The 115,343-nt window shown below is 40.9% G+C and carries 116 protein-coding genes and 1 tRNA gene (2 of these 117 running past the window's edge); 53 read left to right on the forward strand and 64 right to left on the reverse strand.

The genetic code is table 11. The features are described 5' to 3' along the window. Window positions 1–739, reverse strand: the 5' portion of a protein-coding gene (bshC, locus tag ESV85_RS07965) for a bacillithiol biosynthesis cysteine-adding enzyme BshC (protein WP_146916399.1). The gene continues 827 nt to the left of window position 1, outside the view; only the first 739 of its 1,566 coding nucleotides appear in the window; its start codon is at window positions 737–739; the stop codon falls past the left edge of the window. Between the two features lie 293 nt (window positions 740–1,032). Here bshC and ESV85_RS07970 point away from each other — a divergent pair, with 293 nt between their 5' ends. From ESV85_RS07970 to ESV85_RS07990, 5 genes are all read left to right on the forward strand, one after another. Next, window positions 1,033–2,274: a M16 family metallopeptidase gene (locus tag ESV85_RS07970; RefSeq protein ID WP_146916657.1), complete on the forward strand. Its 1,242-nt coding sequence runs from the start codon at window positions 1,033–1,035 to the stop codon at window positions 2,272–2,274. Beyond that, the gene (gene ispF / locus ESV85_RS07975) at window positions 2,271–2,753 is read left to right on the forward strand and encodes a 2-C-methyl-D-erythritol 2,4-cyclodiphosphate synthase (protein ID WP_146916401.1); all 483 of its coding nucleotides are present in this window, start codon (window positions 2,271–2,273) and stop codon (window positions 2,751–2,753) included. The genes ESV85_RS07970 and ispF overlap by 4 nt, the downstream gene beginning before the upstream one ends. After that, complete coding sequence (gene mnmD / locus ESV85_RS07980; RefSeq protein ID WP_146916402.1) at window positions 2,750–3,433, forward strand: tRNA (5-methylaminomethyl-2-thiouridine)(34)-methyltransferase MnmD; 684 nt, start codon at window positions 2,750–2,752, stop codon at window positions 3,431–3,433. The genes ispF and mnmD overlap by 4 nt, the downstream gene beginning before the upstream one ends. 141 nt (window positions 3,434–3,574) lie before the next feature. After that, a complete protein-coding gene (locus tag ESV85_RS07985) occupies window positions 3,575–3,994 on the forward strand; it encodes a hypothetical protein (protein ID WP_146916404.1) in 420 nt (139 codons plus the stop codon). Then, window positions 3,991–4,464, forward strand: coding sequence for a Clp protease ClpB (locus ESV85_RS07990; protein ID WP_146916406.1), 474 nt, complete (start codon window positions 3,991–3,993; stop codon window positions 4,462–4,464). The genes ESV85_RS07985 and ESV85_RS07990 overlap by 4 nt, the downstream gene beginning before the upstream one ends. Here the strand turns inward: ESV85_RS07990 and ESV85_RS07995 are convergent. The 6 genes from ESV85_RS07995 to ESV85_RS08020 form a co-directional block, all read right to left on the reverse strand. Continuing rightward, window positions 4,461–4,958, reverse strand: coding sequence for a hypothetical protein (locus tag ESV85_RS07995; RefSeq protein ID WP_146916408.1), 498 nt, complete (start codon window positions 4,956–4,958; stop codon window positions 4,461–4,463). The genes ESV85_RS07990 and ESV85_RS07995 overlap by 4 nt on opposite strands. 103 nt (window positions 4,959–5,061) lie before the next feature. After that, a complete protein-coding gene (locus tag ESV85_RS08000) occupies window positions 5,062–5,721 on the reverse strand; it encodes a phosphatidylserine decarboxylase family protein (protein ID WP_146916410.1) in 660 nt (219 codons plus the stop codon). A gap of 72 nt (window positions 5,722–5,793) precedes the next feature. Beyond that, window positions 5,794–7,071, reverse strand: coding sequence for a Glu/Leu/Phe/Val family dehydrogenase (locus ESV85_RS08005; protein ID WP_146916411.1), 1,278 nt, complete (start codon window positions 7,069–7,071; stop codon window positions 5,794–5,796). A gap of 70 nt (window positions 7,072–7,141) precedes the next feature. Beyond that, a complete protein-coding gene (locus ESV85_RS08010) occupies window positions 7,142–7,981 on the reverse strand; it encodes a phosphatidate cytidylyltransferase (RefSeq protein WP_146916413.1) in 840 nt (279 codons plus the stop codon). Then, window positions 7,965–8,171: a putative signal transducing protein gene (locus ESV85_RS08015; RefSeq protein ID WP_146916415.1), complete on the reverse strand. Its 207-nt coding sequence runs from the start codon at window positions 8,169–8,171 to the stop codon at window positions 7,965–7,967. Before ESV85_RS08015 ends, ESV85_RS08010 begins: the two co-directional genes overlap by 17 nt. After that, window positions 8,146–9,096, reverse strand: a complete 951-nt coding sequence (locus tag ESV85_RS08020; RefSeq protein ID WP_146916417.1) for a CPBP family intramembrane glutamic endopeptidase — start codon at window positions 9,094–9,096, stop codon at window positions 8,146–8,148. Before ESV85_RS08020 ends, ESV85_RS08015 begins: the two co-directional genes overlap by 26 nt. Before the next feature lie 37 nt (window positions 9,097–9,133). On the opposite strand from ESV85_RS08020, the gene dusB reads away from it, so the two are divergent. Both dusB and ESV85_RS08030 read left to right on the forward strand, forming a co-directional pair. Beyond that, on the forward strand, window positions 9,134–10,123 hold the full coding sequence (dusB, locus tag ESV85_RS08025) for a tRNA dihydrouridine synthase DusB (RefSeq protein ID WP_146916418.1): 990 nt from the start codon (window positions 9,134–9,136) through the stop codon (window positions 10,121–10,123). A gap of 164 nt (window positions 10,124–10,287) precedes the next feature. Beyond that, window positions 10,288–11,199, forward strand: a complete 912-nt coding sequence (locus ESV85_RS08030; RefSeq protein ID WP_146916420.1) for a DMT family transporter — start codon at window positions 10,288–10,290, stop codon at window positions 11,197–11,199. On the opposite strand, the gene ESV85_RS08035 is transcribed toward ESV85_RS08030, so the two are convergent. From ESV85_RS08035 to ubiE, 8 genes are all read right to left on the reverse strand, one after another. Continuing rightward, complete coding sequence (locus ESV85_RS08035) at window positions 11,196–12,089, reverse strand: M23 family metallopeptidase (RefSeq protein ID WP_146916422.1); 894 nt, start codon at window positions 12,087–12,089, stop codon at window positions 11,196–11,198. The two genes, ESV85_RS08030 and ESV85_RS08035, sit on opposite strands and share 4 nt — an antisense overlap. A gap of 128 nt (window positions 12,090–12,217) precedes the next feature. Beyond that, window positions 12,218–13,294 carry a DUF3810 domain-containing protein gene (locus ESV85_RS08040; protein WP_146916424.1) on the reverse strand — a complete coding sequence of 359 codons (1,077 nt, stop codon included), beginning with the start codon at window positions 13,292–13,294 and terminating at the stop codon, window positions 12,218–12,220. A 10-nt stretch (window positions 13,295–13,304) separates the two neighbouring features. Then, complete coding sequence (locus tag ESV85_RS08045; protein ID WP_146916426.1) at window positions 13,305–13,886, reverse strand: NifU family protein; 582 nt, start codon at window positions 13,884–13,886, stop codon at window positions 13,305–13,307. Between the two features lie 124 nt (window positions 13,887–14,010). Further along, entirely contained in the window at window positions 14,011–14,745 is a 735-nt protein-coding gene (locus tag ESV85_RS08050) for a ThuA domain-containing protein (RefSeq protein ID WP_146916428.1), read from the reverse strand. A gap of 59 nt (window positions 14,746–14,804) precedes the next feature. Further along, the gene (locus ESV85_RS08055; protein WP_410488853.1) at window positions 14,805–15,551 is read right to left on the reverse strand and encodes a M15 family metallopeptidase; all 747 of its coding nucleotides are present in this window, start codon (window positions 15,549–15,551) and stop codon (window positions 14,805–14,807) included. Further along, entirely contained in the window at window positions 15,548–16,312 is a 765-nt protein-coding gene (locus tag ESV85_RS08060; protein WP_146916430.1) for an SDR family NAD(P)-dependent oxidoreductase, read from the reverse strand. The genes ESV85_RS08055 and ESV85_RS08060 overlap by 4 nt, the downstream gene beginning before the upstream one ends. Before the next feature lie 218 nt (window positions 16,313–16,530). Further along, a complete protein-coding gene (locus tag ESV85_RS08065; protein WP_146916431.1) occupies window positions 16,531–17,337 on the reverse strand; it encodes a porin family protein in 807 nt (268 codons plus the stop codon). Further along, complete coding sequence (gene ubiE, locus ESV85_RS08070) at window positions 17,286–18,008, reverse strand: bifunctional demethylmenaquinone methyltransferase/2-methoxy-6-polyprenyl-1,4-benzoquinol methylase UbiE (protein WP_146916433.1); 723 nt, start codon at window positions 18,006–18,008, stop codon at window positions 17,286–17,288. The genes ESV85_RS08065 and ubiE overlap by 52 nt, the downstream gene beginning before the upstream one ends. Before the next feature lie 124 nt (window positions 18,009–18,132). On the opposite strand from ubiE, the gene yihA reads away from it, so the two are divergent. The 5 genes from yihA (at window position 18,133) to ESV85_RS08095 (ending at window position 21,403) form a co-directional block, all read left to right on the forward strand. Beyond that, a complete protein-coding gene (gene yihA, locus ESV85_RS08075) occupies window positions 18,133–18,735 on the forward strand; it encodes a ribosome biogenesis GTP-binding protein YihA/YsxC (protein ID WP_146916435.1) in 603 nt (200 codons plus the stop codon). 49 nt (window positions 18,736–18,784) lie between these two features. Further along, window positions 18,785–19,273, forward strand: coding sequence for a DUF5606 domain-containing protein (locus ESV85_RS08080; protein WP_146916436.1), 489 nt, complete (start codon window positions 18,785–18,787; stop codon window positions 19,271–19,273). Between the two features lie 42 nt (window positions 19,274–19,315). Next, window positions 19,316–19,624, forward strand: a complete 309-nt coding sequence (locus ESV85_RS08085; RefSeq protein ID WP_146916440.1) for a hypothetical protein — start codon at window positions 19,316–19,318, stop codon at window positions 19,622–19,624. A gap of 78 nt (window positions 19,625–19,702) precedes the next feature. Continuing rightward, entirely contained in the window at window positions 19,703–20,179 is a 477-nt protein-coding gene (locus ESV85_RS08090) for a lipocalin family protein (protein WP_146916442.1), read from the forward strand. A 102-nt stretch (window positions 20,180–20,281) separates the two neighbouring features. After that, on the forward strand, window positions 20,282–21,403 hold the full coding sequence (locus ESV85_RS08095) for a sugar phosphate isomerase/epimerase family protein (RefSeq protein WP_146916444.1): 1,122 nt from the start codon (window positions 20,282–20,284) through the stop codon (window positions 21,401–21,403). Between the two features lie 208 nt (window positions 21,404–21,611). On the opposite strand, the gene rnhA is transcribed toward ESV85_RS08095, so the two are convergent. From rnhA to aroQ, 4 genes are all read right to left on the reverse strand, one after another. Next, window positions 21,612–22,064 (reverse strand): ribonuclease HI, encoded by a 453-nt coding sequence (gene rnhA / locus ESV85_RS08100; protein ID WP_146916446.1) that lies wholly within the window; start codon window positions 22,062–22,064, stop codon window positions 21,612–21,614. Window positions 22,065–22,102: 38 nt separating this feature from the next. Beyond that, complete coding sequence (locus ESV85_RS08105; protein ID WP_146916661.1) at window positions 22,103–22,693, reverse strand: MarC family protein; 591 nt, start codon at window positions 22,691–22,693, stop codon at window positions 22,103–22,105. A gap of 226 nt (window positions 22,694–22,919) precedes the next feature. Further along, on the reverse strand, window positions 22,920–23,975 hold the full coding sequence (locus ESV85_RS08110; RefSeq protein WP_146916448.1) for an aminotransferase class V-fold PLP-dependent enzyme: 1,056 nt from the start codon (window positions 23,973–23,975) through the stop codon (window positions 22,920–22,922). Between the two features lie 11 nt (window positions 23,976–23,986). Continuing rightward, on the reverse strand, window positions 23,987–24,400 hold the full coding sequence (aroQ, locus tag ESV85_RS08115) for a type II 3-dehydroquinate dehydratase (protein ID WP_146916450.1): 414 nt from the start codon (window positions 24,398–24,400) through the stop codon (window positions 23,987–23,989). A 98-nt stretch (window positions 24,401–24,498) separates the two neighbouring features. Between aroQ and ESV85_RS08120 the strand changes: the two genes are divergently transcribed. The 4 genes from ESV85_RS08120 to ESV85_RS08135 all read left to right on the forward strand — a co-directional run bounded on the left by ESV85_RS08120 (window position 24,499) and on the right by ESV85_RS08135 (window position 27,223). Next, a complete protein-coding gene (locus ESV85_RS08120; protein ID WP_146916452.1) occupies window positions 24,499–24,684 on the forward strand; it encodes a type II toxin-antitoxin system VapB family antitoxin in 186 nt (61 codons plus the stop codon). Between the two features lie 39 nt (window positions 24,685–24,723). Beyond that, entirely contained in the window at window positions 24,724–25,629 is a 906-nt protein-coding gene (gene xerD / locus ESV85_RS08125; protein ID WP_146916454.1) for a site-specific tyrosine recombinase XerD, read from the forward strand. A gap of 76 nt (window positions 25,630–25,705) precedes the next feature. Next, window positions 25,706–26,263 (forward strand): hypothetical protein, encoded by a 558-nt coding sequence (locus ESV85_RS08130; protein WP_146916456.1) that lies wholly within the window; start codon window positions 25,706–25,708, stop codon window positions 26,261–26,263. Between the two features lie 318 nt (window positions 26,264–26,581). Next, window positions 26,582–27,223, forward strand: a complete 642-nt coding sequence (locus tag ESV85_RS08135) for a hypothetical protein (protein WP_146916458.1) — start codon at window positions 26,582–26,584, stop codon at window positions 27,221–27,223. Between the two features lie 76 nt (window positions 27,224–27,299). Here the strand turns inward: ESV85_RS08135 and ESV85_RS08140 are convergent, their stop codons facing one another. Then, a complete protein-coding gene (locus ESV85_RS08140; protein WP_146916460.1) occupies window positions 27,300–28,121 on the reverse strand; it encodes a purine-nucleoside phosphorylase in 822 nt (273 codons plus the stop codon). 94 nt (window positions 28,122–28,215) lie between these two features. On the opposite strand from ESV85_RS08140, the gene ESV85_RS08145 reads away from it, so the two are divergent. After that, a complete protein-coding gene (locus ESV85_RS08145; protein ID WP_146916462.1) occupies window positions 28,216–28,740 on the forward strand; it encodes an NADPH-dependent FMN reductase in 525 nt (174 codons plus the stop codon). A 3-nt stretch (window positions 28,741–28,743) separates the two neighbouring features. Here ESV85_RS08145 and ftsZ read toward each other — a convergent pair whose 3' ends face one another. The 15 genes from ftsZ to ESV85_RS08220 form a co-directional block, all read right to left on the reverse strand. Next, window positions 28,744–30,414 (reverse strand): cell division protein FtsZ, encoded by a 1,671-nt coding sequence (gene ftsZ / locus ESV85_RS08150; protein ID WP_146916464.1) that lies wholly within the window; start codon window positions 30,412–30,414, stop codon window positions 28,744–28,746. A gap of 108 nt (window positions 30,415–30,522) precedes the next feature. Beyond that, window positions 30,523–31,833, reverse strand: a complete 1,311-nt coding sequence (gene ftsA, locus ESV85_RS08155) for a cell division protein FtsA (protein WP_146916465.1) — start codon at window positions 31,831–31,833, stop codon at window positions 30,523–30,525. A 10-nt stretch (window positions 31,834–31,843) separates the two neighbouring features. After that, window positions 31,844–32,602 (reverse strand): cell division protein FtsQ/DivIB, encoded by a 759-nt coding sequence (locus ESV85_RS08160; RefSeq protein ID WP_146916467.1) that lies wholly within the window; start codon window positions 32,600–32,602, stop codon window positions 31,844–31,846. After that, entirely contained in the window at window positions 32,599–34,011 is a 1,413-nt protein-coding gene (murC, locus tag ESV85_RS08165) for a UDP-N-acetylmuramate--L-alanine ligase (RefSeq protein WP_146916469.1), read from the reverse strand. The genes ESV85_RS08160 and murC overlap by 4 nt, the downstream gene beginning before the upstream one ends. Continuing rightward, complete coding sequence (gene murG, locus ESV85_RS08170; protein WP_146916471.1) at window positions 34,008–35,090, reverse strand: undecaprenyldiphospho-muramoylpentapeptide beta-N-acetylglucosaminyltransferase; 1,083 nt, start codon at window positions 35,088–35,090, stop codon at window positions 34,008–34,010. The genes murC and murG overlap by 4 nt, the downstream gene beginning before the upstream one ends. Before the next feature lie 29 nt (window positions 35,091–35,119). Continuing rightward, the gene (locus ESV85_RS08175; RefSeq protein ID WP_146916473.1) at window positions 35,120–36,286 is read right to left on the reverse strand and encodes an FtsW/RodA/SpoVE family cell cycle protein; all 1,167 of its coding nucleotides are present in this window, start codon (window positions 36,284–36,286) and stop codon (window positions 35,120–35,122) included. Next, window positions 36,283–37,635 carry a UDP-N-acetylmuramoyl-L-alanine--D-glutamate ligase gene (gene murD / locus ESV85_RS08180; protein WP_146916475.1) on the reverse strand — a complete coding sequence of 451 codons (1,353 nt, stop codon included), beginning with the start codon at window positions 37,633–37,635 and terminating at the stop codon, window positions 36,283–36,285. The genes ESV85_RS08175 and murD overlap by 4 nt, the downstream gene beginning before the upstream one ends. 5 nt (window positions 37,636–37,640) lie before the next feature. Next, the gene (gene mraY, locus ESV85_RS08185; protein ID WP_146916477.1) at window positions 37,641–38,852 is read right to left on the reverse strand and encodes a phospho-N-acetylmuramoyl-pentapeptide-transferase; all 1,212 of its coding nucleotides are present in this window, start codon (window positions 38,850–38,852) and stop codon (window positions 37,641–37,643) included. Window position 38,853: 1 nt separating this feature from the next. Then, the gene (locus ESV85_RS08190) at window positions 38,854–40,317 is read right to left on the reverse strand and encodes a UDP-N-acetylmuramoyl-L-alanyl-D-glutamate--2,6-diaminopimelate ligase (protein ID WP_146916478.1); all 1,464 of its coding nucleotides are present in this window, start codon (window positions 40,315–40,317) and stop codon (window positions 38,854–38,856) included. Further along, a complete protein-coding gene (locus ESV85_RS08195) occupies window positions 40,318–42,426 on the reverse strand; it encodes a penicillin-binding protein (RefSeq protein WP_146916480.1) in 2,109 nt (702 codons plus the stop codon). Further along, a complete protein-coding gene (locus tag ESV85_RS08200) occupies window positions 42,423–42,806 on the reverse strand; it encodes an FtsL-like putative cell division protein (RefSeq protein ID WP_146916482.1) in 384 nt (127 codons plus the stop codon). The genes ESV85_RS08195 and ESV85_RS08200 overlap by 4 nt, the downstream gene beginning before the upstream one ends. Continuing rightward, window positions 42,803–43,714, reverse strand: coding sequence for a 16S rRNA (cytosine(1402)-N(4))-methyltransferase RsmH (gene rsmH, locus ESV85_RS08205; RefSeq protein WP_146916484.1), 912 nt, complete (start codon window positions 43,712–43,714; stop codon window positions 42,803–42,805). The genes ESV85_RS08200 and rsmH overlap by 4 nt, the downstream gene beginning before the upstream one ends. Window positions 43,715–43,718: 4 nt before the next feature. Further along, window positions 43,719–44,153 (reverse strand): division/cell wall cluster transcriptional repressor MraZ, encoded by a 435-nt coding sequence (gene mraZ, locus ESV85_RS08210; protein ID WP_146916485.1) that lies wholly within the window; start codon window positions 44,151–44,153, stop codon window positions 43,719–43,721. Window positions 44,154–44,709: 556 nt separating this feature from the next. Continuing rightward, the gene (locus ESV85_RS08215; RefSeq protein WP_146916487.1) at window positions 44,710–46,719 is read right to left on the reverse strand and encodes a M56 family metallopeptidase; all 2,010 of its coding nucleotides are present in this window, start codon (window positions 46,717–46,719) and stop codon (window positions 44,710–44,712) included. Beyond that, entirely contained in the window at window positions 46,719–47,090 is a 372-nt protein-coding gene (locus tag ESV85_RS08220) for a BlaI/MecI/CopY family transcriptional regulator (protein ID WP_146916489.1), read from the reverse strand. The genes ESV85_RS08215 and ESV85_RS08220 overlap by 1 nt, the downstream gene beginning before the upstream one ends. A 352-nt stretch (window positions 47,091–47,442) precedes the next feature. On the opposite strand from ESV85_RS08220, the gene ESV85_RS08225 reads away from it, so the two are divergent. The 3 genes from ESV85_RS08225 to ESV85_RS08235 are packed head-to-tail and all read left to right on the forward strand — an operon-like array spanning window position 47,443 to window position 50,350. Next, complete coding sequence (locus tag ESV85_RS08225) at window positions 47,443–48,555, forward strand: alkene reductase (RefSeq protein WP_146916491.1); 1,113 nt, start codon at window positions 47,443–47,445, stop codon at window positions 48,553–48,555. A gap of 46 nt (window positions 48,556–48,601) precedes the next feature. Beyond that, window positions 48,602–49,366, forward strand: coding sequence for an NRDE family protein (locus ESV85_RS08230; protein ID WP_146916493.1), 765 nt, complete (start codon window positions 48,602–48,604; stop codon window positions 49,364–49,366). 6 nt (window positions 49,367–49,372) lie between these two features. Continuing rightward, on the forward strand, window positions 49,373–50,350 hold the full coding sequence (locus ESV85_RS08235) for a YpdA family putative bacillithiol disulfide reductase (protein ID WP_146916494.1): 978 nt from the start codon (window positions 49,373–49,375) through the stop codon (window positions 50,348–50,350). Between the two features lie 113 nt (window positions 50,351–50,463). Here the strand turns inward: ESV85_RS08235 and ESV85_RS08240 are convergent, their stop codons facing one another. The 4 genes from ESV85_RS08240 to ESV85_RS08255 all read right to left on the reverse strand — a co-directional run bounded on the left by ESV85_RS08240 (window position 50,464) and on the right by ESV85_RS08255 (window position 55,344). Beyond that, window positions 50,464–52,395 (reverse strand): OmpA family protein, encoded by a 1,932-nt coding sequence (locus ESV85_RS08240; protein WP_146916496.1) that lies wholly within the window; start codon window positions 52,393–52,395, stop codon window positions 50,464–50,466. A 40-nt stretch (window positions 52,396–52,435) separates the two neighbouring features. Continuing rightward, window positions 52,436–52,924, reverse strand: a complete 489-nt coding sequence (locus ESV85_RS08245) for a hypothetical protein (protein WP_146916498.1) — start codon at window positions 52,922–52,924, stop codon at window positions 52,436–52,438. Between the two features lie 80 nt (window positions 52,925–53,004). Then, complete coding sequence (locus ESV85_RS08250) at window positions 53,005–53,796, reverse strand: (Fe-S)-binding protein (RefSeq protein ID WP_146916500.1); 792 nt, start codon at window positions 53,794–53,796, stop codon at window positions 53,005–53,007. 210 nt (window positions 53,797–54,006) lie between these two features. Next, entirely contained in the window at window positions 54,007–55,344 is a 1,338-nt protein-coding gene (locus ESV85_RS08255; protein ID WP_146916502.1) for a 4Fe-4S dicluster domain-containing protein, read from the reverse strand. A 104-nt stretch (window positions 55,345–55,448) separates the two neighbouring features. Between ESV85_RS08255 and ESV85_RS08260 the strand changes: the two genes are divergently transcribed. The 6 genes from ESV85_RS08260 to ESV85_RS08285 all read left to right on the forward strand — a co-directional run bounded on the left by ESV85_RS08260 (window position 55,449) and on the right by ESV85_RS08285 (window position 59,185). Then, window positions 55,449–55,521: transfer RNA gene (locus ESV85_RS08260), tRNA-Phe, on the forward strand. Between the two features lie 416 nt (window positions 55,522–55,937). After that, the gene (locus ESV85_RS08265; protein WP_146916504.1) at window positions 55,938–56,429 is read left to right on the forward strand and encodes an RNA polymerase sigma factor; all 492 of its coding nucleotides are present in this window, start codon (window positions 55,938–55,940) and stop codon (window positions 56,427–56,429) included. Further along, a complete protein-coding gene (locus tag ESV85_RS08270) occupies window positions 56,426–56,854 on the forward strand; it encodes a hypothetical protein (protein ID WP_146916506.1) in 429 nt (142 codons plus the stop codon). Before ESV85_RS08265 ends, ESV85_RS08270 begins: the two co-directional genes overlap by 4 nt. A 3-nt stretch (window positions 56,855–56,857) precedes the next feature. Beyond that, on the forward strand, window positions 56,858–57,421 hold the full coding sequence (locus ESV85_RS08275; RefSeq protein ID WP_146916508.1) for a DUF4252 domain-containing protein: 564 nt from the start codon (window positions 56,858–56,860) through the stop codon (window positions 57,419–57,421). Window positions 57,422–57,548: 127 nt separating this feature from the next. Further along, complete coding sequence (locus tag ESV85_RS08280; RefSeq protein WP_146916510.1) at window positions 57,549–58,034, forward strand: DUF4252 domain-containing protein; 486 nt, start codon at window positions 57,549–57,551, stop codon at window positions 58,032–58,034. Between the two features lie 584 nt (window positions 58,035–58,618). Then, window positions 58,619–59,185 (forward strand): hypothetical protein, encoded by a 567-nt coding sequence (locus tag ESV85_RS08285; RefSeq protein ID WP_146916511.1) that lies wholly within the window; start codon window positions 58,619–58,621, stop codon window positions 59,183–59,185. Window positions 59,186–59,568: 383 nt separating this feature from the next. Here the strand turns inward: ESV85_RS08285 and ESV85_RS08290 are convergent, their stop codons facing one another. Continuing rightward, the gene (locus ESV85_RS08290) at window positions 59,569–61,302 is read right to left on the reverse strand and encodes a M14 family metallopeptidase (protein ID WP_146916513.1); all 1,734 of its coding nucleotides are present in this window, start codon (window positions 61,300–61,302) and stop codon (window positions 59,569–59,571) included. Window positions 61,303–61,314: 12 nt separating this feature from the next. Then, window positions 61,315–62,922, reverse strand: a complete 1,608-nt coding sequence (locus ESV85_RS08295; RefSeq protein ID WP_146916515.1) for a M14 family metallopeptidase — start codon at window positions 62,920–62,922, stop codon at window positions 61,315–61,317. Between the two features lie 257 nt (window positions 62,923–63,179). On the opposite strand from ESV85_RS08295, the gene ESV85_RS08300 reads away from it, so the two are divergent. The 3 genes from ESV85_RS08300 (at window position 63,180) to hemH (ending at window position 66,406) form a co-directional block, all read left to right on the forward strand. Further along, window positions 63,180–64,010: a universal stress protein gene (locus ESV85_RS08300; protein WP_146916517.1), complete on the forward strand. Its 831-nt coding sequence runs from the start codon at window positions 63,180–63,182 to the stop codon at window positions 64,008–64,010. Between the two features lie 6 nt (window positions 64,011–64,016). Beyond that, complete coding sequence (locus ESV85_RS08305) at window positions 64,017–65,252, forward strand: cation:proton antiporter (protein WP_146916519.1); 1,236 nt, start codon at window positions 64,017–64,019, stop codon at window positions 65,250–65,252. Window positions 65,253–65,353: 101 nt separating this feature from the next. Continuing rightward, on the forward strand, window positions 65,354–66,406 hold the full coding sequence (gene hemH, locus ESV85_RS08310; RefSeq protein ID WP_146916520.1) for a ferrochelatase: 1,053 nt from the start codon (window positions 65,354–65,356) through the stop codon (window positions 66,404–66,406). Between the two features lie 139 nt (window positions 66,407–66,545). Here the strand turns inward: hemH and ESV85_RS08315 are convergent, their stop codons facing one another. Continuing rightward, the gene (locus ESV85_RS08315) at window positions 66,546–66,938 is read right to left on the reverse strand and encodes a PIN domain nuclease (RefSeq protein WP_146916522.1); all 393 of its coding nucleotides are present in this window, start codon (window positions 66,936–66,938) and stop codon (window positions 66,546–66,548) included. Further along, on the reverse strand, window positions 66,935–67,129 hold the full coding sequence (locus tag ESV85_RS08320; RefSeq protein WP_146916524.1) for a type II toxin-antitoxin system VapB family antitoxin: 195 nt from the start codon (window positions 67,127–67,129) through the stop codon (window positions 66,935–66,937). The genes ESV85_RS08315 and ESV85_RS08320 overlap by 4 nt, the downstream gene beginning before the upstream one ends. Before the next feature lie 330 nt (window positions 67,130–67,459). Between ESV85_RS08320 and ESV85_RS08325 the strand changes: the two genes are divergently transcribed. Continuing rightward, complete coding sequence (locus ESV85_RS08325) at window positions 67,460–68,623, forward strand: AIR synthase related protein (protein WP_146916526.1); 1,164 nt, start codon at window positions 67,460–67,462, stop codon at window positions 68,621–68,623. 168 nt (window positions 68,624–68,791) lie between these two features. Then, window positions 68,792–70,141 carry a neutral/alkaline non-lysosomal ceramidase N-terminal domain-containing protein gene (locus ESV85_RS08330; protein WP_317130780.1) on the forward strand — a complete coding sequence of 450 codons (1,350 nt, stop codon included), beginning with the start codon at window positions 68,792–68,794 and terminating at the stop codon, window positions 70,139–70,141. Here the strand turns inward: ESV85_RS08330 and ESV85_RS08335 are convergent. Further along, window positions 70,130–70,735, reverse strand: a complete 606-nt coding sequence (locus ESV85_RS08335; protein ID WP_146916530.1) for a class I SAM-dependent methyltransferase — start codon at window positions 70,733–70,735, stop codon at window positions 70,130–70,132. The two genes, ESV85_RS08330 and ESV85_RS08335, sit on opposite strands and share 12 nt — an antisense overlap. Before the next feature lie 251 nt (window positions 70,736–70,986). On the opposite strand from ESV85_RS08335, the gene ESV85_RS08340 reads away from it, so the two are divergent. Next, window positions 70,987–72,345, forward strand: coding sequence for an acyl-CoA dehydrogenase family protein (locus tag ESV85_RS08340; RefSeq protein ID WP_146916532.1), 1,359 nt, complete (start codon window positions 70,987–70,989; stop codon window positions 72,343–72,345). On the opposite strand, the gene ESV85_RS08345 is transcribed toward ESV85_RS08340, so the two are convergent. After that, window positions 72,342–73,181: a hypothetical protein gene (locus tag ESV85_RS08345; protein WP_146916534.1), complete on the reverse strand. Its 840-nt coding sequence runs from the start codon at window positions 73,179–73,181 to the stop codon at window positions 72,342–72,344. The genes ESV85_RS08340 and ESV85_RS08345 overlap by 4 nt on opposite strands. 105 nt (window positions 73,182–73,286) lie before the next feature. On the opposite strand from ESV85_RS08345, the gene ESV85_RS08350 reads away from it, so the two are divergent. After that, on the forward strand, window positions 73,287–73,925 hold the full coding sequence (locus ESV85_RS08350) for a GDSL-type esterase/lipase family protein (protein ID WP_146916535.1): 639 nt from the start codon (window positions 73,287–73,289) through the stop codon (window positions 73,923–73,925). A gap of 88 nt (window positions 73,926–74,013) precedes the next feature. Here the strand turns inward: ESV85_RS08350 and ESV85_RS08355 are convergent, their stop codons facing one another. The 9 genes from ESV85_RS08355 to ESV85_RS08395 all read right to left on the reverse strand — a co-directional run bounded on the left by ESV85_RS08355 (window position 74,014) and on the right by ESV85_RS08395 (window position 81,483). Further along, window positions 74,014–75,576, reverse strand: coding sequence for a sulfatase family protein (locus ESV85_RS08355; RefSeq protein WP_146916537.1), 1,563 nt, complete (start codon window positions 75,574–75,576; stop codon window positions 74,014–74,016). Between the two features lie 225 nt (window positions 75,577–75,801). Beyond that, a complete protein-coding gene (gene atpG / locus ESV85_RS08360; RefSeq protein WP_146916539.1) occupies window positions 75,802–76,674 on the reverse strand; it encodes an ATP synthase F1 subunit gamma in 873 nt (290 codons plus the stop codon). A 64-nt stretch (window positions 76,675–76,738) separates the two neighbouring features. Beyond that, window positions 76,739–78,316: a F0F1 ATP synthase subunit alpha gene (gene atpA / locus ESV85_RS08365; protein WP_146916540.1), complete on the reverse strand. Its 1,578-nt coding sequence runs from the start codon at window positions 78,314–78,316 to the stop codon at window positions 76,739–76,741. 26 nt (window positions 78,317–78,342) lie between these two features. Further along, window positions 78,343–78,903 (reverse strand): ATP synthase F1 subunit delta, encoded by a 561-nt coding sequence (gene atpH, locus ESV85_RS08370; RefSeq protein ID WP_146916542.1) that lies wholly within the window; start codon window positions 78,901–78,903, stop codon window positions 78,343–78,345. Window positions 78,904–78,912: 9 nt separating this feature from the next. Then, window positions 78,913–79,407, reverse strand: a complete 495-nt coding sequence (locus tag ESV85_RS08375) for a F0F1 ATP synthase subunit B (protein WP_146916544.1) — start codon at window positions 79,405–79,407, stop codon at window positions 78,913–78,915. Between the two features lie 78 nt (window positions 79,408–79,485). Then, entirely contained in the window at window positions 79,486–79,743 is a 258-nt protein-coding gene (atpE, locus tag ESV85_RS08380) for an ATP synthase F0 subunit C (RefSeq protein WP_111318661.1), read from the reverse strand. Between the two features lie 37 nt (window positions 79,744–79,780). Then, a complete protein-coding gene (atpB, locus tag ESV85_RS08385; RefSeq protein WP_146916545.1) occupies window positions 79,781–80,806 on the reverse strand; it encodes a F0F1 ATP synthase subunit A in 1,026 nt (341 codons plus the stop codon). A 19-nt stretch (window positions 80,807–80,825) separates the two neighbouring features. Further along, window positions 80,826–81,209 (reverse strand): hypothetical protein, encoded by a 384-nt coding sequence (locus ESV85_RS08390; protein ID WP_146916547.1) that lies wholly within the window; start codon window positions 81,207–81,209, stop codon window positions 80,826–80,828. A gap of 43 nt (window positions 81,210–81,252) precedes the next feature. Then, window positions 81,253–81,483, reverse strand: coding sequence for an AtpZ/AtpI family protein (locus ESV85_RS08395; RefSeq protein ID WP_146916549.1), 231 nt, complete (start codon window positions 81,481–81,483; stop codon window positions 81,253–81,255). A gap of 144 nt (window positions 81,484–81,627) precedes the next feature. On the opposite strand from ESV85_RS08395, the gene ESV85_RS08400 reads away from it, so the two are divergent. The 3 genes from ESV85_RS08400 (at window position 81,628) to uvrC (ending at window position 88,433) form a co-directional block, all read left to right on the forward strand. Continuing rightward, window positions 81,628–84,255 carry a tetratricopeptide repeat protein gene (locus ESV85_RS08400; protein ID WP_146916551.1) on the forward strand — a complete coding sequence of 876 codons (2,628 nt, stop codon included), beginning with the start codon at window positions 81,628–81,630 and terminating at the stop codon, window positions 84,253–84,255. Between the two features lie 3 nt (window positions 84,256–84,258). After that, window positions 84,259–86,565, forward strand: coding sequence for a penicillin-binding protein 1A (locus ESV85_RS08405; RefSeq protein ID WP_146916553.1), 2,307 nt, complete (start codon window positions 84,259–84,261; stop codon window positions 86,563–86,565). 62 nt (window positions 86,566–86,627) lie between these two features. Further along, entirely contained in the window at window positions 86,628–88,433 is a 1,806-nt protein-coding gene (gene uvrC, locus ESV85_RS08410) for an excinuclease ABC subunit UvrC (protein ID WP_146916555.1), read from the forward strand. A gap of 16 nt (window positions 88,434–88,449) precedes the next feature. Here uvrC and gldN read toward each other — a convergent pair whose 3' ends face one another. The 8 genes from gldN to ESV85_RS08450 form a co-directional block, all read right to left on the reverse strand. Continuing rightward, entirely contained in the window at window positions 88,450–89,268 is an 819-nt protein-coding gene (gene gldN, locus ESV85_RS08415; RefSeq protein WP_191321973.1) for a gliding motility protein GldN, read from the reverse strand. A gap of 34 nt (window positions 89,269–89,302) precedes the next feature. Continuing rightward, window positions 89,303–90,916, reverse strand: a complete 1,614-nt coding sequence (gldM, locus tag ESV85_RS08420; protein ID WP_146916557.1) for a gliding motility protein GldM — start codon at window positions 90,914–90,916, stop codon at window positions 89,303–89,305. Between the two features lie 40 nt (window positions 90,917–90,956). Continuing rightward, window positions 90,957–91,757, reverse strand: a complete 801-nt coding sequence (gene gldL / locus ESV85_RS08425; protein ID WP_146916559.1) for a gliding motility protein GldL — start codon at window positions 91,755–91,757, stop codon at window positions 90,957–90,959. Between the two features lie 57 nt (window positions 91,758–91,814). After that, window positions 91,815–92,909, reverse strand: coding sequence for a gliding motility lipoprotein GldK (gldK, locus tag ESV85_RS08430; protein WP_146916561.1), 1,095 nt, complete (start codon window positions 92,907–92,909; stop codon window positions 91,815–91,817). Between the two features lie 171 nt (window positions 92,910–93,080). After that, the gene (locus ESV85_RS08435; protein WP_146916563.1) at window positions 93,081–94,070 is read right to left on the reverse strand and encodes a type IX secretion system membrane protein PorP/SprF; all 990 of its coding nucleotides are present in this window, start codon (window positions 94,068–94,070) and stop codon (window positions 93,081–93,083) included. 76 nt (window positions 94,071–94,146) lie between these two features. Then, window positions 94,147–94,920 (reverse strand): uroporphyrinogen-III synthase, encoded by a 774-nt coding sequence (locus ESV85_RS08440; RefSeq protein ID WP_146916565.1) that lies wholly within the window; start codon window positions 94,918–94,920, stop codon window positions 94,147–94,149. Window positions 94,921–94,951: 31 nt separating this feature from the next. Further along, window positions 94,952–96,073 (reverse strand): DUF4271 domain-containing protein, encoded by a 1,122-nt coding sequence (locus tag ESV85_RS08445; protein WP_146916567.1) that lies wholly within the window; start codon window positions 96,071–96,073, stop codon window positions 94,952–94,954. Window positions 96,074–96,075: 2 nt separating this feature from the next. Next, window positions 96,076–97,764: a BamA/TamA family outer membrane protein gene (locus ESV85_RS08450; protein WP_146916569.1), complete on the reverse strand. Its 1,689-nt coding sequence runs from the start codon at window positions 97,762–97,764 to the stop codon at window positions 96,076–96,078. A 60-nt stretch (window positions 97,765–97,824) separates the two neighbouring features. Here ESV85_RS08450 and hemW point away from each other — a divergent pair, with 60 nt between their 5' ends. The 7 genes from hemW (at window position 97,825) to ESV85_RS08485 (ending at window position 105,726) form a co-directional block, all read left to right on the forward strand. Continuing rightward, complete coding sequence (gene hemW / locus ESV85_RS08455; protein WP_146916571.1) at window positions 97,825–98,946, forward strand: radical SAM family heme chaperone HemW; 1,122 nt, start codon at window positions 97,825–97,827, stop codon at window positions 98,944–98,946. Between the two features lie 14 nt (window positions 98,947–98,960). Then, window positions 98,961–99,272 (forward strand): DUF721 domain-containing protein, encoded by a 312-nt coding sequence (locus ESV85_RS08460; protein WP_146916572.1) that lies wholly within the window; start codon window positions 98,961–98,963, stop codon window positions 99,270–99,272. Between the two features lie 121 nt (window positions 99,273–99,393). After that, window positions 99,394–101,454 carry a GAF domain-containing SpoIIE family protein phosphatase gene (locus ESV85_RS08465; protein WP_146916574.1) on the forward strand — a complete coding sequence of 687 codons (2,061 nt, stop codon included), beginning with the start codon at window positions 99,394–99,396 and terminating at the stop codon, window positions 101,452–101,454. A gap of 16 nt (window positions 101,455–101,470) precedes the next feature. After that, entirely contained in the window at window positions 101,471–101,803 is a 333-nt protein-coding gene (locus tag ESV85_RS08470; protein ID WP_146916576.1) for an STAS domain-containing protein, read from the forward strand. 1 nt (window position 101,804) lies between these two features. Continuing rightward, on the forward strand, window positions 101,805–102,218 hold the full coding sequence (locus tag ESV85_RS08475) for an ATP-binding protein (protein ID WP_146916578.1): 414 nt from the start codon (window positions 101,805–101,807) through the stop codon (window positions 102,216–102,218). 87 nt (window positions 102,219–102,305) lie between these two features. Then, window positions 102,306–104,306: a peptidylprolyl isomerase gene (locus ESV85_RS08480; protein WP_146916580.1), complete on the forward strand. Its 2,001-nt coding sequence runs from the start codon at window positions 102,306–102,308 to the stop codon at window positions 104,304–104,306. A 52-nt stretch (window positions 104,307–104,358) separates the two neighbouring features. After that, window positions 104,359–105,726, forward strand: a complete 1,368-nt coding sequence (locus ESV85_RS08485) for a peptidylprolyl isomerase (RefSeq protein WP_146916582.1) — start codon at window positions 104,359–104,361, stop codon at window positions 105,724–105,726. A 63-nt stretch (window positions 105,727–105,789) separates the two neighbouring features. Here the strand turns inward: ESV85_RS08485 and ESV85_RS08490 are convergent, their stop codons facing one another. Beyond that, window positions 105,790–106,107 carry a hypothetical protein gene (locus tag ESV85_RS08490; protein ID WP_146916584.1) on the reverse strand — a complete coding sequence of 106 codons (318 nt, stop codon included), beginning with the start codon at window positions 106,105–106,107 and terminating at the stop codon, window positions 105,790–105,792. A 91-nt stretch (window positions 106,108–106,198) separates the two neighbouring features. After that, window positions 106,199–107,989 (reverse strand): ABC transporter ATP-binding protein, encoded by a 1,791-nt coding sequence (locus ESV85_RS08495; protein WP_146916586.1) that lies wholly within the window; start codon window positions 107,987–107,989, stop codon window positions 106,199–106,201. Between the two features lie 145 nt (window positions 107,990–108,134). Between ESV85_RS08495 and ESV85_RS08500 the strand changes: the two genes are divergently transcribed. The 10 genes from ESV85_RS08500 to ESV85_RS08545 form a co-directional block, all read left to right on the forward strand. Next, window positions 108,135–109,235, forward strand: coding sequence for a Glu/Leu/Phe/Val dehydrogenase dimerization domain-containing protein (locus ESV85_RS08500; protein ID WP_146916588.1), 1,101 nt, complete (start codon window positions 108,135–108,137; stop codon window positions 109,233–109,235). A gap of 116 nt (window positions 109,236–109,351) precedes the next feature. After that, a complete protein-coding gene (gene nusB / locus ESV85_RS08505; protein WP_146916589.1) occupies window positions 109,352–110,536 on the forward strand; it encodes a transcription antitermination factor NusB in 1,185 nt (394 codons plus the stop codon). 7 nt (window positions 110,537–110,543) lie between these two features. Continuing rightward, window positions 110,544–110,846, forward strand: a complete 303-nt coding sequence (locus ESV85_RS08510) for a YtxH domain-containing protein (protein ID WP_146916591.1) — start codon at window positions 110,544–110,546, stop codon at window positions 110,844–110,846. Window positions 110,847–110,851: 5 nt separating this feature from the next. Further along, window positions 110,852–111,394, forward strand: a complete 543-nt coding sequence (locus ESV85_RS08515; protein ID WP_146916593.1) for a DUF1573 domain-containing protein — start codon at window positions 110,852–110,854, stop codon at window positions 111,392–111,394. Between the two features lie 2 nt (window positions 111,395–111,396). Then, complete coding sequence (yajC, locus tag ESV85_RS08520) at window positions 111,397–111,714, forward strand: preprotein translocase subunit YajC (protein WP_092894860.1); 318 nt, start codon at window positions 111,397–111,399, stop codon at window positions 111,712–111,714. Window positions 111,715–111,722: 8 nt separating this feature from the next. Further along, window positions 111,723–112,685 (forward strand): YbbR-like domain-containing protein, encoded by a 963-nt coding sequence (locus ESV85_RS08525; RefSeq protein WP_146916595.1) that lies wholly within the window; start codon window positions 111,723–111,725, stop codon window positions 112,683–112,685. Next, window positions 112,678–113,283 carry a dephospho-CoA kinase gene (gene coaE / locus ESV85_RS08530; protein WP_146916596.1) on the forward strand — a complete coding sequence of 202 codons (606 nt, stop codon included), beginning with the start codon at window positions 112,678–112,680 and terminating at the stop codon, window positions 113,281–113,283. Before ESV85_RS08525 ends, coaE begins: the two co-directional genes overlap by 8 nt. A 73-nt stretch (window positions 113,284–113,356) precedes the next feature. Then, window positions 113,357–114,238, forward strand: coding sequence for a bestrophin family protein (locus ESV85_RS08535; protein WP_146916598.1), 882 nt, complete (start codon window positions 113,357–113,359; stop codon window positions 114,236–114,238). A gap of 119 nt (window positions 114,239–114,357) precedes the next feature. Further along, window positions 114,358–115,152 carry a HipA family kinase gene (locus ESV85_RS08540; protein WP_146916665.1) on the forward strand — a complete coding sequence of 265 codons (795 nt, stop codon included), beginning with the start codon at window positions 114,358–114,360 and terminating at the stop codon, window positions 115,150–115,152. Continuing rightward, a protein-coding gene (locus ESV85_RS08545; RefSeq protein ID WP_146916600.1) for a DUF3037 domain-containing protein crosses the window boundary here: on the forward strand, window positions 115,130–115,343 show its 5' portion. The gene runs 170 nt beyond the window's last position; the window shows 214 of its 384 coding nt (coding positions 1–214); its start codon is at window positions 115,130–115,132; the stop codon falls past the right edge of the window. Before ESV85_RS08540 ends, ESV85_RS08545 begins: the two co-directional genes overlap by 23 nt.

Genomic DNA, 115,343 nt, shown 5'->3' on the forward strand with positions numbered 1-115,343 from the left:
GACTAGCTTTTTCGAAGGGCTTATGCTCAAACAAATCGGAAAGAATCACTTCTGAAAACTCTCTTTTCAACTTCGAATCATCGCCATCTACGATTACCAATCCCTGCTCTCCAAACAATGCATCTACATATTTCCTGACAGCTTCTGCTAAAGTTTTGGATGTGGAATAAGCTTCTTGAAAAACCTCCGGCGCAAATGAAACTGACTTTAGAAATTCCTTGAAACTCTTATCCAATTCAAAATCTCCTACGGCACCAGTCTGATCAGAATTCCACTGGTATTTCTTTCCATCAAGCTTGAAGTAATTGATCTCGTCAAAATCATGATCCTCTGTAGCCATCCAATACACTGGCACAAACTTGTGCATTGGATATGTTTCCGCCAATTTCTTAGCAAGATTAATAGTAGAGACAATTTTGTAAATAAAGTATAATGGCCCAGTGAAGAGATTCAGTTGATGCCCCGTAGTCACTGTAAACGTACGATCAGAAGCCAAGGAATCAATATTCGAAGAAACAGCGTAACTCACTTCCTGATTGGCATATTGGCTATGAAGCGCCTCTACCAAAACCTTTCGGTTTTCATGAGAAAAAGTTTTCTGTTCAATTGCTTGCTTGAAGCTCTCCAACTTAGGAGCATGAGAATAAAAAGGAGTCAACTCTTTTTTCCCTCCTATGTAATCCAAAAAAAATTGTGAAAACTGTCCCGTTTGATGGAGTTCTACGCAATGTTTTTTCATGTGTTTATAATTTGATTTTCAAAGGCCACATGGAATTTCGCATACATGTTAATCATAATAGTCTGCAACACTTGAGCAATGCTCAATTTCATGAGGAAGCTGATGAGGGTTGTAATGGATAACTAACTTAAGCAATCATTCCAAAGTTCGTTTTTTTTTCGGAAAAATCAGGAATGCTTACACTAATGGAGTTGATTCTAATTAAACATTAGAATTCCGTTGAAGGTTTAGTTAAAATAAGCCTTCCTAATTAGCCAAAATTGGCAATTATCTTAGCTTTGCAAGCTACAATTATGCTACCCTACACAAGATTTTTCCTAGAAAACGGACTGGAAGTGATCGTCCATGAGGATCACGGCAGTAAAATCGCTGTTTTCAACCTGTTATATAAAGTCGGATCCCGAAATGAAAAGCTCGGCAAAACTGGACTTGCCCATTTCTTCGAGCATTTGATGTTTGGAAGTTCTGCCAATGTCCCTGTTTTCGATCGTGAATTGGAACGTGTCGGAGGTGCATGCAATGCATTCACCAGTCCCGACATCACTAACTATTACATCACCATTCCTGCTGCGAATTTAGAAACGGCCTTTTGGCTGGAATCTGATCGTATGCTTCAATTGACCCTAAGCGAGAAAACAATAGAGACTCAGCGAAAAGTAGTGATGGAGGAATATAAACAGCGCTATATCAATCAACCTTATGGCGATGTATTCCATCACTTGCGGGATCTAGCATACGACACCCATCCCTACCGCTGGCCGACCATAGGACAGAATCTAGACGACATCATCAACTATACAGCAGAAGATGTCTGGGAATTTTATCGAGCGAATTATAGACCTGATAATGCTATTTTGGTCGTTGCGGGTGCAGTTACTCAAGCCGAGGTAGAGCGATTGGCAAAGAAATGGTTTGAGCCAATTCCTAATCTTTCAAAATCAAATCTCCACATCCCCGTCGAGGCAACACAAAACACCAAAAGAGCCAAAGTTGTAGAGGCAGCTGTCCCTACAGACGCATTATATAAAGCTTATAAAATGCCGGCAAAATTGGCCGAGGGTTATTTGGAAGCGGATCTGATTACAGATATCATAGGCTTTGGAAAGTCTTCACTATTGGAGCAAACTTTGGTTAAAAACGGGAAGCTTTTCGCTTCTGTAGGAGCATACGTCTTAGGGTCTGTAGATCCGGGGCTGTTGATCTTCTCTGGGAAAATGGAATCTGGGGTTACTGCGGAAGAAGCCGAAAACGCATTAGACGAGGTAGTTTCTAAATTTCTAACTTCGGAAATATCCGATCTTTCTCTGCAGAAAGTGAAGAATCAGGGAGAAGCCATGAAGACCTACGAATCCATTCAAGTACTCAATCGAGCAATGAATCTGGCGAATTATGCGCAGCTTGGAAATCCAGACCTTTACTGGGAGGAATTCGAAAATAAATCAAAAATAAAAGGAGAAGAAATTATGACTTGGGCAAATAGCCTGATCCGTGAAGAAAACTCCTCTGTCTTATATTATAAATCTGTACCTGCATGAACAAATTCAGAATAGGTTTCGGTTACGATGTTCATCAACTCAAAGAAGGCTACGACTTCTGGCTGGGGGGGATCAAATTAGAATATGAAAAAGGTGCTGTCGGTCATTCGGATGCAGATGTGCTGATACACGTAATTTGCGACGCGCTACTTGGAGCTGCAAATCTGCGCGACATTGGACACCATTTTTCCGATCAAGACCCTAAATTCAAAGGCATAGACAGCAAAATCCTTCTTGCTGAAGTAATGGTTCTCATTAGGGAAGCTGGTTATGAAGTAGGCAACTTAGATACTACAATCTGCCTGCAACTCCCGAAAGTCAATCCACATATTCCTACAATGAAGACGTGTCTTTCAGAAGTGATGAATGTGTCTGAGAATGATATTTCCATCAAAGCCACGACTACTGAGAAATTAGGATTTGTTGGTAGACAAGAAGGTGTCTCAGCATATTGTTCAGCTTTAATTTATTCGGTATGAGTGGAAATTTAAGAATTATAACGACTGAGGACGGCTCACATTCTCTATACAACGACGAGCTAAAAGAAAGCTATCACAATTCAGGTGGCGCTTTTAGAGAATCCATCCACATATGTATGCTGTACGGGCTAGATTCTTGGGTAATGAATAATCCCAACAAAAAGCCTATTCGTATTTTCGAAGTTGGATTCGGCACAGGACTCAATGCTTGGCTCACCTTAGTTTGGGCGGAGCAAAATCAAATCCCAGTGCTTTATCATAGTATTGAGCCATTTCCACTACCTGAGGATATTTATTCCCAGTTAAATTATGGTGATATGGATGATGCGATTTTTCATTACAAACCATATCTACAGCGATTGCATAAAGCTGATTGGGATAAAGGCATTATCATGTCTGAATATTTCAACATGAAAAAGGAAAAAATAAGCCTTCAAGATGTGGTGTTGTATCCTACCGACGTCGTCTTCTATGATGCATTTGCGCCGAGTAAACAACCAGAAATGTGGACAAAGGAGATTCTAAGCAAGGTTTGTTCATCCTTAAACCCCGGTGGAATATTAACAACTTACTGCGCTACTGGGCAGCTGAGAAGAGACCTGAAGGATGTAGGACTTGAAGTAGAAATCTTACCTGGACCTCCTGGTAAAAAAGAAATGACCCGAGGTTGGAAAAAATAATTTGTCAAGTGGAATGCTGTTTGGATAGTGGATAGAAAAAACCACCAATCTTATGAGATCGAGCATGGCGAGTGTAACACACTCGGATCATTATTTATCATGCGAGATTCCATAAGGCCTTTGAAAACAAATTATACACTTATGAAAACTGCAATTTTTACTTGGCTATTTTTATTACCTCTTCAAATTTATGCAAGTGGGTATGATTCCCGTCACTCGGAAGACTTGACTCAAAACACTCACCGAATAGAAAGTAGTGCACAAGCAATCGACCTTGGAAGTTCCGAGCTAATCGCTAGCGCGGAACCGGCAGATAGAAGCGCAAATTTTCAAGCTATTGCAGTTTCACAAGAGAAAGATATTCAAAGGCTAAAGAGTCAACTAGCACATAAAAACCATGAGATCTACACGCAAGAATTGGATCAATGGAAATCTAAAACTGCCACATTGATTTTCTTTGTAGGCATGCTTGTCTTCGCTTTACTTTATATTAGAAGCAAGCGAAGTGATGATCATCAAGAACCGCTTACTTATAGCACCTTATACCCTCAACAAAAATGACCTTTGGATTAATTCTACTGATTTTAAACTTATTCTCTCCTCAATTCACTGAAGCTGGCCAAGCGAAACTGGAAAAAATGGTTCAAGATCGCGATGCGCTCACGCAGCAATGGAAAGAATCCGAAAGCAAAAAGTCAGGAATATTCGGTAATCGTACCAAAAAGGACATGATCGAAACGAATGAATGGCTGGAGAGAATCATTCAGAAAGACAACCTGATCATGGATGAGTTGCGAATGATTGGGGATATAGAGACTACCTCAGCTACTCAAACAGGAGAAGACTACAAAGCCATTGCTTTCAAACAAGAAAAGGATGTACAGGCACTAAAAAGAGCTGTTGCGGAAAGAGACAAATCACTTGATAAAATGCTCAGCTCACGAAGAACATTTGAGTGGACTACTACAATTTTTTTTCTAAGTACGCTGGGCTTAGGCTATTGGATTTATAAGAGCAGAAAAACTTCCTAGTTAATTTTACTATACGTTTTTGGGAGTGAGCATTCCGAATTATATCCTAAGCACTCAGCCAAAAGCTCAAATTGCTTTCCATCTGAGGAAAAAGTCAAATTGGCAGTAGGTGTATCGCTAAAATCAATTTCAGAAAATCTCAATTCATTTTTAGGGGCGTATAAATTATCGCGACTAGGGAGATAATAATTCTTTATTTGATACATCTCTGAATACGTAAAGGTAAAATCATTTGCCTGCAAATTATACCAACCTCGAGTAGCGAACCTATAGCCAAGATCTTTACCTGTTTCTGACTCTCTGACTGTCACATTGATATCATAGGTGCTATCATTGACAAAATCATACCTCTCTACAATCCAATAATTGAGTGAGTCTACGTATTCCCTATTTTCCCAAGCTCCTATCAGTGGAGACATAGGTTCTTCAGAATCAGTACAACTAAAAAGTGATGCTGTACAAGCAGCTATAAAAAGAAGGCATAAGTATCTCATCATTCAAAAATTTGGTTGACAAAGTCTATTACGAAACGAAGACTATAATCGCTACAGAAATTCAAACTAATCTAAAAGTATTTTCAATAAAAACTAGTAACCCCTATTTCAACCTCGCAATAGGAGTTCTTCCGCCCTTAGTTTTATCTTCCAACCCAACTATGATTTCAGCATCCAAAGGAAGATAAACATCCACACGAGAACCGAATTTGATAAAACCGAATTCACCGCCTTGTTCCAATTCAGAACCTGGCTTCACATACCACTTGATTCTTCTTGCTAGAGCACCCGCAACCTGTCTTACCAACAGTTTAGTACCATTCTCATGCGTCACCACCATCGTAGTACGCTCATTCTCTGTACTTGACTTTGGGTGCCATGCTACCAGGTATTTTCCTGGATGATATTGAAAAAACTCCACAATCCCTTTGATCGGAGATCTAGTGATATGCACATTGATCGGAGACATGAAAATCGATACTTGTCTACGGTTTTCTTTCAAATACTCCTCTTCAAAAGTCTCTTCAATCACCACTACTTTCCCATCTACGGGAGCGTATACCAAACTTTCGTCTGATGGCAATTGGATAATTGGGCTTCTGAAAAACTGTAGAATAATCAGGTATAGCGCAATACTTCCTAATACAGCAACATTAGAAAGTACTCTGGCATCTGGCATGAAATAGATGATGAGGTAATTACCGGCAACTAATATAATTAGCATCCAAAATAACAAAACTCTTCCTTCTCTGTGTATGGTCATAAGCTTTAAAACTAAAAGGCGTGGAGATTCCTCCACGCCTCAAAGATAAAATATTCTTTCGATAGAAAAGGCTTAGAATCCTCCTCTATATGTATATGTCTTCGCAACTTTATCAATTGCAACGATATAAGCTGCAATTCTCATCGGAACGTCATACTTCAATGAAGTCTGATAAACCGTATCAAAGGCATCCTTCATGATTCTGTCCGAACGGCGATTTACGCGGTCAGCAGTCCATTTGTAGCCTAATCTATTTTGAACCCATTCGAAGTAAGATACCGTCACTCCACCGGCATTTGCCAAGATATCCGGCACAGCCATGATTCCTTTTTCGTTGATGATCGCATCTGCCTTAGCGGAAGTGGGCCCATTAGCTCCTTCTACGATCAGCTTAGCTTTGATATCATTTACATTGTGGATAGTGATCACATCTTCTACTGCAGCAGGCACGAGCACATCGACATCCAAGGTCAGCAGGTCGCCCGCATTTTCCATTTTGTCGCCGCCTTTGAAGCCTTCTAGATTCCCACCATTTGCATCACGGTATTCAATAGCCTCTACGATATTGATTCCTTTTTCATTGTAAAATGCTCCAGTGTGGTCGGAAATTGAAACAATCTTCAACCCTCTTTCTTCCAAAAGTCTAGCCGCCCAAGAGCCTACGTTACCGAAGCCTTGCACTGCACATGTAGCTTGAAAAGGATTGATTTTCAACTTTTGCATGGCTGCCAATGCAGAAACCATCACCCCACGACCAGTAGCTTCAGTTCTCCCAAGTGATCCACCAAGTACAAGTGGCTTACCTGTCACGACTGAACTGACTGTCATTCCTTTCGCTTTAGAGTACTCATCCATTAGCCAAGCCATTTCTCTAGGACCTGTACCCATGTCTGGTGCGGGAATATCCTTGTCCGGACCGAAGACATCGATCATTGCCATAGTATATGCTCTGACTAGACGTTCGATTTCACCACTAGACATTTCTCTAGGATTACATCTCACTCCACCTTTACCTCCACCATAAGGAATGTCCACTACGGCACATTTCCAAGTCATCCAAGCCGCAAGTGCACGCACCTCATCGATGTGTACATCGGGAGCAAAGCGAATACCGCCTTTTGCTGGACCAAGAATATTTGAGTGGATTACTCGGATGCCTTCGAAGACCTGGATTTTACCAGTATCCATCGTGATAGGAAGGGAAACGATTACTTGTTTGGCAGGATTTTTCAGAACATTGTACACCTCATCAGAGAGGCCTAGCTTTTCAGCGGCAATGTTGAATCTTTCCATCATTGACTCCAAAGGATTCTCTTTATCCTTAATCGGAGCCGGTTCAATGTAAGCCATATTCGGGTTTGATTTAGTTATTCAAATGCGGTGCAATATTAAGCAGATTTTCAATCAACAGGGGTCAGAATTAGAAGATTTTCAAAAAGGCAGTGATAAATGGAGCTGAAAGTAACAATCCGTCAAAACGGTCCATAAATCCACCGTGTCCAGGAAGTCCTTTTCCAGAATCCTTGATCTCAATAGATCGCTTAAAAAGCGACTCGATAAGATCTCCATAGGTACCGGCAATAATTATTATCCCGGCGATCACTAACCATTTCCAATCTTCAATCACATGAAAATATCGTGTCAAAACAAAAGCTACTCCAATTGCAGAAAATGCTCCTCCCAAAAATCCTTCCCAAGACTTCTTGGGAGAGACACGCTCGAATAACTTAGTCTTACCAAATTTTGTTCCCGCAAAATAGGCGCCTGTGTCACTAGCCCATAGAATCAACAAACACCCGATAATGATCTGATAATTATATGTGGCATCTACTGAAAATACTGCAAGATTAAGCAGAGAAAAGGGCACTGCTACATAGAAAAGACCCAAAAAAGTATAGGCAACTCCAGTGAAAGGTTTCTTATCAGTTTTGCGATAAAGCTTAATAAAAAAGGTAAGTGAGACTATAGGGAAGATCAAATAGAAATATTTCATGGACAAATGCTCCTTCTCCACCAGAAAGGTCAGGCAGAAAATCATCAGCCCCAGAAATGTACCAAAGCTCTTGAGAGGAAGCATCCCATCGAGACCACTCAGTTTATAGAATTCCATTTGGGAAAAACCTAAAATCCCTGCGAATACAAGAAAATAAGTGTAGTCAGAATAAATGCAGCCCCCCACGATAATCAACGCTCCAAACAATGCGGTGATGGCTCTCTGACCTAGATTACTGTAATTATTTATACTAAAACGTGATCTCATTCTGGATTATATTATTCGCCGACATCATATTTTCACTCTGCACATGAACCTCATAATTTCCAAAAATCTGATAAATAGTTTCCTTTTTATTCAATATGACAGCTTGTATTTGATGCTCTTCCAAGACGCCTTTGACGATCTCAGCTCTCACCTGCATTGGGGTTTCAAATACTTTGTTCCAGTTCTCCATTGGGCTTATTTAATTTCTTAAAGTAAAAGATTCCTGCCAAAAGAACCAATAATCCAACAATGGCGGCAGGATAAGACACTGTATCTGTGGACTCCATATCAAAATCTATCATCCCTTGATTAGAAGCATATACCATCAATACCGTCACCGTATTATTCAACATATGAGCTAGTATAGGATACGTGAGGCTTCCAGAATAATAATAAAGGTAACCAAACATCCCTCCCAAAAACAATCGAGGCAGAAAGCCATAAAACTGAAGGTGAATTGCTGAGAATATAAAAGCTGTCACCCAAACTCCAGCGTGACCATTTCCTGTATATAAATGCATTTTGGGCTGAATAAGCCCTCTGAAAAACATTTCCTCCCCAATTCCTGCAAAAACTCCGATTACCAAAATCCCTACGAGCAATTCTGGAATACTTTGAAAATCGGTGAGAAACTTAGTCAACTCTAATAATTGCTCCTCCATTTCCAGCATCCACGACTCCATTCCGGATAAAAAATCAGGTAGAATTAATTGTGAATTAAAATATACAAGCAAACCATTGAAAAGCATTCCTCCCACAGTGATTAACAACACCAAGCCTGCTCCTTTTATATTAAATCTTGGCAACTGTATCTCCCAATGTAAATCAGCCTTATCAATGAACCGCATGATTACATAAGCTGCTACCCAAAAGCCAATCCCCGAACCTATTCCTTGCACAAAATACATCGCCATTCTCCCGTTACTCGGTGAATAATCGCCTGTCATGAGCCCAATTATCTCCTCCATAGAGATATTAAACAGAAATGGTGCGATTGCCAAAGCAACAACTTGAAGTACAATCAAAACTCCTATTGCAACTAAAACAATGACTATCAAGGACAAAAGCCAACTCTTTCGTTTACCAATTTCTGATTCCGTTTCGTATATCTCCATAATTGAGGTAAATTTACGCGCAAATTTAAAATAAGAAGTGGTTAAGATAGGAAACTTGGAGTTAGGGGACTTCCCATTGTTGCTTGCACCAATGGAAGATGTAAGCGATCCGCCGTTCAGAGCAGTCTGCAAACAGAACGGTGCAGACCTCATGTATACGGAATTTATCAGCTCAGAAGGCTTGATTCGTGATGCGGCTAAGAGCGTGGCAAAACTTGATATTTTTGATTACGAGAAGCCAATTGGAATTCAGATTTTCGGAAATGAGATCGCCTCCATGCGTGAAGCTGCAGCAATCGTGGAAGAAGCTCAACCTGATATTCTGGACATCAATTACGGTTGCCCTGTAAATAAGGTGGCTTGTAAAGGAGCTGGTGCAGGGATACTCTTAGACATCGACAAGATGGTCTCCATGACTGCCGAAATCGTGAAATCAGTAAACATCCCGGTCACCGTGAAAACTAGACTCGGCTGGGATCAAAACACCATTCGTATCGTAGAGGTAGCTGAGCGACTTCAAGATGTAGGAATACAAGCAATCAGTATCCACGCCCGCACAAGAGCTCAAATGTACAAAGGCGAAGCAGATTGGAGTTATTTGAATCTAGTCAAAGACAATCCACGCTTACATATTCCTGTGTTTGGAAATGGCGACATTGATTCTCCGGAAAAAGCGCAGGAATACAAGAATAAATACAACGTCGATGGCATGATGATCGGCAGAGCATCGATAGGATATCCTTGGATTTTTAACGAGATAAAGCATTTTCTTGCTACTGGCGAAAAACTTGCTGCTCCTGGACTAGATGAAAGAATTGCTGTTGCCAAGAAGCACCTGGATTTCTCGGTAGAGTGGAAAGGTCCAAAACTTGGAATTCTGGAGATGAGAAGACACTACACGAATTACTTCCGCGGCATGCCGAATTTCAAACAATACCGTGCAGAAATGGTCACTGCTGATACGTACGAGCATGTTTGTGAAGTTTTAGAGAAAGTTTCTAACGTATATGCAGATCACATTTTCTAGGAGAAATAAAGTTGAAAGGCGGTGAGGTTGAAAGGTTAGCTTCAACTTCACCGCTTTTCTATTTTTAGTCTCGTAAACTTTTTACTCTCCAGACTTTATTTTTCCAAACAACTATTCTTTGGTTTTGCTTCCTTTGTGACGCGGACAATTCTCCGCACTAGCAGATGTCCACTACCACCAACGACAGCAATCTCAGAAACTGGGGTTTACTCATACTTTTGTCCCTGATTTGGGGCAGTTCATTTATCCTCATCAAAAGAGGATTAGAAGTGTTTTCAGCCGGAGAAGTTGGGGCTTATAGAATCGTAGCAGCAGCGACCTTCCTCTTGCCGCTTTCAATTCCAAGACTAAAAAATCTTGACAAATCCCAGATCAAAAACCTGATCATCGTGGGATTAGTTGGAAGCTTCATTCCTGCTTTTCTTTTTGCAAAAGCCCAGACACAACTCAGCAGCTCTCTAACAGGCGTTCTCAATGCGCTCACTCCACTTGCTGTTGTCGTCATCGGCGCATTGTTTTTTAATTCCAAAATCACCCGTCGAAATGGAATCGGCCTAGCCATCGCATTTATCGGGGTTTTTATCTTGGTGACTGTAAAAGAAGGTTCAGGATTTGGTGCATTTGCTGATATCAACTCGTATGCTTTCTATGTAATTCTTGCTTGTATCTGCTATGGATTCAATCTGAATATTATCAAATACCGATTCCAGAAGCTCAAACCAATAGAGATCACTGCTATTTCCCTGATCATGGTTTTGCCTATGGCGCTGATTTACCTGATGGCAGGTACACAGTTTTCTTACAAAGTCGTGAATATTGACGGTGCACTTCCTGCCCTTGGCTATGTCACACTATTGGGTGTGATGGGTACAGCGATCGCGCTGATTATTTTCAATGTGATGGTGAAGACGGCAACGCCAGTTTTCGCAGCTTCAGTTACCTACATTATTCCAATTGTAGCCATCTTCTGGGGTGTGCTTGATGGCGAAGTGTTACTTTTCGGACACTACATAGGAATCGTAGCAGTGATCATAGGAGTATGGTTTGGGAATAGGAAGAAAATAACTCAGCCTTAATTCCCCGCCTCATAGGTCTTTTTCTCCTTTTTGCTCATTTCCGCAGTCACTACCTCCTCGGGATGCACCACGACTAATTCTTGCATTTCGGAGATATCGGACACGCCTTCCTTAGAGATAAACTTCATCGGAGTCATTTCATAGTTAAGCTTTGCTGTACCGTCCTTTACAGGTTTCATATTGGCTAATCTTACATGAAAGCCGGAGTTATAATCTTCACCAGCTGACTCGGCAATCACATCACCTGGAAAAACCACCTGACCCAATTTTACTTTTTCACTCCCAGGACTCAAAACCATGATTTTGGTTAGCGATCCATCCTCATGGAAGAGCTCTATGAAGTTTTCTCCTCGGTCGAAATCCAAATTATTTTTATCTGCATATTTATCCATACTAATCTCTGAAACCACTCCTTTGCGAGGAGCTACCACCTCAGTAGGCAAGCCAAACCTGAAAGAAACCCCAACATAATCCGTATTCTCCTCCCTTGGCTGGTGACGATTTTCGATATGCGTCATGCGAATTCCCGTCGCAACAGTGCCTTCTTGCAAAGGAATCAGGTAAACCGTTTCATCTTTTGATTTTCTGCTATAATCGCCTTTGATGAATGAATAAGTATAGCGCAGGTTTGTAGACTGGCTTTCTGTCACTCTTTTCAGAGTCACCACTTTAGATTTACCTGGCCGGGCAATCACTATCCCCGTATTACTTATTGAATTCAAGTTAGTCAGCTCAGTGTAGTCTATTAAAATAGTGTAGGGTACATTCCCCGTATTGGTGGCATACAATTCCATACTTCCTTCTTCACCCCGAACAGTTTCCATGGTGATTTGAGCTACGCAAATTTGCCCGAAAAAGAATGAACAAAGAATAATTATAAATGGACGCATAAGTTGATTTGGGAGTAAAAAACTAAGTGCTGAGACTGATCAAGTGAATCAAGAACTCAGCAAGAGAAAACCCAAAATAGTGATTTTGGAAAAACGTCTTAAACTAAAAATGAAAAAGTTTCAATAATTTAATAGCCCCACTTCATTCGCTCTCGCCAAGCAAATGCTAGTTTAGGCAGTTGTTGATAGCTGTTGATTCCAGCTTTAACACCCTGCGTTTTCAGGAAAACATCGTTTGTTTTTCTGCTTAATTCTAAAGAATATGCTTTAACAGATTCACTAGCTTTTTGCAAGGAAACCAAATCATTTCGTACTCCTAGATCCAAGGTTTTCACCCATACTTTGTATTCATCGGGCGCCATACGATAATAGTCACGGATTTGATAAGTCAACAACCTTAATTGTCCTGAATAGCGCAAGAGTGGATCATCACTATTGGTACAGATCACCCATGCAATGAAATTCGCCTCGCCCTCATCCGTCACCCCATAACTATGAGCCATCTCATGCGCAACTGTAAAAGGCTTCTCCAGCGCATGTAAAGTAGGGTCGATATAGCTTTCTCCAGTAAAGGGAAAATAGATACCAAGAATCCCCATTTTCCTCATAAATCCTGGAGGAGGAAAAAGCTTGGTTCGTGGTCTACCTGTGAAATTCAAACCAAGCATATCGAGATTGTCTGCAATATTTGCCCGCACGAGTTTTTCCAACTCAGGATAGGGTAAAATCTCCTCAATAGCTGTGGTGTCCTGAGTGATAGATTTCCTGTATTGTTGCACTAGGCGCTGCGTGATGAGCACCTCGTGTTTTAATTCCTCCAAATTCATAGCATGCGGACTAAGCCCCAATTGCAGCACTATTGGAGTTCGCTGATAATTAAACCCCCAGAGGAAAAGGAAAAAGAAGATCAATGCCCCAATTCCATTAGCTAATGCCCGGAAAGTATAGAACAATTTCCATTTCCATCCTTTGCGTTCGGTAAGCCTAAAAAGATAAATGCCAATGACCAGCATCACTGACACTATAAACAAATAAACGCTGGGAAAAGGCAATCTTCCCAGCGTCATATCTATTACATTCCGGATTCCCGGAAAGAATATTCTAGAATAAATATCGTCTGTTGCTTCAGGGTTTTGAGCCGCCAAATAACGTATTCCCAAAGCAATAACTCCAAGAATCGCCCAGGACCAATCTCTCTTACCCATATTTAACAGCTTAAACTCCTTCTGCTACCACTTCCTTCACTTCCGGAAGCATTCGGGTAAGAAGGTTTTGAATGCCGGCTTTCAATGTCACCGTACTTGAAGGACATCCTGAGCAGGAGCCTTGCAACTGAACTTTCACCACGCCTTCATTGAAAGAATGGAATACGATTGCTCCTCCATCCTGCTCTACAGCCGGACGAATGTACTCATCTAAGATTCCTTTAATCTTTTTCACTACTTCAGAATCATTCTCATCAAAAAGTGGATCCTTTTCAATATTTACTGGTACTGGCGCTTTGCCTGCTTCCAGATATTGCTTGATATGATCACGAACAATGCCCTGAATCTCGGACCAATCAACACTATCAGACTTGGTTACAGTCACAAAATTAGAAGCGACAAAAACGCGCTCCACCGCTGCAAAATTGAACAGTTCCTGAGCTAAAGGGCTGATTTTAGCACTTTCAGCATCTGGAAAATCAAAACTTACTCCCTCATCCACCAACATAAAATTGGCTACAAATTTCAGGGAATTCGGATTTGGATTAGCCTCCATGTAGAGGTGTACAGGTCTTGCTTGTGCTTGTAGCATGGTATTCTTGATGTTTGTTTAGAAAACCGATTTGCCGGTATTAAGTTCCAGCAAATCGGAATTTCATTTGTATTCTTGGCTTCAACTGTTAATCAGTAAGCCTTCTGCTGGTTAACCTGCCGTACTATTTGAATGGATGTCCAGTAGCTGCGTACCAAATTCCACCATAAAGATGCTTCAGGAAAACATCATCTTCCCAGGCAGAATCCACATGTCCCAGAGCAGTATAAAAAACTCTTCCGCCTTCGAATTCATGATACCAAGCCATAGGGTGATTGTCACCATTTCCTTTGGCAACTTTGTAAGTACTTTCATCCGCTTTGATCAGTATGTTCAAGTCTGGATTGATGTCTCTGTACTCATATAATTCATCTGTCCACATCCAGTTTTTTGGCAAATGCCAAGTAGAAGGATGATTCTGATCCACCACTTCTAATCGCAAGGTCTGCTGAGCTGGATGAGCTAAGAAGTAAGCGCCCATCATTTTGTTGTACCAAGGCCACTCGTATTCTGAATCAGCCGCCGCATGTACACCTACTATACCTTTTCCGCTTTGCACAAATTTCTGCAAAGATGCCTGGGCAGCTTCATCGAATATGGTTCCAGTAGTGGAAACCAAAATAAGCACATCGTACTTGGAAAGACTTTCTTCAGAAAGCACTTTTGGATCTTCGGAAGTATAAACACTAAACACCTGCTTTTCACCCATTTTCTTCAAAGCAACTATTGCATTTGGAATGGATTGATGGCGAAAACCAGCTGTTTTGGTATAGACCAAAGCTTTGAACTGCTGAGCAGACGCTACCAGAGCGATACTGAAAATCAGCGAGAGGGTAAGAAGAGTCTTTTTTAAGGTCATAGGTATTGAGTTATAGGGTTATTGAAAATTGATACTTATTAATTGAAAATTGGTCATTATTACTTGATAATTTCAAACTTTTCTCCTGCTTCTTGTCTGGAAAAAGCATTGAAATGCCACCATTCCGACCCGATTCCTGAGAAGCCATTTGCTGTCATCACTTTACGAAGAATATCCCGATTAGCAACTTGAGCTCTGGTAAGTTTTCCTTCAGAAAGCATTTGCTTTTCACGGTCAGGATAAGCCGGATAGCCAAAGTAATCATAGCTAGTGCCCATATCCAAAGTTGAGTCAGCTTTCGTGTCAAAAATCGTCAAATCCACCGCAACTCCAAAGTTGTGTAAACTGCCTTTTTTAGGATCCGCAACATAAAGTGGCTTCAAACTATCGGGTTTGTCCAGATTGTCCCAAAGAATCTGCTGCACAGAAGATGGACGTACTCCATCATATACAAGCAAAGTATACCCAGGATAGTCAGTTTTCAGCATTTCCTGAGCCTTCTTCAAGCGCTCCGCTACTTCTGGCTGAAGAAATGCTTTAGTTAGATCTCCATATACGTCTTGATTAAAGAAATTATCAGTAGTAGAATACTTTAACTCTACCTTAATTCCAGGAATTACTTCCTCCACATTCACCAATCCTTGGCCGCGAAGAGTCATTTCCAATTCAGGCATTTCCTCCACAAGTTCTTTTTCCTTTATTGGGCCCAATTCTTCCAGTCGCTGCTCGGAGAATACCTCCTGATCGCTTTTCGGAGAAGAGCAGGCAATCGCTAGCGTAAGAAAAATTAAAGCTGATCTTTTCAAGATTTCGAATTTCTATTCACAATCGTAGCAGATGCTTGTGCTGTTGGCAAAACCACCACATCAGCTATTGTTACATGTGGAGGCCTAGTTACGGCAAACTCTACAATATCTGCAATATCCTGAGCTACCAATGGTTCAATTCCCTGATAAACAGTCTCCGCCTTACTTTCATCTCCTTTGAAGCGGACCAGAGAAAACTCCGTCTCCACCAAGCCTGGGTGAATCGCTACTACCCGAATACCAAATGAATTCAAGTCCATTCGCATACCTTTGGTGATAGCATCCACAGCATGCTTACTTCCGCAATAGACGCTACCATTAGGATACACTTCCTTTCCGGCTATGGAGCCGATGTTGATTATCATTCCTGACTTACGAACTGTCATTCCCGGAATAATCGCTCGGGAGACATAAAGAAGCCCTTTCACATTGATATCCATCATGGCATCCCAATCGTCCAGATTGGCAGTTTGCACCGGGTCAATCCCATGGGCATTTCCGGCATTATTGATCAGTACGTCGATGGCTTTCCATTTCTCAGGAAGATTATCCAGAATCTCTTTTACTTTTTCCCGATCACGCACATCGAATATCAAGGGCAAAAAATCAATCCCTTCAGGTAATTCAGACTTTAGTTCTTCCAGACGATTTCCGCGTCTGCCTGTGGCGATAATGTTGTAACCTATTTTGGCAAGGGTAATTGCAGCAGCTTTGCCGATTCCAGAAGTTGCTCCAGTGACTAAGGCAATTTTATTTTTCATCTGTTTATTTTTAGTTTTTTATTGGTCAGATAGCCTGTCCCGTTCCGATACCTATCGGGATAGATTCGGGAGAATCTCGCTCGGTGAATAATCATCCCTTTTCGTGCCGCTTTCGACATGCTTGATTTCCTGCTTAAAGATAAAAAATTATCAATGATCAATTTTCAATACTCCTTGATCAAGTTAAAAAACCCTTCCCACCTTAAAACTTTCAACCTCTACTGAAAATTCAGATAAATAGTAATTGATTTTTTCTTAAGCGAAGAAATCGCATCTCTTAGCTCTGGAAGTGTATTTTCGGCCTGATAAAGATTATTCAAACCATGAGAGAAGCGGATCTCTGGAGCAAATTTGAAGTACTTGAAATAAACTTCGAAGCCCATTCCTGCTTCTAGCGAAAAATCCTGACCAGTCATGACGATATCATCCACATTAGCTTCATCCTGGCTTTTGGTACGGAACTGATAGCTCGCCCCACCCAGCCAATACATTCTTGTATTGTTGAATCGTTGAGACCTGTATTTGAAAAGAAGTGGAAGTTCTACCACAGTTTCTTCCGAGGTATATTCTACAATCCTGCCTTGATTCTCTATATCTATAATTATATCTCCCCCATCCGTAATTACATTTTCCTGATCAGTAAAATAGGTGACATCCGTCTTATACTCATAGAAACCCACTTTGGGAGTAAACATCATGGAAACCTGATCATGGAATCTCAAGATCCCTACGAAGCCAAGTGAAAATCCAGGAGAAAATTTAGGCTGTATACTTCGCACATTAGTGAAACCGTTAGTCACCGCAGCATTCAGAAACACATCAGAATACTTCACTCTCAATGTGCTATTATGGGTAGCCAGAAAGAATCCGTAAGAAAGAGGTTTATTATCAGAGCTTGAAGCTGAAGTCAAGCCAAACATACCTTGCCCAAACGTTGGAATCGTTGCTAAGAAAAATACTAAACCTACTAGGACTACTTTGTTCCTACGTAGATTGAGCTTATTCCAAATGTGAGTGGTTTGCATAGGTTGCTAGTGAATCCAACGTTATTCATAATTCTCAGGAAATCCATTCCATCAGGAAAGGCCTGCACTGACTCAGGAAGATAAGTATAAGCAGAATTGTCCTTCGATACAATTTTGCCGATCTGTGGAAGAATCGCTTTGGAATAAAATGCATAAGCTTGCTTCATCGGAGCTTTTGTTGGCTTACTAAATTCCAAGATCACCACTTTGCCACCTGGCTTGAGCACACGATACATATCTGCTAGCCCTTTATCCAGGTTCTCAAAGTTCCTAACACCAAATGAAACGATGACTGCATCAAACTTATTATCTTCAAAAAGTAGTCCTTCAGAATCTCCAAGCTGAAGCTCGATTTTATCTTCAAGACCTTTTTTCTTCATTTTTTTACGACCTTCCTCCAGCATTCCTTCCGAAATATCCACTCCGATGATCTTATCTGGGTTTAAAGAAAGCGCTTCGATCGCAAAATCTCCTGTGCCAGTAGCGATATCAAGGATCAACTTGGGCTGATCGTCTTTAAGATATTTAATTGCTTTTTTTCTCCAAGTGATATCAATTCCCATGCTGAGCACGTGATTGAGCAAATCATATTTGCCAGAGATATTGTTGAACATCTCAGCTACCTGATCTTTTTTGGAATCTTGCTTGTCTTTGTAAGGAACTACGGCCATTCTGAATTCTGTCTTTGAAAGAACAATAATAGGCAAGAATCACGAGGAATGGAAAAAACTTCCACTTCCGCTTCATCCTTCCCTTTTCGGATAATATCGTACTTTTGCAAACAAATACCAGCAGATGATCCAGACAGCAACCTTTGTAATCAGTAATTCTAACCCCGGAAATTGTCCCAAGCCTGACCGAGCTGAGATTGCTTTTATCGGTAGATCTAATGTGGGCAAAAGCTCACTGATCAACATGCTAGTCAATCAAAAAGGGCTGGCAAAGACCTCTCAAAAACCAGGTAAAACCCAGCTGATCAACCACTTCATCATCAACGATAAGTGGTACCTAGTCGATCTTCCAGGCTATGGCTTCGCCAAAGTAAACCTGAAAGTGAAGCAAGGTTGGGAAAGTATGATCACTACTTACCTCACGAAGCGGGAGAATCTATGCGGCGTATTTGTATTAATAGACAGTAGATTAGAACCGCAGCAAATTGATCTAGAATTTTTGCTTTGGTGTGGAACACAGGAAGTACCTACAGCACTGGTATTCACTAAAGCCGACAAGCAGTCCAAATCAAAAACTGATCAAAACATCCAGAAGTTTCTAAAGAAAACGAGAGAGATGTTCGGAGAAAACCCCGATTACTTCGTGACTAGTGCAGAAGCAAGCACTGGTAAAAAGGAACTGACGAAGTTTATGGAACAACTAATAACAGAATATACAGCTAGGTGAATCATTTAATTGATAATCCTATATTTGCATCCTCGAAAAAATAAACCAAATGAATTTTAAAGATCTTGCTACCGTAGCCGGTAAACCCGGTTTGTTCAAAGTTTTGAAGCCTTCACGTACAGGAGTAATCCTAGAAAGCATGGATGCGAAGAAAACTAAACTCGTTGCCGGCATGGCCCAGCGTGTATCTATTTTAAGCGATATTTCTATCTATACCTTGACAGAAGAGGGTGCTGAGCCTTTGGAATCTGTGATGCAGAAGATAGAAGCGGAATTCCAAGGTGATCTTGGCCTCGATGCCAACCCAGATGATGCTGAGCTGAGAGCGTTCATGAAGCATATTCTTCCAGAGGTTGATGAAGCTAGAGTTTACACTTCTGACATCAAGAAACTGATCACTTGGTACAACTTACTTCGAGTACAAGCTCCTGAAGTTTTGAAAAAAGATGATAAGGAAGTAGAGAAAGCTCCTGAAGTGGAAGAAAAAGCTAAAGAAGAAAAACCTAAGGCGAAGGCAAAAGGAAAATCTAAAGAATAATACTACTGCCCCGATTAACGTCGGGGCTTTTTTGATACCAGCATGAGCGAATCCTTATCCCACGATACTTTTTCCCTGCTTAGAAAAGACTTTGAACTCCCTGAAGTCACAGCGGATTTTGATGAAGAAAAAGCAATCTCCACGCTTTCCAAAGTCATTGCCTATATGCTAGACCGGGAATTTGAGCGCTTGCTTCAGATCTGTTATCGTATTGATCTAGGAGAAGAAAAGCTCAAAAAAATCCTTCACTTGTCCGAACCTGACCAGGTAGCACCAGATTTAGCTCGTGCGCTTTGGAATCGCCAAAAGCAAAAAATAGAAATCAGAAGAAGGTATTCATCAAACGAATAGTGCTCTTCGTCATTATTCCAACCAGTCTAACCCTAATTTTCCCTATTTTAGACTTTCTATTTAAAACCATTTTTCTCTATGAAATCATTATTCAAATTAAATTTTCTAGTGGCACTCACTTGCCTTGTTGTGTTAGGATCATGTAGCAGCGATGACGATACTGATCCGCCGAAGACAGATGCCGAACTTATCGGATCAGGCATTACTTGGAAATTTAGCAAAGTCACTGCCGCAGGAATTGATGCAAGGGCTTTTATAGATGCTTGCCACCTCGACAACCTAATTACATTTAACTTCGAGACTAACCTTAAAACTGGAGTAGTAGATTCCGGTGCCACCAAATGCGATGACTCTTCTCCACAGACAGAAGATTTCACGTGGGATTATAATGAATCCACTAAAATCTTATCTGTCAATAGTGATGTCATCGATATCCCTGGTGCAGCAGGTGATTTAAAAGTGGTAAGCATCACTAGTGTTGAGCTTGTGCTTTCTCAAAATGTTGCGATACCGGGCTTTGGTACCCAAGAAGTGAAACTCACATTAGTTCATTGATTTTCCTTCAACTTCTTTAAAATCCTTAAAAGGAAATAGACCATGAGCTTGTAAGCAGTTGGTTTATTTCCTTTTTTTGTTTCACTCCCAAACTATCTGACTATGGCAAATCCTATCTGGATCATGACTTCTGCTTTTGACCAACTTAATTTGGATCAAACGGTAGAAAAAGCATTAGAAATTGGTTCTCAAGGCCTAGATCTTTGTGTTTTTAGAAAAGATGGAACGCGTGACGACTTTGTGGCAACACATCTTGATTATGAAAACTTCGGGCTTGAAGAAGCCAAAAAACTTCTAGAGAAATTCAATGGAGCCAAACTCCGACTTTCCATAGGAGCCTTTGACAATCTTATCGGAGGAGATCCAGCTGAACGCATCAAGAATCAAAACCATCTACTGAGATTGATCCGAATGGCCTACTTGCTAGGAGGAGATGAAAACGACGTGAAGGTCGGGACTTTCGTGGGTTACAATCACGAACTCGGAAATCAAGAAGGCGGCTTTGAGAAAAACCTATTAGAATATCAGCGAATCTTTGGGCCAATCATCCGCTATGCAAATAGCCTTGGGGTAACGGTACTCTATGAAAACTGCCCAATGGAAGGCTGGAGAAGTTCAGGTCATTTCGGTACGTTCAACAATCTCACTGGAGTTTTGGCCGCTCGAAAAATCATGTACGAGCTAGTTCCTGAGTCCAATCATGGAGAAATCTACGATCCTTCTCACGATGTCTGGCAACACACCGATCCTGTGGAAGTGATCAAAAACACAGACATGAACCGCCTGAAGAGAATCCACGTAAAATCCACCCGAAACAATCCTAATCCATTCTGGGGAAATATGTATCCCATGCAGGAAGTGAATCCTGAAATGGCCGCGAAAGCTGGAATTACTTCTAGCACCAATCCTTGGGATAGACATCACTACGAGGCTACCCTTCCTGGTTTTGGACTTGGTGACTCAATGGACTGGCGAGCTTTTGTGAATATTCTAAAGAAATGCAAGTTCACTGGCCCTTTTGAAATAGAAAATGAAGCCGTTCTCTCTAAGCAAACAGGCAATATGGGAGCCATCGTCCAAGGATGTAAAGCTGCTGTCCAGAACCTTGCTCCCTTGCTTTATGAATTGGGAGAGGATGGCTGGCAATATCCTGATTCAGAACATAAACCACTTTTGGAGGTAAATCGTGCGGATTTACCGTTGGTGACGATGGAACAATTATAAAGTATTAAATAAGTAGTCTGAATTAAAAAATTGAATGGATACACTAGTTTACGATGATAACGTAAACTAGTGTCTTTTATAAAAAGAAATTTTTAAACTTACGCTAAACCAAACAGACTCACTTTCTTCTGTTGGAAAAACAATCCATATAATCCCGGTGAAGGACTTTCTCAGAGTTTATATCCAACAGCTTTAACACCAAGAGAATTTACAAACTCGCTTCATATCCTGTATCGACTTGCAAATCAAATCCCTCTGCAGCCTGAACAGCTAACACATCGCAACGCTCATTTTCGATGTTGCCAGCATGGCCTTTTACCCAAATGAATTTGGGTTTGTATTTCAGATGAAGCGGAATGTAGCGTAGCCAGAGATCTGGGTTTTTCTTGTCTTTGAAGCCTTTTTTCTGCCAGCCCCAAATCCACCCTTTCTCTACAGAATCCACCACGTATTTGCTATCCGAATAAATCTGAACAGGGAATTCGGTTGTATTGATAGCCTGAAGTGCACGGATTACCGCTAGCAACTCCATGCGATTATTAGTAGTAAGTCGAAAGCCTTCGGAAAGTTCTTTGCGATGTTTGTTGAATTTTAGAACGGCGCCATAGCCTCCCGGACCAGGATTGCCTTTGGCGGCGCCATCAGTGTAAATGGAAATCATAGAAGTAAAGTTAACTGAAAATACGCTAGACAATCGGTTTATAAACCCGATTCCATACCCATAGGAAAGGCATTTGTCTTGAAAATCTTAACGGCAATGGAAAGCAGAATAATCCCAAAAATCCTTCTCAAAACGTCTAGGCCTGTTTTGCCGATTTTACGCTCTAGCCAACCAGTACTTTTCAGCACGATATAAACCAAGACCAAATTCAGTAGAATTCCAATGGCAATATTGATCTGCGCAAACTCAGCTTTCAGCGTCAAAATAGTGGTGAGTGTCCCGGCACCTGCAATCAAAGGAAAAGCAATTGGCACAATAGAAGCACTCTCCTTGGCATCTGGATCGGACTTGAAAAGCTCTACACCCAAAATCATCTCCGCTCCAATCGCAAAAATGATCAGCGCACCAGCAATTGCAAAGTCCTCCACTCCTATACCGAAAAGGCTTAAAATGGATTTGCCAGCAAAAAGAAACAGAATCATCAAAACACCCGCAGCCAAAGTGGCTTTTTCAGACTGAATATGGCCTATTTTCTGCCTTAGGTTGACAATAATCGGAATAGATCCGAGGATATCAATTACAGAAAAAAGGATTAGGGAAACCGATAGAATTTCTTTCAAATCAAACATTCCGCGAAAGTAGGTATTTAACGGTTGAGGTTTCAAAAACCTCGAAGGTTTTTGAATTATGAAATGGTGAAGAAAAAAATCTCTGTGAAATTCTTCGTGAACTCTATGGCTCCGCCGTGAAAACAAAAAAGGTCCAAGCCTGCCTGCTGCAGGCAGGTCAGGATACTTGAACCAGTTAGGTATTTAGACACTGCGTCCTCTGCGCAAAACTCCGCGTACTCTGTGGTTAAAACCTCCCCAAAAACGCAATCAACTTATCCATTTCCGCATTGGTGATTGCAGGGAAATTGGCGATTCGGAAACTGGTAGGCTTGTGTGGACCGTATCCAGAACCCAACTGCATCCCTTCTTTCTCAGCATCTTTTTTCACAGAATAGATCAAATCTTCCGAGCCAGTCACAGCCAAAACTGTTGTGCTTCTTGTTTCTGCATTATCGACAAGCATTCGAAGTGACTTAGATTGAGCTACTGCATTTTCCAGCTTATGCATGCGGCTACGTAGATTCGAATCGATGTGCTGAATTTCTTCCAAATCCTTCAATACGCGGTTGAGCAGATAGATCCCCAAGACATTCGGCGTATAGTGCGTCTGATAGCCAGCTGCATTTTCCAGGATAAAACTCAAGCTGTTATATAGCCCCTTTTCTCCTTTGCTTTCGCACTTTTCTATGGCTTTTGGAGAAAGAATGAGAATCCCCAAACCTGCTGGAAGACCGAAGCATTTCTGAACAGATGCATACCAAATATCCGCCAAACTGAAATCCAATTCGATTCCAGACATGGAAGAAGTAGTATCTACTGCGATCATTTTCTCAGGATACTTTTCCTTGATCGCATCAATTACTGACATCGGAACTTGAGTCGCATTGGCAGTTTCATTTTGCGTGAGCGCGATCACATCAAAGTCCTCGCTGATTTCCAAGCTTGCTACATCGATTGCCTGATTTGCTTCGATTTTCAGACCGTCGGTAGCTGGATTGATATGCTTTGCAAAGCCAATCCACTTTTTCCCAAATGAACCAGAGTAGATATGAAAACTCGCCTGCTGCACGATGGACTGGGTGATAATTTCCCAGTTTTCGGTGGCGCTAGAAGTGAAAAGCAACTTGTAATCATCCGGCATGTGCAGCTTTTCACGCATCAATTGCTCAGTTTCCTGATACAAATGCATGAAAGCATTACTGCGGTGATTGGCACTTAAAATGCCATCATTGTAGGCATCTTGCAGATAAGTCGGAAGGGCATCATAAACTTTTGATGGCCCGGGTGCAAATGTGAGCATAGGGAAATAGGTTATTGAAAATAGAGAATTCCTAGCGCGTAGCCTTTCAGGCCTAGACCAGAGATCATACCGACGCAGGATTTGGAAATAATGCTTTTGTGGCGGAATTCCTCTCGCTTATAAATATTTGAAATGTGAATCTCCAGTGTAGGTGTAGTTACCCCAGCAATGGCATCAGAGATCGCCACTGAAGTGTGAGTGTATCCTCCGGCATTCAATAATATGGCATCAAAAGAAAAGCCCACTTCGTGGATTTTATTGATCAGTTCACCTTCCACATTACTTTGATAATAATGCAATTCAACATCCTGAAAAGCTTTTTTCATACCCTCAAAATATTCTTCAAAAGAAGTGCTTCCATAGACTTCCGGTTCTCTTTTTCCGAGAAGGTTAAGATTTGGACCGTTTATTATCAGGATTTTCAAAACTTAGTTTCGTTTAGGTTTGAGGGATAAAGTTAGAAAGTTTTAAGACTGGAAAGTTCTAAAGTTGTAATTTTACTATTGTCCCTCACAAATAAGACATGAAGATCGACATTGATGAAAAGTTAGTAGCTGAAATCTTAAAAAGAACTGGAGACAAAAGTGTTCAGGAAGTTGTTGATGCAGCATTGAATGCTTATCTCAGAAAAATCAATTTGGCTGAATTGGCCAATCTAAGAGGTAAAATCACATGGGAAGGAAATCTGGATGAAATGAGGGAGTGTTAATTTTCCAATTTTTAAATCTTCCAATCTTCCAATCTTCCAATGAGCAATCTCTGGCAAAATCATATCAAGCAATTCCGTCATTACCTTAAGCTGGAGCGTTCCTTGAGTGAGAACTCTATCGAAGCTTACACCCGTGATGTGGAGAAGTTGGCGGCTTATTCCGATACTAATTTTCCAGAAAAAAGCCCTTTAAATCTCGAATTAGAGCATTTACGGAAGTTCGTGAATGACTTAGCCAAACTGGAAATATCAGATTATACGCACGCTAGAATCATATCCGGGATCAAAGCTTTCTACAAATACCTGATGTATGAGGATAGAATCACCGAAGATCCGGCGCAACTTCTAGAAGCTCCGAAGCTTGGTAGAAAACTTCCTGACACCTTAAGCTATCTGGAAATTGTTCAACTACTAGAGGCGATTCCTCTCGGCGAACCCGAAGGTCATCGTAACCGAGCTATTCTGGAAATGCTTTATAGCTCTGGTCTGCGGGTTTCTGAATTGACAGAATTAAAAAAAGGGCAGGTTTTCGAAGATGTTGGATTTCTGAGAGTGACCGGAAAAGGAAATAAAGAACGCTTGGTCCCAATTGGAACTGATGCTTTGAAATATCTGAATATCTATAAAGATGAAGTTCGGGTGCATCAGACCATTGCCAAAGGCCACGAAGAGTTTGTCTTTCTAAACCGACGGGGTAAGAAACTGACTCGGGTGATGATTTTCCTGATTATCAAAAAGACAGCAGAACAAGCCGGGATTGAGAAAAATATAAGTCCGCATACATTCCGGCATTCCTTTGCCACCCATCTCATCGAAGGAGGAGCTGATCTTCGTGCGGTTCAAGAAATGTTAGGTCATGAAAGCATTACAACCACAGAAATTTACACGCATTTGGATCGTGATTATCTGAGGCAGGTACTGACAGATTTTCATCCAAGGAAATAAATGTTGGTTGTTGGTTGTTGGTTGTTGGTTGTTAAACAAAAAAGAATAGTTTTGGAGAATTAAAATTATAGTCTCAATGAAAAAACTATTCACACTTTTTGTCTTTCTATTTTCAATTTCACTTGCCAATGCTCAGGAAGCAGAAGTGACCACCAATAAACCAGAACTCCAAATAGGTTTTTTAGGAGTTTGGCTGAACAATGAATATAGGCTTTCGGATCAATTTGCCTTAAGAGCAGAAATCGGATTAGATATGCAGGCTTGGGGAGATTTAAACTACACAAGTAGCTACGTGTTTTTGCCCGTAATCACAGCGGAACCTAGATGGTATTATAATTTAGAAAAACGAAGTAATAAGGGAAAGACCACCAAAGGTAACTTTGGAAATTTCTTTTCTTTAAAAACCAGTTTTCATCCTGATCTCTTTGTGATTTCTCAATACGATGATATTGTCATCCCTGATTTGTCGATCGTACCTACTTGGGGAATCCGCCGACCTATATCCACAAATTTTGTATTTGAAACAGGGATTGGATTCGGTTACATACATTATTTCTACAAATCCCAAGGATACTCTTATGATGATGGGAATCTAATGGTGAATTTGCATCTCAGATTTGGATACAGGTTTTGACAATATTTCAACTAACTTACCTGCATGATTAATATTCTATACAAACTTTTCCCAACTCTGAATAGCTTTACCAAGCGTCAAAAACTAATGTTTCGCCTTTTGCTTCTCAGTGTAAGTATGATACCTTTTGGAGCTTATTTCAAAAATAAATGATCAGCCAAATGCTGATTTAATCTTAGGATCAGCAATGATTCTTCACGTCATTTCAATCGTTGGATTGGTGAGTAAATGGGCTAAAAATAGAACCATAAGTGAAGTGTCGCAGTAGCTCAAGGCTTTATCAATCGCTCACAAAACCAAAATTTCACTTTCCACATTTTGAAAAAAGTATTTCTACTGCTATTTATCCTAATAGCATTTTCCGCCTGCACCTCCACAAAAATCTACACCCGGTTAAAATGCCATATCTGCCTTGCTCAGTCAGACGGCGTTTTGCTTTTGCCTTTACCTTGGGATGCAGGATTCAGCAAACTTTCTCCAGGTGAGCAAGCTGATCTTGAATTGCAGGTATTGGACATCCTTCGGGACAAAGGTTTTACGAAAGTTGAACTCTATGACCGACTGGAACACGAACTATTCTCCGCAGGAATAAATGATCCAACTGATCCTGAGCAAAGAGCTAAAATCAATTCTATCTTAGGATATCCTTACTTTTTGGGAATAACGCTGGGAGACACGAGAAAGTCTGATGAATGGGATTATAGAACCGAGCAGGAACTTTACGAAATGAATCCGCCAGCTCCAGACATGGAAATATCAGCCACTATCCGAGTAGCACTGATTGAAACTGCAACAGGAAAAATCGTGTCGGACAATGCTATAATCACAAAAATTAGCGATTGGGGAACTCCAGACGAAGACGGCGGAGTAAACTTTTGGAACTTTGGATCTGTAAGTCAGGCAATCCGAAAAGCTACCAGCAAAGGAGTTGCGAATATGGTGAAAGATTGCGGTTGCTAACTCCAAGTATCATGACACAAGATTGAACTACCTAGACTGATCCTTATAAATTAGCCCAAGAAGTGAGAGATATGACCTATTTAATCACTCTCACCAATTCCTTGATAATCGCAGCCATCATAGGCTCAGCGATGGCAGCAGCGGCTAATACTTCCGCCAGAGTGATTCTTTTGATCTTTCCTTCCACGCCTAAATCGGTGATTGCGGAAATCCCAAAAACTTCAATCCCCATTTGCCTCGCGACGATCACTTCTGGTACGGTACTCATCCCCACGGCATCAGCGCCAATTCCACGGAGATATTTGTATTCAGCTGGAGTTTCTAGGTTTGGCCCTTGCACACCTGCATAGATTCCACTGTGTACCCGAAAATTATTTGCTTTCGCAAAACCCCGTGCAACTGCATGCAATTCTGATGAATAAGCATCGCTCATATCTGGAAATCTTGGCCCAAATTCCTCGTAGTGTTTTCCACGAAGTGGGCTCTCTGGGAATAAATCTATATGATCACGTATCAACATCACATCTCCTACTTCCTGATCAGGGTTCAGCCCTCCACTAGCATTTGAAACGAGTAAAGTCTTTATCCCAAGCTTTTTCATCACTCGAACAGGAAAGGTGACTTCCTGCATAGAATAGCCTTCGTAGTAATGAAAGCGACCTTTCATAGCCATAACCTTTTTGCCTGAAAGCTCCCCAAAAATCAATTTTCCAGAATGACTTTCTACAGTAGAAAGCGGGAAATTAGGAATATCTGCATAGTCAATTTCTTTTTCTACGGTGATCTGATCCCCCAAATGACCAAGGCCAGTTCCGAGAATGATCGCAATTGATACTTCACCAGTATATTGTGAGCGAATGAAAGAAGTTGCTTCTGAAATTTGATTTAGGTAATTCATAGAGATTATTTTGCCAGTCCTAAATATATAAATTACCACCCATCTTCGAACTTTTGCATAGGCAAGAATGTATTGCATTCAGAAAAAACAGATAATGATCAAGATAATAGTAGGAACAAACCGCAAGAATTCTGTCTCTAAAACCATCGCAGAGCTATATCAAAATCTTTTAAATGAGAGAGGTGAGAAATCAGAAATCCTTGAATTGGAAAACTTACCCGGTGATTTTATTGATAATGCTTTGTATGAAAATAATGGGAAGCATGAGTTATATAATGAGTTCCACGATCAATTGGTGGATGGAAAAAAGTTTGTTTTCATCGTACCTGAGTACAACGGTTCTTTCCCGGGAATTTTAAAAACATTTATCGACGGGATGACCTATCCTAATACATTTAGGAATAAAAAGTGTGCTTTGGTGGGGATTTCATCTGGAATAGGCGGGGGTGGCATCGCTATGAGCCACCTTACCGACATCTTCCATTATCTGGGAATGCATGTCCTTGCTCTCAAGCCAAAACTGGCTAAGATAGAGCAAAATATGTCAGATAACCTGCTCACCAACAGGTTGTACATGGACTTGCTGCAAACCCAGGCAGACATGCTGCTTGAATTTTAGGACTTAGTCCACATTATCATGCAGGAATCTATTATTACCTAGAATCTCATTGTCATCGCTCAAGTTGTACTTGCTTATGCTTGGCTCTGAGCTATGCTGAGGTTCGTTCAATACAACATTTTTACGCTGATAAGCTGGCACTTCCATCTTCTCCTTCAATTCGTCTGGAGTTGGATTGAAAGCACGATTACCTTTTAGCTTTTCGAAACGCTCGTGCGCTCTCTGAATAGCCTTCTGCTTCATCTGCTCATAGTAATCATTTGCAAAAGCAGGAGTTGCAGGCTCTTCTTTCCTAGGCTGATCTTCAGTTTTCTTTTCATCTTCTTCTTCGAAAAGGTCATGAACGATTTTCTCCTGAGCAGGCTTAGGAGCTTCAGCTTTCACTTCTTCCTTAGGCTTCATGAAAGTAAATAGGCTTTCCTTTTTAGGAGCAGGAGCTTGAATAGGCTCTTGTCTTGTAGGGGCTTCAGCGGCCGGCTTCACTTCTGGAGCTGACGCTGGCATAGGAGTTTTTGGCATAGAAAACACAAAAGTAGATCCTCCAGAAACTGACTCTTCCTTCACTTTTTCAGATTTTCCAGAGTCCAAATTGATCACTGTCTTTTCTTCCACTACTTCTTCTACTGGAGCGCTTGCTACTGGAGCAGGGGCAGGAATTACTACTGCTTTTGCAGCTTCTACTTTCTTGCTGGCTCCTTGAAGTCTGTCCATTTCGAAACCTGTAGCAATTACAGTTACACGAATAGCTTTGCCCAATTCAGGGTCGATACCTTGACCGAAGATCACTTCAGCATTGTCTCCAGCCTTCTCTTGGATGTACTCCGTGATTTCGCTCAATTCGTCCATTGACAATTCTTCGTCTTCACCAGACATAATAGAAAGCAATATTTTCTCAGCTCCTTTGATGTCTACATTGTTCAACAAAGGAGAAGAAATAGCAGCACCAGCTGCACGGATCGCACGTCCTTCGCCTTCCTCAGTGGAAGAACCCATCACAGCAGCACCGGCATCTTTCATTACTGTCTTCACATCTTCAAAATCCACATTGACATCCTGATGGATAGTGATGATCTCAGCGATCGATCTCGCAGCAGTAGATAGAATATCATCTGCTTTGCTGAAAGCAGTTCTGATGGCAAGATTGCCATAGATCTCTCTCAGTTTGTCATTCAAAATAACCAGTACAGTATCACAGTTCTCACGAAGCGCTTCAATACCTGCCTGAGCTACATTCATTTTCTTCTTTCCTTCGAACATGAATGGAGCGGTCACGATACCCACAGTCAGGATATTTAGTTCTTTCGCGATTCTAGCTACTACGGGAGCTGCACCTGTACCGGTACCTCCACCCATTCCAGCAGTGATAAATACCATTTTGGTGTTATCAGCCAATAGCTCACGGATCTCATCCTCTGATTCTATCGCTGCATTTCTTCCTTGCTCAGGATTTGCACCAGCACCTAGACCTTCGGTCAAATTGGCACCAAGTTGCAACCTAAGTGGAACCGGGCTAGACTTAAGAGCCTGAGCATCGGTATTGACTACCACAAACTCAACGTCCTTAATACCTAAACCAAACATGTGGTTTACGGCATTAGAACCGCCTCCACCTACGCCGATCACTTTTATTATCGACTTCGGGTTTTTGTGTAAATCAAATCTGTAATCTTTCATGTTATCTGACATATTTATTTTTATTGGTGAAATTTCTATGGTTGTTATAGTGGGATTTTAAATGGGGAAATTGGCAGCAAAGCCGGCAATCTCCCCCAATCATAAGCCCTAGTAATTTGAGTCGTCACCGATATCATCACTTAGAATACCTTTCAGTCTTCCGGCGATTTTATCGAATATATCTTTTGGATTGATGTCTATACTTTTAGCCCTTTTTACCGGTTTCCCGTTAGCGGTACGATTAGTATATCCTTGATCTCTGTCATCAAGTGCTTTGAATCCCGCAAGTACCAAACCTACCGAGGTTGCATACATTGGGCTCTTTACTTCTTCGATCACCGACTTACCCAAGTGTTCATTTGGATAGCCTATTCTTGTATCCAGACCAGTCATGTATTCAAATAACTGACTGACAAATTGCAGCTGCGCACCACCACCGGTAAGAACTATTCCTCCAGCCAGTTTTTTGTAATGCCCACTTTGCATGATTTCATTTTGCACGATCTCAATAATCTCTTCCATTCTTGCCTGAATGATAGATGCCAGATTCCGAATAGAAATCTCTTTTGGTGCTCTATTTCTCAAGCCCGGGATAGATACGATCTCGTTTGGATTTGCTTCTTCTGTGATTGCTTTTCCAAATTTTGTCTTCAGAAGTTCAGCCTGATTTTGCATCACCATGCATCCTTCTTTGATATCCTTGGTGATGATATTTCCACCCAAAGGAATCACAGCAGTATGACGAATAATGTTTTCATAGAAGATGGCGATGTCTGTGGTTCCGCCCCCTATATCTACCAGGCAAACGCCTGCTTCTTTCTCATCGTCGCTTAATACAGAAAGTGAACTCGCAAGTGGTTCCAGAATTAATTGCTTGGAAACTAATTCAGCACGGCGAACACATCTGTTAATGTTATTGATAGCGGTGGTCTGAGCTGTGATGATATGGAAATCAGCCTCTAGACGTGTACCAGACATCCCTACAGGATCTTTGATACCACCTTCGTAATCCACGGTGTAATCCTGTGGCATTACGTGAATAATTGTATTTCCCGGAGGGATCAGGATATTTTCCATTTCGCTGGAAAGTCTCCTCACATCTTCTATGGTAATCTCATCATCCGTCGGCTGACGCATAATGCTGCCACTTTGAATTTTGCTTTGGATGTGCTGGCCTGCAATTCCTACAATGACATCCACGATATCCACATTCGCCATTTCTGACGCTTCTTCCACAGCCTTTTCGATTGCATGAACAGTCTTGTCAATATTGGTCACTACGCCACGATCAACCCCGTCAGAAACGGCTTTGCCCATGCCCAGCACCTCGAGTTTTCCATACTCATTTTTGCGGCCCACGATGACACAGATCTTGGTTGTACCAATATCCAGTCCTACTATTAATTCCTTATTTTCCATATCCAAGCTATTATTCACAGACGATTTGATCCTTAAACTTTACACTTACCCTATCATAAGCGTTCCAACCCTTTCGGGGCAATATTTCCTTATAAAAGACCGCTATACGGTCAAATTTATTTGCTATATCATGCGCATCTCCGAACTCGATAATTTGCCTTCCAACTTGTTGGAAAAGACGAATATTATCTTTGGAATTCACTTCCAATTCGGTGATCTGCGCGCTCCAAAATTCATCTTCAGTGATAAAAGTGATTAGGTCCATCAGCTCAGGCATATCTGCTGTGATATCACCTTTATCCATCAGCATCTCTGCATAGTCCCCTTCCAGAATCAACACACGGCTGGTGTATGAAGTAGAGGTCGGAATAACTTTCCCTTCCGTAGTGATATATCCATCAGCTCCCATCGGCTGAGCGATTCTCGCAACCGGCTGATGCTGACTGATCTTCAAATTCAAGATGCCTTTTTGACCAATCATTGCTTGCACTGACTTCACAAAAGGATGCCCAAGCAGCCTAGTTTCAATGGCTTTCATCGGTACCTCTTCCAGCATTAATCCTGGTTTTAGATCAGGAAATGCTTGGCTTAGGATTCTGGCGATTTCAGCGTCTTCCACGAAATAGACTCCGCTAACTCCTTCAATATTTATTTCAGTCCCTTGGAAAGTTTTATACAGCGTCTGCTTTTCTACAAAGCCAATAAATCCTACCAGCACCAAAGTGAGCACTACAAAAGCGAGTATCTTTTTTACGTTTGCCTTTATCATGATTCAAATCGGTTAAGTCCCTCTTTCATCCAAGAAGCAATTCCTGGCACCAAACGATCTATATCTCCTGCTCCAAGCGTGACCAAAACCTCCGTAGAAACCTGATCCAAATGACTCATCAAATCCTCCTTGGCTACCAATTCCTTATGCCCAGTATTGATGCCTTCCAATAGCATCGCAGCAGTCACTCCTTCAATCGGAAGTTCTCTCGCAGGATAGATATCCAGCAAAATCACTGAGTCTGCCAGGGAAAGACTTTCAGAAAAACCTTCTGCAAAATCTCTTGTTCGCGTGAACAAATGCGGCTGGAAAATGACAGTCAACTTCTTCGTAGGGAACATAGCTCGCACGGAACTTAAGCAAGCTCTGATCTCCTCAGGGTGATGCGCATAATCATCAATGAAGACACGATTACCTTCATTCACATGAATCTCAAATCTTCTCTTAACTCCTTTGAAAGAGCTAATTCCATTTCTGATCTGCTCTACTGAAATCTGGTGATCCAAGGCAATAGCAATTGCTGCCAATGCATTTTCCACATTATGAAAACCTGGAATAAATAGCTCCAGTCCCTTGATCTCATTTTTGCCATCCAAATAGTCAAAGACGAATGAACCAGGTCTAGCCTGAATATTCTCAGCTCCAATCCCAGATGATCTCAAGCCGTATTCTCGAGTAGCGACCTTCGGAAGCTTACCTTCTCCAAGTCTTTGCGCAGCTTTCTGCTGTATATATAATCTTCCTTTTTTATCTACCAGATTGACAAACTCCAGGAATCCATCTAGAATGTGCTGCTCATCACCATAGATATCTAAGTGATCTGGATCAGCACTTGTCAATACCACTTCGTTAGGATGAAGCCTTAGGAAAGAGCGATCAAATTCATCCGCCTCTACCACGACTAGCGTCTTCTCTTTTGACTTCTTGTCTCCAAGAATCAGGTTACTCTGATAGTTCTGAGTGATCCCACCAAGAAATGCTACCACAGGTTTGCCTGCAGACTTGAGCATGTGCGCGATCATGGAAGAAGTAGTCGTCTTTCCATGTGTTCCCGCCACCGCAATGGTGTAATAGGAACTCGTCACCATACCTAGTACTTCAGATCTCTTCTTGAATTGATAGCCATTTTCCTGAAAGAAATTCAGCTGAACACTGCCTTTTGGCATAGCTGGAGTCCAGATGATCAGCGCCTTTTCCGGGCTTTCCTTGATCACATTTGGTATAGTCTCCAATTTATCTTCGAAAGAAATCTGCATTCCTTCAGCGATCAATTCGTCTGTAAGTGAAGAAGGTGTGCGGTCATAGCCAGACACAGCATATCCTTCATGGCGGAACCATCGAGCTAAGGCACTCATGCCTATGCCGCCGATACCGAGCAAATGGACGCTATTTATTCCTTCGAAACTCATACAAACAATTGTTCTATTTCTTCCACTATGGCGTTTGCCGCATTCGGCTTGGCCAGATTCTTTATATTTTTCCCTAATGTTTCAGACAGCTTAGTGTCCTCCATTAGCTCTTTTACTTTTTGTTCCAAAGCGCCTACTGCTTCTGAATCTTTCAGAAGTAAAGCTGCGTCATGACTTACATAAGCCATGGCATTTTTGGTCTGATGATCTTCAGCCACATTTGGAGACGGTATGAAAATCACCGGCTTGCCCACTAGGGAAAGTTCCGAAACCGATAAAGCGCCAGCTCTAGACACGATCAGATCTGCTGCAGCATAGGCCATATCCATTTCGCGGATAAATTCATTCAGATGAATTGTTGTCAAGCCTGATTCTGCCAGCTTTGATTTCATCTCTTGGAAATAAAACTTACCACACTGCCAAAGCACTTGGTAACCTTCTTCATCCAGTTTTTGCATATCTGCAAGCACCGCTTGATTGAGTGTTCTGGCTCCAAGAGATCCTCCTAAAACCAAGAGTGTTTTCTTAGCTGGATCCAATCCGAAATGCGCCAGTGCCTTTTCTCTTTTTCCCGATAAATCAAGAATGTCCTTTCTAACAGGGTTTCCTGTATAGGCTATTCTATCTGCAGGGAAAAAGCGATCCATCTCAGGATAAGCAACACAGATTTTTTTGGCTCTTTTAGCCAGAATTTTATTAGTCAAGCCAGCATAGGAGTTTTGCTCCTGTACCAGCGTAGGAATTCCTTTTCTTTGCGCAGCATAAAGTACTGGACCGCTCGCATAGCCACCGACTCCTACCACTGCATCTGGATTAAAATCCTTGATGATTTGCGAAGCCTGAGTTAGACTTTTCAACAGCTTGAAAGGAAACTTGAGGTTTTCAAGAGACAAACTTCTTTGCAAGCCAGCTACTGGAAGTCCCTTGATTTTGTATCCAGCTTCAGGGACTTTCTGCATTTCCATTTTGCCCAAAGCACCCACAAATAAGATCTCGCTGGAAGGATGTTTTTCCTTCCATGCATTCGCAATAGCGATAGCCGGATAGATATGTCCACCGGTACCTCCACCACTGATCAAAATGCGATATGTGCGTTGTGTGTTAATAATTATGCTGTTTTAAGTCTTGTTTTATTTCCAAAAGCAGAGCTAGTCTGCGATTCGTCCTGATGATCGCCACGGCTTACCGAAAGGATAATCCCCAAGGAAATTCCCGTGAAAACCAATGATGTTCCTCCCATACTTAGCAGAGGAAGTGGTAACCCTGTAATCGGGCCTAAACCAACTGCTACCGCCATATTTACCAATGCCTGGATCACCAATGCGAAACTCAATCCCGCAGATAGCAATCCTCCAAATGCTTTGTTTGAATTCGCTACGATTCGCATCCCTCTATAAAGAAGCGCGAGGTAAAGAAACAGCACAGAGAATCCTCCGATCAGCCCATATTCCTCAATGATAATCGCGTAGATAAAATCCGAATACGGATGTGGAAGTGAGTTCCTTTGCTCAGAGTTTCCTGGACCTTTTCCACCGATACCGCCTGTGGCAATAGCGATGTAGGATTGCTCAGCTTGAAATGGAATCTCATCCTTGTTCATGAAGTCTTCCACTCGAGATACTAGCGTCGCTCCTCTTTGACCTATAAATCCAGCAGCAGTCAAGCCTAATGCTCCTACCAACATTACCATCGCCAGATACTTGACAGGAACTCTACCGATAAACATGATCAGAAGACATGTCACCAATAGGAGAATGGCTGTAGAGAAGTTAGCCATTGCAATCAAGCCGGAGATCAAGCCAATAGCGATAATGATAGGCACGAAGGTGCTCTTGAAGTCTTTAATATTATTTTGGCGCTTAGCCAGCATTCCTGCTATGGATGCGATCAAGGCTAGTTTTGCCAAATCTGAAGGCTGAAAAGCCTGGTTGATTACAGGAATAGTGATCCAGCGATTGGCTTCATTGATATTAGAGCCAAACAAGTAAGTAACCAGCAAGAGTGGTATGGAAATAATCACTCCCAGTCGAGCGTAAACCGCATACTTTCTGTAAGGGATTTTATGCGCAAACCACATCACCACCAGCGACACGAAAATCAACATTGAATGTCTGATCAGGTAGATTTCGGTATTGCCTCCAGCATACTTATAGGCCAAAGAACCCGTAGCAGAATACACTACCAGAATACTGAAAAGAGACAATAGAATGACAATACCCCAAATAATTGGGTCGCCTTTGAAATTTCTATCTATCCATGCTTTAAACTGTGTCATGCGATGGTTTTAGATTTAAGGTTTTCAACAGCTTCGCGAAATTGCGTTCCCCGATCTTCATAATTTTTAAACAAGTCAAAGCTTGCACATGCAGGTGATAGCAAGACAATATCTCCAGCTTCTCCAAGCATTTGTCCCCACTTCACCGCTTCTGAAATATCTTGAGTTTCTCGTATGTCACTCACCACCGGCCCGAAAGCCATTTTCAATTTCTCATTGTCTTTGCCAAGGCAAATCAATGATTTTACTTTCTGACTTGCCACCGGCAAAAGGACTGAGTAATTATTTCCCTTATCGACTCCACCTGCAATCCAGATCAAAGGATTTTCAAAGCTAGCCAAAGCATAAGCTGTGGCCTCCACGTTAGTGCCTTTGCTGTCGTTGACAAACGTCACACCATCCACTTCTCTGACCTGCTCCATACGGTGAGGGGCATTCTTGAAAGTTTGGAATCCAGCGATTAATGCTTCTTCATTCACTCCGGTAATCAATGCTACTATACCGGCACAAAGTGCATTCAAAATATTATGCTTCCCTTTTATAGGAAGGATGTTAAGAGGGATTGTTACTGACTGCTCAGCTATAGTGATCTCCAGAGAATTCCCATTGAGAAAGCCTCCACTTTTTTGCTCATTCTCTAAAGAAATCCAGCTTAAAGCAGGTAGAATATCTCGGTATTTTAAACCTTCCAAAGTCAAGAAATCCTGAGCAGACAGAATTGCCTGATCAGTGGCGGTCATATTTTTGAAAACAGAAAACTTAGAATCGATGTATTTATCAATCTGATAATCGTATCGATCAAGATGATCTGGAGTGATATTCGTAAGAATAGCGATAGAAGGCCTGAAGCTTACAAATCCATCGATTTGGAAACTACTGCATTCGATCACCCACCACTCATGATCTCCATCGAGTAATTGGCCAGCCCAGCTTTTACCTACATTTCCAGCCAATCCCACATCCAGTCCTGCTTCTTTCATCAAGTGATAAGTAAGAAGTGTTGTTGTGGTTTTTCCGTTGGTGCCTGTGATCGCAATTACTTTTCCTTTGCTATAACCAAATGCGAATTCTAGTTCATCTATGACTGGAATTCTAGCTTTTATAGCTTTTTGTACAATTGCCACTTTGGCAGGAATCCCAGGGCTTTTGATTATCAGGTCAGCATTTAGGATTTGCTCTTCCGAATGTGTGCCTTCTTCAAATGGAATTTCTAAACTCTGCATTTCCGCTTTTCTAGCTTCAGAAATCTGCCCTGCATCAGAAACAAAAACGGCATAGCCCTTCTGTCTGGCAAGCATTGCTGCTCCCAATCCGCTTTCTCCTGCGCCCAGAACGACTATTTTTTTCATTTCTATTATCTAAGTTTTAGTGTTGCCAAAGTGATCACTGCCAACAAAATCCCTACAATCCAGAATCGTGTTACGATCTTGGCTTCCGGTATACTTTTCTTTTGGTAGTGGTGATGTAGTGGAGACATCAAGAATATTCTCCTGCCTTCACCGTATTTTTTTCTAGTGTATTTGAAATAGCCCACCTGGAGCATGACACTGACATTTTCTATAACAAACACACCACACATCACTGGAATCAGCAATTCTTTGCGAAGCGTCAAAGCCAAAACAGCTATCACTCCCCCCAGCATCAAGCTGCCCGTGTCGCCCATGAAAACCTGAGCCGGGTAAGCATTGTACCAAAGAAAACCCACGCATGCTCCTACAAAGGCAGAAGCAAAAATCACCAGCTCGCCTGAGTTGGGGATATACATGATATTGAGGTATTGCGAGAAAATGGCGTTACCACTGATGTAGGCGAAAATGGCAATGGTAATACCGATGATGGCTGAAGTACCAGCCGCAAGACCATCTATTCCATCCGTGATATTTGCACCGTTTGAAACGGCCGTAATGATGAATGTCACCACGAAAATGTAAAGAATCGGAGTCATTGCCTCGCCCAAGAAACCCAGCATCGTCTCGTAATTCAACTCATTATTTTTGGTGAATGGAATAGTGGTTTTAGCCACTTTCACATCTCGATAAGCTGGTGTTTCTACCACACCCTCTTCTATGGAAACAGGGTTGGTGAATTCGCGTATCACTACGCTTTCATTGAAATAAAGCGTAGAACCCACGATAATACCTATACCGATCTGACCGATGATTTTAAATCTACCAGCTAGACCTTCCTTGTTTTTCTTAAAAACTTTGATGTAATCATCTATAAAGCCTATCGTTCCCAACCAAACGGTGGTGATAAGCAAAAGAATGATGTAGATATTATTTAGATCTGCGAAAAGCAAAGTCGGGATCAAAATCGCAGCCATGATCATCAAGCCACCCATAGTAGGCGTGCCTTTCTTCTCCTGCTGTCCTTCCAGACCCAGATCCCTTACAGTTTCTCCGATCTGCTTATTTCTGATCCAAGCGATGATTTTGTGACCGAAAGAGATGGTAATGATCAGTGAAAAAAGCGATGCCATTCCCGCACGAAACGAGATGTATCTAAACACCCCTGTTCCGGGAATATCAAGCACTTTGTCCAAATAATCAAAAAGTGGATATAACATCTCAGCTTTGTGTCAATTGTTGTAAAAACTCAGTTACTACTTCAGTATCATCAAAGTGATGCTTCACCCCTTTGACTTCCTGATAATCCTCATGGCCTTTACCTGCGATGAGGATGATATCTCCTTTTTGGGAAAGCATACAGGCAGTCTTGATAGCTTCTCTGCGATCCACAATAGTTAATGTTTTTCTGATTTCAGACGGGCCTACACCTACCTGCATATCCTTCAATATTTCTTCTGGCTCCTCAAAGCGAGGATTGTCAGAAGTAAGAATTGCTTTATCACTTTCCTGAACAGCTATTTTTGCCATTATAGGACGCTTAGTCTTGTCACGATTTCCACCGCAGCCTACGACTGTGATCAGTTGCTCACCGCCAGTTCTTACTCCGTTAATTGTCTTCAGGACGTTATCCAAAGCATCAGGCGTATGCGCATAATCCACAATGGCAGTAATGCCTGCAATGGAAATTCTGTCAAAACGGCCTTTGGCGCCACGGATTCCAGATAGCTCACGAAGAACTTCATCTTCCTCTTCGCCCAATAGCACGGTGACTCCCAATACTCCCAGAAGATTGTATGCATTGAACGCGCCGATCATTCTGAACCAAATCAACTTACCGTTGATTTCTAGTTCTAACCCTTCAAGCGTGTTGGATATGATTTTAGCTTTGAATTCAGCCGGAGATTTCAGCGCAAAAAACTGATGAGAAGCTTTACAATTTTGAAGCATTACAGCTCCTCGTTTGTCGTCACCGTTTACAAGAGCAAAAGCGTCTTTTGGAAGCTCATCAAATAACTTTTTCTTGGCTTTGATATACTCGTCAAATGTGCCATGATAATCCAAATGGTCATGACTGATATTTGTAAAAACAGCTCCCGCTAGTTTCAATCCTGCTATTCTCTCTTGCACAATCGCATGAGAACTCGCTTCTATAAAGCAGTGAGTACATCCTTCCGCAACCATTTTGCGAAGCAAAGCCTGCACACTTACCGCGTCTGGCGTAGTATGAGTCGCGTGGATTACTGTTTCGTTGATCTTATTCTCTACCGTGGAAAGCAAGCCCGTGCTGTAGCCCATTCGCATAAATAACTGATGCAAAAGAGTCGCTGTGGTAGTCTTCCCATTGGTTCCGGTAATCGCTACGACCTTGATACTCTCAGACGGATTGTCAAAGTAGTTGCTTGCCATGATACCTAGCGCACGAGCAGAATTCACCACTTCCACGTAGGTGATTCCATCGATAAGCTTTTCCGGCAACTGCTCACAAACAATGATCTGAGCTCCTAGACCAATAGCTTTTTCTATAAACTCATGTCCATCAACCTGAGTCCCTTTAATGGCTACAAAAGCACTTCCCTCCGTCACCTGACGACTGTCAAAGACAATATCTTTCACACCCAACTCCATGTCTCCGGTAGTAGATGTAAGTGATACTTTATATAATATGTCTTTCAGTACTTTCATTTATCCTAATACAAGATTTATAGTTGCGTTTGGTGTTAATTGTGTTCCCGGTGAAATTGATTGGCCTTTCACCCGACCTTTCCCGGTGTAGTTCACCTTCATTCCTTTATTTTCCAATATGAAAAGTGCGTCCCTAAGCGGAAGTCCTGACACATCTGGAACAAGTGATTGATCCGTGTCATTGACGCTCATTTGTACACTAGCTTCATGAGCAACCGTCTTCACCCACTCTTCAGGATTAGCAGCGGAAGCCTTCAAACCTAATTCTTGGAATATGCTCTGTAGCTCCTCTGCTTTACCTGCTTTCACATAAGGCAGTTGAGTGCCATTTGCTTCGGCTCTCATTATTCCCTGCTGATTATCTGGATTCAATTCGATATCAAGAGCGTAGATTTTATCTGCGATTTCCTTGAAAACCGGGGCTGAAACATCCCCGCCATATGCAGCCAAGCCCTTTGGACTGTCTATCACTACGATCATGGAATACTTCGGATGATCCGCAGGAAAGTAGCCCGCAAAACTTGTGTAATAATTCCTGGTATATTTTCCGTCGACTAGTTTCTGAGCAGTGCCAGTTTTACCCGCTATTTTATAATCCGCATTGGCGATGTTTCTTGCAGTGCCTCTCTCCACCACACCTTCTAATAGACTCTGAAGAAGTTTGATGTTTTTCTCAGATGCGATTTGCTTGCGAACGACTTCTGGCTCGTAGCTCTGCTCGATTATAGTTCCTTTCGAAATTGACTTCACTACATAAGGCTTCATCATTTCCCCTCCATTTGCCACAGCATTATATAAAGCCAATGTGTGAAGGGGGTTTAGCTTTACTTCATATCCTATAGAAACCCAAGGGAGAGTAGTACCATACCAATTTTTATCACCCGGTTTCTTGAAATATGGTTTGCCTTCGCCTATCAACTGAAAACCAAAAGGCTCCCTCAATCCAACTTTGTCTATGTAAGCCATGAATTTGGATGGACTGGAACCGAAATGTTCATCGACCAATTTGGAGATGCCAACATTGGAAGATTTCTCAAATGCTTCACGAATGGTCAGAGTGCCAAAGCCCCCGTAATGAGCATCTCGCATCACTTGATTATAGAATTTGTGGGCACCGTTTCCAGTTTCCACTGTTTCATCCAGCGTGATCTTATTTTCTTCTAAAAGTGCAAGCATGGAAAGCAGTTTGAAAGTAGAGCCAGGTTCTGTGTTTCCCTGATCACCTATGGCATAATTGTAATTCTCGCCATAGCCATTGCCGCTACTATTCCGCTGTAAATTGGTGATTGCTTTGATCTGTCCCGTCTTCACTTCCATCACGATCACAGCACCAAATTCTGCATCACGATCGGTCAATTGACGACGTAAAGCAGTTTCTGCTACATCCTGAATATTTACATCCAGCGTAGTGGTAACATCATAGCCATTTTCTGGCTTCACATCTTCTGCATCAAAAACCGGCTTCCAGCTCCCACCAGCTAAGCGTTGAAAGAGAGCCTTACCGTCTTGACCTTGCAGGTAATTATTGAAGCTGTACTCGATTCCCGCCCCGTACTCATTATCATTCAAAAAGCCAACTGTTCGGCTGGCAAGGGAATTAAAAGGACGATATCTTTGCTCTACTTTCTCGAAGATCACTCCTCCCCCCATTCTTCCATCTCTAAAAATTGGCCAGGTAGACATTTCCTGCATTCCTTGATACCCGATCTTCTCTCTATTCAATACCAGATATCTCTTGTTATCCAACCTAGCATCGTTGATCATTCGCTTATATGAAGCTGCTGATTTGTCCTTATAATAAGAGGAAAGCATTTTTGCCAGCGAATCAACTCCAGCTTTGAAGGTATCAGATTTTGCAATGGTCGGATCAAGTGCTACTCTATAAAAAGGCAAACTTGTCGCCAGCAAACTTCCATCACTCGCATAAATATTCCCGCGAGTAGCTGCCACCTCTCTGTATTGGAAGTTGATTGTTTCAGCTTTTTCGCGCCATACGTCTCCATCCGCCATCTGAAGCTTAGCAACCCTGTATGGAATCGCCGCTGCACAAAGCGCTATTAGGATGAAAACCACCCGTACTCGGAGCAATATGGATCGCTTAAAATTCACTTCTCTACCTCAATTTTTATTGGTGGTTGATTGAGTTCAAATATTCCTTGTTCTGCTACACGCTTGGCAACTTCTGACTGCATGCTGCTAAGCATGTACTCGGCTTCCAGCGTAGTGACATCTGCACGTAAATCCTCTACTTCTTGCTGAGCCTTTTCAATCTTGCGCACCATATTCTCTGCGCGGTGATTGCTCCAGATATAGACCAAAGCCAGTAAAGCCACAAACCCAACTGGAGGAACCAGCTGGACAGGCACTCCTTCACCCAAAATCCCGGTGATATCCAGCTTCTCTTCCATCCAACTAAAGATGGATTTGCGAGAACCGCCTTTTGGCGTGTTGCCTGACTTCAATTTCTTTCTGAACGTGTTATTGCTCATGCCTCTATCTTCTTCGCTATTCTCAATTTTGCACTTCTTGCTCTAGGGTTAGATGCAATTTCCTCCGCATCTGCCACCACGGCACCTTTGCTGATTGGCTCAAGAGGACGAATGAGATTTCCGTAGAAATCTTTCTCTACATCACCTTGAAACTTGCCTTTGATCATCAGATTTTTCACCAATCGATCTTCTAGACTGTGGTAACTCATTACCACCAATCTTCCTTCAGGCTTCAGCAATTCCACAGCTTCCAGTAGCATTTCTTCCAAAGCCCCCATTTCATCGTTCACTTCTATTCTCAATGCCTGGAAGACCTGAGCGTAATACTTGAAGTCTTTGCCCCTAGGGGCATATCTTTTCAAGAAGGAGGTAAATCCTTCTGTAGTCTCAAATTGTTGGGAGGTTCTTTCAGACACGATGGCCTGTGCCAATGTCTTTGCATTTTTCACCTCGCCATACATCCCTAAAATCTTATGTAGTCTGCCTTCGTCGTATGTATTGAGAATTTCTTTGGCAGAAATCTCATCTGATTGGTTCATACGCATATCCAGATCACCGCTGAATCTGGTAGAAAAGCCTCGGCTTGGCTCATCGATCTGATGGGAAGAAATACCCAAATCAGCCAAGATGCCGTCTACCTTCTTCACACCATGTAGTCTCAGGTATCTCTTCAAATCTCTGAAATTGGCAGCAATGAAAGTGAAGTTGTCACTGGCAGGAATGTTCGCTTCAGCATCTACATCCTGATCAAAAGCATATAAATGCCCCTTATCTAGATGCTTCAGAATCTCTCTGGAATGCCCTCCTCCACCAAAAGTCACATCTACATAAATCCCATTGGGATCAATAGACAAGCCTTCAGTGCATTTGGCTAGCATCACTGGGATATGGTAAATAGACTCTGTCATGTGATTAAGAGAGATGCTTTTCCATTAGACTGGATAAGTCCGCAGGATCAACTATGATATTCTTGCTATAATTTTCTTGATTCCAAAATTCGATTCTTCCTCCATTACCTATCACGATTACATCTTTTTCAAGACCTGCGTAGGCTTGGTAAGCTTTTGGGATCAACAAGCGCCCTGCGCTATCCAACTCCACATCGACGACAGAATTGAAAAAGGAACGCTGCAACATTCTTTGCTCCGGATTATGAATAGAGAGAGACTTGATTTGATTCTCAAGTTTCTTGTATTCCACCATAGGATAAAGAGCCAAACATCTATCTTCAGCCATCCGAAGCATAAGCGTACCTCCATTAGCCTCCGGAATTGCCGCCTTGATCTTGGCTGGCAATACCAGACGCCCTTTGGGATCTAGCTTGCAATCGTATTGACTGTTGAACATAATTTCTTGAACTCTTTAGAATGATGAGTATGTAGTAAAGACAAAAGTAATAAAATGACCTTCACTTTCTACCACTTTCCCCCACAAATTCCCACTTTGACTTAAAAGTAGACAAATCTTTATTCCATCCCAATATTTACCAGTAAAAATTCAAGGTTTTTTTTGGCGGTATAGTATTGATTAGAAAGAGGTTAGGCTTTCCCCAAAATGGGGCAAAATAGAGCGTATTACAGGTTTTTCATAGCCAGAAAGGAATATGATACTCATAGCGTGCTATCCTTCAAAAGAAAAGTGGGGTGATTTCCCGTAAATAATGAAAATACGAACTGTGAAGTGGGGAAAAATCCCACGGGACATTGATATGATCTTGATTTTATAATTGGTCAATATGATTATCCGTAATGATACCAGTCACCTAAATTCCTTTGCTTACCCGGCAAACTCTACTTGCTCCCCAAATAAACTATGACAAAAAAAGACCTGCCCAACGGACAGGTCTTTTTCAAAGCATCAACACACAATTTTCTTTTCAGATAAGATCTTTAGAACAAGGGGTCTATTTGTTGTCGTCTTTTTTCTTCACTTCTTGCTCAAGTTTTTTCTGGTATCCTTCAATTTTGGCAGCATTCTCTTTTTGCCAAATTTCCATTTTACGTTCGTACTCTTCCATCTTAGGCTTCATCTCTTTTTCCCAAGCTTTGATCTTTGCTTCATACTCTTTCATTTTCGGCTCATTGGAATCTTGCCAGGCTTTCATCTTGGCTTCAAACTCTTGCATCTTAGGCTCATTTGCCTTCTGCCATTCTTCCATCTTCTTCTCAAACTCCTTCATTTTTGGCTCGTAAGCTTTCTGCCATTCGGCCATTTTTTTCTCAAAAGCCTCCATTTTCGGCTCGTAAGCTTTCTGCCATTCAGCCATTTTTGCTTCGTACGCTTCCATTTGTGGCTTCATAGAACTCTCCCAATCCTCCATTTTTTTAGCGTACTCATCGGCACGTTTTTCGACTTCCTTCGCCCATTTCTCCTTCTCCGCTTTTGTCATATTTATCGTGTCTTTCGGAGAGAAAGAATTAAAATTGAAATCAAAAACAGGCGGAGAAATCTTGAAATCCATGACAGGCATGGTACCCATATTAAAGTCCATAGCAGGCATCGTCCCCATATCTAAATCCATCATTGGAGCCATATCGAATGCCATTGGAGGCATTGGAGCCATTGCAAAATCCATTACTGGAGCAATCGCCTCAGCTGGGAATGGTGGCATGGGAGTAAGTTCTAGTGCTGGCATATCTTCCAAAATCATGGTCTTCCCATTTTGACTGTATACGTAAGTCCTTTTATTGCTATTCTTCACGATTACGGTATCTGACTTGGAAATAATCGTGTCAACAGAAACATTGACATTCGTATTGACATCTAAATTAACGTTAGCGTTTTCCTGAACTTCGACTACCGGATTTACATTGGTATTCACATTCACCGAAACCACTGGCTTCACATTTTCGACGGACACTGAAACGTCCTGCTGGGCAGTTGCCATAAGGCCTGCGCTTAATAAGAGTGTTAGTAGCATAGGGATAGAAATAATAGGGTTTTGTGGATAAGTCTGAGCTGGATGACCCAGTATTCTTTTAATTCTCTGCAGCGTAGGATTTCTCTTTTTCGCCGCTGCCAGCGCTAAGTCAGGAGGATTTTGCTTCGAAAAGTTCAAGACCTCAGCCAAGCTATAAGCTAATTCCTTAGGAGCTACACCCGCTTTCACCGCCACATCATCGGCAGCATTTTCTCTCAATTCTTTGACAGTCTGGTTCATCCACCAATAGCAAGGATGATAGAAGAAAAGTACTTCTAGGGCAGATTGCAGTAGATTCGAGAGGTAATCGTTACGCTTCACATGCGCCAGTTCATGAGCGATAATCGCTTCAAGTTGCACAGGAGCTAGTTGTAAAATCAGGGCTGATGGAATTAGGATAATAGGCTTGAGATAGCCAAAAGTGACTGGAGATACGCCATGAGAGGTAAGTCGAATTTCCACTTTTTTGGAGACATTCATCCTACCCATTAAGTGGTAAAGCATTTTTTCTAACTGAAAATCTTGAGGGTCTGAGGATGATTTTCGAAGTGTTCTGATTTCTGAAAGGCTATTAACTAAGCGGAAAAGAAATAGAAGTGCTCCCACAAACCAGAAATTAACTAAGAGCGGCAGTTGTACCTCAATCCAGTTAATCAATTGGTTGATCAAATGGTTGATCAAACTCTCGATTCCTATGCTCGCTGAAGCTTGTACTTCACTTAGTACCATTCCCTCAAATGCTATTCGATCCAAAAACGGGGTCGGACTAAAGCTGGAGAATTCATAGATAAAGGTGGCTACCGCAAAAAGCAAACTCACTCCCAAACTTCCCAACGCCAGATTATACTTGAAATTTGGACTGTTTTTGTGAAAAACTTTCAGAACCAACCACAAGGCCGCTCCTATCAATACTAATTGCCAAAGTGAATGCACGAGCGTCCAGCCCATGGCATAAAGCAAACTTTCGGGAACCCAGTCGTTTAAAAGATTCATTATTTCTTGTTTTCTAGTTGGTCTAAAAATGCGCGTATTTCGTCTAATTCCTCCTTAGAGGGATTCTCTTCCCCCAGAGCCTGGAGCACCAATTTCTGCGCAGAACCCCCAAAAGCCGTAGTAACCAGATTTTTCAGTAGAGACTTTTGGGTCTCTTTTTGATTGGTCACAGGACTGTAAACATGGGTTCTTTGCTCTTCATTTCGATTCACCATTCCTTTGGCATGCATGTTTTGCATGGTCTTCAAAGTAGTGGTATATCCCGTGTCCTTTGTCAGAGCTAAACGCTCATGAATCTGACGAACATTGGACTGTTTCATTTCCCACAATAGGGAAAGTATTTCTAATTCTGACTCGGTTGGCTTACTCATAGGAGCTTATACGATAACTTTCGTACCAAAGATATACGAAGAGAATCGTAAGTTCAAAACATCTACGAAAATAATCGTATTAAAAAGTGTTAAAATACTATTGAACAGATAATTACATACCTATAAAATATTTCAAAAACACTTGCACTGCAATACTTAGAGCGTGTAGACATCAATTTTAAGAATCTAATTTTTTGCGCTAGTGATCTTTGGAAAGGTTTTGAATAGTAGTAAGGACCTAACTCAACCTAAGTTGAGAAGGCCATAAAGTTTAAGCGTTTGAAGCTGAACTTTCCTTCCCTGACATTAGTTGTATACACATTGAATTTTTGATAACAAAACCAACTTTACCATGAATACTGATCAAGCATTACTTAAACCCATTACACTAGCTGGTGGGTTAGAGTTAAAAAATAGAGTTTGGATGGCGCCAATGACAAGAAGCAGGGCTGCCAACTCAGAAAATAAGCCCTTTGAAATTCACGAGGAATATTATACCCAGCGTGCATCCTCCGGTCTCATCATTACCGAAGGATCTCAAGTCTCCAAAGATGCTGTAGGATATATCAACACTCCAGGTATTTACTCCAAAGAACAAGTAGAAGGCTGGAAGGGAGTGACTAAAGCGGTACATGATAATGATGGACACATCTTTATACAACTATGGCATGTAGGCAGAATTTCTCACCCTGATTTCCATAATGGAAATCTGCCTTTGGCACCATCTGCTATCAATCCAAACGAAAAGTCCTATACGCCAGAAGGCTTCAAAGATACTGTCACTCCAAAAGCAATGACTTTGGAAGACATCAAGCAAACCATCCAGGATTTTAGAAATGCTGGTGAAAATGCGATGGAAGCAGGTTTTGACGGGATTGAGATCCACAGTTCCAATGGCTACTTGCTACACCAGTTCTTCAGCGCAACAAGCAACGTGAGAACTGACGAATATGGTGGCTCAATAGAAAATAGAGCAAAAATTCTCTTTGAAATCATCGACGCACTGAAAGAAGTAATGCCAGAGCAAAAAATTGGTTTGAGACTAAACCCGTCGCTTAATGGTGTTTTTGGAATGACAGCAGATGAAGAGACCATTCCTACTTTTGAGTATATCGTCAAAAAATTGAATGAGTACCATTTAGCTTATCTCCACCTTTCTGAGCCATTTACGGATGTGTCAGAAATCCCTTATTTAGTGAGTCATATTGCGAAACACTTCCGACCATTATACAAAGGCACTTTAGTAATCAACGCAGGTTTTGACCAAGAAAAAGGGAACAAAGTAATTGAGGAAGGTGATGCAGATGCGGTTGCATACGGCTCTCTATATATATCAAATCCAGATTTGGTAGAGCGTTTTGAGCAGAATGCCGAGCTGGCAAGTCCAGACAAGGATACGTTTTATACGCCTGGAGAAAAAGGCTACACAGATTACCCCACACTTGAAGAAATAAAAGTTGGATAATCACCCTAAAGGCCGGAATTCCCGGCCTTTTCTTTATTTTTAGCCTATGTGTCTAGTAGCTTTTTCTTGGAGAACTCATCCAGAATACCCTTTGATCATCAGTACTAATCGTGATGAGTTTTTTGAACGCCCTACCCAAGCAATGCATGTCTGGGACAGCGGAATTTACGCTGGAAAAGACCTTAGAAGTGGCGGTACTTGGATGGGATTTCATCCTAACGGACGCTGGTCACTTTTGACTAATTATCGGGATTTTTCCAATCCTAGAAATGCAAAAATAAGTCGTGGAAAACTTGTTCAGGACTGGCTTGAAAATGATAGTTCAGCGGAAGAATACCTGAAAGAAATACAAAAAAACCAAGATCAATACGATGGATTTAATCTACTGGTCAGCGATGGGGAAAAGTTGTTTTATCTAAGCAATTACTCTCCTGATATACAGGAAGTACAACCGGGGATCTATGGTTTGAGCAATGGCCTTCTCAATGATCCATGGCCAAAAGTAGAATTGGCAAAACGGCAGCTTGAACAATTAATTAAGACTGAGTTTTCCACCAATGACTTACTTAATATCCTGAAATCCAAAGAGACTTATCCTCCAGAAAAACTTCCCAAAACCGGAATTCCCCTAGAAATGGAAACTTGCCTTTCAGCTCAATTAATTCGAATGTCAGGTAATTATGGAACGGTTTCGGCCGCTGCTGTGGTTCAACATAAATCCGGGCTTGTAGAGCTCAAACAACGAAGTTTTCAATGGAACGCTGAGACCTATCAAGACTTGGATTTTCAATTTCAACTCGATCAAACCTAAGACCAAATGTCAAACAAAATATACGATATGCTGATCATCGGTGGTGGACCAATTGGTCTGGCTTGCGGTGTAGAAGCAGGAAAAGCAGGATTGGATTATGTGATTGTCGAAAAAGGAGCACTCACGAATTCTATCTTTAATTACCCGATCAATATGACTTTTTTCTCCACATCAGATAGGCTGGAGATGGCAGATATACCTTTTATGTCAATAGGAAATAAGCCTAACCGCACCGAAGCACTGGAATATTACAGAAGGATCTTTTCTCATTTCGATCTGAATGTTAAACTGTATGAAGCAGTGCAGACGCTAGAAAAGAAAGAGGAGTTGTTCCACGTCAAAACCTCCAAGGGAGAATACCAAGCAAAGAATGTAGTTCTGGCCACTGGCTTTTACGATTTGCCAAATCTGATGAACATTCCAGGCGAAGACTTACCAAAAGTGCAGCACTACTACAAAGAGCCTTGGCCATTTATCAACCAAAAAATCGTCGTAGTGGGCGGAGCAAATTCCGCCGTGGATGCAGCACTTGAATGCTGGAGAAAAGGAGCAGAAGTCAGCATGGTTTTACTGGAAGAGGAAGTGGATCAGGCGGTGAAATACTGGGTACGCCCCGACATCGTAAACCGAATCAAAGAAGGTTCTATCAAAGCCTTCACCCAATCTAGACTCAAGGAGATCCATGAGCATGAAGTCGTGATTTCAACTCCCAAGGGAGAAGTGACCATAGAAAATGACTTTGTGCTTGCCATGACAGGCTACAAGCCGAATTTTGGATTATTAAATCAATTGGGAGTAAAACTGAGTGAAGACGAGAAATGCCAGCCACAATACGACGAGCAAACTCACGAGACTAACGTGCAGGGAGTTTATCTAGCAGGGGTAGTTTGTGGAGGATTAAATACTAGAGAATTCTTCATCGAAAACAGCGTAGTACATGCTGCGATGATTGTGAGGGATATTGTAGGGAAACTTAAGAAGTAATAAAACCAAAAAGAACCTATACTCTATCTATTGACAAAGTATAGGTTCTTTTACTTTAGATCTATATGCTCAGATAATCATAAAGGAATTAGCTAGATGACAATTACGTCAGCTTACTCCTTTATCTCAATTACCTTAAACTCGGTTCTTCTGTTAGTTTGATGCTCTTCCTCAGTAGTTGCATTTTTAATAATCAACTGACTTTCACCATATCCTTTGGCTACAAGTCTATCTGCAGCTACACCTTGGGAAACAATGTAATCAACCGCTGATTGAGCTCTTCTCTGCGATAGGTTTTGATTATAAGCATCTCCAGAACGCGAATCGGTATGTGAGCTCAATTCAATTCTTATCGCCGGGTTATCCTTTAGAATCTGAACCAGCTTGTTTAGTTCTACTGCTGCATCCGCTCTAATTTCCGCTTTATCCAAATCGTAATAGATATTCTCCAGTACGATAGAGCGATCAAGTACAAGCTGATCTAACACGATCGTAGTATCCAACGTAATATTGGTCACATCTTGGATGAGTGTGGAGATATCAGGAGTCTTACCTTTCGTGGTATATGGAATTGACTTAGAGAAGTAGCCACTCTTTGAAGCTATAATGGTAAAATCAGCATCTGGTGTCAATGTAAATCTCACACGACCAGTGGTGTTCGAGAAATCCCCTCCTGCTTGTTTGCTATTTTCATCATACAATACCACTCGAGCTTGCTCTAGCACAGCGTCATCCGCTCCTGCCACTCGCTGTTTGGTAAATACATTTAGCAAGACATTAATGATTTTTGGCTTCGGTGTTTTATCCTCAAAGAAATAGATATCATCATCACCTATACCACCATCACGATTGGATGAGATGAAACCAGCTTTTGGATATTCGGTGAAGAAAAGAGCAAAGTCATCATTTGTACTGTTGAAGTTTTCTCCTAGGTTTTTGATCACCTGAGCACCGGAAGCATCTTTTTCAGCTACGAAAAGATCAAGTTTACCATAACCAGGATGTCCATCTGAAGAGAAGAAAAACTTACCATCAGCCATCGGCCTTGGGAAAAGCTCATTGCCTGGAGTATTGATATTTGGCCCAACATTAACGGGATTCCCAAAATCTCCATTTGCTAACTTGGTGGCTTTATAAAGGTCTATCCCTCCAAAACCACCTGGCCTGTTTGAAGCAAAATACAATTCAGAACCATCCGCAGAGAAAGCAGGAGTAGAATTCCACCAAGTTTCATCCTCATTTATCGGCATCCATATCGGCTGCGTAAAGCCTCCACCTCTGAAGTAAGAAACAAAAAGCGCAGTTTCTGGAAGATCTTTATCAGAGGTAGAGTTTCCTCTCGCGTAAATAATCGTATTTCCATCAGGACTAACAGCAATGGCTGCTTGGTTCAATCCTTCCTCATTTTTAAACTCAGGAAGTGGTTGCGCTCCAGTGACATCTACACGAAGTCCTTCTGCTCTTGCTCGGAATATTTTAGTATAGGGCGACCCATCAGCAGGATAAAGCCCGCTTGCTTGACGACCCGAAGTGAAATAAATGAAATTTTCAGAGACTACAGGCGCATAGTCAGGCCCAGCCGTGTTGAGGTCTTTGTAATTAACCAACTCATGATAAGGCCAATAATCTTTAATACCCTGTGACAGTTTGATAGATTCAAGCTGACGCTGAGTCTCTGCCAAGTAAGTTTCGTCCTGTGTGTAGCCTTTAGCTTTTTCAAAAGCTTCCTTTGCCTCCTCGTCTTTATCTTGAGCTTTCAAACTCAAACCTAGTCGATAATAGCTATCAAAAGTGGGATCTTCCTCTACCAATTTCTGGTAATAAGGAGCCGCATCTTCGATCCTATTTGACAGTCTATAACTCTCCGCGATTACTTGATTAGCTTCCTTGTTTTCAGGATCATCTGCCAAGATCTGAGAAAAAGAATTGATGGCATATTGGTACTGACCAGAAAGAAATTGGTCATTACCTTTTTCCTGAAGGCTTTTGCATGAGCTTACCCCGATGAGGAGTAAAAGACAAATCCAAAAAAAATGGTTTTTCATCTGAAACGGCTATTGATGATCTATTCTGAATATTACTAAATTAATTTGGAAAGTATCGATTCAGCCAGCTATTCCCTGCCAAAATCCACACACTTTCAAGTTCTTTTTTGCTTTGCACCTGCGGATTGATCACTAGTGTTTGCGAATCGATCTCTCCAGAAGTGACTTTTGTCTTGATGCCCAAAGCAGAAGCTACGTTTATTTCACCCGAATTGGATTTAAAAGTCACTTTACCTTGATCGGTGATATTGTTTTCGATTTCACTTTCCAGCTCACGCAAAGTCCTGACAGAACTGTCGATAGAGCAACCGCTTGCCCCTAACCCAGATTCATCAACAGCCAAAACCAAAATCTGATCCTCCAAGATCTGAAATGAAGTTGGCATTCTATTGCCATGTGTATTCCACCCATTACAGAAGAGGGATAATCTGGAAGCTATTAACTCTTTTTCCTGCTCAGAAAATTGACGTGCAGCCTGGTAAACCCAAACGCGCGAATCTTCTGGCATATCTTTAAATTCTACGTACATAATTTCTTGTTACTTATTGGTAAAGAAAAACCCTTTCTACCTAACGGCAAAAAGGGTCAAATTGATTCATTGAAAAAAAGTTAAATCCCCATGTCTTTGGCGATCATTTCTGCCAAGTCATAGACTTTCACTTCCGCTTCTTTTTCTTTGTTTTTTACGCCGTCCGTCATCATGGTTAAGCAAAATGGACATCCTACAGCAATTGTACTAGCTCCAGTTGCCAAAGCTTCCTCTGTTCTCTCTACGTTAATGTCTTTTTTGCCTGGCTCAGGTTCCTTGAACATCTGAGCACCACCAGCCCCACAGCAAAGTCCTTTGGTCTTGCAACGCTTCATCTCCACTAACTCCACGTCCAACGCTTTGATGACATCTCTTGGCGCTTCGTAGACATCGTTGCCTCTCCCTAAGTAGCAGGAATCGTGGAAGGTGATTTTCTTTCCTTTAAACTCCCCTCCACCTTTCAATGCGACTTTCCCATCATTGATGAGTTGTTGGAGAAATTGCGAATGGTGAATCACGTCATAATTTCCTCCCAAAGCTGGGTATTCGTTTTTGATTGTATTGAAGCAATGTGGACAGGCAGTGACTACTTTTTTGATGTTGTAACCATTCATCACCTGAATATTCGCTACCGCTTGCATCTGGAAAAGAAATTCATTTCCAGCACGCCTAGCAGGATCTCCAGTACAGGCTTCTTCTGGGCCAAGCACAGCGAAGCTGACACCTACTTTATTCAATATTTTCACAAAGGCCTGCGTTACAGCTTTATATCGCTCATCAAATGAACCTGCGCAACCTACCCAGAATAGGACTTCTGGACTTTCTCCTTTGCCGGCCATCTCGGCCATGGTTGGTACTTTATATGTTGACATGATTATACGTTTTATGTTTGTCCGAGAATATGCCATTAAGCTTATCCTCTTTGGTATATAGGCTGGAAGACCGATGACGGGTGACCGAAGTAGCCTCTCTGCCAGTTTTAACCTAATTCTTTGTTGCTTTTTACTTCAATGAAAATTGCTGTATTAAAACAAAAAAGTCTCGGAAATGAATAATTTTTCAATTTTCAAATCTTCCAATTTTTAATCTGGAATTTCCTCCTCTTTCACCTTCTCAGCCCAATTGAATCGATCCTGAGGGCTGAATTTCCATGGAGCAAAGCTGGTTTCCATGTTTTGAAACATCGCATTCCATTGAGCTGGCGTTCCTGACTCTTCCATGGCTACATAGCGACGCATTTCCAAAATGATAGCTAGCGGATCGATATTCACTGGACAGGCTTCCACGCAAGCATTACAGCTAGTACATGCATTCAATTCTTCCTTGGTGATGTAATCCCCCAAAAGTGACTTACCATCTTCCAAACCTTTTCCTCCAGCATCCAAGCTTTTTCCTACTTCCTCTGCACGATCTCGCACATCCATCATGATCTTACGAGGGGAAAGCTTCTTTCCTGTCAGGTTAGCCGGGCATTCCGAAGTACACCTCCCGCATTCGGTGCATGAATAGGCATTCATCACATTGATCCAACTCAAATCATTGATGTCTTTGGCTCCAAATCTACCGATCTCAGCAGGCGGGTCAGCTGGCGCATCCGTAGGAATTCCAAGCATCATATTCACCTCATTGGTGACAGCTGGCATAGTTGACATTTCACCCTTAGGCTTCAAATTCGAATACCAGGTATTTGGGAAGGCTAGGAAAATATGTAAATGCTTCGAATAGGTCACATATATAGCGAAAGCTAAAATCCCCACTATATGAAACCACCATGCTGCTCTCTCTATGAAAATCAGGAATTCAGTACTCATATCGTCGAAGATCGGATGAAGCAAACCGCTGAAGAACAAATCCCCAACCACGATGTAATGCCCCACTCCTCTCGAAGCTAAAATCTGATCAGCGGCATTCATTTTCAAAATTGCCATCATCAAGACGATCTCAATACAAAGGATCAAGTTACCATCCATCGCTGGCCAACCCTTCATCTCTGGCTTGGTGAAGCGAGGCACCTTGACCACATTTCTTCGGATCAAAAAGATCACACAGGAAATGAGAACCATCACAGCTAGAAACTCGAAGAAGTTCATCGCAGCCACATAAGCCCCACCGAGGAAAGGAGCAAATAAGCGGTGCGTACCGAAAATACCATCTAGGACAAATTCCAGAACTTCAAGGTTGATCACCAAGAACCCCACATAAACAAAGAAGTGTAGAAATGCGGGGATAAAGCGCTTAAACATTTTCTGCTGACCCAAAGCCACCAAAAGCATTGTCTTCCAACGCTTGTCCGGCTGATCGTTTCTTGTCTCTGCTTTGCCCAGAAGAATGTTTCTGCGGAGGAATTTGACTCGTTTGATCAGAAAGAAGCTTGCAGCACTCAAAATGATCAAAAATATTAATTGAGGTAAAAAGCTCATAGTGATGTTATTAGCGTGTTTCTTGGGTTTTAGTCTGTATTTTTTTCATTAAATGACTTGCTTCAAATACTCAAATAATTACCTTTGCATCACTTTACAAACAAGGTGATATAGCTCAGTTGGTAGAGCATCGGACTGAAAATCCGTGAGTCGATGGTTCGAGTCCATTTATCACCACAAGCCCTGAAGCAATTCAGGGCTTTTTTTGTGCCCTTATTTAGCCACAAAGAGCACAAAGTCCCGATAGTTATCGGGATTGCAGAGGGCACAGCTTCATATTCTGAACAAAAAACCAGAACAGTCACCTCTCCTTTAATCTCATTTGTGAATCCCCTATTCATTAGTATTGCAATTGCTTTATCATAAGATACTGAATCATTTTTGGGATGCCTGATAGGCAAATTAAGAAATAGTAGGCATGCATACTATTTCTTACTCAAATTTTGAAGCAATTTAGTCTAGTTAGTTATCTCAGCCAAAAGCATAAATTGCTGAATTTCTTAAGCTCTCCTTTTTTATAGTATGTTTAAAAAACTTTTATTTTTTTTCATTGCCACTGTAACATTCGCAATTCCCATGCATTACCGTATTAAATGAAGTCATTTTTTGAAGCACATATCTGGCCGCAAAGAGGCAGGCTCTACCGGCTGGGTTATCTCTGGGTGAGGGATCGATCCCTTGCAGAGGATATGCTTCAGAATGTCTTCGAAAAATCTTTTGTACGGGAAGATGAACTTAGAAGTCACCCAAATCTGATGGGTTGGTTGGTAAGCAGTCTGAAAAATGAAGTATTGACACACTTTAGGCAAACCAAAAAGCTAGACTCTTTGGACGGATTGGAAGAAATGAAAGTGGAGGAGTCAATTTCTGAGGACACAAAAGATTCGATACAACAAGTAATGAATCTTGTGAAAGGATTGCCTTTGCGACAGCAGGAGATTTTTCATCTGAGAGAAGTGGAAGGGTTGAGTTACGAGGAAATTACCGAGCACCTAGACATTAGCCTGGATCAAGTGAAAGTAAATCTTCACAGAGCCAGAAAAAGCATTCGAGAGCGGATGCTCAATCAAAAATTAACCAAATGAATCAGCGAATAGACGAATTACTCGAAAAGTACTGGGAAGCTGAAAGTAGTCTAGCAGAAGAGCAAGAGCTTAAGACCTTGCTCCTATCTGCTGAAGGCTATGCCGATGAAAAAGCATTGTTCTTAGGCTTAAGTGACTTTTCTAACGAAGAGCCAAGCCTACAAATGCCAACCAAGATAATCCCAATCAAATCCAGAAACTGGATGAATTGGGCGGCATCTGCAGCAATCTTGATTGGTTCTGTCTGGGGATGGAGAGTTTATGAGCAAAAGCAAGCTGAGCAAGAAGCTTATATGGAAGTCATGCAGGCTTTTGCACTAATCCAAACCAATCTTTCAAAAGGACAGGAACAAATGACCATAATGAATGATATGAAATACCTAAATACGACCAACCAACTATTTGGCAACCCTACAAATAAATAAGCTATGAAAAAATTCATACTAATTCCGCTATTGCTGTTTGCCTTTATTATTAAGGCGCAGGCTCAGGATGATGCTATTCAGCGCTTTTTCTCCAAGTACATGGATGACGATCGTTTCTCAAGAGTTTACATCAGCCCTAAAATGATGCAGATGGCAGGAGGATTCCTGAAAAGCAACGCCGGGACAGACAAAGACTCTCAAGACCTTGGCGTCCTAATACAAAAAGTGAAGGGTATTCGAATTCTTTCCTCGGACGAAGTCAATGGATTGACTTTCTACAAAGAGGCAATGGGAACACTTTCCAAAAACAAGTACGAGGACCTGATGATTGTCGAAGACAAGGGAAGCAGCCTAAAGTTTATGGTTCGCGAGGAAGGTGGCTTGGTAAAAGAGCTAATGATGATCTCAGGAGAAGAGGGAGACTTCACCTTATTATCAATGCTGGGAAGTTTCACCTATGAAGACCTAAACTTGCTTGCTGAAAAGACTGATATCCCAGGAATGGACATGTATGGCAAAGGAAGCAAGGGGCCTAAAGGCGAGAAAGGCCCAAAAGGAATAAAATAAGTATCAAGTATCAAGTATCAAGTATCAAGTATCAAGTATCAAGTATCAAGTAAAGCGAAACTAGAAGGTAGTGCCTAGGTTTCACAATTCGGAAAATATTAAACAAACCACACTATATAATACGCATATGAAAAAGCTAATTCTAACCCTAGCAATAATTGGAGCGGTAATGTCCGTTCAGGCACAAAGCAAAAGCGTCAAAGCGCTTTATGAAAAGTTCAAAGGTGAAGATGACTTCTTCCACATGGAGCTGGGAGGCAATTTCATGAACTTTGCCGAAGGCTTCAAAATCGATATTGACAAAAATGACATGGCTACTGTAGCAAAGTCTATCGAGAAATTGAATTTCTTTAAGCTACCTGATCATATGGATGACGCACGTCAAGAATACAAAGCTTTGCAGAAGGGACTGGAGAGAGAAAGGTATGAGCTGTTGATGGAAGCTTCTGAAGGAAAGGGTGGCGTAATTGTATATTCAAAAGGAGGCAATACCATTTCAGATTTAGTAGTCCTTGTTGGAGGTGACGATGGTGACTTGATGGTAGTAGAATTGAAAGGCAAGTTCGACCAAGAATTGGTAGCTAAAGCGGCAAATTATAAGAACAAAAACTGATTTTACCTTAAAGACAGAAAACAGCAACATTCTCTTTTTTGTAATAATCTCATATATAGGTTTAGAAAATCGATTCTAAACCTATTTTTTTGTCCAATCTAGAATCATAGGGTAAATAATAGATATAATTACCAGGCATTTTGAGGTTGAATTTATAATTACGGTCGGATTTTACTTCAATTTAAAACCTCAGTTTAAAATTTTTTAATTTTTTTTCACAAAATTTCCATTGGAAATCTATAGAAATCCTTTTGTCATGAGGTAATTAAATTTTGTTTATACCAAAATAACAAACAATTATTTCACAAATAGCCCAAAAATCAAAATGCAACGAGTTCCGCTATCGATTGCGGGAGCATTTTATTAAATTCACATTTTTTACAATGTTATATTACGGAATCATTAACAATAATCTTTTTTTATTGAAGTATTTGCAATTGTGTTTTTCAGTCGTACCTTTGAATCATAATAACAAACCAATCGGTTACCCCGATGGAATCTGTAACCCAAAATACTCACTTAAAGACGGATCAGCCGTCTGGCGGTTACACAAAATTTAGAACCTACTCAAACCAATTATTAAAATGAAAAAATTATTCACTTTGCTTTTTGTAGCGGGGATCGCTGCAGGAGCGTTTGCAAAATCTGAAGGAACAACAGTTCTAATTAGAAAAACTGAAACTACTAAGGTAGCAGTGTCCTTCAATGAAGCACCACAAGGTACTGTGATCGTGAAAATCACAGATTCAGAAGATCGTTTGATCTTGAGAGACAGAATCAACAAGGAAGAAGCTTTTGCTAAGAAATATGATCTTAAAGATCTTCCTCAAGGATCTTACTCTGTAGAAGTTATGGACGAATCAGGCGTTTTAAGAACTGCTTCTTTCAACAACTTCGTAACAGAAGCTCCTTCTGTATTCTCTAGAGTATTTCCAATGGGTGACGACCAATACAGATTGCTTGTAAGCAACCTACAAGCTAAAGATGTAGAAGTGATGATCTACGATGGTGAAAAATTGATCCACACAGAGAAAATCGATAATCCTCAGGGACTTCATAAAATCTATACACTAAGCAACCTTAGTGGAGCAGGTATCAACTTCAAAGTGAAAACTGCATCAGGATTTGAAGGATACGTGACTAGCCTTTAAGCTAAACCAACTTTCTATATTTCAACCCCGCTTGAGCAATCGAGCGGGGTTTTGTTGTTTATAGGGATTTGTACTTTGATTTTTCGCCGAGTTACCTACTCTCATTTAATGTTATCCTGCTTCTCCAGTAGCAGGATTTATCTATACAATAAATTAGAGCCGTACCTAAAGGCACGGCAGATCGTACAAAAACCTTCTTTTCTACCCATAGGTCGTCCCTAAAGGGACTTGGATTCAATCGAGCTCAAACTTGCGACCTATACCCAAACCTCCGAGATCTTTGCGGTAATCCATGCTCAAAAAAAAAATGCGAAGCATCACTGCTCCGCATTCTTTTCTTCATTATTAAACCAACTGATCAATGAATACTGACCACTGCGACTCTATTTCTCTTTCTTCCAACTAGCTTTTCCACCTTTGGCAGAATCAACCGTAATGGAATAATTAGATCCTGAAGATACTATCCACTTCACTTTTACTCCAGTCATTCCCGGGACATTGTCTACCAGCATTTTCTCAGGATTATTTTTTTGCTCAGTCAACTTGTTAAAGTCTTCATCTTCCACAACAAAACCTGCCACAACTTTGGCTCCGGAAATAGATACATAATCCGGTCGTTCGATTTTGTATTTGAGATCCTGACTCGCATGAGTCGGCATTAAGCGCTCGTTGAAGATCGTAGCTGTGATAGCTTTCAATCCTCCACCAAGATCTTCTTCCTTCACATCCATTACAGATAGCTTTGGAGTGTGATAAGCATGGTAAATCGTGAACGCAATATTTCTATGTGCATCTTGCTCAAGCAGGAAACCTGGGTGAGCACGTCCGAAGTTTTTCTTAAAACCTCCAATTTCCACAGTTCCAAACTGCGGATGATCAAACTCATGCCAGTTGACAAAAGCATCACCCATAGTCAACATCTCATCCACTTCGAACATTTCATTTTGGCCTCCAGACTGCTTGTGAAAATATAGATAGGGAACCATCAACTCATTAGAGAACGTAAATACTCCTCTGACTCCATAAAACCAATCTAATTCTCCTCCGAACACGGAATACAAATCTTTGTAAACAGTCAGGTAACGGTAACCAGGAATCATTTCTTCGCCCTTTTTCCCTAGCGCATCATAGATTTGGATGTCACTACGATTATAAGTGCTTACATCTTCCTCTGCTCCTGGACCTCGAAGTATCATCCCACCTGAATTGTGGAAACTCTGAGCTCCAGCGATATTCGGATGCTTCATCACAAACTCCATTATCGAGCGATTCTCAGGTAAGGTAAATGGGTATTTCAGTGCTCCACGCTGTATGTAATCAGGTTGCCAGTTCCAACCCCAATCACGGTTTGGATCATAATACCCTACTCCATCATCATTTACACGACCATCGCCATCACCATCTGTACCTTCTTGGCCAAGCATTTCGTATTCACCCATTTTATCTGCGCCTACCATAATTAGCTTGCGCGGATCTTGTGGGTCTTTGATGTATCGACCAGTTGGAGACTTTCGGATCATCATGGTAATATTCCCATCACCATCCAGATCATCCATTCCATCCTCGCCTGCTACTCCATCACCGTCGTTATCCAGAATCATCATTCCGGACCGTGGTGAATTCGCTGTATTTGGCTCCAAGAAGAAATTATTTCTTGCATCAGGATTGATCGTAGGTGTAATGTAAAAGACCTTATCCTTCAATAGCTGCTGAATAAATTCATTATCAGCAAACATTTCTGTCAGGTACCAAGCGCCATACAAGGAGAATTCTCCACCTTGAATTTCATTGGAGTGAATATTCCCATCGATCCACATACCTGGCTTTTCTGTGTCCTTACCAGTAGAAAAATCGGTAATAGTCAAGGTCCACATATCGCGACCTTCATAGGATTTGCCTATAGATTCGAGCTTAGCGATATCAGGATGCGCTGCCGCAATTTTCTTCATATTATCCACCAAACCTTCATAAGTATTGTAGCGATTAAAAGCGATATCTACTTTTGGGTTGTGAGGGGTTCCAACAGCGCGGAAAAATTTCTCCTGCGCATCTGCTTTATAACTTACAAGGCTAAGTGCACCTACAGCCAAGGCAATGAACATTTTTGTTGTTTTCATCTTTTTCATGGCTTAGAGTTTTACAGTTGAAGTAGTGAATCCAGCATGAGAAGCGCCGGCCTTTACTGTCACATTTCCTGATCCTTTGATGATCCAGCTAAAACTAGCTTTCTCAAAAGAACCCAGTGATTCCATAAGCTCAATCTTATTTCCAGAGACGATTTTGTCTGCAGCGGCATCTATATCGACCCTGATTTTGCGAAGCCATCTGGATTTTTCACCCATTTCTGAATGCGTAGGCATCGACGAGTTATTGAAAAGATCCATCGTCACTCGAGTCAATCCATTTCCAAGTGACTCCGTTTTTACGTTATGGATTTCCAGCTTTGGCTGCATCTCCGCCAGCTTAAGAATGAATTCTGTATGCTGATCTGCGATCTCACTTACTTTTTCAAATGAAGGAGTTGTCATCACAAAAGGCTTCACACCGCCTACTTCTACCTTTTTATCAGGAAAGTCAGGATGCTTCACTTCTGTCCATGGCACAAAAACATCATTCATGTCCAGCGAATCCGCCCAAGCCAAGTAATTTACTTCTGCATTTGACTTGCCTTTACCAGTAGAGTCCTTGTATTCCGGAACCCAGTAACCTGGAGTACTGAAACTCAATCTACCAAAGTGGAAATAGGCCCATTGGAAGAAATCACCATCAGTTCCTTGGTTGTCTTGCTGGAAACCTTTCTGTTTCACCGTCTCTTTGTAGAGGTCAGAAACCAACACATTAAGCGCCTGATCTTTCTCCAAAATGGAAGTGACTACTCTTTTCTTTGCATTTCCCGCATTGTATTTCAAGGGTGAAGTCAAGTTGTTAGCTGGAGAAAAAGTCACAAAAGCAAAAATATTCCATTGCTCGAAAAGGTAATCAAGCATAGCTCTTGACTCTTTTTGTGTCACCGGCATATCACCAGCCAATGGCTCAAATACTGGGAATTTGTATGTCAAAGACTTGTTGAAGGCTATTCCTTCTTTCAAGTCCTCTGCAAATTCACCGTCTTTGTCATCATCTTTTGACTCCTTATAAAGGGAGTACTTGCCTGATTCCCCTTTAGAACGATCTGCTTTTACAAGCACTCGTTCATCCTCTTTTGAAATCATATAGTCACCCATTGGATCTTCTACACGCATCATGGTGATCATTCCATCGCCATTTAGATCTGAATAAGCGCTTCCACCTGGAATGCCATCTCTATCGTGATCTACCGAAACTGCATTTCCCCTTCTCTCATATTTCAAAGAAGCATGGTATTGCTCGTAAGCATCTGGAGACATATTTGGGAAAATGTAAAAAGTGCTCGCTTCAAGTGCATCTGAATGATCAGCAACTAGCTTTTCTGCAAATTGCACTGCAAGTTCAACGCTCAAAACCTCGTAACCTTCCACTCCACCGACTACAGCAATAGCGGGTTTTTGGTCTAGTTGCCCTGTGCCTATTTTCAGCACCCAGATGTCTTTTCCGCCTTCTGTTTTGGTAAGTGAGGTGAGCGTAGCTGAGGCGTTGGAAGCCACGCGCTGCAAACGTTGATTAAGTTGACTGATAGTAGGGTAATCCGACTGCGCAACCGCAGCTCCTGAAAGCCCCATACCTCCGATCAACAACCAACTGAGTAGTGTTTTTTTCATGTATTTTTTGTTTGTCATTTAATACCATCCCGTAGTTAACGGAAGGTATCTTGGTTGGATTTATATTTCTGTTTTACCAAATCCTAAAAAAGATTGATATATGAATTTTACTAAAAATTCGGGATAATATGCCCTTTCCTTTTTCTGAATGCAGAAATAGCTCTTGAATGGATATGGATCAGGATAAATGGAGTTGAACCCTATCTATTGTACAGATGATGAAAATTCGCTTATTTAAGGGCATTAGCTTTTTTAAAATGTATCAAAAAGTAGCCCTTGCCATAGCTTTTTCCCCACGGATGGAAGCTCTTATTTCAGAAACAAAACGTCTAGTTGAGCTTTTCGGCTCTGAACTGATCCTTATTCATATTGGTAAAAAAACCGATGAACTGGAAACCAAACTTGACGAAATAATTGTGAAAACAGGTTTGGACAAAGTTAAAACTAAACTGATCTGGAAGGAAGGCAAGCCGGTGAAAATGATCATCCAAGCATGTAAGGAGGAGCAAGCAGATCTTCTGGTTGCCGGTGCCTTAAAACGTGAAGGGTTCTTGACCTACTACATGGGTTCGGTAGGCAGAAAAATCATCAGAAAAGCTCCTTGCTCAGTTTTGACACTTATCGAACCTAAAGTAGGGTCTACCATTTTCGAGAAAATTGTTCTGAACGGAACGCAATTAGAAATCACTCCACACGTGATCGAAGTAGGGATTAATTTTTCCAAAAAAATAAATGCTGAGCAGGTTCATATTTTGAATGAAATCAAAATGTATGGCCTTCAAATGGGCACTGCTAGCGAAGACTCAGAAGAAGAAGCCTCTCAGACTCGCCGACAGTTAGTGCAGAATGAAATGGAGTATGTGGAGGAGATTATGAAAAAAATAGATCCGGGAGATTTGAAGCTTAATATAAAAGTGACTGGTGGAAGATGGGCCGTTGAACTAGCCAGATTCTGCGAGAAAATTGAAGCTGATTTGCTCGTGGTAGGTGATGATCATAAGTTGAATTTCTTCGACAGGATATTTCCACATGATTTGGAAGACCTATTGAGCACCTTGCCTTGTAATTTATTAATCGTAAAAAATTAAACCTCCATGGAAACTTTAGGCCATAAGGAGGTAATTAATTTACTCCTCCAGCTCGCATCTATTCTTATTCTAGCAAGAGTTTTTGCTGAAATAGCCAGAAAATTCAAACAACCTGCTGTGGTGGGTGAAATTTTTGCCGGAATAATTCTTGGCCCGACTATACTCGGGAATTTCTTTCCCGGAGCACATGAGTATTTATTTGCATCCAATGAGATGACCAATATAGCCTTCGATGGCTTCGTCCAGATCTCAGTGGTGCTTTTGCTATTCATCGCTGGTCTGGAAGTTGAGTTACATATCGTGTGGAGTCAGGGCAAAAAAGCGCTTTACATAGCCGTAGCCTCGATGATCTTGCCGATCATAGCCGGGTTTGTCGTCGCCTATGCCTTCCCTGAGTTTCTAGGAGTCAATATCAACGATAGAATTGTTGCATCCACCTTCTTTGGACTTGCTATTTCCATCACAGGTTTGGCCATAGTCGCCAGGATTCTTATGGATTTGAACCTGTTCAAAACTTCATCAGGCCTACTGATCATAGCAGGGGCGATGATCGTGGATGTACTCGGCTGGCTAATTTTCTCGGTGATTTTATCGCTATCTGAGTCTGGAAGTGATGGTTTAGGAGTATGGCCTACCATTGGACTCACGCTACTTTTCACCTTAGGCATGCTGACCATAGGAAAAGGACTCATCAATCGTGTCTTACCATGGATTAATAAAAAAATGGCGTGGCCTGGCGGATTACTTTCTCTTTCCTTAGCACTATGCTTTTTAGCTGCATCTTTCACCGAATTCATAGGAATACATGCCATTTTCGGTGCATTTATCATCGGCGTAGCCCTTGGTGATTCCGAGTATTTGACGGAAAAAGCCAAGGAAATTCTTCACCAGTTTATCAATAATATTTTTGCTCCTATCTTCTTCGTATCGATTGGCCTAAAGGTGAACTTTATCACGGGCTTTGATCCGGGAATCGTCGGCGTGGTAATTATTGTGGGCTTAGTGACCAAGTATTATGGAGCCTATTTCGGAGGAAGACTGGCAGGTATTCCCCGGAAAGAATCCATCGTCGCAGGCATTGGTATGAGTACAAGAGGAAGCATGGATATAGTCCTGGGACTGATCGCTTTAGAAAATGGTTTGGTGACCGAACCACTCTTTATCGGACTGGTTATTCTAGCAATAATCGCCAGCATGAGTGCTGGACCTCTAATAGGCTGGGCAAGGAATCTAAAGATCTAAGAGTTTTTTTCAATCATCGATTATTAGGATCAATTGGCGAAATCTAACAATAGGACGTATTTTTGGGTTCTCAATCGGAAATCCTCTCAATTAGAGCACACATGAATAAAACCGGAAAAATCGGCGTTTTGCTGGTGAACCTGGGAACTCCAGATAGTACCGCCACCGGCGACGTAAGAAAATACCTTCGTGAATTCCTGATGGATGGTCGTGTAATAGATATCCCAGTTGTTTTTAGATGGATGCTCATCAATCTGATTATTGCCCCTTTTCGCGCTCCAAAATCAGCTCATGAATACAGAAAACTTTGGACTGATCGAGGCTCTCCCTTGCTTTTTCACACACAGGATCTTAAAGATAAACTGAAAGAAAAGCTTGATCCCAAGCAGTACACAGTAGCTATGGCCATGCGCTATCAAACTCCTTCTATAGAAGCTGGACTGGAGGAATTGCGGAAAGCACATGTGACCAAAATCATCGTCCTTCCACTCTTTCCACAGTATGCTTCTGCATCAACAGGCTCCGTTCAGGACAAAGTGATGGAAATAGCCAGAGGCTGGCAGATTATTCCTGACATTTCATTTATCAGTAATTTCATAGAGCAACCTCTATTTCTAGAGGCTTGGGCAGAGAGAGGAAGAGCAATGTTGGAAGGAAAAGAATATGATAAAATTCTCTTCTCTTACCACGGACTTCCGGAGCGACACATACTCAAAGGTTCCGTAGATGGCTATTGCCAGCTTGGTGCTTGCTGTAATAAATATGGAGCAAAAAACCATTATTGCTATCGTGCTCAATGCTTCAAAACGACTCGTTTGATAGCCGAGAAACTAGGAATCCCAGAAGAAAAAACTGTGAATTGCTTTCAATCCAGATTAGGAAAAGACCCTTGGGTAAAGCCCTATACGGATGATGTAATTGATGAGTTGAATAAGCAAGGAGTGAAGAAAGTCTTGGCATTCTCCCCGGCTTTTGTGGCTGATTGCCTTGAAACTACCGTGGAAGTAGCCGGAGAATACAGAGATAAATTCCTCGAAGGGGGCGGTGAAGAATGGGACTTGGTACCAAGCCTGAACTCAGAAAACACCTGGGTAGAATGTGTGAAGGAGATGGTGCTGGAACATTCTGGAGTTACTACTCAGGAAATGCTTTAACTGCAGTAAAAGCATTGATTTCGCGATGATTTAATTTGACCGTTCGTGAAAATCCATTTCCACTTTATAATTAAAAAACAGAATAAGTCGATGGCTGGAAAGTCTTCGGCTTTTTTTTGTGACACTTTCAGGAATTCATTTAAATCACAGACTTCAACCCCAAATGAATCACAATTGGATCAAAGTCTTTATCACTGTGAAGAAGAAACACTTCATTTTTGATGCAAAACGTAGCTATAACAACATCAATTGTTTTGCGGATCGTGATTCCTTTTTTCCTTAAAAACCTGAAATTCTGAGCTGATGCAACTGCTAATTCTTTTCCACCAAGGCTAAAAAAGTGTAAATCCTCGAAAAAACTTAGAGCATCTGAAAAGCTCTTGTCTGAATTAAAACCTTGAAGAACTTCAGTCATTATCAAATCACCTGTGCAGACTATTTCCTGACCAAGTGCTTCATGCAAAAAATCAGTTTGCAAATTCTTCCTCCCATTAAAATAATCTATCCAAACAGAAGAATCTACCAGAATCATGAATCTGTCCTCATTTTTTCCAAATCACCTTCCCATTTTAATTTACCTCGATATTCTTTAATCCGCTTTTGTTTTTTCAAGGTTAGAATCAATCTCAAACCCTCCTCTACTGTAGCTTTCTTTGTAGTCAATCCAGAAGCTTTCATTGCTTCCTCCATTAGGTTTTCATCAATTTCAATATTCGTCCTCATGATGTGTATAGTTTTACACAATATACACATTTTACAATTTCACAAAAACACCATACATCTTTCTTCCGACAAACCAACTCTAAATTGGAAATCAGGTTTCTCACCATATTCCTAATGAAGATTACAATAATTTAGGACTAAGTGATGAGGGCTGTCCGACGCTAGGCGGATTTGAACCACGTTAAGTGTGCTTGCTCTAAGTAATCATCCAAACTTTTAATCTGTACTCTTTGCGCGAACTTTTCGAACTTTGTGGTTATTGATTTCACCACCGCCAACTTTACCCTTCTTATTCATCCATTTTGCGGAGAACCTATTAACTTTGCCCCCATGAACGAGCGATACATGCAGCGCGGAGTTTCCGCCTCCAAAGAAGATGTGCATCAGGCCATTTCAAAACTTGACAAAGGCCTTTACCCAAAGGCATTTTGTAAGATCGTGGAAGACACACTTGGAAACGATCCTGACTTCTGCAATATCATGCATGCTGATGGGGCAGGAACCAAATCTTCCTTGGCATATTCCTACTGGAAAGAGACTGGCGATGTGAGCGTGTGGAAAGGTATCGCCCAAGATGCGATCATCATGAACACCGATGATTTGCTTTGTGTGGGCGCTATCAACAATATCCTCGTTTCCTCTACAATTGGAAGAAATAAAAATCTGATCCCTGGCGAAGTAATCTCCGCGATCATCGAAGGCACCGAAGAGGTTCTTCAGATGCTTCGTGACAATGGTGTAAACGCTGTACTTACCGGCGGAGAAACTGCTGATGTGGGAGATTTAGTTCGCACGATCATCGTGGATAGCACTGTTACCTGCAGAATGCGACGTGACGAAGTGATCTCCAATGATCAGATTCAAGGCGGAGATGTGATCGTAGGTTTGGCTTCTTTTGGTCAGGCGAAATACGAAACAGCCTACAACGGCGGTATGGGAAGCAATGGACTTACTTCTGCCCGTCATGATGTTTTCAACAAAGTGTTAAAGACAAAATACCCTGAGAGCTTTGATTCGGCTGTTCCAGAAGATCTGGTTTACTCAGGAAAATATAATCTTACTGACCCTGCTCCAGGCGCACCAGTTAATATTGGCAAGCTTGTTCTTTCACCGACCAGAACATATGCACCTATCATGGTGGATGTACTGAACTACATGAGACCTAGAATCCATGGTTTGGTACATTGCAGCGGTGGAGCACAGACAAAAGTCCTCCATTTTGTGGACGATGTGCATGTGATCAAAGACAATCTTTTTGAAACTCCTCCCCTTTTTCAAATCATCCAGGAAGAAAGTGGAACGGACTGGAAAGAGATGTACAAAGTCTTCAACATGGGGCACAGAATGGAAGTTTACCTTGACGAGCGCTACGCGGAGGAGATCATCGACATCGCAGAATCTTATGGCGTAGAAGCACAGATCATCGGTAGAGTAGAACCGCACCAAGGCAAGAAAGTAACGATTACTAGCCCTCATGGCGTTTTCGAATATTAATAAATAATCTGATTAACCGAAATAATGCCAGTAACAGTATTTTCTTTGCTTATCTGGCGGGAAGACCGATGACGGGTGACCGAAGTACCTGCAAAACTAGTGTTTACCATTTATTAAGTCACTTTGGTCTTTATCTGATAAAATTGTGGATATCCATATTAAATGGCAATGAAAAGGAATAACATCTTACTTAAAACAACAAAAGTCCTAAGCTGGACTTTTGTTGTTTTGGTGGTAATTGGGTTGATCCTATTGACAAAAGTAGATCGCTCACCGATTGAGGATCAGGACTTTTATACCGAGACTTTGGAGCGATTAGATCAAAGTACTTTTTCAAACACCCAAGGCGAGACCTGGATCGCTGGCTGGTCAAGCTCCAATATGACTCCAGCCGAACCTGCGGATCTCGTGGGCTATGCGCCTAGAGGAAAATACGAATTCGTGCAAGACAGCAGCTATGTCAAAGCATTGGCTCTTTCGAATGGAAAAACCCGCATAGCCTGGCTCAATTATGAATTGCTGATCGTACATCCTTCTCTTGCGGAACAACTACAGACAGCTATCAAAGAAGCAAAACTGCCAGTAGATCAGGTGATTTTCACTGCTACGCATACACATTCGGGAATGGGTGGCTACATGCCTGGTCCGATGGGAGAAATTGCTTTTGGCGGATACGATCAAAGCATTGTGGATTTGATGGTTTCGAGCAGCCTATCCGCTTTGCAAAATGCTATTGCTACCCAAGACACCGTTTCTATCACCTATCGCAAGTCAGACGCAGGGGATCTCGTCGCCAATAGATTTGTGAAAGATGGGCCGACAGATCCTTTTGTCCGTCAACTTATTTTTACCAAAACCTCTGGTAAAAAAGCCACTTTCCTCACCTATTCGGCACATGCTACTACGATGAGCACGAAGTTTATGGGCTTGTCCGGTGATTATCCTTTTTACCTGACCAAGGACCTGGAAGCTGGTGAGTTTGACTTTGCCATGTACGCTGCAGGAACTGTAGGAAGTCATAGACCATTGAGACCTGGAAATACACCTGAAATGGTCGAGCTATATGCGCATCAATTGGATTCGACATTGAATTTAAGAATGACTTATTATGCTACTGTCAAAAATCACCGGATCAGAACTGGCTACTTGCCGATTTCATTGCGAGAACCGCATCTGAGAGTTTCAGATAATCTTCGCCTTCGCCCTTGGCTTTTCAATTACCTATTAGGCGATACCAACGCTCATCTGGATATTACTCAGATTGGCAATACGCTAATGATTGCTTCAAGCGGAGAACTCTCTGGAGTATTCTATGAAAAGTGGGAGAAGCTGGCGCAAAGCAAAGGATTGAATCTTATCATCACGACATTCAACGGAGGCTACATCGGCTACATCACGCCTGATGAACTCTATGACGAAAACTTCCATGAAGTGAGAGAAATGAATTGGTACGGGCCTGGTAACGGCAAATACTTTGATGAGATGATGATGGCTATCATCAAGAAGTCAACTCCCTAGTTTTTCCCAAACCTGCGCTTTCACCCAACCTTTCAGAAACTCCTTTTCCGAGTTTCTCTTCCAATTATTGACAAGGAAAATTCTCTCATAATCAGGAATACTTGCCCGCTTATGATTCGTAACTATCCTAAAAAAGGTGATCATGCTTCTGTTCAAAAACTGCTGATATAAGTTTTTGGGAGCAAAAAAATCAGCTAGGTAAATCGTCCCTTCCGGCTTAACGCTTTTTCTAATTTCTCCCAAAAGACTGGAGATCTCTTTATCTTTCATCGTGTCCAGCACAAAATGAAGCCAGACTTCATCAAATAACTTTCCCTTTTCGGCTTGAAAAAAGTCCAAATGAAAGGTCAAGTCACTTTCTGCTAAATTTATTTTAGCCTTGCTGAGCATCGCTTGGGAGATTTCCCAGTATTCCCCTGATAGCTGAGCTTGGAAGTTCTGATAGTCAAGACCATCCCCACCGCCGATAATTAAGATTCTTTTTCTCGATAGATTTTCCGCAAAATTGGTTTTTGCCAGCATCAATTGATCCCCAAAAACCAGTTTGGTCAGGCGATTGTAAAATGGAGCGAGGAAACTGTAATGATCTTTCACTAGTTTAAAGGAATGGAATAATTATCCGCAATTATGCCTGTAAATCAAAATGACCTCGACTTCGCTCGGCCACCGGAAATCAAATTAACACTGAAGAGGGGGATAAAATGCGGCTGCGCCGCATTTTATCCCCCTCTTCTCCAAAATATTAATAATCGGGCACCGAGCGAAGTCGAGGTGAGGTATCATAAAATTTGGTAATTGACATATTCCCGCATGTACATTTAAAATAAACTCCAAAATAACCTAAAATGAAAAATGTTTTTAAAACCCTCGGTGGATTACGCAAACTTTTATCCAGTGTCGATCTGGATCAAATCTCCAAGCTTTCGGAGAAAGTAGATATCTCCAAAATGGTAGGCTTAGTGTCGCAGATGAGCGAAGAAGATCTATCAAAAATGATGGGCATGATGAAAGGCGGTAGCAAACCTAAAGTCATCCCTCCAGTCAATGGCGATTTCTATGAGCTTGGTAAAACCCTTCTGCCTCATGAGCGGGAAATCCAACTTCAGGTGCGGGAATTCATGGAGCGTGAGATCAAACCCATCGCCAATGACTATTGGAACCGTGGTGAATTCCCCATGCAGATTATCCCTAAAATGGCTGAGCTGAATATCGCAGGACTAACTTATCAGGGCTATGGCTGCCCAGGACATTCGGCGCTGCTGGAAGGTTTTGTGGCAATGGAAATGGCAAGAATAGACACTTCTATTTCTACTTTTTTTGGAGTACAAAGTGGACTCGCAATGGGGTCAATCTATCTCTGTGGATCAGAAGAACAAAAGCAAGAATGGCTTCCTACTATGCAGAAATTGGAGAAAATCGGGGCTTTTGGCTTGACAGAACCTGAAGTGGGATCTGGCGTAGCGGGCGGATTGACGACTACCTGTAAAAGAGAAGGTGATACTTGGGTGATTAATGGCCAGAAAAAATGGATAGGAAACGCCACCTTCTCAGATATGACCATTATCTGGGCTCGTGACTTGGAAGACCAGCAGGTCAAAGGATTTATCGTGAGAAAAGGCAATCCAGGGTTTGTTGCTGAAAAGCTGGAAGATAAAATGGCGCTGAGAACGGTACAAAATGCATTGATCACGCTGACGAATTGTGAAGTTCCTGAAACGGATAGACTACAAGAAGCTAATTCATTCCGAGACACTGCAAAAGTCCTTCGCATGACGCGAGCTGGCGTAGCTTGGCAAGCTGTTGGATGTGCACGAGGAGCTTATGAACTAGCTTTGGCATATACTAATGAACGCAAGCAATTCGGAAGACCTATCGCCTCTTTCCAACTCGTTCAGGATTTGTTGGTAACTATGCTTGGAGATTTGACAGCCATGCAGACGATGGTTTTCCGACTTTCCGAGATGCAGGATGGAGATATTCTTAAAGATGAACATGCTTCCTTAGCCAAAGTATTCTGTACACTGCGAATGCGCTCTATCGTAGATAATTCCCGCGCTTTGTTTGGTGGAAATGGCATATTGCTACGCCATGACATCGCGAGATTTGTGGCAGATGCGGAAGCAGTCTACAGCTACGAAGGCACTAAGGAAATCAATTCACTGATCGTAGGTCGAGCCATTACAGGGCACAGTGCATTTGTCTAAAGCACCAGTAAAATCGCCGGAATCAGGAAGGCAACTTCCATTCGCATCCTGATTTGCTCAGATTTTAAGCCAGATTTAAAAAAACTCAGGTAGTGCAACAGCAGCATAATCAGTACTAAACTAGGAAAGATTCTATACAGTGAATTCACCAGTAGCAATCCCATAAAAGCAGCGAGAACTAATGCGATTGCCAATTGGCGAATTCTAGGATAGAGTCTTTCTTGAGGTATTATTGTGGCGATGGACGAAAATCCTGCTTCGCTGTCCGATTCGGTATCCAAACTGGAAAGCATGATTAGATTCAAATAGGCCAATCCCATATATAAAATGGTCAGGCCAAAAGCCGTCCAGGTATAATCTATTTCGGGTGCCTCATACCATGGAAGCCAAGAAATCCCGATCACGTAGAATATCGCAGAGCTAAGTTCTTTTAGTCGAACTCGTTTTGCAGCCAATTTCCTCACGGCAAGCAGAATCCCCATAATCACTAGCCCAAGACCAGCACCGAAAAATAACTCCTTGGAAAACCCAAAGAATTTTATTGCCCAGACCAATCCAACACAGCCTACTACCCCAAGTGTTGCTAGTAAGGATTTTTGGTAGATCAGGTGGAAATGATGCCTATCCGCTCCGTGACCTGAAGCTAGCTTTCGGGCATCCATCAAGTGATCGGCTGTATAAATACACCAAACAGCCATCCCCAATAAGATATATTCCTGCCAGGCCAGCTCAACCCGCAGTGCTCTAGCAAAAAAAAGCATTCCCGCCATAGCGCCGAGAACTACATCAAGAGAAAGCCAGGTAATGCGCTGATAGATTTTAAAAAGAAACTGCACAGCTTAAAGATAGCGTGAATAGGCAAAAGTCCATAGTTGGTACTCGGATGCTCAGGGATATTATTTATTTTACAGCTCAATTCTCAACCCCATAAACCTGAACAAATGAAAAAATTCAATTTGCTTTTAGTTGCGCTGATCGCTTTTACCACGGTTTCTTTTGCGCAAGCACCCATTAAAATCGCCTGTGTAGGCAACAGCATCACCCAAGGCCCTGGAAGAGATAATCCAGATAGCTGGCCGCTACAGATGCAGACCATACTCGGCGATGCCTATGAGGTGGGCAATTTCGGAGTCTCTGGCAGAACGCTACTCAGAAAAGGAGATTTTCCGTTTTGGAATGAACCACAGTTTCAGCAAGTGAAAGATTTCAAAGCTGATATTCTAATAATCATGCTGGGAACGAATGACTCCAAACCTCAGAACTGGCAGTACGCTTCAGAATTCAGACAGGATTATTTGGATATGATCCATGAATTCAAGAAAACTATGCCCGTGGATGGCAAAGTCTATGTGATTTTGCCTGTTCCGGTGACTCGTGTGAATTTTGGGATTACGCCGGATGTAATGAATAATGAGCAGCGCTTGATGCTGATAGATATTGCCGACGAAAGCGGTTCGGAATTGATTGATCTTTATACACCATTTATGGGTCACGAAGATCTACTTCCTGACGGCGTGCATCCAAATACGGAAGGTTTGGGAATTATGGCGAAGGTGATTGCGAGAGCAATTAGATTGTAAGCAGTCCGGTGACGGATGCCCGATGTGGGGTGTAGTCTTCGTGTACCCTCCAGGTTTTTAGAAACTTGGAGGGTTGTGCTTTTTCATGCTACTCCACAAACCCAATCTGTTTCCACTCGCCCTCAACCTTATCATTTTGCTGAGGAGCACCGGAAGTACTTCTACCCTCTTTGATATATTTGGACAGGAGACTTTTTAGCGCAGCTACTTTCTCAGGATTTTCGGCCTGAAGGTTTGTAGTCTCGCCTGGATCGGAAGCCAAATTGTACAACTGTACTTCTGGAAGTTCAGCTTCAGCTGGATCGCCTGGCTTAGGGAAGCTCCAGCCTCCAGAGCCTTTGGCCATCAACAATTTCCATTCACCTTGGCGGATTGCAAAAGAACCATTGATGGAATGATGCACTGTCGCCTCACGGAATTGATCCACTTCCTTATCCGCGTCAAATAGTCCCATTAGACTGTAGCTATCTTCTCCTTCGTTTTCTTTTAGGGCGTAGCCTGTGATTTCAGCACTTGTCGCCATGATATCAGTCAGGCAGATGGTTTGACTTCTGGTGGAGCCAGGATTGATCTTAGCAGGCCATTTGGCGATAAAGGGCACGCGGTGCCCACCTTCATACAAGTCGGCCTTATTCCCTCGGAAGGTATAATTCGATAAATGCCCTAGAGCTGCCATTTCTTCTAATCCTGCTGCTGGAGATCCACCATTGTCACTGGTGAAAATAACCAGTGTATTTTCTTCAATTCCTGCATTCTTAATCGCTGCATTAACCTGACCTACATAATCATCGATCATCATCATAAAGTCTCCAAATGGCATCAGACCACTTTTCCCCTGCCACTCTGAAGGAGGTAAAATAGGCGTATGTGGAGAAGGCAGAGCTAGGTATAGAAAAAACGGCTTGTCATCCTGAGACTTCTCCTCTATGTATTGTATGGATCGCTCAAAGAAATTTGGAGTAACTTTTTCATGATCAAAATCCGGAGAAGTTGGCCCCTCGCGCCACCAAGAGTATTTGCCCGTATTTACAGTTATTGTATCTGGAATTGCTGTGACTTGACCATTTTCCACATAAACGTAAGGCGCCATATCCAGAGAACCTGAATGCCCGTAGGCGTAGTCAAAGCCTAAATCATTTGGAGTGTGAGTGACAGTTTTGGCAAAATCAATCGCATCGAAATCTTGGGGATTCCATCCTTCGCCTGCATTTTCTTCATCACCTTTTAACCCCCAGTCCCAGCCCAGATGCCATTTTCCTATAAATGCCGTATTATATCCTTGCCCTTTCAGCACATCTGCGATGGTGGTTCTATCATCTGGAATCAGAGCCTTTGATTTCCCTGTCAACACACCAGATTTAAGCCGGCTTCTCCAGTTATATCTACCTGTCAGAAAACCATACCTGGTAGGCGTGCACACCGCAGAAGGCGTATGCGCATCTGTAAATTTCATTCCTCCAGATGCCAATGCATCTATATTAGGTGTAGGTATTTTACTATCCGGGTTGAATGCATGGATATCTCCGTAGCCCAGGTCATCTGCAAGAATTACGATAATATTTGGCTGCCTTTCCTGTTCTTGGCCTTTTGGTGAGCAGGAAAAAATCTGAAGAGTGAAGACAAGTGCAAATAGCTGAAGAATTTGTTTCATAAGAGGGTAGATATTTGATCATCAATTTAGGGCGAAAGAACCAAAAAATAGTCGAATAAAATGATGTGTTAAAAATCCCCCTTACCCCCTTTAATGACTTTTCGTTTCCCAAAGAACTCAAGAAATCAAGGGGGAATTGATTCTGCTAGCATTTGAGCGCCGTTCGTAAAACAAAAAAACCACAACCCTTGCGAGTTGTGGTTTTGGAAGTAGGTCTATCGTTTATTACTTACCGCCAAGTGCATTTGCACCGGAGACGATTTCAAGTATTTCATTGGTAATTGCAGCCTGACGTGTTCTGTTGTACATCAATCTAAGCTCTTTCAGCAATTCACCAGCATTGTCTGTTGCTTTATCCATTGCAGTCATTCTAGCGCCATGCTCAGAAGCATTACTTTCTAGGACTGCTTTGTAAAACTGAATCTTCAAAGAAGTGGGTACCAATTCTTCAATAATGTATTTTCTGGATGGCTCCAAGATGTAGTCTGTATCAGGCATTTTCTCCTCAGCAGTATCATCCTTTGCCATTGGCAAGAATTGCTCTACTACTACTTCTTGAGTAGCTACGTTTTTGAACTCGTTGAACACCAATACTACCTGATCATATTCGCCAGCGATAAAAGCATTCATTGCAAATTCAGCTGCATTTCTCACTTTCTCAAAAGTAAGATCCAGGAATAACTGAGAATAATCAGAAACCATATTGAAATCACGCTTTTTGAACGCTTCAAATGACTTCTTACCAATAGGAAGAATAGTGATATTCTTATCTGCAAATTGTCTAGCTATAGCAAGATTTACTGCTTTCATGATATTTGAATTGAAAGCACCACAAAGTCCTTTGTCTGAAGTAACGGGAATGATCAAAACATTTTTCACTTCTCGTTTTTCAGCAAATACAATATCTGCAGCTCCATCAGAAGCAGCTGATACATTATTTAGGATTTGGGTCAACTTCTGAGAGTAAGGACGCATCTGTATGATTTTGTCCTGAGCTCTTCTAAGTTTGGCGGCGGAAACCATTTTCATGGCCTTAGTAATCTGCTGAGTGGAGACTACTGAGGTTATCCGTTCCTTTACTTCCTTAAGATTAGCCATCTTGATTGCTTTGTGCTAGGGTATAAATAACCGGAAGACTTTCGCCTCCCGGAATTCAAATCAATTATTTAGAGAACTTAGGAGCTAATTCTGCAGCTGCCTTAGAAAGAATCTTTCCAGCTCCATCCACATCACCTTTCAGGATCAGTTGAAGTGCTTCTGGATAAGAAGTATCCAAAAGGGTATAGAATTCTTTCTCAAATGCTCTAGCTTTATCCACCGGAACTGTATCCATCAAGCCTTTTGTAGAAGCATAGATGATAGCAACTTGATGCGCAACAGGTACTGGAGAGTACTGTGGTTGCTTCAAGATCTCCTGGTTTCTTCTACCTCTTTCGATCGTACGCTTAGTAGTCGCATCTAGATCAGAACCAAACTTAGAGAATGCTTCCAATTCACGGAAAGCTGCCTGATCCAATTTCAAGGTACCGGCAATTTTCTTCATCGCTTTGATCTGTGCATTACCACCTACTCTAGATACCGAGATACCTACGTTAATCGCAGGACGGATACCGGAGTTGAACAAGTTAGTCTCCAAGAAGATCTGACCGTCCGTAATAGAAATCACGTTAGTCGGGATATAGGCAGAAACGTCACCAGCTTGAGTTTCGATAATTGGAAGTGCAGTCAATGACCCACCACCTTTTACCAAGTGTCTAATAGAATCTGGCAAATCGTTCATTTCCTGAGCGATCTTATCAGATTTATTGATTTTGGCAGCTCTTTCTAACAATCTAGAGTGAAGGTAGAATACGTCACCTGGATATGCTTCACGTCCCGGAGGTCTTCTCAATAGAAGAGAAACTTCGCGGTAAGCTACTGCTTGCTTAGAAAGATCATCATAAACTACCAATGCTGGACGACCTGTGTCTCTAAAGAATTCACCGATCGAAGCACCTGTAAATGGTGCAAAGAATTGCATTGGAGCAGGCTCAGATGCTGGAGCAGCTACAATCACTGTATAAGGCAGTGCGCCGCCTTTTTCCAAAGCTGCTACTACACCGGCAACGGTAGATGCTTTCTGACCGATTGCAACGTAGATACAGAAAACTGGCTCACCTTTTTCGTAAAATTCTTTTTGGTTAAGAATAGCATCGATAACTACGGCTGTCTTACCAGTCTGACGGTCACCAATAACCAATTCTCTTTGTCCTCTACCGATTGGAATCATCGCATCGATCGCTTTGATACCCGTCTGAAGAGGCTCAGTTACTGGCTGACGATAGATTACACCTGGTGCTTTACGCTCCAAAGGCATCTCGTACAATTCGCCAGTGATAGGACCTTTACCGTCGATAGGATTACCCAAGGTATTTACTACACGGCCAAGCATTCCTTCACCTACTTGAAGAGAAGCAATTCGTTTAGTTCTTTTTACTGTATCTCCTTCTTTGATTCCTCTGGAATCTCCGAAAAGTACAGCTCCAACATTGTCTTCTTCAAGGTTCAGTACCATTGCTTTCAGACCATTGTCGAATTCTAGCAATTCACCAGCTTGAGCCTTAGAAAGTCCATAGATACGAGCTACACCATCCCCCACTTGAAGGACTGTACCTACTTCTTCGAGTTCAGCTTCGGTTCTTGCACCAGAGAGTTGCTCTCTTAAAATTGCCGAAACTTCATCAGGTCTTACTTCTGCCATGATATATTAAGATTAATGCTTTTTGATTAGATTTTACTTTCGTAATGATTTTGGGTAAACTGAGTTTTTAACTGTCTCAGTTTGCTACTCAATGACTCGTCAAGCTGACGATCATTTACTTTCAAAATATATCCGCCTATCAAGTCTGGATTTATTTTCTCTACCAATTGTACTGTCTGCTTACCAGATATTTCTTTCACTACATCAGAAAACTCCTTGCGAAGGTTATCATCAATAGAGAAAGTAGTAGTCAATTCAGCTACCTGAATAGACATATGAAGATTGTATTGGTTTTCAAATTCTTTTGCTACATCGAGAAGAATCTCTTCTCTGTTTTTACCGGAAACGATAGCAAAGAATGTCATCGTAAGCGGCTCAACCTCTTTAGCAAAAAGTGCTTTCAGCACACTCAATTTTTTATCAGAATTGATCACAGGGTTCTTTAGAACCAGCTTCAATTCATGATTACTTTCTGCCAAAGCAGTAAGTCTTTGAAAATCTCTGTGCACCTCCTCTAGTCTTCCTTTTTCCAAAGAAAGTTCCATGATTGACTTGGCATAGCGGGATGCTACTCTCTGGTTTGACATGGAGGTGTATTAGTTAAGCTTAAGTTCTTTGATAAATCCATCTACCAAATCCTTTTGAGACTTGTCATCAGACAGATTTTTTCTCAATAATTTCTCAGTAATATCCAAAGAAAGTTCAGCAACCTGATTTTTCACATCTGCCAAGGCAGCTTTCTTCTCAGTTTCGATGACTGCTTTAGCATTCTCAATCATCAAAGCACCAGCTTTTATAGCTTCGTTCTTTGCATCATCGATCATTTTAACAGAAACATCTTGTGCTTTCTTCAAAATAGTATCTCTTTCCAGCCTAGCATCTGCAAGCAACTTCTCATTCTCAGCCTTCAAGTTAGCCATTTCATTTCTGGCAGTTTCAGCAGCTTTCAATGCATTATTAATGCTGCTTTCTCTTTCGTCCAATGCAGCTAGCATAGGCTTCCATGCAAACTTGATCAGAATGAAAAGTAGGCCTAAAAAGCCAAATAATTGCCAGAAAATAAGACCGGTACCTGGTGTAATTAAATCCATGGGGTATGTTTTATCTCAGATTGTTCAATAGAAGAAAGAAAAGGGAAAGGCCTAACGCCAATCCCCTTTCAAAGTAAATTATGCGATCTCCGCGATGTTTAGCGCGATCAACAAACAGATAACTGCCGCAAATAGAGATACTACCTCAATCAAGGCTGCAATAATCAACATTGCACCCTGGATTTTACCAGCAGCTTCTGGCTGACGAGCAATAGCTTCCATAGCCTGACCACCAATACGACCGATACCTAGGCCTGCGCCAATCGCAACAATACCTGCACCGATACCAGCTCCCATTAGAGCGTAACCAGCAGTCAACAAGATAATAGTTAACATAAGTTTGAATTTATAAATTGAACAAAGAAATTATTAATTAATGATCCGCATGAGCGTGCTCAGCTACCGCAGAACCAATGTACATCGCTGAGAACAACGTGAATACATATGCCTGAATAGTGGCAACCAACAACTCAATTAGATTTATAAAGGTAACCATCAGCGTACTTGCGATACCGATAGTGTACGATTCGAAGATAAAGGCCAAAGCTATGAAGCCTAGGATTACAATGTGCCCCGCTGTGATCGCAACAAAAAGTCGAACCATCAAAGCGAAAGGCTTAGTAAACAAACCGATAATTTCAACAGGAACGATAATCAACAACATCAATGGCGGAACACCTGGCGTCATAAAGACGTGCTTCCAGTAATCCTTATTTCCATTCACATTCGTGATAATGAAAGTCAATGTCGCCAACACCAAAGTGACAGCAATATTTCCAGTCATGTTGGCAGCGCCTGGGATAAGCCCAAGCAAATTACCAAACCACACAAAAAGGAACAGCGTAATCAAATAAGGAACAAAACGTTTGTATTGTGGGCCAATTGACTCTTTAGCGATGTCATCTCTTACGAAAATCACGATAGGCTCTATGATAGCTGCTGCACCTCTTGGAGCAATAGCACCATTTTTCTTATAGAACGATGCCGCTGATAATGCAAGCCAAGCCACTACGATCAATACTATAAATAGCATTACCACGTTTTTGGTGATAGAGAATTCTACGAAGCCTGCTCCATCTGCTCTACCTAAATGGTCGTGCTCATCGATAAAGTAACCTTCATGTCCATACTCTTCTCCAAATGCATGAGTTTCGTGATTTTGAAAATCAGAAGACTTGAAAAACTCTAAACCCCTATCTCCAGAATAAACTATAACCGGAAGAGGAAGAGTAACATGAGTATGACCCAAAGTCACCAAGTGCCACTCATGTGAGTCCTTCACGTGATGCATGATGAAGCTAGTCTTGTCTTCTTCTTGCTCAGAGGCAAAAGTGCTGCTATTAAAAACTAGCAAAAATGCTGAAATTAAAAGACTTAGGGCCAGTATTTTACGCTTCATTAACTCTTTTTTTTGAGGGCTACTTTGAAATCGGGCGCAAGTTAGACAGAAAGGTGTAGATATCAAAAACTAAGTAGAACAAAAAAACTACGAAGAAATCCGCTATAAACAGAATAATATTCTCCATTCCAGGCCAAACAGCCAATCCTATAAAGACGATAGTGGCTATAAATCTAAGAATCATAGCTAAAACCATGATATTGAAGAAATTTTCTGCAAATGATTTCAAGAGAAACCCATTCAATAAGCTGATCAAAAAAGATACAATTACCATGAAAAAATAAATGTTCCAGATCTTTTCGTGTACAATATCAGGCAATAAAACACAAAATAAACCGATCAACCCCGCAACCGCAGCTGAGAAAAGCAGAAATTGAAGGTGCATATTTTTAGGCAAGCTCATAGTTTTTGACATTTGCCTACAAAATTAGCCCATTTTTTTTAACTCACTTGTTATCCTGCTTCATAGACATCCAAAGCTGGTAGAAGGCAAGAATCACTGATAGAAAACAGAATAATAGTAACCAAACCGGAAACTTCATGTCACTTTTTCCTTGCAGCCACCAACCAAACCATGTCCCTGCCCCTATTATTCCAAAAAGCTGAAAAGAAAGCCCTATGTATTTCACATAAACTGGAGTACTGTTGGGTTTTGTATCTTTGTGATCTTGGTTCATAGTGACTGCTGTAAATGATTAATTTTATTAAAATTCTTGGTTAAATGAGGCTGACTTTAAGTGATACAAATAATAGACCATTGAATTCGTTCACTAAGTAAACCAAAAAACCTATTTTGCTACTTGAATTGGGCAAAACAACTCATGAGGATATTTTCCAGGCTAGCCATAGTCATCTTACTTTTTAGCGGAGCGTGTTCTTCTGAGCGCAACACCTTTACTAACAGGACATTTCATAATGTCACTGCGCACTTCAATGCCTATTACCTTGCTGATGTAAAATTAACAGAGGTAGAAACTGAAGTTTTTCAAAATTATAAAGAAGACTACACGCAGATTCTTCCCGTCTTTATCCCATTTGATTCTGCCACGATTCAATCCAATGCCGAGAAACTTCAATCATCACGTGAATTGGCTTCCAAAGCCATCGAATGGCACAGAATCAGTAATTGGGTTGATGATAGTTACTACATTCTCGGGAAGCTTGATTATTATCAATCACACTTTGATGATGCTCAGAATACATTCAAATACATCAATGTAAACTCAAAAAGTCCCGACCTAAGGCATCAGACCCTAATCACCTTACTCCGTCTCTATGTGGATCAGGGAGAAATTGAAAACGCAAATTTCACTATAGATTACCTATCGAAGGAAAGTGGGATTTCAGAGAAAAACCGCTACGAACTCTATAGAACCCTCGCTTATTATTACGAGAAAAGAGGGGATAAAAGTGGCGTCATCGGAGCTTTGGATAAGGCAATCGAATATTCTCAGGACAATAAAGAGAAATCAAGAATCAACTTTATCCTTGCCCAACGCTACCAGAGAGAAGGCTTAGATGCCCTAGCATATGATTATTATAACCAAGCGCTAGAAGGAAACCCTCCTTATGAACGCAGTTTTTATGCACAATTATATGCACAGCAGGTGGCAGAGCTGAATGCTTCAAAAGACCTCAAGAAAGTCCGAAAATATTATGATGACCTGTACGAGGATCCAAAAAACAAGGATTTAAAAGATGTCGTGATCTATGAAAAGGCTCTTTTTGAAGAAAAGCAGGGCGACACCGAACTTACCATTGACCTCCTTCATCAGGCGGCAAAGGAACCTGGAAGTAATCCTAGAGTGAAAGGGTATATCTATCAAAAACTGGCAGAGATAAATCTTGGCGAGTTCAAAGATTATCGGGCAACCAAATATTATTTAGATTCTGCGCTCACATTTATCAATGAAAGTGACCCAATCGCTCTCGAAATTACCAGTCAGAAAGAATCGCTTGATCAGTATGTATTCCATTTTGAGAGAATCCAAGACAATGATAGCCTATTATCCTTGGCGCAATTAACGCCCGAGGAGCAAAAACTAGTTGCTGAAAATTACATCAAATCGGAAGAAGAACGATTGATCAGAGAAGCGGAAGCCCTTCAAAAACCACAAGCAACCAGCATTTTCGACAACCTTTTGGCATTTAGCGATAGGGGTTCGGGCTCTTCGTTTTACTTTGACAATGGGGTAGCTATGCAGCAAGGAGCTATAGATTTTAGAAGAACTTGGGGAAACAGAGCTTTGCAAGATAATTGGAGAAGAAGTGCTATAAGTTTCCAAAATGCTGCCCCTACAATCACTGAGCCTACAGAAGGTGACTCTACAGCCACAGAAAAAGAGAGCTTGGTCAGTCAATTGCCAACTGTGGAAGGTCTATTGGCTGGTATCCCTAATTCTCCAGAACAAATTGAGAGCCTTAATCTCGAGCTCGAGGAATCTTACTTTGAGTTGGGCAAACTACTCTATTTCGATCTGAAGGAAACAGAGCAAAGCATTGATAACCTAGAGACTTTAGTACAAGAATATCCAGCTTCTTCCAGAAAGCCAGAAGCTTATTATTTATTGTACTTAGCACAAAAAGATTTGGCAGGGAATTCACAACAATATGTAGGCCGCTTGAACCGTGAGTTTCCTGATTCACAATACACCTTTTCTGTAAATAACCCAGATGCTGCTTCTGGAAATCTGGCCTATGTGGAATCTTCAAAAAGGTACGAACAAGCCTATAACGCTTATTATCAAGGGAAATATCAATCCAGTAAGGATATTATTAGATCTACATTAGAAGATTATCCACTTACTCGCAATACTGAGAGACTTTTGCTTTTGGATATCATGAACACAGGCAAAACCGAGAGCCGTGCTAGGTATAGAGAACGACTGGAAATTTATATTCAGAATTCTCAAGATCAAGCTTTGGTAGAATTGGCAAGGAATATGCTAAAACCTTTACTATCCTCAGCAGAGTTAGCTGAGCTTAATCCAAAAGAAATAGAAGCAGCCGACTCCACCCAAGTAGAGCGTGCGGAATTAGCTGAAAATGGGGGAAATGAGGATTTATCTGACTCACCCTATGAATACAATGCATCTGCAACTCACATATTTGTGATTGCGATGGATGCAGGACAAGCAGAAGAAGCAAAAAATCTATTAGCTGATTTGGATAGTTTCCACTCAACAAGTTTCGCTAAGGAAAGATTGAGAACAGGAAATATGAATAAGTGGGAGAATGCAATTTTTATCATTAGCCCTTTTTCAAATGCCGAGAAAGCAAAAGATTATTACAGTAAATTTCAAAAAGATTTCAAATCAGAAGGACTTTCTGATGAGGTAAAAGCAAACTCATTTGTGATATCAATAGAAAACTTTCAGGTATTGAGTAAAAGCAAAAAATTAGAAGAATTAGAAGGATATAGGGCTTTCTTTAAGTCCGCTTATAAGTAAACTATGAGTAACAAAGCAAAACCCCAAGATACCACTTGGGTATCTAAGACCATAAAATATCTTTGGATCGCCTTTATAGCAGGGATTTTTGGGTTCATTCTGTTCGTTTGGATGATCAGCATCAATTTCCTTGGGCTTTTCGGATCTCTTCCTGATTTCAAAGCGCTGGAAAATCCGGACTCGCAGATAGCCTCTGAATTGTATTCTTCCGACGGAATGCTTCTCGGTAGATATATTCGTGAAAACAGAAGTCCAGTGACATACGACGAACTTTCTCCTAAGCTCGTGCAAGCATTGATAGCTACCGAAGATGTTCGATTCCAAGATCATTCGGGAATCGACATGAAAGCGATGATGAGAGTGTTTATAAAATCCATTCTCTTAGGGCAAGATGCGGGTGGTGGTTCTACCTTGAGTCAGCAAACAGCCAAAAACCTTTTCAAGACAAGGACTGATGCCAGTAATGGTTTACTGAGCTCTATTCCTGGACTTCGCATGCTTATCATTAAGACAAAAGAATGGATTGTGGCGACACAACTGGAAAAAGCATACACCAAAAATGAGATTCTTACTCTTTATCTAAATACATCGGACTTTGGTTCAAATGCCTTTGGTATAAAGACCGCATCAGAGACTTTCTTCAATAAAACACCTGCCACTTTAGCTACAGAAGAAGCGGCGGTACTTGTAGGTCTATTCAAGGCACCTACCTATTATAGCCCAGTGTACAATCCGGAAAATTCTCTTCGAAGAAGAAATACCGTTCTGGCCCAAATGATGAGGAATGATTATCTCACTAGAGAGGAATTTGACTCACTATCCAGCCAACCTATAAAGTTGAACTATAGTGTGGCAAACCAGAATAAAGGTCTAGCTACTTACTTCCGCGAAATCGTAAAAGCCGATTTAGTGAAATGGACTAAAGAAAACTTGAAATCAGATGGTAGTGCATACGACTTGTATGGTGATGGCTTGAAAGTCTATGCGACCATTGACAGCAGGATGCAGCGCTATGCCGAAGAAGCTGTAGAAGACCATATGAAAATACTACAGGCTAAATTCTACAAAGAGATGGGCAATAAGGACCCATGGATAGATGAAAGTAATCGTGTTATCCCAAATTTCATCGAAGATGCAGTAAAAAGAACGGAAGCCTATAGATTACTGAAAATCCGGTACGGAAATGACACCGACTCTATTAATCTCAAACTGAATGAGAAAAAGCAAATGAAGGTTTTCTCTTGGGAAAAAGGTGAAATAGACACACTCATGAGCTCAATGGATTCCATGAGGTATTACAAAAAATTCCTTCAAACAGGTTTTATGAGTATGGACCCACACACCGGGCAGATCAAAGCTTGGGTAGGTGGCTTGGATCATAAGTACTTTAAATACGACCATGTATCAAGGGCAAAGAGACAGCCTGGATCTACATTCAAGCCATTTGTATATGCAGCAGCAATTGAAAATGGATATAGCCCATGCTATAGTGTCATCGATCAGCCAGTAGAAGTATACATACCAGGTCAACCAGCTTGGAGTCCATCGAATGCTGACGGGAAATTCACCTATGAGAAAATGACAATCAGACATGCGATGGCTGAATCAGTTAACTCCATCACTGCCTACATGATGAAAAAATTGAGTCCAAAGATAGTGGTTGAGACAGCCCGAAGATTAGGTATTACCAGTGATCTGGAGGAGGTTCCTGCACTAGCTTTGGGGGTAAATGATGTATCTATTTTCGAAATGGTTGGAGCATTTGGGACTTTCGTCAACAAAGGCGAGCATACTACCCCATTCTATATAGACCGGATTGAAGACAAAAATGGTAATGTAATTCAGCAGTTCACCGCCAAAAAGAGACCTGCAATGAGTGAAGAGCATGCATACTTGATGACCTATATGCTTCGAGGAGGATTTGAAGAAAGAGGAGGAACAAGTCAAGGTGTCAATTGGGATTTGAGACAAGGATTGGAATTAGGTGGAAAGACTGGCACTACTCAGAATGCTTCTGATGGATGGTATATGGGTATGAGCAAAGACCTGGTAAGTGGGGCTTGGGTAGGTGGAGATGATCGTGCTATTCACTTCAGAAGCTGGTCTGAAGGTCAAGGTGGTAGAACTGCCAGACCTATCTGGCAGAATTTTATGATAAAAGTATACGCAGATAAAAGCCTCGGTTACACCAAGGGGCCTTTCCCTAGACCTGATCGTCCGCTAAGTATCGAGATAAATTGTGACGTCTATGAAAAAGAAAGCCAGCGATTTGCTGATTTTGATTACGACGCTAAGAAAAACGATTTCTAGAAAAACATAAATCCTCTTTCAAAAACAGCCTTGGATTAAGGCTGTTTTTTTAATTTTAGACCATGCAGTCATCCTCCTTTTTACCTACAGATCATCTTACGCTTCCTGATCACCCAGGCGTGTATAAGTATTTCAATGAGGAAGATGAGTTAATCTACGTTGGCAAAGCCAAAAGTCTCAAAAAGCGAGTGAGCAGTTACTTTAATAAAAATACTGGGGTCAATCTCAAGACCAGGAAAATGGTCAAAGAGATCCGTAGAATTGAAATCACTTTAGTAGACAGCGAATTTGACGCGCTTCTTCTAGAGAATAACCTAATAAAAAAATCTCATCCTAAGTATAATATTCTACTTCGAGATGATAAGACATACCCGTACCTCTTATTGACCAAAGAAAACTTCCCAAGAATATTCCCCACAAGGAAAGTAATCCCTAAAAAAGGCACGTACTATGGGCCATTTGCAAGTGTAAAGGCAATGAACAATGTGCTTGAGTTGATACGCGAGCTTTTCACTATCCGAACCTGCAAGCTTGATTTATCTCCTTACAAAATATCTGATGGCAACTACAAGGTCTGTTTAGAATATCATATTGGCAACTGTAAAGGACCATGCGTTGGCTTACAAAAAGAAGTTGACTACCAAAGAGACTTAGAGCATGTAAAGCATATTTTGAAAGGAAATTTAGGAGTGGCAAAAACCTATTTCAAGCAAGAAATGCAGCATCACGCTGAGAATTTGGAATTCGAAAAGGCACATCTCCTCAAGGAAAAACTTGAATCCCTTGAGAATTACCATGCAAAATCATTGGTTGCAAGTCCTTCAATCAACAATATTGATGTCTGTACTATTGTCTCTGATGATAAAAGTGCCTATGTAAATTTCATGCGAGTGAAAAACGGTTCATTGATCACATCTAAAAATGTTGAGCTCAAGAAAAAACTGGATGAATCTGACGAGGAATTACTATTGACAGCGCTAATAAGGCTTCAAGACCAATTTCAAAGTGATGCTGAAGAGGTCTTATTAAACATAGAATTATCAGAACCAATAGAAGGGTTGAATGTAGTGATGCCGAAAATTGGAGATAAGAAAAAGCTTATAGAGCTATCATTGAAGAATGCACTGTATTATAAAAAGGAAAAAGCGTTACTACTGGGCCTAAATCAAGATAAGAAAGACCGAGTAATTCGTCAATTACAACAGGACCTTAGCTTACCGGAAATCCCGGATCACATAGAATGCTTTGACAACTCAAATACCCAAGGAACAAACCCTGTGGCTAGTATGGTATGTTTTCTAAATGGAAAACCAGCTGTGAAAGAATATCGGCACTACCACATAAAAACTGTAGTAGGACCAGATGACTTCGCTAGTATGAAGGAGGTCGTAGGAAGGAGATATAAGCGATTATTAGAGGAGGGGAAACCAATGCCAAAGCTAGTAGTAATTGATGGCGGTAAAGGACAGCTCTCTTCTGCGGTAGAAGCGCTAAAAGAATTAGGTGTATATGGACAGATGCCAATCATTGGCATTGCAAAGCGTTTGGAAGAAATCTACTTTCCGGGAGATTCCTATCCCATCCACATTGATAAGAAATCTGAAAGTCTAAGACTATTGCAACGAATCCGTGATGAAGCTCACCGATTTGCAATTACATTCCATAGAAACTTAAGAAGTAAAAATGCATTTGGTACACAGCTGACTTCTATCCCTGGAATTGGACAAAGTACAGCTGATAATTTATTGAGTCATTTTAAATCTGTAAAAAAAATAAGTGAAGCAACAGAGCCAGAAATAGCCGCAGTGATAGGAACTAATAGAGCAAAAATATTGGTGGAATGGAAAGAAAAAAATAAAGGGGCTTAAAAAGCCCCTTTTTATATTACCACTCCCAGAGGGAGTTCTCGTATTCTAATAGTTTGTATTCAAAGGCAAGAGCATCTACATAGGCTTGCATCTCAGGATTGGGATGATCCACTGAAACAAGATCCGAAATCAATGCTTCCTCTGAATTAGTAAACCTTCTAACTACAGATCTAAACAACCTTGTTTCGAAAGCCTGATCATAAGTTAAGCTCTTGGAAATATTCTGGAAATTCAACCATCTAGCTTCAGGATGATTTTTGAAGTGATTATAGAAGTCCTTGTAGCGAATGAAAGCTATACTTTTTTGGCCAGCATTAGAATTAGTCTCAGAAGGCATTACTAGCTCAAGATATTTGATATCAAATACCATATCAGAGTGATGCTTGTCAAAAACAAAATCTTCTCTAAAGTCTAGGTAATAAAGCTGCTTAGAGAAAATACTGTCACCTGTTGCATTCAACCAAAAATTGTCCTGGAATTCAGCAATAGAAAGTGGCTGCGTAAAATCCTCATCAGCGAAAACTTCCAGTGCATTCTCTTCTACTACTGCTTTATAGATCTGATTAACTATTCCATTAGCCTTAGTATCTCCTGAACCGTATAAAGGAAGATTATATTTCTCTCTGAGGTCAATCCTCCTCCATACTCCAACTTGATACATTTTATCATCCTCGCGGATTCTCTTCGCCGAGTAGATAGTATCCATGTCAAATTGACGATCGCCAAACCCTGAAGGATTCACGCTTGTAGCCGGAATCTGCGCCTCAGTAGTAAGAGGAGCGATGCCTGCTGCTAAAAGCATAGACAAGATTAATTTTGGAAGAAACTTTTTCATAATGAATTCATTAATACTATTTCAATTTCAATGATTACTTCACCCCAATACGAATCACTTGATTCAATGTTGAAGGAATTTTATTTCCTCTAAAGTTAGTTCGGGTCACCTGAGTTACTACTACAACGATATCATCACCAGCTTTTGCACTTTCCAGCAATTGACGCATTGCAATACTATTTCCATTCGAGATTGAAATAGTTTGTCTTGGCACATCACTTCTTAACAATCTTACCTCGCCACCGGTCACTTCAAATTTTGCATCTTTGGCCATAGTACGTCCAAACGTTGGCTCTGGTTGTGCTGAAACTTTCAGACCAGTCAATGCACCCACTGCATAGGACTGACTAATATCAACCGCATTACCATTTGACAGCTCAGGGACAATACTAGGTGTGGGCACTGGCTTGATCTCATAATCAACGGTCCCAATTTTATTTCCTCCGCTACTCACTCCAATAGCAACTTTTCCAGATGCTCCTGGAATAATAGTCAATTGCCCAGGTTTATTTCCTTTTATTGATTGACCATTAGTAACAGCAAACTCAGGAGAATAAGTATTACCCAAAGCAGGAACTTCTATCAGCAACTCGTTTGCACAATCAGCATAAAGCTGGTTAACTACTTCAGAAGAAACTTTAATAACCGGCTGAGCTACAAAATAATCATAGTCAACTGGGAGCACCTTGTCTTCTCCTCCAATATTGGTTATAATCTCACCTTTAAGAGTTCTTTTTGCTAATCCTCTTTCATCATATGATCCAGCTGGAGTCACAGTAAATTCAATCTTACCAAATCCTTTTGGATCCACTGTTACTGAACGACCGTCAATAGTCATAGTAGGAGCCGCTGAAGTAGAACTTGAAGCGATAAACATATCTGCTTCGAACTTTGTACCTGCTGCCACTACATTTGATAACGCTGCAATTCTAGCTTCCGTCACATCAGCCTTGAAAAAGAATGAGCCAATTGTATTCTGCACCGCAGTCAATGACTCACCTTCAATATTCAACACTTCATTTTGGTACTGAGAAATCAATGCAATAACTGCGCCCACTGGAGATTTAACAAAGTTGAGCTTCTCAAAACTCAAGTTCTGAGCTTCCCGATCGTTTGCAAATAACTCAATGTCTTTTGCATCCTTCGCAATAGGATCAAATCTTAAATCGCCAAGACCAATACCGGACAAAATCTCAGTGATTTCAGTTGGATAAGTATTTAACTTATTCTTCATCTCTTCACCTATGCCCTTATTGACGAACATATTACCTGTAATTTCTGTATTCTTCAGGTTTGCATTGACGAAGTTCCCTTCATCATTCTTTGCATTGGACTGTACAATTAAGTCTTGCTTTACGGCTTCTAGGTAATCATAGATTTCTGAAGTAGCTTCTCTGATTTTCTGAGATGCTGCAACCTTGGGTACATCTACTTCCTTGTTACCCTGCTGTTCTACCGTATAAGCGATAGACTCTACAGTTTTAACATTCTTATTGATAAAGTTCTTGGATGTTCTTTCCATCCCATCATTTATCAATACGAATTTCTGGAGGATCTTATTACTTACCTGGAGGGCCAATAGGGCCGTCAAAACCAGGTACATCATACCAATCATCCGCTGTCTAGGTGTCTCTTTAGCTCCTGCCATTTTTAAGTTTTAATGGATTTTAAAATGAATTGAAGAGAAATTAACCTTTCATAGCGGAAAGCATTCCACCATAGATCTTATTCAATGAACTTACGTTCTGATTCAATTTTGATAATTCTGTTTTAAATGCTTGGGTTTCTTTACCAGCTTCGGTAAGGCCTTCCATAGCAGCAGTCATGTTTGCGTAGAATTTATTCAACGTCTTCACATGACTATTTGCATCCTGAAGCTCCATCTCATAGACAGAATTCAAAGCAGAAAGATTTTTCGTCACTGTTACCACTTGAGTATGGTAAGCTTTTGCATCTTGAGATGCAGCAGACATTTCAGTAAGCGCTGCTGCAGTTTTGCTATAAGAAGCGTTCATATCCACCAATGTCTTCGCAGCAGATTTTACATTAATAGCATATTCATTAGTAGCTACGGCTGCATCCGATAGGTTACCCATTTTCTGAGCTGATGTAGCTAAATTCTGCATTCCTTTACCAAGGCTTTCAATCAATTCCGGCCCTACTTTAGCGTTAGCCAACATTTCGTCAAGTTTCTGAGAAACTTGATCTCCTCCTCCTACTACTCTCTGCGCTTTTGGCGCACTAGGACCACCTTCCAATTCAGGATAAACTTTTGCCCAATCCACCTCTTTATGGGTTGGCTCAAATGCTGAAAAGAAAAATATTAGCGCTTCCGTGGTAAGTCCAATACCAATCATATAATTGGCGCCAGTCCAATCCAAAATCTTGAACATCGCACCTAAAATAACGACTGCAGCACCAATACCATATATCTTTGGCATTATGCTGGAATAAAATTTTGCTGAGAACGAATTGCTGTTGCTAGCCATGTGTAAAGTTTAAATTAATGTTTTAAGGTAATTTTCGTTTGAGGGTATATTTTTTACTTATCTTCTTCTTCTTGTTGAAGTTTTCACGTCCATTGATCCAGATCTACCGATAAAGGTCATGGTTGTTCTAAATCCAATGTGAGCTTGAGCAACATCTTCGTACTCGTAGGTTCTTGTACTTGTCTCAAGGTAATGAGCGATATCTTTCCAGCTACCACCTCTTACTACTTTTCTAGGCTCATTAGGATCAAGATATACTGGATCTAAATCCCAAGTAATAGAGCTGGATGTAGTAGCATAAGCATCCATTACCCATTCGGCAACATTTCCAGACATATTATATAATCCAAAACCATTTGGGGCAAATACATCGACAGGAGCAGTGTAAGCAAATCCATCATCAATATAATTTCCTCTTCCTGGTTTAAAGTTAGCCATTAAACAGCCTCTCTTATTCTTCAAATATGGCCCACCCCATGGATACTTAGCTACATCTTTACCACCTTTTGCTGCGTATTCCCATTCAGCCTCTGAAGGAAGACGGAAGCTTGGTGCATCAAAATCAGATTCATCATTGGCATTCATGTGGTAAGTTCTCCACTCACAATATTTTTTAGCCTGATCCCAAGAAACTCCTACAACTGGATAGTTATCAAAAGCTGGATGATCAAAGTAAAATTCCATTAATGGATCTCCATAATGGTATGCAAAGCTAGTTGACCAAACTGTAGTGTCAGGTCTTAACTCATCATAATTCAACTGAGGTGGATCTTTCAATGTAGTAGATGTGCCCGTCTCTAGAGTTCCGCTTTTAACAGATTCTAAAAATTGACGATACTTATTGTTAGACACTTCGTACTTGTCCATGAAAAATTCAGAAATCGTAATCTGCTTATTTAAGGCTGATTGCGTATAGGCTATATCTTCATCAGATTGCCCCATCCAAAAAGTTCCCGCTTTCACTGGTACCATGTCATAGGGAAGATTCTGTTGCCAGTTTGCTCTCTTCGGCACACCAGTCACTTCTCCCCTTCTATTCATCTTTTCGCTAGCTGAACCTTTCTTATTAAAAAGGCCGCAACCTGGCAAAAGTATCGCTATTGCCAACCCTAAGGTAATGGGCATTAAGCGAACATTGATTTTTTTATACATAAATGACGTTTTTTCGTTCATCAAATAATTACGCTATGTAAAGTATCTTCAAGATTCGAAATTTAGCTGAATTTGGCTCAATAATGCAAATAACCTGCCAAAATATAGGTCATTGATTATTTATGTTTAAAAGTCAACTTGGTGTAAACTATACAATTTTATACTATTATTTTAAAATCTAAACCGTGGTGTTCTTTGAATAACTCGTTGTACTTCTCTACTCATATCAGATAAAGTATAACGAAGCATCAATTCATGACTCGTAGGAGATTTAGCTTCAACCCCTGCGATGACTAAGTCAAATGCATAACCCAATTTCAATGAATTGTCTTTTAAGAGACTGTATCCTAAAATAAACGATACAGATTCCTCTCCCCTGAAAGCTACTCCTCCACTTATCTTATTTTGATGCGTAGCAATAACGCTCACTTCGTAAGAAAAATTATTAAATGAAACTGATTTTAGCAGAAAACTAGGCTCAATAGCAAGTTGTCCTACCGGTCTAAATCTATATCCTAACAATAAATAGGAATGGTTTTTCAACTGATTAGCGTAAGAACCATCACCAAAATCAAAGTTAGGCTCATTAATGTGACGACTACTTAAACCTATATAATAATCTCTTCCGTCCAGTAGCAAGCCTGCTCCAAAATTCATATTCACTTGACTCTCCTTACCTGAATTCGGCAGGTTAGGTTCTGGGTTCACTACAATAAGCTCGCCATAATCTATCGAACTAGAATACATACCAATATAAGCACCAATACTTAACGTAGATTTATTGAACTTTTTGTGATATGCGCCCTGAAGATTGACTTCCAAATTACCCGTAGCACCTATTTGATCATTGACAAGCGTGAGGCCATATCCAATGTTTTTACCTTCCAACCTTCCTTGAGCAGTAACTAATTGGGTTACAGGAGCCCCGCCTTGCGCAGAATTGGTTGTATAATTTAGCCATTGAGATCTATGTAAGGCCGAAAACCTGAATCCGCCCTCCTTACCCGCAAAAGCTGGATTATAATACATACCATTATACATGTACTGCGTAAATTGAGGATCCTGCTGGGCCATCAGCGAAGAAATCTCAAAACAAAAACAGAAGAATAGCAGGAGAATGGAATATCTCAAAAAGTATATAAAATGGCCTCTTTGAATCATATTATTGCGGTTTTGTCCAACTTAAGAACTATTGTAAGAATTTAAACTGAAAAACCACAGATTTAGATTCTATGTTTTACAAATTATTCACCTTTTTAATATAAAGTTCCAACGCACCCGTCATACTTGGGGCATTTGGCATAGGCGCTTCAATATCTAAAATTAAATCCAAATCCCGCACTGCCTGAGACGTCGTTGGGCCAAATGCAGCTATTCTGGTATTACCCTGTTTAAAATCCGGGAAATTGATTTTCAACGATTTAATTCCAGATGGACTGAAAAATGCAAGAATATCATATTTAACATCTGCCAAGTCAGATAAATCTGCCTCCAACGTGTGGTAAATAATAGCTTCAGTAAATGCAATTCCATTCTTTTCCATGTATTCCGGAATATCCTCTTTGCGAATATCCGAGCACGGGAATAGATACTTCTCTGATTTATGCTTTTTGAAAAAATCAAATAAATCCTGTGCTGTCTTTTGACCTACGAATAATTTCCGCTTTCGGATTACTATATATTTCTGAAGGTAATGAGCCGTTTGGTCTGAAATACAAAAATACTTCATATCTGCAGGCATCTCAATTTTGAAATCTTTGCAGATAGCAAAGAAGTGATCTATAGCATTACGACTTGTGAAAATAACAGCTGTATGCTTCAAAATATCAATCTTCTGCTTGCGGAATTCCTTTGGCACAACTGGCTCAACCTTAATAAACTGTCGAAAATCTATCTTCAGATTATATTTCTCCGCCAACTGCACGTAGGGAGAATTTGCCCCCGCTGGGGCTGGTTGAGATACTAGGATACTTTTTACTGGTCTAAACCTGTCTTTGGTAACTGCGCTCATGCTTCTATTATCCTTTTGGTGATTATCGAGATTAATTACCCAAATCAAGCACCAATTTGGCCAAGATTAAAAAGGGCACTAATTCTGCGATGCAAAGGTAAGTAAATAAATGATATTTCTTAAAGCCCAATCTATTCACCATAATTAGGAACAATCCTAAAATACCTACGATATATATCCAGAAAAAACCTACAAATGAGAACTCCAATGCTCTTTTGATACCTGAAAACTCATTAAATAAGAAAAATGCACATATCAATATTAAACCAATAGTTGCTATTACTACTAAGCGGAGTAAATAAAAAAAATGAGGGAATTCTAACTTTCCCAAATCAAATAAATAAGACAAAATTTTAATCGCAGAAAACTTGATTATAGTAAGTATTAATAGAAAAAAAGCTCCACCTATCCAAAGTATAATTAAGGCATTAAAACTCAGTTCTACTCGTGCTTCTAGCCATTCTTGAAGAAACACAACCAAACTAGTCACCATAGCGAGTGACAAAAGCATATTTACTATAAAAACATAAAACAGAATATCTATGGAGAAAAACTTCTGTAAACTCCCACTTTCCGAAAAATCTTCTGCGTTCACTAAGGAGATAGGTCTAATCATCATAGCGAAAATGAATGGGTAAGCCAACTTGTAGAGCGCAATCAACAAGAGGGAAATCAATAATCCTAAAACAAAAAAATCACGGATACTTTGCCGATCAAAACCCCTCTTTTCTGAAAGTAGTCCCTCCTCGTTTACACTAGAATCTGGCCTTTCGAATCTCAAAATTTTCTTTACACTCGCCTGTCCCGAAGATATTCCATTTTTAAAGACAGTAAGATTTACCTGCTTTCCGGAAAATTCTTTTTTAAAGTCCCTGACTTGATCTGTGAAAGCAGTGTCTTGTTCCGTAAAAAACCACAGTTTCTCTCCTACAAAAACCACAGAATGATCTGGGAATTCAAAAGAAAAATAGGCTAATGGGAAAGTTTCTAGATCAAGCTCCAGCAGCAATCGGTCATTTGAGCTGAACCAAGTCTCACGTTCTCCTTCTTCCCATTTTGGATTGTAATCTTCCAAAACTTGAGAAAAAGCCTGTTGTCCCACTGCAAAAAGCAGTGAGAATATAAGTATTGACTTGCTGATCAATTTTTTCATACTCAAAATCTGGCTAAGTAGCCAAAATGAATCCTAGAATAGGAGAATTGTAAAGGTTGCAAATTAGACTTCCCGACTCCATAAATAAATCGAAAGACGCCTGAGCCCGTATCCAGGTTTATCCCTGCTCCAAAAGAGATGGGTTTATCAATCGAGGGTGCAAAGTACGGGTTTTCCATAATCCCAAAGTCAGCAAATACCATGAGAAATGAGTTTTCTCCAAAAAAAAGTCGCTGCTCCATATTTAGGTAACCATATGATCTCGCAAAAAAGAAGTTCTCATTAAAGCCACGAATGCTTTTCAGGCCACCCAAGCGAAACAAATCATTCAGAAGGAGGTTTTTATTTTGAGTGAATCCAGTACTTCCTTTGAACCACATTCCCCATGTAGGTCTGATAAAAATATGTTTTTCAATTTCTCCCTTTCCCAGATACTGAGGACTATTCAAATCCAAACCCACATAAACTTCAGGAGGAAATCCCGTGTTCTCTAGAATCCTCTTATTCCCAATTGCTAATTCACTGCTAATCAAAAAACCTCTTCTAGGGAAATAAGGTGAATCCAACTTATTCAAGTTCCACCCCAAACCATATTGATTCCAGCGATAATCGGCTATATCAGGAAGATTAGTAGCATTCTCGTAGGACTCTGTACTCAGCACATCACTGGACTGTCTCTTGGTAAAAAAACGTAGATAGCTGTTTGAACTTACATGATAGCCAAAATCCAAAGTTAAGTATCTATTTAAAAAAGTAGAATCTTGTTTGAGTAAATTGAATCCTAAACTTACATCCAGCGCGGAATTAAAAAGAAATGACTCTTTTGCCGAAATATCCAGAGACTGCGTTTCTACATTCAAACGCTGCCAATGAACAGCGACATCTCTTCCTTTACCCCCTAAGTGATACAATTCCAAATCTAGCTGGCCGGTAATGAGCATTTTTCCCGGCTCATTGGCATTAGGCAGCAACCCTATTACTCCATCCAACACATTGCTATTTCTATCTCGTATAGTAAAAGTGGGTTGAGCCTTTTTAATCTGAAAATCGACTTTATTAGATTGTGTCTGAACGAAGTAGGGCGACCGACTAAGCACTTGACTTGCAAGGTCTAGTTGCCTTTGGGAAAATAGAGTTCCTGGCTGAATTCCGGTTAAGTTTTGAATATACCGTGCTTGGGTTTTGGTGTCTCCTGCTACTTTTATGCTATCCCAGAGAATCAGCGGTCCTGAATCATAGCTAAAAACTGCAGAAAGTTTATTTCCACTTCGCTGAATGCTATCAAGTTTAATCTCTGCAAAAGGAAAACCTCTGTTTTCTGCTTCAGTAATCACATTACGCATCCATTGTGAGGCAGAGCTATATTCCTCTGTAACGGGATCAATATCTTGGGTAATCTCCCTGGGCACATTTCCTTGAGAAAGTGATTCCCAGAAATATTTCTCACCAAGGGATATTTTCACCTGTAAAGAATCAATTGCAATTTCCTCCTCTTCAGAATAAAGACTAAGATACCCTTCGTTTTGTAGAGAACTTTGAATTGAATCGAGGTACTTCCGCCCTGCTATCTGGGTGGTAAAGCCTGTCCAGTCTCCATATCGCACGGGGTCATCACTTGTCCAGGATATCCAATAGCCATTTTGTGCCTCACAAATGAGTCCTCCGGCAAGGAAATAAAGGAGAGATGCCAAAAGGAAGGTTTTCAATGGGCTGACGGGGATTGATTATATTCGCAAAATAAAGAATTCACATTGGCGGGCATATACATACACATTCCTTTTTGCAGGCAGGCATGCCATTATTGCGATTTCCATTTCAGTACCAATCTGGACAGAATGGATCAGATGGCTGAAATGATTTGTAGAGAATTGGAAATAAGAGCCGAATATCTGCCAATTAAAAAGCTAGACACCATTTACTTTGGAGGAGGGACACCCTCACTTCTTAAGCCAAAGCTCATTGAGAAAATTCTAGATCAAATTGCTAAAACCTTTAATTCGGATTGGAAGGAAGTAACCTTGGAAGCTAACCCGGATGATTTGAGTGAGGAGAATCTTACCTCATGGAAAATTCTTGGAATAGATCGATTGAGTCTTGGGATTCAAAGTTTCGACGAGGAGGTTTTGAAGTTCTACAACCGGGCTCACTCTGCCGAAGAATCAAGATCAGCGATCGCAAAGGCAAGGAAAGTGGGCTTTGAAAAATTCAGTCTCGACTTGATTTACGGTTTCCCACAGACAAATCATGAACTGTGGAAGCGGGATCTATCTGAAGCAATTGTCCAAAATCCTGGTCATATCTCCAGCTATGCTCTTACGGTAGAGCCCAAAACTGCCTTGGGAAACTGGACAAAAAAAGGGCAGTTCCAGCCTGCTGATGAAGATTTTGTTGCCGAGCAATTTGAAATTCTACAGGAGCAAACCGAAAAAGCTGGATATATACAATACGAAGTTTCCAATTTCGGGAAGCCTGATCAATTCGCATTACATAACACTAATTACTGGAAAGGTGTGCCTTACTTGGGGGTAGGGCCAAGCGCTCACTCTTTTGATGGAAAAAACAGAGGAGCAAATCCTTCCAACAATTCGCTTTACATAAAAAGCTTGGAGAAAAACACTCCTCCTTTCACAGTGGATAACCTTTCTGATGACGAGCGATTAAATGAATACATTCTTACTGGCCTGAGAACACTTTGGGGTATTGACTTCGAACTTATACACAGAGATTTCGGTCAGGATCTTCTAACTTCTAAAAAGACTATTATATCCCAAATGGATTCGGAAGGCTGGCTCCTTTGGAAGGATAAAAACCTATCTTTGAGCAAAAGTGGAAAACTGTTAGCCGATAGCATTGCTGCGGCACTTTTCATTTGAGATTTACATAAATTATGGCGAGAGACGGATATTTCAGCAGAAAAAAGGAAGTGGCACCACTTGAGTCAGCTTTCAACGATCTGCTCAAAGCATACCGATTAGAGGGTAAATTCAGAGAAAAATCATTGGTCCATGATTGGCCGGAAATTGTCGGAAAAACTATCGCAGACCGAACTACTTCAGTCTTTATAAAAGACAAAAAGCTTTTTGTGAAGATAAGCTCAGGACCCATCAAAAAGGAATTGTTGATGCATAAAAGTAAGGTGCTTACGCTAATCGACGAGAAATATGGAGTGGGAGTCATTGATGACTTGGTCTGTATGTAAATTTTGACCTTTATCTTTTAGCCTTTTTTAATTTAGACATTTTAACACCTGACTACGTTCAGTAAGTTAACCATCTTCATAATTTTCCATTCCGAATGAGTATTATTGTGGCAGCGCATCCATGATCAAACTACCACCAATCCATATCGGAAAGCTAAGTCTGTTGCTCGCCATCTTGGTGTGGCTTGCCTTGCTATTTGTGGATTTAGTGCGACTGATTGGGGTTCTCAATCAACTGGAGTCAGGAATTGCAGTAGAGTTCACCTGGATTCTTCAAACACTCTATTTTATTTGTGTTTATGGATTTTATAAATATTCTATAAATAAGAGCTCCCAAAGTGACTTTCTTAATTTAATATGGAGAGGAGCATCTACAGGTATTTTTGCTGTAGCTATTTTTGTGATCATTGATTTGTTCAAATCTTCATTAGGCCAAAGCAAACTTGCAAAAGATCCTTTTCTTGACACCTTTTTCTACCATGTAGAATTTGGCCTCATTACCATTTTTGTGATTTCCACTGCTCTATTGTGGCAGCATCTGATCCTTTATCAAAAATCAAAACGTATAGTAAAACAGTGGCAAGCATATGAAATAGCTATGCTGATTTCCATGTTTGTCGTGTTTTTCGATAGAGGTAATCCTGAATACACCTTCTTTTTTAGCCTAGCACTACTTGGAATCTTAGGAACTATCCTTTCGGCAAATTTGAAATGGATCCCTTATCTCACGTTTAAAGAGAAATGGAAATCCTTGCTTTTCCTTGCCATTATTATTTTCTCCATTGCCTATTTGATATGGAATACTTACGTGTCAACGGAGGACATTATCACTCCCGTAAATCTGTCTGGCAGTCTATTCATCCTAGCTCTTTTCTGGTTTATCTTAGTTTATGCTGTTCTCAGCTTTTTAGTAACGCTTTTCAACCTTCCTACTTCGTCAGTTTTTGAACAAAAACTGACAGAGGCGATTAATTTTCAGCGCTTAAGTCAGTCCATACAGCCTGAAGAAAATGAGGAAGAAGTGCTAGACATTCTGATGGATTCTTGCATGAGTGCGGCATATGCAGATGCAGCTTGGTTGGAAATGACCAGTGAAGAATTTCCTGACGGATTTACTCAGGAGCGTTTTATAGATCGAAAGACAAGAGAAGAAATTTCAGAACTTATTCAACACAATAAAACCGTTCAGGACTGGGCTTCGGAAAAGCGTCCTGACAATCTTAGTCCTATTACTCTTAAAGTTATTAATCCGAAATACGAGTCACTCCTGCTGGTTCCTTTGGTAATAAATAAATCAGTATTCGGGAAAATTGTGCTTTGTAAAGAGGTACGAGATGGATTCAATAAAGAAATGTTGAACATCATCAGCACATTTGCAAGACAAGCCTGTATCGCGGTAGAAAACCATCGATTGCTCAATCAAGCAATCCTTAACGAACGCTACCAAGAAGAATTGAAAATCGCTCAGCGGGTACAGAAGTCTTTACTCCCTACTCAGTTAGATCATAATCAAAACTTTGATATCTGTGCATATTCCAATGCTGCAGATGAAGTAGGAGGAGACTATTACGATACTTATAAATTAGATGAGGATCGCTACGTATTGATTATCGGAGACGTATCCGGTAAAGGGACTTCTGCTGCATTCCACATGTCTCAGATGAAAGGAATTTTTCAGAGTCTGATACAATTAAATCTAAGCCCATCGGATTTTATGATCAAAGCCAATTCTGCTTTGAGTAAATGTCTGGAAAGGAACCATTTTATTACAGCATCGATTTTCATCATCAATACAGCACAACAAACCATTTGTCATTCTCGAGCAGGTCATGTACCGACGCTTTTTCATCAGAAAAGTCTTAATAAATCTGAATATTTACAGATTGATGGCTTAGGCTTAGGTATTTTAAGAAACATGCAATATGAAAAACACGTTGTGGAGAAGACATTTACCTATCAATCCGGCGATGCGCTAGTCCTATTTACAGATGGTATCGTAGAAGCAAAAAATGAAAAATCACAACAATTTGGTTTTGAACGGATCAGAACCCTATTAGAAGTATATCACGAACTAAGTCCACAAGAAATTCAGACTAAAATTATTGATTCCTTGCATGCCTTTGTCGGTGGCGATAGATTAATAGACGATGATTATTCTATGATGGTGGTGAAATTTACCTAATAAAAAGATAGCTAAAATGCTAACAATAGAAACCCTACAAGAAAACGGACACGATATACTATTCCTCAAAGGTGAGGTGGATGCGAGTAACTCTGTAATTCTGGATGAGGCAATTACCAAATTGGTTACTGCTGGTAGTAGCTCCATTTTAGTAGATGGTACAGGCTTGGAGTACATTTCTTCCGCGGGATTGGGCGTTTTTATGTCCTATTTAGAGGATTTCCAGGAAAAAGAAATTGACTTGAAAATCTATTCTCTCTCTGATCGCGTGTTTGAAGTGTTTAAAATTCTGGGCCTAGATCAGCTCATGCAAATTTATCCTGACAAAAAAACTGCGCTACTTGCCTGAAATGAAGCATCAGATGAGAATATCCTGTCAAACTACAGCGCTTTCTGAGCTGCGTGTCTTCTTAAAAAAGACCTTGGGAGAGTTGCGTATATCCGACATTGACCAACACCAGATCACACTGGCGGTGGAAGAGGTATGTGCTAATCTGATCATCCATTCCCATAACTGCAACGCCCAAGATTACATCGAACTCAACGTCAAACAAAATCCCGGAAAATTAATTTTTGAAATTACTGATGAGGGTAAAGCCTTTAATATGCTTGATTATGAGGTTCCAGACCTCAATAAAGTAAAAGGAGAAAAGCGAAAAGGCGGTTTAGGCATAATTTTGGTCAAGAAGATAATGGATGAAATAGAATTTGAATCCAGCAAGGGCACAAATACCTGTCGGCTGATCAAATGGTTTCAATCCTAATTCTTGTTAAATGCTTAGTATTCGGGACATTTGACTTGAAATCCTAATAAATTTGTAAAATTGCATTCAAATTCTGCCATTTAAAACATGACAAACCGAACCATTTCGGCACTTATACTCACCATACTCCTAGCATTTGAATTCTCTGTCCCTGCGACGGCTATTGTTCAGACATCTGGGCAGGACGATCCATTAATGACCATAGGAGGAAAGACTGTGGACAAGGATGAATTGATCTATCTACTATCTAAAGGCAATAAATCTGAGCCTGGAACGCCTGGAATGTCCAGAGAAGAGTTTGAAGAAAACCTTGATCTTTTCACTAATTACAAGCTAAAAGTAAGGGAAGCTGAAGCAAAAGGACTCGATCAATCAGAGGAATTTCTTAGAGAATTTGAGTCTTTTCGGGAAAACCTCAAAGCGCCATTTCTTATCCGAAATTCTTTGGAAGAGGGGGAACTAAGAAAAGCCTACTCCAGAATGCAGGAAATTATTCGAGCCAGTCACATTCTTCTAGAATTCCCGACAGATGCGAGTAAGGAGGATAGTTTGATTGTACTTCGAATGGCATTGAAAATCGAAGGCGAAATAAAAAACAATGGAAGTATAAATGAACTTGCAGTAGAATATTCAGATGATCCTTCCGCTCAGGTAAATAGAGGCGACTTGGGCTATTTTACCGCTCTACAGATGGTTCAGCCCTTTGAAGACGCTGCTTATAATTTACAGGCAGGACAGGTTTCAAGCCCAGTCTTAACCAATTTTGGCTATCATATCATCAAAGTATTCGATCGTCAACCCAATCCAGGACAGGTACGCGTTTCTCATATTTTGGTAAGAATAGATGAGAAATTGTCTAACGGCGAAGATTTAGCAAAACGCAAAGTCGCTGATATCTATAATGAGATTCAGAAAGAAAGTACCATCTGGGAAGACATAGTAAAAAACTTTTCTGAAGATCCTGCTAGCAGTCAAAAAGGTGGAATGCTTCCTTGGTTCAGCGTTGGCTCGATGATTCCAGAATTTGAAATGGCGGCATTTTCACTGACTGAGACTGGAGAAGTTTCTCCGCCTATTCGAACACGCTATGGGTACCATATATTAAGATTAGAAAATAAAAGACCTGTTGAAAGCTTTGAAGTGATGGAAGAGAGTATTCGTTCCAGAATATTGAGAGATTCTCGCTCTACGATGATTCAATCGCAGGTCATGGCTATTCAGAAATCCCGGTACAATTTCACCGAAAATGAAAAGAATATAGCCAAGTTAAAAGCTGAATTAAACACTACAACCAAAAATGGATTCGCTAGTGCTTTAGCCGAAAAAGATCTGGCCAGTGATCAGCTCTTTACCCTTCAGGGCAAAAGCTACATATCTCAGGATCTGGCTGATTATATGGCAGAAGAGGAAATCAGCCTGAAAAATAAAACAGGGACTTTTGATGCCTGGTACGAGCGCTTTGCAGCAATGGAACTTAATAAGGCCGAAGAGGCTGATTTAGCTGCGAATAACAAGGAGTACCGTATGCTATTGAAAGAATATAGAGACGGTATTTTGCTGTTCTCACTCATGAATGACGAAGTATGGCAGAAAGGTCTCATGGATTCAGTAGCGCAAAAGACATTTTACGAAAAAAACATCCGGGACTACCAATGGAAGGGACGAGTGAATGCTTACATCGTCAAAGTACTTGATATCACTCAGCTAGATGCTGCTAGAAAAATATTACAAGGGAAAACCCTTTCGGAGGAGCTGATTTCTTCTTTCGAAAGTACTTATCAAACCTCCAATTCTTTGGCATATCAAACAGAAGCTGGTAACATCGAATACGGTGAGCATGCCGTTTTGTCTAAGGCAGATTTGAAAGAGAGCTATCAGGAACTTGAAGTAAATGGTCATTTGCATTTAGTTCTCTTAGGAGAAAGAATTCCAGCGAGTCCAAAAAAATTCGAAGAAACACGGGGATTGGTAATACGAGATTATCAGGAATATTTGGATGAAAACCTCGTTGAATCACTCCGTAAGAAGTACCCAGTTAAGATCAACCCTAAGGCTAAAGAGGAAACTTTCATAGCTTTGAATCAATAATAATTCACAAAAGAAAACCGTCGCCCTAGTATTAAGAGACGGGAAAACATCCATGAAATTGCTAAACCGACTTACATTCACTCTAATCGCCAGCTTGCTGATAACTGCATCATTTGCTCAAGAAGCGCCACCAACAGGTCAGGTTCTTGACAAAATCGTAGCTAAGGTGGATAATTATATCTTATTGGAATCAGATGTACAGAAAGCATATATAGAAGCTGTATCACAAAACCAGCAGGGACAACCAACTGTTTCTCGATGCCAAGTATTTGAATCCTTGATGATCAATAAATTAATGGTCGCTAAAGCAGAAGTAGATTCTGTAGTAGTCACTGACGCAGAAGTAATGCTTCAGACAGAGCAACGATTCAACATGGTCATGCAACAGTTTGGTGGTGATGAAAATACACTTGTAGAGGCTTATGGCAAAACCTCAGATCAGCTGAAGGCTGAAATCGAGGACGTAATCAGAGAACAACTCATCGTACAACGTATGAGAAGTCAGATCACAGAAGGACTGACTGTGTCTCCCAATGATGTTAGAGAGTTTTACAACAGTATCCCAAAAGATTCCTTGCCGCTATTCACTTCAGAAGCTACAGTAGGTCAAATTGTAATAAAACCTAAAGTGAATCCTCAGACAAAAGATGATATTTTCAAGCAATTGAATCAATTCAAAAAAGATATCGGTGAAGGGAGAGCAGATTTTGCAGACCTTGCCAAACAGCATTCTGAGGATCCAGGCTCTGGAGCACAAGGAGGCGATCTAGGCTTTTTTAGAAGAGGCGAATTAGCACCAGAATTTGAGTCAACCGCATTAGCACTCAAGCCAGGTGAATTAAGTGATCCTGTAGAAACAGCTTTCGGCGTTCACTTGATTCAATTACTTGAGAGACGTGATGACGGTTCTTACAATTCAAGACATATCTTGAAGATTCCAAAGGCAACTGTAGCTGACATTGAAAAATCTGAGCGATACCTGGACAGTTTAAAAACTGAGATTGAAGCAGGAAGATTGGATTTCGCTAAAGCAGCAAAAGACTATTCAGATGACAGAAGCACTTCAGATGCCGGTGGTTTCTTCACCGATCCCTCCAACAATTCAAATCGTCTATCCTTAAGAACACTTGAAGATCCATTGCTATTCTTTATGATAGATACGATGCAGGTAGGTGATATCACTATGCCGATGCAGTTTGAAGATCCAAGAGAAGGCACCAAGGTTCGGATTCTATATTATAAAGCAAAATACCCAGCTCACCGAGCCAATATGGAAGATGACTACGAAAAGCTAAAAGCAGCTGCACTCCGTAAAAAAGAGGATGACCTTCTTGGCAAATGGTTTATTACGGCGAAAGAGGATATTTTCATTGACCTCGATCCAGCCTATGATCGATGTAATGCACTCGCAGAGAAGTAACAAAAAATGCCCGAGAATATCCTCGGGCATTTTTTGTTACTGACAGTATTCAATCCTCACTACTTACTTCTTTGCAAATAGCGCCTTAAAAGCTAATGCGATTTGCTTCAGTCCTTCCTTGAACAACCCCTTAGATTCCTGCAGCTTTGGCTTGAAGTCTTCAGTCCTTTCTTTAAACTCTCGCTCTAAAATCTCCTTACCTTTTTTAAACTCCGATTCGAGGGTAGTCTTATTCTCTTTCAAGTCTTGGATTTTCTTTTCGATATCTTCCTTCGCATCCATTCCTGCGTCAGCTCCTTTCTTTACAAGCTCTTCAATTTTATCTCCGATTTCCTTAAGTACTTTCTCTATGTCTTGAGTGCTGGATTTCTTTTCTTCCATGACTAACAATTTTTAGATGAACTGATATACATCAAGTTAAATACTTTTTTTTGAAAGCTTATTTCCGAATCCAGAATAAGTACTGAAAAGCTTAATTATCAATAGATTCGCCTGCCTGTGTCTGCTTTTCGTATAGCTCTGCATACACCCCTTTTTGCTTCATTAGGGACTTGTGATTTCCTCGCTCGATCACTTTACCATCATCCAATACGATAATCTGATCCGCTAGCTTAGCTGAAGATACCCGATGCGAGATAATGATGGAAGTACGATTCATCATGATATTCTTAAGCGCAGTCAAGATCACATTTTCTGTTTTTGTATCGACCGCCGATAGGCAATCATCTAGAATAAGAATCTTAGGCTGTTTGGCAATGGCTCTCGCAATGGATACCCGCTGCTTCTGTCCACCTGAAAGTGTTATCCCCCGCTCTCCAAGCATCGTTTCAAATCCCTTCGGGAATTCTACAATGTTTTGATACACGTCAGCATCTTTAGCTGCCTGCTCTATAATCTTAGGGTCTGATTCTTCGATGCCAAAAGCAATGTTATTTCCGATGCTATCTGAAAACAAGAAAACGTCTTGTGGTACATAGCCAATCTGCCTTCGCAGGTCAGAGATATCATATTCATTGATTGGATTACCATCTACCTTAATCACTCCAGCGGTAGGATCATACATACGCATCAGAAGATTGGCAATAGTAGATTTCCCAGAACCTGTGGTTCCAATGATCCCCAGTGTCTGCCCCTCCTTGATCTGAAAACTAACATCCTTTAGCGCCTGAATTCCAGAATCAGGATAAATGAACGATAAGTTCTCAACTTCCACCGTTCCGTGGATATCTGCTTTGATAGTATCAGTACTTATTATTTCACTTTTCTCATCCAAAAACTCATTGATCCGTGTCTGCGAAGCTGCTGCACGCTGCACGATACTAGTCACCCAACCAAGTGAGGTAACCGGCCAGGTAAGCATATTTACATAGAGAATAAACTCTGCGATTACACCATAGCCTATTTCTCCACTGATCACCTGCAAACCTCCCACATAGACCGTGATAATTGTAGAAACACCTACTAAGGCCATTATGATCGGAAAGAATAACGCATTCACTCTCGTAAGCCGAATTGATTTTAACTTGTAGTCTTCACTTGCTGTCGCAAAATCATTGGCACTGTCACTTTCCCTTACGAATGCCTTGAGCACCCGAATTCCTGAGAATGCCTCTTGTACAAAAGTGCTCAATTCACTCAAACTGCGTTGGATTTTTTCAGAGCGCTCATTGATCATATTATTCACATAATAGATACTCAACGAAAGAACTGGAAGAGGCAAAAGTGCATACAAAGTCAACACAGGATTGACTGTGATCATATAAGTAATCACTAGAGGAAAAAGAATCAATAGGTTCAGCCCATACATAATTGCTGGACCAAGATACATCCGCACACGACTCACATCTTCTGTGATTCTGGCCATCAAATCACCCGTGCTATTTTTTCTATAAAAGCTAAGTGGTAGTTTTTGGTAGTGATCGTATATCTCATTCTTTATATCATATTCCACTTTTCGGGACATGATGATGAGCGTCTGGCGGATGAAAAACAGGAAAACTCCTCTTAGCAAAGCCATTACTAAGATCAAAACTCCAAAGACTACAACAAATTTTAAGAAAATATCTTGCGCCTGAGCACCCATTCCACCCTGTTCCAAAGGCCTATAAATAGAAAAACTCTCCACAACATAATCTATTGCAAGTCTGACTAGTTGCGCTGGGATAATTACGAAAATGTTTGAAATCACCGTAAAAACTATCCCTAAAAGGATCAAGCCCTTGTATTTGTACAAATACTTATTGAGTCGCCAAAGTGGTTTCACCAAATAAAAATTTTAAAATGAAGGAATTAGATTAGGAAAACTGGGTATATTAATCCTTTGAAGGCCAATAAAAGTATTTAATTTTGTATCGGCTATTATCGCAAGGAGTACCCAAATATAACACATTCTAAAAAGCTAAGTTCACATGTTAGAGATTAAAGCTACCGAAACAGTACGTGAAGGTTCGATCTTTGGCCAAATCACCACAATGGATCACGAGCAACTTGTGATTTGTAATGATGAAGCAACCGGCCTAAAGGCATTGATCGGAATTCACAACACCACCTTGGGTCCAGCATTGGGCGGCACCCGTATGTGGCCTTATGCTTCTGAAGAGGAAGCGATTACAGACGTCCTTCGTCTTTCCAGAGGAATGACATTTAAAAATGCCCTAGCCGGACTTAATCTCGGCGGTGGTAAAGCAGTGATTTTGGGTGATCCAAAATTAAAGAACGAAGCTTTCCTAAGACGTTTCGGAAGATTCGTCCAAAGTCTTGGCGGAAGGTATGTGACAGCTGAAGACGTGAATATGAATACATCCGACATGGAGTTCATAGGCTTGGAAACTCGTCATGTCACTGGTCTCCCTGAGATCAAAGGCGGAGGAGGAGATCCTTCACCAGTCACAGCTTATGGCGTGTACATGGGTATGAAGGCTGCTGCAAAAAAAGCTTTTGGTTCAGAATCTCTACAAGGAAAGCGAATCGGTGTTCAGGGTGTAGGTCAAGTAGGCAAATACTTGATTGAGCACTTGGTGAAAGAAGGAGCACAGGTATTGGTGACTGATATTTTTGAAGACAAATTACAGAAAGTAGCAAAGGCTACTGGTGCTCAGGTAGTGGACCCAAATGTTATCTACGACATGGAAATGGACATTTACTCACCATGTGCACTAGGTGCTACAATTAATGATCAGACTATCGATCGATTAAAATGTGCTGTGATTGCCGGCGGTGCTAATAACCAACTGAAGGACGAAACCAAGCATGGCCGCATACTGGTAGAAAAGGGAATCGTATACGCTCCGGACTTTCTGATCAATGCTGGTGGCGTGATTAACGTAGGCGCTGAATACTTTGGTGGATATAATAGAGAGACCGTTTACAAGCAAACTGAAAGAATCTTTGATACCTGTTTGGGTATTTTGAATAAATCTGAAAAGGAAAATATCCCTGCTCAGCAAGCTGCAATAGAAACAGCAAAAGCAAGAATTGAAGCTATCGGAAGAGTGAAGCTTTCTTTTTAAGTAATATCAATATCCTTTTCAAAACCACCGGAAATGACTTCCGGTGGTTTTTTTGTCTATCCTAACTAGGCAATAGCCCCGTCAAATTACCTATATTTGCAACTCATTTCGAAGACATGCTAAACAGAAGAATACTCAGAGTAAAGGCTTTTCAAAACCTATATGCATACGAACAGTGCAAGGGTTCCAACCTAAACCTCTCAAAAGATTTTATCCGAACTTCATTTATGCCGGATCTGAACAGCATGGAAGTGCAAGATAAAACCGCGCTTAATAAAGAGGCTGAGGAAGCTATCAAGCTTTTTGACCAAAACCTTACTTCTAAAGACCTGCTGAAATCAAGCGACGCTAGCCGCAAAGTAAAGCAAGTCGTATTGGAGGCTTTGACAAAGTTTCATGATGCCAACGAAAAAGATCACCAGTTTCTATTAAAGAACATGGTAGTGTCTGCCGAGCGCATTCCTCAGTTGTACTTATTGGCAATTGAACTTTTGCAGGCATTTGCGAAACATGTTGAAAAAGAAATTGAGAAGAAAAAGAAGTTTGCAGGAAACAATCCAATTGGCTTTGGGAATGAATTAAACCTTCCAAACAATCAAGTCTTACGCACACTACGAGAATCTAATTTGTACAAAGGCGCAATAGCTAGATACAATGTACATCTGGACGATGTAGAATTAGAAATCAGAGAATGGTTTAGAGACTACGTGAAGCCATCCGAGCACTATCAGGCATACCTTCAACTGGAAAGCCCAACGCTAGAGCAGGATTTTGATTTGGCAGATGATATATTGAAAAAAGTGATTTTCAAAAACGAAGTCATCCTTAATTTCTTTTCAGAGAAAGACCTAAATTGGGTAGAGGATAAATCCGTTGTGAGAAGCTTAGCATCAAAGGTTTTGAAAAATGCGGCTAACCTTCATGAGGAAAATGAAAGCCAAATGCCAGAGATTGCTATGAACTGGGATGAGGATAAGGAGTTTTTTCAAAATATCTTTAACTTCACCATTGAAAATGACATAAAAAGTAAAGCTCTTATTTCTCAAAAAACTAAAAACTGGGATATTGAAAGACTGGCATTTACAGATAAAGTGATTATCTCGATGGCAATTGCAGAGATGAAAAACTTTCCAAGCATCCCGGTTAAAGTAAGTATTAATGAGTACATCGATATCTCTAAAACCTACAGTACACCCAAAAGCAAGCAATTTGTCAATGGATTGTTAGACGTAATGGCAAAAGAGTTAACCGAAAGTGGAGAAATCCGTAAGAGCGGTAGAGGCCTTTTGGACAATAAATAATATAACTATGAGCAAGAGCAGTAATTCACTCATCGCATTCCTAATAGGTGCAGGCGCGGGCGCAGCACTTGGGGTACTTTTTGCACCTGATGCGGGAACAAACACCCGTGATCGACTTTCTTTCAAACTTTCTAAATACAAGAAAGAATTGGAAGAACTGATCGACGACTTAGTAGATGGAAAAGAAATGCATCTAAATGAGGCAAAAACCGAAGGGAAGCGCGTTATTTCTGAAGCAAAAAACAAGGCAGAGAATCTGCTAAGCGATGTCAATAAATTAATAGATCAAATCAATCAAGGAAATAATTAATCGTTATGAAAATCAACGTATTGAATATGGCGGTATTGACCGTCGCACTTGCATTGGGAACTTCGTGTAACCAAAAAAGTGAACAAGATGCCAAGATTCAGGCTCTTGAAGATAAAATTTCTCAACTAGAGACAGGGAACACGGCAGTTACTCCAGTAAATGCACAGGCTACCTCAGTATCCGACCCAGCTACGCAGGGAGCATTTGAATTTCCAGAAATGGAACATGACTTTGGTGCTATCAACGAAGGCCAAGTAGTAGAGCATATCTTCAAATTCACAAATAATGGACAAGCGCCATTAGTAATCTCTAACATCACCGCTTCCTGTGGATGTACTAGTCCTGACTGGTCAAAAGCACCAGTGAAACCAGGCGATGAAGGATATGTGAAAGTTGTATTTAATTCTACTGCTAAGTCAGGTGCACAAGCGCCAACAGTAAGCATACAAGCTAACACAAACCCTGCTGTAACCCGATTAAGATTGAAAGGCACAGTAACTCCAAAAATTGCAGGCGCGGCCGCACCAGTAGGCCCGGTTAAACGATAATTATGATTTCTACAGTATTAGCTCAAGCTGCCGCAGGTGGTAGTGGAATTTTAGGACAAGTTTTCCTATTCGGTTCAATTATTCTGATCATGTATTTCTTTATGATCAGACCTCAGCAAAAGAAGCAAAAGGAAAGCAAGAAATTTATTGAAGAAATAAAAAAAGGAGATGAAGTAGTGACCATCGGTGGCCTTCATGGTAAAGTAAGTTCTGTAGAAGGCGATGCCGTAATGCTTGAACTTGATAGAGGCCTGAAAGTCAAAGTGGAAAAATCCGCTATTTCTCTAGATTTCTCAAAGAAGCCAGAAATAAAAAAATAAATTGAATTTTGCTGGAAACTAAAAAATCCTCACAAAGGATTTCTCCTAAAAAACTCTCTAATCTGAAAGTGGTAGTCCTCTGCATTGCAGCAGCTACCACTTTTTGGATTTTAAACGCCCTGAATAAGGACGATTATAATACTATTGTCGATTTTCCAGTTGAGATTATTTATGATCAAAACCAGTTCATCGCTGTAGCAGGGTTACCAAAAACTTTGGAAATAGAAATCTCTGGTAATGGTTGGGATCTCCTTAGGAAGTATTTCAACTTCAACAACGACGCTTATCCTATAGAACTTAATAATCCAGCTTCAAAAAACTACATTCTCACCGCAGATCTCAAAAGATCTCTGGGTGAATTCCTTTCTCCTACCCAACTCGTCTCCGTACTCGACGATTCTCTTAAATTTAAAATTGACAAAATAAAGTCAATCAAAGTAAAGCCAGTTCTTGATTCAAATAGTTTTTCTATGGCCAAGAACTTTAGGATATCAGATCAGGTAACCTTTAGCTCGGAAACAATCACACTTAGAGGACCAAGTTCCATTTTGGACAGTTTGGATGGAAACTTCCCTGTGAAGCTGAATGAAACCCGCATCAACAAATCAATAGACAAAGTAATCCCCCTTGAAGTCCCTGACTCTTTGATCAATCTAGTACAAATAGAGAATGCGGAAATCAGAGTAAAATTCGAAGTCATCGCTTTTCTAGAAGGAAACAAAAGACTAAAAATCAATAAAGTTAACTTCCCAAAATCAGTCACTTTAGATAATGAAGTGGTAATAATGATTTCCTATCTAATAGATGGGCGAAAAGTAGCTGAATTAAAAGACGTAGAGTTTGAAGCTGTGCTCGATTATTATAAGCGAAACAAGGAAGATAGCACGATTACAGTTCAGGTGAAGCCAATGCCTGATTACTTGGACAAAGTAGTGATCACTCCAGAAATCCTGAAGCTAAAATATGAGTAATCACACTCCCATTTTGGTAGGTATTACCGGTGGAATAGGATCTGGCAAATCCACTGTAGCTAAAATTTTTTCTATACTAGGAATTCCCATCTATTTTGCTGACGATCGGGCCAAGTGGCTGATGGGAAATGACGAACATCTAAAAACTCAGATTAAAGATGCATTTGGATCTGAGTCTTACCTTAGTAATGGAGCGCTTGATCGGAGTTTTCTCGCAAAAACAGTTTTCTCCGATCCTGAAAAAGTAAAAACGATTAACTCACTTGTTCACCCTGCTGTTGGACGGGATTTTTCGGATTGGGCATCTCAGCAAACTACTCCCTATGTGCTAAAAGAAGCTGCTTTGATCTTCGAAACAGGAAGTAATGATGCATTGGATCATGTAATCAATGTAAGCTCGCCACTTAAAGTACGGATTGCAAGAACACTGATGAGAGATCCTTTTCGCTCCGAAGAGCAGGTAAATCAAATTATCAATCAGCAACTTCCAGATGAGCAGAAAAACGAATTAGCTGATTTTGTAATCAAGAATACAGATAATAAGCTTTTGATTCCACAGGTTCTAAAAATCCATCAACAACTGATTGCAGAGAATTAGATCTCTACCTATTGTGAAAAACGATCGTTAGCCTTATTTTTCTCCTTCTGCATACACACTTTTCTATCATCTTATGAAAGGATACAATCCTAAAGACTGGTTTAAAATTCTGTTTTTAGTCCAAAAATCTGATACGCTAGTCAAGCTTGGCCCATTCATGATTGTTATTTTTATTTACTCGCTAGGAATAGCTTGGCTAGAAATGGATTACCTGAAGATCGGAAAGAATAGCTGGGTACAGAATATTCCCATCATGCATAGCTTGTTAAGTTTTGTGATCTCGCTCCTGCTTGTTTTTCGCACAAACACAGCCTACGATAGATGGTGGGAAGGGAGGAAGCTTTGGGGTCAACTGGTAAACAACAGCAGAAACTTAGCTCTCAAATTAGCCGGGATTCTGGACAACGAGGATGAAGAACACAGACGCTTTTTCAGAAGAACTATTCCGATTTATGCTTTTGCTCTGAAGGAACATCTGCAGAATAACATAACTATGTATATGCTGGATGACGTGAAAGATGTAGAAATAAAGCCTGAGATCGATCCCGAAAAGCATGTCCCAAACCAAGTGGCGAAATTGATGTTTGCCAAGGTAAATGATCTATATAAAGCGAAAAAGATCACGGGAGATCAACTGATCGTTTTAAACAATGAGCTAGTTTCCTTCACTGATATATGCGGAGCTTGTGAGCGAATTAAGAACACGCCGATTCCCTATTCTTACAGCTCCTTTATCAAAAAATTCATCCTAGCTTATGTACTTACCTTACCGCTAGGCTATGTTTTTTCGCTAGGTTATTATGCTGCTCCTATTGTCACATTTATTTTTTACGTGTTAGCCAGCTTGGAAATAGTTGCAGAAGAAATAGAAGAGCCTTTTGGCAATGACGAAAATGATCTACCGATGGGGAAATTGTCAGAAAACATCCAAAAGCATGTACAAGAATTAATATGAAATCGCCTTCATATTCCCTGTAATTTTGATTGCTGAGAATTTGTTCGGTATTTCAAATAGGAACTTTGTCTAAGCCAATAGTGCTTATCTCAACCATACCTACAAGTTTTGAAAATCTAATGGACGAAAATGTAACTCTTCGCACGGTAAACGTGACACGTTATATCTTGCCTTTACGGGAGGGCGGCTCCTTGCCCGCACTGGCAGATGCGGATGATGGATTCAAATACGTTTTGAAATTCCGTGGAGCTGGTCAGCGCGAAAAAGCACTTATTGCTGAACTGCTTGGGGGAGAAATTGCAAGAGCTTTGAGATTGAAAGTTCCTGAACTCGTCTTTGCCAATTTGGATCCAGCTTTTGGCAGATCGGAAGGAGACGAAGAGATCCAAGACCTTCTGAAAGGAAGTCAGGGATTAAACCTAGCCTTGCACTTCCTGTCAAGTGCCATCAATTATGATCCTGTAGCCATGAGCACAGATCCACAGTTAGCTTCGCAAATTGTTTGGTTGGATATGTTCATCACAAATGTGGATCGAACCTATAGAAATACAAACATGCTGATCTGGAATAGAGAGCTTTGGCTGATCGATCACGGAGCATCATTTTTGTTTCAACACGCCTGGGTTAATTGGAGAAAAAATGCCGAAGGACCATTTCCAATTATCAAAAATCATGTACTTCTTCCTCTGGCTTCAGAGCTAGAAGCAGTGAATGAAGCTTTCAAAAAGATTTTGACACCTGAAAAAATCAAAGCAATCGTAAATACTATTCCTGAGGTCTGGCTACTTGCCGGTGGTGATTCCGAAGATGCTGAGGAGAGCAGACAAGTTTACCTAGACTTCCTCACTCTTCGCCTTTCCTATTCTGATCAATTCATAAAAGAAGCTCAAGATGCAAGAACAGCACTTATATGAATATGCCATCATCCGCGTAGTACCACGGGTGGAAAGAGAAGAGTTTATCAATGTCGGGGTGGTTATCTGTCATTGGAAAAGAAATTTTCTGCGTAGCAAGATTCAGCTAGACTCAAAGAAATTGTTGATGTTAGATCCTTTGGCTGACGTAGAAATGATACAATTGAATTTGGCCTCTTTTGAAAAAATAT

Source organism: Algoriphagus aquimarinus (genome assembly GCF_007997215.1).
GTDB classification, from domain to species: Bacteria; Bacteroidota; Bacteroidia; order Cytophagales; family Cyclobacteriaceae; genus Algoriphagus; species Algoriphagus aquimarinus_A.

Bases quoted from the DNA above. Each gene is read 5' to 3' on its own strand.
- ESV85_RS08320 (WP_146916524.1), bottom strand. From the start codon at position 67,129: ATGAGGACGAATATTGAAATTGATGAAAACCTAATGGAGGAAGCAATG.
- ESV85_RS08230 (WP_146916493.1), top strand. From the start codon at position 48,602: ATGTGTCTAGTAGCTTTTTCTTGGAGAACTCATCCAGAATACCCTTTG.
- ESV85_RS08050 (WP_146916428.1), bottom strand. From the start codon at position 14,745: ATGACCTTAAAAAAGACTCTTCTTACCCTCTCGCTGATTTTCAGTATC.
- ESV85_RS08085 (WP_146916440.1), top strand. From the start codon at position 19,316: ATGAGCGAATCCTTATCCCACGATACTTTTTCCCTGCTTAGAAAAGAC.
- atpH (WP_146916542.1), bottom strand. From the start codon at position 78,903: ATGTCAAACCAGAGAGTAGCATCCCGCTATGCCAAGTCAATCATGGAA.
- ESV85_RS08035 (WP_146916422.1), bottom strand. From the start codon at position 12,089: ATGCGTCCATTTATAATTATTCTTTGTTCATTCTTTTTCGGGCAAATT.
- ESV85_RS08535 (WP_146916598.1), top strand. From the start codon at position 113,357: ATGAAAGGATACAATCCTAAAGACTGGTTTAAAATTCTGTTTTTAGTC.
- ESV85_RS08540 (WP_146916665.1), top strand. From the start codon at position 114,358: ATGGACGAAAATGTAACTCTTCGCACGGTAAACGTGACACGTTATATC.
- ESV85_RS08220 (WP_146916489.1), bottom strand. From the start codon at position 47,090: ATGAGTAAGCCAACCGAGTCAGAATTAGAAATACTTTCCCTATTGTGG.
- hemH (WP_146916520.1), top strand. From the start codon at position 65,354: ATGAATAAAACCGGAAAAATCGGCGTTTTGCTGGTGAACCTGGGAACT.
- ESV85_RS08340 (WP_146916532.1), top strand. From the start codon at position 70,987: ATGAAAAATGTTTTTAAAACCCTCGGTGGATTACGCAAACTTTTATCC.
- ESV85_RS08045 (WP_146916426.1), bottom strand. From the start codon at position 13,886: ATGCTACAAGCACAAGCAAGACCTGTACACCTCTACATGGAGGCTAAT.
- ESV85_RS07970 (WP_146916657.1), top strand. From the start codon at position 1,033: ATGCTACCCTACACAAGATTTTTCCTAGAAAACGGACTGGAAGTGATC.
- ESV85_RS08295 (WP_146916515.1), bottom strand. From the start codon at position 62,922: ATGAAAAAAACACTACTCAGTTGGTTGTTGATCGGAGGTATGGGGCTT.
- gldL (WP_146916559.1), bottom strand. From the start codon at position 91,757: ATGGCTAGCAACAGCAATTCGTTCTCAGCAAAATTTTATTCCAGCATA.
- ESV85_RS08305 (WP_146916519.1), top strand. From the start codon at position 64,017: ATGGAAACTTTAGGCCATAAGGAGGTAATTAATTTACTCCTCCAGCTC.
- ESV85_RS08175 (WP_146916473.1), bottom strand. From the start codon at position 36,286: ATGACACAGTTTAAAGCATGGATAGATAGAAATTTCAAAGGCGACCCA.
- ESV85_RS08250 (WP_146916500.1), bottom strand. From the start codon at position 53,796: ATGTCAACATATAAAGTACCAACCATGGCCGAGATGGCCGGCAAAGGA.
- ESV85_RS08445 (WP_146916567.1), bottom strand. From the start codon at position 96,073: ATGAAAAAATTGATCAGCAAGTCAATACTTATATTCTCACTGCTTTTT.
- ESV85_RS08390 (WP_146916547.1), bottom strand. From the start codon at position 81,209: ATGAGCTTGCCTAAAAATATGCACCTTCAATTTCTGCTTTTCTCAGCT.
- ESV85_RS08300 (WP_146916517.1), top strand. From the start codon at position 63,180: ATGTATCAAAAAGTAGCCCTTGCCATAGCTTTTTCCCCACGGATGGAA.
- ESV85_RS08160 (WP_146916467.1), bottom strand. From the start codon at position 32,602: ATGATAAAGGCAAACGTAAAAAAGATACTCGCTTTTGTAGTGCTCACT.
- ESV85_RS08285 (WP_146916511.1), top strand. From the start codon at position 58,619: ATGAAAAAATTATTCACTTTGCTTTTTGTAGCGGGGATCGCTGCAGGA.
- ESV85_RS08275 (WP_146916508.1), top strand. From the start codon at position 56,858: ATGAAAAAATTCATACTAATTCCGCTATTGCTGTTTGCCTTTATTATT.
- yajC (WP_092894860.1), top strand. From the start codon at position 111,397: ATGATTTCTACAGTATTAGCTCAAGCTGCCGCAGGTGGTAGTGGAATT.
- coaE (WP_146916596.1), top strand. From the start codon at position 112,678: ATGAGTAATCACACTCCCATTTTGGTAGGTATTACCGGTGGAATAGGA.
- ESV85_RS08060 (WP_146916430.1), bottom strand. From the start codon at position 16,312: ATGAAAAATAAAATTGCCTTAGTCACTGGAGCAACTTCTGGAATCGGC.
- xerD (WP_146916454.1), top strand. From the start codon at position 24,724: ATGAGCAATCTCTGGCAAAATCATATCAAGCAATTCCGTCATTACCTT.
- ESV85_RS08110 (WP_146916448.1), bottom strand. From the start codon at position 23,975: ATGCTCACATTTGCACCCGGGCCATCAAAAGTTTATGATGCCCTTCCG.
- ESV85_RS08080 (WP_146916436.1), top strand. From the start codon at position 18,785: ATGAATTTTAAAGATCTTGCTACCGTAGCCGGTAAACCCGGTTTGTTC.
- ESV85_RS08440 (WP_146916565.1), bottom strand. From the start codon at position 94,920: ATGAGCGCAGTTACCAAAGACAGGTTTAGACCAGTAAAAAGTATCCTA.
- gldN (WP_191321973.1), bottom strand. From the start codon at position 89,268: ATGAAAAAGTTTCTTCCAAAATTAATCTTGTCTATGCTTTTAGCAGCA.
- ESV85_RS08325 (WP_146916526.1), top strand. From the start codon at position 67,460: ATGAACGAGCGATACATGCAGCGCGGAGTTTCCGCCTCCAAAGAAGAT.
- murC (WP_146916469.1), bottom strand. From the start codon at position 34,011: ATGAGTTTCGAAGGAATAAATAGCGTCCATTTGCTCGGTATCGGCGGC.
- ESV85_RS08290 (WP_146916513.1), bottom strand. From the start codon at position 61,302: ATGAAAACAACAAAAATGTTCATTGCCTTGGCTGTAGGTGCACTTAGC.
- ESV85_RS08480 (WP_146916580.1), top strand. From the start codon at position 102,306: ATGACAAACCGAACCATTTCGGCACTTATACTCACCATACTCCTAGCA.
- atpB (WP_146916545.1), bottom strand. From the start codon at position 80,806: ATGAAGCGTAAAATACTGGCCCTAAGTCTTTTAATTTCAGCATTTTTG.
- nusB (WP_146916589.1), top strand. From the start codon at position 109,352: ATGCTAAACAGAAGAATACTCAGAGTAAAGGCTTTTCAAAACCTATAT.
- ESV85_RS07990 (WP_146916406.1), top strand. From the start codon at position 3,991: ATGACCTTTGGATTAATTCTACTGATTTTAAACTTATTCTCTCCTCAA.
- murD (WP_146916475.1), bottom strand. From the start codon at position 37,635: ATGAAAAAAATAGTCGTTCTGGGCGCAGGAGAAAGCGGATTGGGAGCA.
- ispF (WP_146916401.1), top strand. From the start codon at position 2,271: ATGAACAAATTCAGAATAGGTTTCGGTTACGATGTTCATCAACTCAAA.
- gldM (WP_146916557.1), bottom strand. From the start codon at position 90,916: ATGGCAGGAGCTAAAGAGACACCTAGACAGCGGATGATTGGTATGATG.
- mnmD (WP_146916402.1), top strand. From the start codon at position 2,750: ATGAGTGGAAATTTAAGAATTATAACGACTGAGGACGGCTCACATTCT.
- rsmH (WP_146916484.1), bottom strand. From the start codon at position 43,714: ATGACAGAGTCTATTTACCATATCCCAGTGATGCTAGCCAAATGCACT.
- ESV85_RS08215 (WP_146916487.1), bottom strand. From the start codon at position 46,719: ATGAATCTTTTAAACGACTGGGTTCCCGAAAGTTTGCTTTATGCCATG.
- ESV85_RS08395 (WP_146916549.1), bottom strand. From the start codon at position 81,483: ATGAACCAAGATCACAAAGATACAAAACCCAACAGTACTCCAGTTTAT.
- ESV85_RS08040 (WP_146916424.1), bottom strand. From the start codon at position 13,294: ATGGGTAAGAGAGATTGGTCCTGGGCGATTCTTGGAGTTATTGCTTTG.
- ESV85_RS07995 (WP_146916408.1), bottom strand. From the start codon at position 4,958: ATGAGATACTTATGCCTTCTTTTTATAGCTGCTTGTACAGCATCACTT.
- ftsA (WP_146916465.1), bottom strand. From the start codon at position 31,833: ATGGAAAATAAGGAATTAATAGTAGGACTGGATATTGGTACAACCAAG.
- ESV85_RS08375 (WP_146916544.1), bottom strand. From the start codon at position 79,407: ATGGATTTAATTACACCAGGTACCGGTCTTATTTTCTGGCAATTATTT.
- atpE (WP_111318661.1), bottom strand. From the start codon at position 79,743: ATGTTAACTATTATCTTGTTGACTGCTGGTTACGCTCTAATGGGAGCT.
- yihA (WP_146916435.1), top strand. From the start codon at position 18,133: ATGATCCAGACAGCAACCTTTGTAATCAGTAATTCTAACCCCGGAAAT.
- ESV85_RS08130 (WP_146916456.1), top strand. From the start codon at position 25,706: ATGAAAAAACTATTCACACTTTTTGTCTTTCTATTTTCAATTTCACTT.
- ESV85_RS08005 (WP_146916411.1), bottom strand. From the start codon at position 7,071: ATGGCTTACATTGAACCGGCTCCGATTAAGGATAAAGAGAATCCTTTG.
- ESV85_RS08245 (WP_146916498.1), bottom strand. From the start codon at position 52,924: ATGTACGTAGAATTTAAAGATATGCCAGAAGATTCGCGCGTTTGGGTT.
- ftsZ (WP_146916464.1), bottom strand. From the start codon at position 30,414: ATGAAAGATTACAGATTTGATTTACACAAAAACCCGAAGTCGATAATA.
- ESV85_RS08280 (WP_146916510.1), top strand. From the start codon at position 57,549: ATGAAAAAGCTAATTCTAACCCTAGCAATAATTGGAGCGGTAATGTCC.
- ESV85_RS08460 (WP_146916572.1), top strand. From the start codon at position 98,961: ATGGCGAGAGACGGATATTTCAGCAGAAAAAAGGAAGTGGCACCACTT.
- ESV85_RS08010 (WP_146916413.1), bottom strand. From the start codon at position 7,981: ATGAGATCACGTTTTAGTATAAATAATTACAGTAATCTAGGTCAGAGA.
- ESV85_RS08015 (WP_146916415.1), bottom strand. From the start codon at position 8,171: ATGGAGAACTGGAACAAAGTATTTGAAACCCCAATGCAGGTGAGAGCT.
- ESV85_RS08235 (WP_146916494.1), top strand. From the start codon at position 49,373: ATGTCAAACAAAATATACGATATGCTGATCATCGGTGGTGGACCAATT.
- ESV85_RS08145 (WP_146916462.1), top strand. From the start codon at position 28,216: ATGATCAAGATAATAGTAGGAACAAACCGCAAGAATTCTGTCTCTAAA.
- ESV85_RS08500 (WP_146916588.1), top strand. From the start codon at position 108,135: ATGTTAGAGATTAAAGCTACCGAAACAGTACGTGAAGGTTCGATCTTT.
- ESV85_RS08240 (WP_146916496.1), bottom strand. From the start codon at position 52,395: ATGAAAAACCATTTTTTTTGGATTTGTCTTTTACTCCTCATCGGGGTA.
- ESV85_RS08190 (WP_146916478.1), bottom strand. From the start codon at position 40,317: ATGAAAGTACTGAAAGACATATTATATAAAGTATCACTTACATCTACT.
- mraY (WP_146916477.1), bottom strand. From the start codon at position 38,852: ATGTTATATCCACTTTTTGATTATTTGGACAAAGTGCTTGATATTCCC.
- ESV85_RS08470 (WP_146916576.1), top strand. From the start codon at position 101,471: ATGCTAACAATAGAAACCCTACAAGAAAACGGACACGATATACTATTC.
- ESV85_RS08270 (WP_146916506.1), top strand. From the start codon at position 56,426: ATGAATCAGCGAATAGACGAATTACTCGAAAAGTACTGGGAAGCTGAA.
- ESV85_RS08065 (WP_146916431.1), bottom strand. From the start codon at position 17,337: ATGCAAACCACTCACATTTGGAATAAGCTCAATCTACGTAGGAACAAA.
- ESV85_RS08510 (WP_146916591.1), top strand. From the start codon at position 110,544: ATGAGCAAGAGCAGTAATTCACTCATCGCATTCCTAATAGGTGCAGGC.
- ESV85_RS07985 (WP_146916404.1), top strand. From the start codon at position 3,575: ATGAAAACTGCAATTTTTACTTGGCTATTTTTATTACCTCTTCAAATT.
- ESV85_RS08265 (WP_146916504.1), top strand. From the start codon at position 55,938: ATGAAGTCATTTTTTGAAGCACATATCTGGCCGCAAAGAGGCAGGCTC.
- ESV85_RS08225 (WP_146916491.1), top strand. From the start codon at position 47,443: ATGAATACTGATCAAGCATTACTTAAACCCATTACACTAGCTGGTGGG.
- ESV85_RS08095 (WP_146916444.1), top strand. From the start codon at position 20,282: ATGGCAAATCCTATCTGGATCATGACTTCTGCTTTTGACCAACTTAAT.
- rnhA (WP_146916446.1), bottom strand. From the start codon at position 22,064: ATGATTTCCATTTACACTGATGGCGCCGCCAAAGGCAATCCTGGTCCG.
- ubiE (WP_146916433.1), bottom strand. From the start codon at position 18,008: ATGGCCGTAGTTCCTTACAAAGACAAGCAAGATTCCAAAAAAGATCAG.
- ESV85_RS08330 (WP_317130780.1), top strand. From the start codon at position 68,792: ATGAAAAGGAATAACATCTTACTTAAAACAACAAAAGTCCTAAGCTGG.
- ESV85_RS08120 (WP_146916452.1), top strand. From the start codon at position 24,499: ATGAAGATCGACATTGATGAAAAGTTAGTAGCTGAAATCTTAAAAAGA.
- ESV85_RS08355 (WP_146916537.1), bottom strand. From the start codon at position 75,576: ATGAAACAAATTCTTCAGCTATTTGCACTTGTCTTCACTCTTCAGATT.
- ESV85_RS08465 (WP_146916574.1), top strand. From the start codon at position 99,394: ATGATCAAACTACCACCAATCCATATCGGAAAGCTAAGTCTGTTGCTC.
- ESV85_RS08200 (WP_146916482.1), bottom strand. From the start codon at position 42,806: ATGAGCAATAACACGTTCAGAAAGAAATTGAAGTCAGGCAACACGCCA.
- ESV85_RS08000 (WP_146916410.1), bottom strand. From the start codon at position 5,721: ATGACCATACACAGAGAAGGAAGAGTTTTGTTATTTTGGATGCTAATT.
- ESV85_RS08090 (WP_146916442.1), top strand. From the start codon at position 19,703: ATGAAATCATTATTCAAATTAAATTTTCTAGTGGCACTCACTTGCCTT.
- ESV85_RS08490 (WP_146916584.1), bottom strand. From the start codon at position 106,107: ATGGAAGAAAAGAAATCCAGCACTCAAGACATAGAGAAAGTACTTAAG.
- ESV85_RS08475 (WP_146916578.1), top strand. From the start codon at position 101,805: ATGAAGCATCAGATGAGAATATCCTGTCAAACTACAGCGCTTTCTGAG.
- ESV85_RS08435 (WP_146916563.1), bottom strand. From the start codon at position 94,070: ATGATTCAAAGAGGCCATTTTATATACTTTTTGAGATATTCCATTCTC.
- uvrC (WP_146916555.1), top strand. From the start codon at position 86,628: ATGCAGTCATCCTCCTTTTTACCTACAGATCATCTTACGCTTCCTGAT.
- ESV85_RS08405 (WP_146916553.1), top strand. From the start codon at position 84,259: ATGAGTAACAAAGCAAAACCCCAAGATACCACTTGGGTATCTAAGACC.
- ESV85_RS08485 (WP_146916582.1), top strand. From the start codon at position 104,359: ATGAAATTGCTAAACCGACTTACATTCACTCTAATCGCCAGCTTGCTG.
- atpA (WP_146916540.1), bottom strand. From the start codon at position 78,316: ATGGCAGAAGTAAGACCTGATGAAGTTTCGGCAATTTTAAGAGAGCAA.
- ESV85_RS08140 (WP_146916460.1), bottom strand. From the start codon at position 28,121: ATGAATTACCTAAATCAAATTTCAGAAGCAACTTCTTTCATTCGCTCA.
- ESV85_RS08030 (WP_146916420.1), top strand. From the start codon at position 10,288: ATGTCCACTACCACCAACGACAGCAATCTCAGAAACTGGGGTTTACTC.
- ESV85_RS08400 (WP_146916551.1), top strand. From the start codon at position 81,628: ATGAGGATATTTTCCAGGCTAGCCATAGTCATCTTACTTTTTAGCGGA.
- gldK (WP_146916561.1), bottom strand. From the start codon at position 92,909: ATGTATAAAAAAATCAATGTTCGCTTAATGCCCATTACCTTAGGGTTG.
- ESV85_RS08350 (WP_146916535.1), top strand. From the start codon at position 73,287: ATGAAAAAATTCAATTTGCTTTTAGTTGCGCTGATCGCTTTTACCACG.
- ESV85_RS08315 (WP_146916522.1), bottom strand. From the start codon at position 66,938: ATGATTCTGGTAGATTCTTCTGTTTGGATAGATTATTTTAATGGGAGG.
- ESV85_RS08020 (WP_146916417.1), bottom strand. From the start codon at position 9,096: ATGGAGATATACGAAACGGAATCAGAAATTGGTAAACGAAAGAGTTGG.
- ESV85_RS08105 (WP_146916661.1), bottom strand. From the start codon at position 22,693: ATGTTTGATTTGAAAGAAATTCTATCGGTTTCCCTAATCCTTTTTTCT.
- mraZ (WP_146916485.1), bottom strand. From the start codon at position 44,153: ATGTTCAACAGTCAATACGATTGCAAGCTAGATCCCAAAGGGCGTCTG.
- ESV85_RS08515 (WP_146916593.1), top strand. From the start codon at position 110,852: ATGAAAATCAACGTATTGAATATGGCGGTATTGACCGTCGCACTTGCA.
- ESV85_RS08255 (WP_146916502.1), bottom strand. From the start codon at position 55,344: ATGAGCTTTTTACCTCAATTAATATTTTTGATCATTTTGAGTGCTGCA.
- atpG (WP_146916539.1), bottom strand. From the start codon at position 76,674: ATGGCTAATCTTAAGGAAGTAAAGGAACGGATAACCTCAGTAGTCTCC.